The organism is Amycolatopsis viridis (assembly GCF_011758765.1).
Lineage (GTDB): Bacteria > Actinomycetota > Actinomycetes > Mycobacteriales > Pseudonocardiaceae > Amycolatopsis_E > Amycolatopsis_E viridis.
Map to the genome: position 1 here is coordinate 225,953 of NZ_JAANOU010000001.1, position 112,606 is coordinate 338,558.

Consider the following 112,606-nt stretch of genomic DNA (forward strand, 5'->3'; position numbering starts at 1 on the left):
GGCGCGCTGCACCGCGCATCCGCCGCACGCACAACCCGCACAGCCGGCCGGCACGGCGGGCGCGGGCGGCGGCACGGCCGCGGCGGCGCGGTGGCCGAGCACGCCACCACCGGCGACCAGGGCGAACATGCCGGCCAGCCCGATCACGGTGGCGACCAGGACACCCACGGTCCCCGGCATGAACAGGCCGGCGAGACCGGCGGCGATCCCGACCACCCCGGCCACCATGGTGGGCAGCCCGGCGACCCGGTTCGCGAGCCGGAACGCCTCGTCGGAGCGCAGCGTGGCGACGGTGCGCACCCCGGCGCCGCGGTCGCGCGGCAGCTTCTCCCGCCAGCCGAGCAGACCGCCCCAGCCGACGACGACACCGAGCACCAGAGGAATGAGCGCGACTACCAGCACGAGGTCGAGGATAGGCGTGATCTTCACGCTAGCGGCCGGACACCCGGGTCCGATGTGCTGCACGCCATGCTGAAGCGGCTCACGACCGGCGCGCTGGCCGGATGTCTGCTCCTGTCCGTCGCTCCCGCCGCGCACGCGTCCGCCACACCGGTGCGCTTCCTGGGGGAACGGATCGTCCCGCACGCGCTCACCGTCGGGAACTACCCCGTCGGCGAGCTGTCGAGCATCGACTACGACCCCCGGACCGGGGAGTACGTGTTCATCGCCGACGACACCGCTGAGGGGCCCGCGCGGTTCTTCACCGCGAAGGTCCCGGTGAGCTCCGCCGGTGTCGGCCCGGTCTCGTTCACCGGCGCCGGGCTCTTCCGGCAGCCCGGCGGGAGCACCTACCCGGAGGGCTCGGTCGATCCCGAGGAGATGCGGGTCGACCCGGTCACGGGCGCCTACTTCTGGAGCCAGGAGGGCGAGCGCAGCGCGACCGTGCTGGCCGACCCGTCGATCCGGGTGGCCCGCCGGGACGGCGGGTACGTGCGGGACCTGCCGATCCCGGACGACGAGCGGATGCGGCCGGAGTCGGGGCCGCGGCGGAACCTGGTGCTCGAGGGACTCACCTTCGCCGCGGGTGGCACGCTCGTGGTCAGCTCGCTGGAGGGACCGCTGCTGCCGGACGGCCCGGTCGCGACGGCCGAGCACGGCGCGCTGTCCCGGATCACCGTGCAGGCCCGCGGCGGTGCCATCCTCGCGCAGTACGCCTATCCGCAGGAGCCGGTCTTCGCGCCCGGCGCGGGCGGCAGCACCGGTGTCTCCTCGATCCTCGCCGCCGACCCCCTCGACCCCAGCCGCTACCTCGTCATGGAGCGGGCGTTCGTGCCCGGCGCGGGTGACAAGGTGCGGATCTACGAGATCGACACCCGCGGCGCGACCGACGTCCTGCGCACGCCCTCCCTGGTGGGCGCGCAGGTCCGGCCGGTCCGCAAGAAGCTGTTGCTCGACCTGGACGACCACCCGCTGTCCAAGGTCGACAACGTCGAGGGCATGACCTGGGGCCCGCGGCTGCCCAGCGGGGAGCGGACGCTGGTCCTGGTGAGCGACGACAACTTCTCGGCGAACCAGATCACGCAGGTCATCGCATTCGCGGTGCGCTGAGAACCCGCAGGCCGGGCCCGCTTACCATGGGCGGGTGAGTGAAGCAATCGAGGAAACGCCCGGCCACCGGTACAACGCCGACCTGGCCGGTCGGGTCGAGCTGCGCTGGCAGAACTACTGGGCCGATCACGGCACCTTCCACGCGCCGAACCCGGCCGGCTCGCTCGCGTCCGGCGACAGCGTTCCCTCGGACAAGCTCTTCGTGCAGGACATGTTCCCCTACCCGTCGGGGGCCGGCTTGCACGTGGGGCATCCGCTGGGCTTCATCGCAACCGACGTCTACGCCCGCTACCACCGCATGATCGGGCGCAACGTCCTGCACACCATGGGCTTCGACGCGTTCGGTCTGCCCGCCGAGCAGTACGCGGTGCAGACGGGCCAGCACCCGCGCAAGACCACCGAGCAGAACATGGAGACCTACCTGCGGCAGATCCGCAGGCTGGGCCTCGGCCACGACGAGCGCCGCCGGATCGCCACGATCGACCCGGACTACTACAAGTGGACGCAGTGGATCTTCCTGCGCATCTACCACTCCTTCTACGACGAGAAACTGGGCAAGGCGCGCCCGATCGAGGAACTGGAAGCCGAGTTCGCGCGGGGTGAGCGCGCCACGCCGGACGGGCGCGCGTGGGACGAGCTGAGCCGCGCGGAGCGGCTGGCGGTGCTCGACGAGTACCGGCTGGCCTACATCTCCGAGGCGCCGGTGAACTGGTGCCCCGGCCTGGGCACCGTGCTGTCGAACGAGGAGGTCACCCCGGACGGCCGCAGCGAGCGCGGCAACTTCCCGGTGTTCCGCCGCAACCTGCGTCAGTGGATGATGCGCATCACCGCCTACGCCGACCGGCTGGTGGACGACCTGGACCGGCTGGACTGGCCGGAGAAGGTCAAGGCGATGCAGCGCAACTGGATCGGCCGGTCGCACGGTGCGCGCGTCTCGTTCGCCGCCGGCGAGCACACCATCGAGGTCTTCACCACCCGTCCGGACACCCTGTTCGGCGCCACCTACATGGTGCTGGCGCCCGAGCACCCGCTGGTCGACGAGCTGACCGCGGCGCAGTGGCCGTCCGGTGTGGACGAGCGGTGGACCGGTGGCGCCGCCACCCCGGCCGAGGCCGTCGCCGCCTACCGCCGCGCCGCGTCGCGGAAGTCCGAACTGGACCGCCAGGAGAGCAAGGACAAGACGGGCGTCTTCGTCGGCTCGTACGCGGTGAACCCGGTCAACGGCAAGCAGATCCCGGTCTTCATCGCCGACTACGTGCTGATGGGCTACGGCACCGGCGCGATCATGGCGGTGCCGGCGCAGGACCAGCGCGACTGGGACTTCGCGGAGAAGTTCGGCCTGGAGATCGTCCGCACCGTCCAGCCCACCGAGGGTTTCGACGGCAAGGCGTACACCGGTGACGGCGTGGCGATCAACTCGCGTCAGGAGAACGGGCTCAGCCTGGACGGGCTGACCGTCGACGACGCGAAGAAGACGATCATCGCCTGGCTGGAGGAGAACGGCCACGGCACCGGCACGGTGCAGTACAAGCTGCGCGACTGGCTGTTCTCCCGGCAGCGGTACTGGGGTGAGCCGTTCCCGATCGTGTACGACGAGAACGGCCAGGCGCACGCGATCCCGGAGAGCATGCTGCCGGTCGAGCTGCCCGAGGTGGACGACTACTCGCCGCGCACCTTCGACCCGGAGGACGCCGACACGGAGCCGTCGCCGCCGCTGTCCCGGGCGAGCGACTGGGTCGAGGTGACGCTGGACCTGGGCGACGGCCCGAAGACCTACCGCCGCGACACCAACACGATGCCCAACTGGGCTGGTTCCTGCTGGTACCAGCTGCGCTACATCGACCCGGACAACGCGGAGCGGTTCGTCGACGCGGGCAACGAGCAGTACTGGATGGGTCCGCGCCCGGCCGAGCACGGCGTGCACGACCCGGGTGGTGTGGACCTGTACGTCGGCGGGGTCGAGCACGCCGTGCTGCACCTGCTGTACGCGCGCTTCTGGCAGAAGGTGCTGTTCGACCTGGGTTACGTCAGCGCCGAGGAGCCGTACCGGCGGCTGTTCAACCAGGGTTACATCCAGGCCTACGCCTACACCGACGAGCGCGGCTTCTACGTCCCGGCCGAGGAGGTGGAGGAGCGCGACGGCAAGTTCTTCCACCAGGGCGAGGAAGTCCGGCAAGAGTACGGGAAGATGGGCAAGAGCCTGAAGAACGTGGTCACGCCCGACCAGATGGCGGCGGACTACGGGGCCGACACCTTCCGGTTCTACGAGATGTCCATGGGCCCGCTGGCCGACTCCCGGCCGTGGGCGACGAAGGACGTCGTCGGTGCCCACCGGTTCCTGCAGCGCGTGTGGCGGCTGGTGGTCTCGGAGCAGACCGGTGAGCTGCGCGTGTCCGCGGACGAACCCACCGACGCCGACCGCCGGATGCTGCACCGGACCATCGCCGGTGTCCGCGACGACTACTCGGGCCTGCGGTTCAACACCGCGGGCGCGAAGCTGATCGAGTACAACAACCACCTGACCAAGGTCTACGGCGGTGCCGAGTCGACACCGCGTGAACTGGTCGAGCCGTTGGTGCTGATGCTGGCGCCGCTGTGCCCGCACATCGCGGAGGAGCTGTGGAACCGGCTGGGCCACGAGGGTTCGCTGGTGCACGGCCCGTTCCCGGTCGCCGACGAGAAGTACCTGGTCGAGGACACGGTGGAGTACCCGATCCAGGTCAACGGCAAGGTCCGCGCGCGGATCCAGGTGCCTGCCGGCGCCGGCAAGGACGCGGTCGAGGCCGCGGCGCTGGCCGACGAGAAGATCGTGGCGCTGCTGGATGGCGGCACCCCGCGCAAGGTCATCGTCGTACCGGGCCGCCTGGTGAACGTGGTGCTCTAGGTCTAGGGCACGTCCAGGCCGATCTCGCGCGCGAGGTCGGCCAGGAGGGCGTCGAACACGGCGTCCGGCTTGGACATCGGGATCGGGTAGTTGCCGAACACCTCGAGCGTCACGTGCCCGTAGAGCCGCGCCCAGAACTGGATCATCACGTAGGTGGTGCTCAGGTCGAGCTTCTCCGGCGGGAAGCCGACACCGGACTCGGCGAGCACGGCCAGCAGTTCGTCCTGGAACGCCGTGAGGTCGTCGTGCAGTTCGACGGGCACCGACTCGGCGGGGGGTATCTCCAGCTGGAAGTTGGCGAGCAGGTGGCCGGCGGCGGTGAGGAAGATCCGGCCGAACGGCTCGTTCGCCCGGTTCAGCGTCGCCACGCTGCCGGCCGCGGAGCCGACCTCCCCGGTTGGTGAGGCGAACACCAGGGTGAATTCCTTGGTGTGCGTGAGCGCCCAGCGCCGGAAGCCGCGGCAGATGGCGAAGAGCTGCACCGCGCCGTCGTCGGGCAGCCCGGACAGTTCCTCGGTGAGCTCGGCGGCCAGGTCGGCGACGACGTCGAGGCGGAGGTGCTCGACCAGGTCGTCGCGGGACCCGTAGTACCGGTACAGGGCGGGTGCCGTGATGCCGAGTTCACGGGCGATGGCCCGCAGTGTCACGGCTTCCGGTCCGCGCTCGACGAGGAGCTTGCGCGCGGTGCGGCGGATGTCCTGGTCGGTCGCCGCGCGCTCGCGACCCCGCCGGGTCGGCTTGTCCATCCCGGCATTCTAGAAGGTCAGCGGCGTGATCCGGCGCTGATCGGGCGCCGCCGGTACCGATCGCTCGGGGGGCTACGCGATCGGTACCAGCGACCCGATGCCCGGCTTCCGGTACCGGACGCCAGGTGAGAGCCCGCGTAACCCCCTCGCGGGACGTCCCCATCCGGAAAATGCCCCGCGCGGGGGACCTTCTCGGACGCTCACCCTAGTGTCGCACTATTCGCCCCAGAAGTTACATGGAACTTCACGTTCACCCGGATAAGAATGCTGGGACGACCTTCGAGGTCCTGGCGCCGGCCGGGGAGAACTCGATCCTGGCCCCCTCCGGCGAACCAGACCCTCGAACCGTCTGACGTGGACGGCGTGCTGGACCGGGCGGAGGCGGTGGCGGCGGAGCGGCTGCAAGCGCTTGCGGGCGAGGGGACCACCGAGGGCAAGCCGACGGCGCGTGGCGGAACTGGGCGGCGCGGGCAGAAGGCCTAGTGCGCGAAGATGCCGCGCCGCGGGTGGCGGATCACCAGGGAACCGCCGTGCAGGCGGCCCGCGAACACCAGCCGCGGATTGCCCGGCCGGCCGTCGGAGCCGGTCTTGTCCTGCAGCGACCCGTACTTGATGTCGGTGATCGCGTTCAGGTCCACCGCCGCGTGCTCGGGGATGACCACCTCGACCGAGCCCCACTTGGAGTCCAGCTCGATGCGGACCACCGGGCTGGTCACCTGCGCCTCGGTGAAGTCGAGCTTCGTCGAACCGTACCGGTTGTGCACGACCACCTCGCCCGGCACCAGCCAGTGCCCGTTGCGCACCAGCGCGGAGTACTTCGCGCTGAGCTCGAGCCGCCGGCCCGGCAGGGGGGCCTCGGCCGAAGCGGGCGCACCCGCGTACGCCTCCGGGTGCACCAGCCCGGGCAGGTCGGCGAGCACCGTGTTCAGCTCTCCCCTGGTCCGCGCCTTCAACGCGGTGTCGGTGCGCTCGGTGAACTCGTCGAGGTCGATCATGCCGCGGCCGATCGCCTTCTGCAGCACCTCGACGACGTGCTCGCGCTCCCCGTCCGAGACCCGCAGGTCGCGCGGGTTCAGCGGTGTTGTCCCGGTTTCCTCGCCCATGCCCCCACGTTAGGTCGGCGCATCCCTTAGGGAATCCGGGAAAACCCCTAGTCTTTGTCGAGCCCGTGCTCGATCGCGTATCGCGCCAGTTCGACGCGGTTGTGCAGCTGCAACTTCCGCAGCGTCGATTGCACGTGGTTCTCCACGGTGCGCGGTGACAGCACCAGCCGCTCGGCGATCTGCCGCGAGGTCAGCCCCTTGGCGACCAGCCGCAGCACGTCCGTCTCCCGCTCGGTGAGCCGCGGCGGCGCCACCCCGCCCGCCGGTGCCTCCGCCATCCGCCGGTACTCGCCCAGCACCAGCCCGGCCAGCCCGGGCGTGAACACCGGGTCGCCCTCGGCGGTCCGGCGCACCGCGTCGACGAGCTCCGCCACCGACGCCGACTTCACCAGGTAGCCGGACGCGCCGGCCTTCACCGCTTCCAGCACGTCGCTGTGCTCGCCGCTGGCCGACAGCACCAGCACCCGCGTGTCCGGCAGCGACGTGGTGATCTCGCGCGTCGCGTGCACGCCGGAGGTGCTGCCCAGGTTCATGTCCATCAGCACGACGTCGGGCCGCACGGTGGCCGCGATGCGCACCGCCGCCGCGGCGTCCGGCGCCGTCGCCCGCACGTCGAACCCGTTCTCGGTGAGGTCGCGTGCCACGCCGTCCCGCCAGATCGGGTGGTCGTCGACCACCATCACGCTGATCATGTCCTCGGCACCCGGATCTCCCATTCCGTCCCCTGCCCTGGTGCGGTCTCCAGGGAGATCGTGCCACCGAGCCCGGCCACGCGTCCCCGCATCGATCGAACCACCCCCATCCGGCCCTCGCCCTCGGCGGCGGCCAGCCGTCCCTCGGGGATGCCGGGGCCGTCGTCCCGCACGGTCACCACAACCTCACCGCCCAGGTCCTCCAGCAGCACCCACGCCTTGGCGCCGGTCCCGGCGTGCTTGTCGACGTTGGACAGCGCTTCGCGGACGACGGCGACCAGTTCGGCGGTTTTCTCCGCCGGCAGGTTCACCTCCCCGGCGGGCGCTGCGACCTGCACCTTCGAGGACCCGAGCAGTTGCAGCGCGGCCCGCAGATCGGTCTCGCCGGTGTGGTGCCGCGCCGGGCCGGTGGTGACCAGCGCGCGCAGCGCGATCTCCTGCTCCCCCGCCAGCTCGGCGAGCTCGGCCGCTTCGCCGCCCAGCTCGGCGCCACGCCGGCGTACCCGCGCGAGCACCTGCAGCACACTGTCGTGGATGTCGCGCGCCAGCCGTTCCCGCTCGGCGTTGGCGGCCTCGGTGCGCAACGCCTCGGCGAGCGTGGCGGCCGACTTCCGCGCGGTCGTCGCGCTCATCCCGATCAGCAGCCCGCTCGCGACGAGCAGCACGCCGTCGCGCGCGACGTCCAGGGTGAACCCGTGCCGGGCGATGCCGGTCGCTGCCGAGACCACCAGTCCCGCGGCCACGCCGCCGACGCCGCCGAACCGGGTGCCCGCGGCGACCGGGGCGCCGGCCACCCACACCGTCGTGATGAGCGGGGCCACCGCGGCGTTCTGCTCCGCGGTCAGGATCCACGGCGAGGTGAGCATCAGCGCGCAGGTGACCAGCACGTCGGCCAGGACGAACCAGCGCCACCGCCACCGCAGGTCTTCGCGCGCGTAGACCAGGCCGGTCGCGACCGTCCACAGTGTCATCGTCCCGAGCACGGCCCAGGCCAGCCAGGGCCGCTGGTAGCCCGAGCTGTGCACGATCACCGCACCGAGGGCGAACAGCAGCGTGAGCACGCGCAGCCCGATCGTGCCCCACCACAGCGGGGTCGCCGGTTCGCGTGCGGTGGGCCCGAACCGGCGGCTCACGGCTTGTCCGCGGCGCCGGGTTCCTCGTCGTCGCGGTTCGCGTCGGCGTTGGGCACGGCCTCGATGTCGTGCAGCACGTCGACCTCCGCCGGGTTCGGATCGACCTCGTGCAGCAGCGACCGCACCCCCGCGTTGATGATCGACATCAGCGGCACGGCGAGCAGCGCGCCCGGGATGCCGTACACCACCAGGCCGGCGGCGATGCCGAGCACCACGGCCAGCGGGTGCAGCTTCACCGCCCGGCCGAGCAGCAGCGGCTGCAGGATGTGGCTCTCCAGCTGCATGACCGCGATCAGGATGGCCAGCACGATCAACGCGGTCACGAACCCCTTGGTGACCAGCGCGACGAGCACGGCGACCGCGCCGGTGATCACCGCGCCGAAGATCGGGATGAACGCGCCGAGGAACACCAGCGTGGACAGCGGGATCGCCAGCGGCACGCCGAGGATCGCCAGCCCGATGCCCACGCCGACGGCGTCCACCACCGCGACCGCGGCGGTGGCGCGGACGAACGCGACGAGCGAGGCGAAGCCGCGGCGGCCGGCCACGTCGACGCGCTGCCGGACCCGGCTCGGGATGCCCAGCATCAGCCAGTCCCAGATCCGGTCGCCACCGGCGAGGAAGAAGATCGTGACGAACAGCGTCAGCACGAAACCGGTGAGGATCTCCCCGACCGTGGTCGCGGTGGTGAGCGCGCTGTTGGTGAACGCGGCCTGGTTGTGCTGCAGGAAGCTGATCGAGTTGTCGATGAACTGCTGGATCTGTTCCTGCTTGAGGTGCAGATCGTTGATCAGGAAGTTCTTGATCTGGTTCAGGCTGTTGTTGACCTGGCTGGTCAGCGCGGGCAGGCCATCGGTGACCTGGGTAATGACGAAGGTGAGCAGCCCGCCCAGCACCGCGAGCCCGCCGATCAGCACGATCGCGGTCGCCAGCCCGCGCGGCACCTTGACCCGCACCAGCCGCGCGACCGCCGGGGCGAGCAGCGCCGCGAGCAGCAGCGCGATCGCCACCGGGATCACCACGACCGACAGGTAGGCCAGCAGGCGCAGGATCAGGTACGCGGCGGCCGCCACGACCAGGAACCGCCAGCCGAACGCGGCGCTCACCCGCAGGCCACGCGGGACGACCGAGTCGTCGCTGAGGAATCCGTACTTCGGAGGCTGCGGCTCGCTCACGGGGTCCAGCCTATCGAGCTGGACGAATACGGCAGGGCAACGCCGCTGACCACGCTGCCTGTCCGGCGCGTCACCCGATCGGCGCATGAACAGTGATCGGGTCAGCACAAGTTCTGTCGGTATGTCAATCTCCGACCAAGATCGACAGTGTGTGATCGCGTTGCGCCCCAGCGCGATGAGAGGAGTCGGCCTCCGCCATGACGGCTCGGACCACCACCTGCCCTCCGCACTCGCCGTTCGGCACGGAGCGGGCGATTCCGCCCCCCGTTTCGCGCGGCATTTCCTCCGCTTCGTTTGCTGCTTTCGACGAATTGGTTCGGAGAGACCGCTGAGGGGTTTTCTGACCCCGCTTGCTTCTTTCAATTTTCTCTCATGACACCGCTCTGACCAGCGTTTATCCTGCGTGGAGCGGTATTTTCTGCTGCCCTGGAACGGTTTTTTCACACTTCTGGGTGGGGAATCTGGTCAATTCTTTCGAGACGTCTTTACGGTCGGTTTCGACGGGAGTGCGTGGAACTTCCGGCCCGGAGAACGAGGAGTGCATCGATGTTCAGCAAATTCCGCAAGACGACGGCCGCGGCGGTGCTGGTGGGGGCCGGCCTGCTCGCGATGGGTGTCACCGGCGGTACCGCGTCGGCGTCCGAGGTGTCCTGCCCCGCGCAGGTCCCCGCGCACCCGACCGGCGCCGACTACGTGAACGCGTGGAACCAGTCCGGGGCGTGCTTCGGCGCAGGCGCCGCGGGTCTGGCGAGCTCGGCCTGGGCCGGTGCGATCCCGTCGATCGTCGAGGGCGCGGCCGGGGCTGTGGGCGTCCGGGACGACAGCGGGCTGACCGCCCCGGTGGTGGTGCCGTCGCACCCGACGGGTGCCGACTACGTGAACGCGTGGAACGAGTCCGGGGCGCTGGCCGGTGCCGGTGCCGCCGGTCTGGCCAGTTCCGCGTGGGCGGGCGCGATCCCGTCGATCGTGCAGGGCGCGCTCGGATAGCGCTTTCCCGCTTGAACACCGTTAGGAAGGAGTGTTCGTGATGCGCAGGGGATTTTCCCGTGGTGCCACCGCTCTCGCGATCGCGCTCGGCGCGTTCGCCTTCGCTGCCGGGACCGCGTCGGCCGACGAGCTGACCGCCCCGGTGGTGGTGCCGTCGCACCCGACGGGTGCCGACTACGTGAACGCGTGGAACGAGTCCGGGGCGCTGGCCGGTGCCGGTGCCGCCGGTCTGGCCAGTTCCGCGTGGGCGGGCGCGATCCCGTCGATCGTCCAGGGTGCCCTGGGCTGATTTCCCTTGGGGCGCCCAGGATCCCTCGCATCCTGGGCGCCCCTCGGGTGCGACCGGGGAAGGTCACGTCTCGTGATGCCCCGCCACACCCGGTGTTCTTCACACGATCGTGCGATCAAGTCGTGTCGAAGGTGCGCGGGGGGCCAGAAATTTGGTTATCTCGATCGCGTAAGCGGTTACCGCAGCGATGCGACGAGGTTTCGGACGCGATCAGTCCGGGAAGACCGCGATCAACTTCTTCCGACAGGAGCACGGTGTTGCAGGCTAACGCGGCCATGAGCAGGGGCACGGCATCCGCCGTGCGCTGGCTCGTCCGCGCCCTGCTCCTGATCGCCGGCATCGCGGCCGCCTGGCTGATCGGCGACGCGACCGCCTCCGCCGCTCAGCTCGCCCCCGCGCCCGCGGCCGAAGCGCAGCCGAACGGCGACGAGGCGACCCCGGTCACCGACCGCGTGATGGCCGCCACCGACGACCTCACCTGGGGTGTCTCCGATCTGGTCGGCGACACCACCGCCACCGCGCTGCGGTACGGCACGGCGGGTGGCCCAGCCATCCCCGCCCGCGGCGCGGAGGCCGCTGCGGACCTGCGTCAGACGGTCCACACCTTCACCCGCGACGCGGTGCTGCACCCGGTGGCGCGCACCCTCGGCACGGCCGAGCACATCAGCCGCAAGCCGCAGGACGCATCGCAGGTGATCGGCCAGGCACTGACCCCGACGCCCGCGTTCCAGGGCTTCCGCGCCAAGGTGTGGGGCTTCCTGCACCCGAACGGCGCCGGCCTGATCAAGCTGCCGGGCCTCCGCGGCGCCTCCGCGCACAACGAGTCCGTTGTGCCGACGGCGGCGCAGGCACTGCCCGTCTTCGCGGCCCCGCCCGTCGTGGGCCCGGTCGCGGTGACCGCGCCGGACGGCCCGACCGCCCAGACGGTCCCGGCCGTCCAGCACGACGACGGCACCGGCCGCACTCACGGTGACGAGCGGGACCAGTTCCCGTACTCGCCGCTGCACGGACCGCTCGCGCCCGCGGGTGTTCCGATGGCCCCCGGTGGTGTCGCCACCGGTGGTCACCTCGACGGCCTGCTGTTCGGCGTTCCCGCCGGCGGCCCGGCCGTGCACGGTGTGGACGACCGCAGTGCCGTCCGCATCGTTTCCCGGCACACGCCGGTTCAGCCGGGCGAGCAGCCCGGTGTCACTCCTGACTGATTGTCGCGCGGGGTAGCTCGAGCGCCGCCCTGTTTCGCCGTGCCCCTTCTTCGGACCGGCGTCGCGCGCACAGCCAGAGCACCCCGCTTTTCCAGCCTTCGCGGGCTTCCTCACCCATGCCCGCGATCCCCGGTGCTCTGTTCGTGCACCGACCCCCAAGCCCCGCAAGGGAACCCGAAGAAAAGGAGATACCCCCATGCAGACCTGGGCAAAGCGCGGAATTCAGACCGCGCTGGTCACGGGTGGCTTGCTGATGCTGGGTACCGGCATCGCATCTGCCGACGAGAACGTCAACCCGGACAGTCCTGCCGGTCCGCTGGACGTCAACCTGAGCGTCCCGGTCGACGTCCAGGACAACGCCCTGGGCACCCTGGGCAAGCAGGTCAACCTTCCCGAGGTTCACCGGGAGATCAGCACCAAGCCGGTCACCGGCGCGGTGAACAAGGCTTCGGCCCCGATCGCCAAGACGGGCGCCTTGAAGCCGGCCGCCCCGGCACTCGGTGCCGCCAACGGTGTGGTCGCGAAGGCCACCGACGCCGCCAGCGGTGCCGCCGAGCGCGTCGGTCAGGCGACGCACCCCGGTGCGCAGCGCGCCGCGCAGGACGTCACTCCGTCCGTGCAGGACAACGGCGACCCCTTCCACGGCAACAAGGTCTCGGCCAACGCCGCTGTGCCGATCCTGATCAGCGGCAACGCCCTCGGCGTGCTGGGTGACGCGAACGTCCACTCGGACGCCTCCCAGAGCTACGCGCACAACTCCGACATCAAGACCAGCGGTGCGCACGGCGGCCTCGCCGGCAACGTGGTGGCGCTGGACTGGGCCCTGCCCGTCCAGATCTCCGGCAACGCGCTCGGCCTCGTCGGCAGCGGCCACTCCTCCGGCAGCGCCACGCAGTCCGCGTCGACCACCGGTGACATCGTCACCGACGGCACCAACGGTGGCCTGGCCGGCAACGTCGTCTCCCCGCAGGGCGCGACCCCGCTGCAGGTCTCGGGCAACGCGCTGGGCTGGTTCCTCGGCCACGCCGAGACCGACTTCGCGGGCTCCAGCGAGGCGCAGTCCGGCGGCTCGATCCAGACGCACGGGTCGAAGGGCGCGGGCAGCGGTAACGTCGCCGGCGTTCCGGTGGCCCTGCCCGCCAAGGTGTCCGGCAACGCCGTCTCCTGGGGCGGCGACGCCGACGTGCCGGCCGGTGCGTACGACGCCGCGGCCCAGGCGGGCGACACCAAGCCGGGCATGAACGGCATCCCGAGCTACATCCAGACCGACGGGGACGACTCGTTCCTGGCCGGCAACGTCGCGCAGCCGCAGCCCGCGGTGCCGGCGACCGTCGCGGGCAACGCCGCGGCCTGGGTGGGCAACTCGCTCGTCGGCGGCGGCGCGGACCGCCAGCACGGCGGCGTGGACCTCGGCAGCGACGCCAAGTCCGGCGGCTTCACCAGCACCAGCGGTGAGGACGCGGCCGGCTCCGGCAACATCGCGGACGCGCCCGTCGCGCTCCCGGTCGAGGCGTTCTGCGTCGGCGGGACCTGGATCGGCAACGCGCACGCCAGCGGCTGCGACAACGACACCGACGCCGAAGCCGGCTCGGGCACCTACACCAGCGGCAACGGCTCGTTCATCGGTGGCAACACCGTGTCCGCCCCGCCGGCCGGCACCGTCGAGGTCTTCGGCGTGGGCGGCTCGTGGATCGGCAACGCCTCGGGCAGCGCGACCGAGACCAAGGACGTCAAGGCCGGCGGCTACAACGGCAGCCAGGGCAACGACTCCACCGGCTCGGGCAACGTCGTGCAGACCCCGGTGGCCCTGCCCGCCGAGATCTTCGGCGTCGGTGGCTCGTGGATCGGCCAGGGCGCCGGCAAGGCGACCGAGACCAAGACCGTGACCTCCGGTGGCGGCGGCAACACCCAGGACGACCACGGCGCGGGCAGCGCGAACCTGGTGCAGGTTCCGGTGTCGGCCCCCGTGCAGGCGTTCGGCATCGGCGGGGCGTGGATCGGCCAGGGCAGCGGCGCGGCCGCGACCGACACCACCTCCACCGCGGGTGGCACCGGGCACGCCAACGGCAAGGAAGGCTTCCTGTCGGGCAACCTGGGCGCGGTTCCGGTTTCGCTGCCGGCGCAGGTGCACGGCATCGGCGGCGCCTGGATCGGCAACGGCTTCGGCCTGTCGGAGAACGTGACCGACTCGACCGCGGGCGGCGACCTGTCGACCACCGGTGAGGGCGGCTCGGTTGCCGGCAACATCATCGAGGCGCCGGTCGGCGCCGTGGCCACCGTGTTCGGTGACGCCGCGGTGTGGGGCGGTGTCGTGAAGGGCGACGGCAACAACGACGTCGTGTCCACCGCGGGTGGCGACGCCACGACCAACGGTGACGGCGGCTCGATCGCCGGCGACGTGGTCGCGGCCCAGCTGCTGCCGGTGGCGCAGGTGTTCGGCAACGCCGCGAGCCTGGTCGGCGTGGCGCACGCGGCCGGCCTGAACAGCACCGAGGCCACCTCGGGTGGGGACATCACCACCTCGGGCGAGGGCGGCGCGCTGTCCGGCGACATCTTCGACGTCCCGGCCGCCGCGGTGGCGCAGGTGTTCGGCAATGCCGCGTCGCTGGGCGGGGTCGCGCACGCGGTCGCCGTGAACGACACCACCGGGACCGTGGGCGGCACGGACACCACGTCCGGCCCGGCCAAGGCCCTGTCGGGGATCGCCAAGCAGGTGCCGCTGGGCGCGGTCGTCCAGGTCTACAACATCCCGGCCGGCCTGATCGCGGTCACCAGCACCGCCGTCCAGAACGCGACGGACGTCTCGGTTGCCGACCGCAAGCCGCAGATCGACCTGCCCATCACCATGCCGGAGATGGGGGCCACCGCGCTGCCGTCGCTGCCGGTCCGCTCCGAGCGTTCCGCGCTGCCGCAGGCGAACACGCTGCCGGTCGAGCTGCCCGCCGCGGGCCTGCCCACGCTGCCGGAGCTGCCCACGAACGCCGAGGGCCTGCTGCCCCACGGCGACGTCCCGGCTCTCGCGCAGCTGGACTCCGACCCGACCGCCGTCTTCAACCAGGTCACCGACCTGGTGAGCGGCAAGGGAATCCACATCCAGGGCTGATGCCCTGATCCGAGGCGGGCCCGGGAGCACACGCTCCCGGGCCCGTTTCGCTGCGCGCGGTCAGCCGATCTGCACGGACCGCTTCGCCAGGCCGTACCAGTAGCCGTCGATCACCGTCTCCGGCCGGGTGTCGTCGGAACCGGCGCCGAGGCTGACGAACAGCGGCGCGAAGTGCTCGATGCGCGGGTGGGCGAGGGTGGCGGCCGGCGCCTTGTGGCGGAAGTCGAGCAGCGCGTCGAGGTCGCGGGCACGCAGCGTTTCCGCGCCCCACTGGTCGAACTCGGCCGACCACTGCGGCGGGGGGCCGTCCACGCCGACACCCATCGCGGAGAGGTTGTGCGTGAAGAACCCGCTGCCGATGATCAGCACCCCCTCGTCGCGCAACGGCTTGAGCTTGCGGCCCAGCTCGAACAGCTGCCGCGGGTCGAGGGTCGGCATGGACAGTTGCAGCACCGGTACGTCGGCGTCCGGGTACATCTCCACCAGCGGCACGTAGGCGCCGTGGTCGAGGCCGCGTTCGGGAGCCTCGTGCACCTCGGTGCCGGGGCCGTGCAGGAGCTTGCGCACCTTGGCGGCGAGCCCGGGTGCGCCGGGGGCCGGGTAGGTGACCGCGTAGTAGCGGTCCGGGAAGCCCCAGAAGTCGTAGACCAGTGGGACCGTCGTGGTGGCGCCGACGGTGACCGGGGCCTCCTCCCAGTGCGCCGAGACGACGAGGATCGCCTTCGGCTGGGGCAGGTTCGCCGACCAGTCCGCGAGCTGGCGGGTCCATCGGGCGTCGTCGGCGAGCGGTGGCGCGCCATGGCTCAGGTAGAGCACGGGAGTCGCACTCATCGCAGCCTCCATGTTTGAAAGTTCAACTACTACGGTACCCGACGCCGCGAGACCGGGCGATATTCCCGCGTCCGGAACCGGTACAGACTGGCCGGCGGCGCGGGGCGCGCGCCTATCCTGGGCCATGGTGGTCAACGTGGCGATCTACCTGGTCACGTGCGTCACGCCGCCGGTGCTGTTCTGGCTCGCGAGCAAGACCCCCGCGGTGGTCGCCGCCCTGCGGCGCCACGGTGAGCCCGTCCCGGCCGGCCTGCCCATCGAACGGCTGGCCGCGGACCTGCGCCGGGTGCGCCGCGCGCTGGAGAGCCTCGCGCCCGAGTCGCCGATGGTCCGCCGCCGCGCGACGTGCCAGGCGTACGACGCGCTGCTGGTGCAGGCGTGCGCCGCGCTCGGCCTGCGGCACTGGCTGGACGACCTCCCCGAGGGTGTGGAACGCGACGTGGAACGCCTGCGCGTCGAGGAGGCGTTGCGCGGGGCCGGGTTAGCGGTTCCCTGACAGCCGGGCCAGGTGCCGCCCGGTCGTGGACCGTTCCTGGCGCACCAGCTCGGCCGGCGGCCCCTGGAACAGCACCCGTCCGCCGTGCCGGCCCGGGCCGGGGCCGAGGTCGACGATCCAGTCCGCGCGGGCTATCACGTCCAGGTTGTGCTCGATCACCACGACCGTCGAACCGGCCGACACCAGCCGGTCGAACAGCTCGATCAGGCCGGCGACGTCCGCGGGGTGCAGCCCAGTGGTGGGCTCGTCGAAGACGTACGTGCGGCCGGGCCGGGCGAGCTCGACGGCGAGCTTGAGGCGCTGCCGTTCGCCGCCGGACAGCGTGTTCAACGGCTGGCCCAGCGACAGGTACCCGATGCCGACCTCGACCAGCCGGTCCAGCATCGGTTCGTCCGGGAAGACCTCCCGCGCGTCCCGCACGCTGAGGTCGAGCACCTCGCTGATCGTGTGGCCGCGGTAGGTGTAGCGCAGGACGTCCTCGACGAACCGCCGCCCCTCGCACTCCTCGCACGTCGAGACCACCGGGTCGAGGAAAGCCAGGTCGGTGTAGAGCACGCCGAGGCCGTGGCAGCGCGGGCAGGCCCCCGCGGAGTTTGCGCTGAACAGCGACGGGCTCACCCCGTTCGCGGCGGCGAACCGCTGCCGGATGCCGTGGAGCATCCCGGTGAACGTGGCCGGGCTGGACCGGCGCGAACCGCGGATCGGGCTCTGGTCGACCGACACCGCGTCCGGGACGAACCCGTGCACCAGCGTGCTCTTGCCGGACCCGGCCACGCCGGTGACGACGGTCAGCACCCCCAGCGGGATGTCCGCGTCGACGCCCCGCAGGTTGTGCCGGGTGGCGCCCCGGATCTGCAGGAACCGCTCGGCCGGCCGCGGGTTCTCCTTGATCCGCGGGCGGTGCCGCAGGTAGCGGCCGGTGGGGGTGTCCGCCAGCCCCGCGACCGCACCCTGGTAGACCACGCGGCCGCCGTCCTGCCCGGCGCCGGGACCGAGGTCGACGACGTGGTCGGCCGCGGCGATCACGTCCGGGTCGTGCTCGACCACCAGCACGGTGTTCCCCTTGTCGCGCAGGCTCTTGAGCAGGGCGACCAGCTGCGCGACGTCGTCCGGGTGCAAACCCACGCTCGGCTCGTCGAACACGTAGAGCATGTCGGTGAGGCTGCTGCCCAGGTGCCGCACCATTTTCACGCGCTGCGACTCGCCACCGGACAGGGTCGAGGTCGGGCGGTCCAGTGTGAGGTACCCGAGCCCGATCGACACGAGCCGCTCCAGTTGCGCGACCAGTCCGGCGACCACCGGCTCGGGTTCGGTCAGCGTGCGCACGAACGTCAGCAGGTCCTCGACCTCCATCGCGGCGCACTCGGCGATCGAGCGTCCGGCCACTGCGGACGCGAGCGCCTCCGGGGACAGGCGGGCGCCGTGGCACTTCGGGCAGGTTTCCTGGGTCACCACCCGCTCGAACGCCGCACGGGTGCGGCCCTTCAGCGAGTCGACGTCCTTGGGCAGCCAGATGCGTTCGAAGCGCGGCAGGAGGCCTTCGTGGTCCGGTGAGCCGTGCAGGAACGCGTCCCACTCCGCCGGGTCGTACTCGGCGAGCGGTTTGTCCAGGTCGAACAGGCCGGATTCGGCGAAGGTGCGCCACATCCATCCGCCCGGCTGGAACGTGGGGAAGCGGATGGCGCCCTCGTTCAGCGATCGGCTGCGGTCGACCAGCTCGTCGAGCACGATGGTGCGGGCCGTGCCCAGCCCGGTGCAGTGCGGGCACATCCCCTGCGGGTCGTTGAAGGAAAACGTGTTCGAGTACCCGGCGAACGGTCGGCCGGCACGCGACCACAGCAGCCGCATCAGCGAGTAGATGTCGGTGACCGTGCCGACCGTCGAGCGCGGCCCCCCGCCGAGCCGCTTCTGGTCCACCACGATCGCGGCGGACAGGTTCTCGATCGCGTCCACGTCCGGCTGGCCGTAGCGGGGCAGCCGGTGGCGCACGAACGTGGTGAACGTTTCGCCGAGCTGCCGCTGCGATTCGGCGGCGATCGTGTCGAACACCAGCGAGGACTTGCCCGATCCGGAGACCCCGGTGACGACGGTGAACGCGTGCTTCGGCAGCACGACCGTGACGTCGCGGAGGTTGTGTTCGCGGGCTCCCACCACCCGTAGTTCTGTCATGCACGCGAAGCTAGGAGCTATCGCGGTCACATCCTGGCCGCGTTTTCTGCCACGATCGACTCGTGCACGGACCGAGCGCGCGGATGCTGGAGCTGTTGTCGCTGCTGCAGACCGGCCGCACCTGGGGTGGCGCGGAGCTGGCAGGGCGGCTGGGCGTGTCCGCGCGCACCCTGCGGCGAGACGTCGAACGGCTGCGTGAGCTGGGGTTCCCGGTCCAGTCGGTGCCCGGCCCAGGTGGGCGCTACCAGCTCGTGGCCGGACGGGCGATGCCGCCACTGCTGCTCACCGATGAGGAGGCGGTGGCGACCGTGGTCGGCCTGCGCTTCGCGGCGCTGGCGCAGGTGGACGGCGCCACGGGAGCCGCCGAGGGTGCGTTGCGGAAGCTGGAGCAGGTGCTGCCGGCGCGGCTGCGGTACCGGATCGCAGCGGTGCTGGCCTCGACCGAGGCGGTGTCCCGCGCCGCGGGCCTGCTCGACCTGCGCGTGCTGCAGCTGTTCGCGTCCGCCGCACACGCCCGCGAACACGTGCGGTTCGGCTACACCACCCGGGCCGGAGAACGCAGCGAACGCCGGGTCGAACCGTACCGCCAGGTGCTCCTGGGCAAGCGGTGGTACCTGCTGGCCTGGGACACCGACCGCCGCGACTGGCGGACGTTCCGCATCGACCGGATCACCGACGTGACCCTGCCGGGCACGACGTTCCCGCCGCGGCCGCTTCCGCCGGATCCGGTGAGCTTCGTGCAGACCAGTGCGAACGTCCCGCTGAGCAGGCACCGCGGCGTGGTCCGGTTCGACGCCCCGGTCCAGGTGGTGGCGGAACGGTTGATGACCGAGGCGGGCACGCTGGAACCGATCGACGAGCACCGGTGCCGGTTCGTCACCCCGGTCGACTCGTGGGAGTGGCTCGCGATGACCCTGCCGATGGTGGGCGTGCCGTACACCATCGAAGGCCCGCCGGAGCTCGTCGAGCGCACCCGCGTGCTCGCCGGCCGCCTGCGCGCCGCCACCGGCGGGTGAGTCAGGAGGTGAGGAAGTCGCCGATCGCGGTGCCGAGCTCCGGTTGCGCGACGGCGCTGAGGTGGTTGCCCGGCACACTGCGGTAGCGCCCGTGCGGCAGGACCTCCGCCAGCTCCGGAGCGGTCTTGACGTGCGGGTCCTCGGTGCCGGTCACCACGAGCGTCGGTGTCCCGAGCCGGGCCACGGCTGCCCGGGGCGTGTCGACCGAACTGTCCAGGACGTGCAGCAGGGCCTCGCGGTCGCCACCGGTCTGGCGGAAGAACGCCTCCGCCCGCCACTCCGGCGTGCCGCGCTCGAACGTCCCGAGATTGGTCAGCACCCGGCGGAAGTGGGTGGTGCCACCGCTCGTGTACTCGATGCCGTGCAGGCCCATGCCCGCGACGACCGCCCGCCGGGGCCGGGCGCCGCGCACCAGCATGCGGATGGCCGTCCGCCCGCCGAGCGAGTAGCCGCCCAGGTCGTAGTCGGTCAGGCCGAGGTGCTCGACGAGGTCGAGTGCGTCGTCGGTGAGCACGTCCGGCGGGTACGCGGCCGGGTCGTGCGGCTTCGCGCTCTCCCCGTGGCCACGCAGGTCCGGCATGATCACGCGGAACCCGAGACCGGCGAGGTGCGCGGCGTGACCGTAGCTGATCCAGTTGACCTGCGACGTGGAGAAGAAGCCGTGGATCAGCACCACCGGACGTCCGTCGCCGGTCTCCCGGTAGGCGAGCCGCACGCCGTCCTGGGCGGTGAAGTACTGGATCTCGGGCCGCGGCGACATGCCGACATTCTGCTGCCCGTCCGCCGTGGACGGTGAACGTGTGGCGGGAGACACAACTTTCTCGCCCGTGACTATGCTCCGAGATCGACAACTCCCGGTAGAGGATGGTGCGGCGCGCGATGGATCGTCTTGTCCAGCGGATGATCCATGCGCTGCGTGAGCTGGCCGCGCGCCGCTTGCCGTGGGTGGTGCTGGCCTGCGGCCTGAGCACGGCGGTGGCCGGGGTGTGGGCCGCTGTCAGCTACGGGGGGTTGTTCGTCGACCTGTCGGTGTTCCAGCTGGGCGCCAGGGCCTGGTGGCACGGTCAGGACCTGTACGGCAAGCTGCCGCGGGCCTCAGCGGGTAATGAACTGAGCTACATATATCCACCGTTCTCGCTGCTCCCACTGGCGCCGTTCACCGTGACACCCCTGCGGATCGCGGGAATCGGCACGATCGTGCTGTCGATCGCGGCCCTGGCGATCACCTCGTACGTGGTCACCCGCCGGGTCTGGCCTGCGGCCGGCAGGCGCGTGACGATCGTGATCAGTGCGGTGAGCACACCGTTGTTCATGCAGCTCGAGCCGCTGCGGGAAACCCTCGGCTTCGGCCAGGTCAACCTGTGGCTGATGGCGCTGGTCGCCCTCGACTGCCTCGTCGAACGTCCACGCTGGCCACGCGGGCTGCTGATCGGACTCGCGGCCGCGATCAAGGTTACCCCGGCCGCGTTCCTGCTCTTCTTCCTGCTACGCAAGGATTTCCGCACGATCGGCATCGCAGCGATCAGCGGTGCGACCGCGACCGCTCTGGGGTTTCTGGCCGCACCCGCCGAGTCGGTGAAGTACTGGTTCGGTGGTGTGCTGACCACCGGCTCCGGGATGGCCGGCATCCCGTTCGGCACCAACCAGGCCATCGCAGCCGCGACCGGACGGCTGAACCTGCCGCTCGGCTGGAACTGGGCGCTCAGAGCCCCGCTGCTCATCGCGGTACGAATCGCCGCCGTGGTGATCATGTCCCGGGTCGGACCACCCCTGGCCTTCGTGGTCAACGCAGCGGCCATGCTGGTGATCTCACCGGTGTCCTGGGGTGCGCACTGGGTCTGGATCGCCCCCGCCGCGCTGGTGCTGGCCAGTTACGCGCTGCGCGCCAGAAGCACGCTCGCAACGGTGGCCACGGCAGGCGTGGTCGTCGTCTTCGCCATCGGACCACACAAACTGCTGCCCATGGGCGGAGCCAACGAATACCACTGGACGTGGTGGCAGCACATCATCGGCAACGCCTACACCCTGGTCACACTCGCCGCGCTGTTCGCCACCGCGGCTCATCTCCACCGCACCGCCCACCGGAAGCCGATACCAGTCGCTCCGCTGCGGGCTGAGGTGTGAACACCCCCAGGACGCAGGGCTGCCCGCCGGGAGTCCGGTGCTCCTGATCGCCGGGATCACGGAACTCCGCGACCGGACATCTCGGCCGATGTCAGCCCTGCGCCAGGTCGGCGAACCGGCTGTAGTGCAGCTGGTGCGCGACGACGATCGTGCTGGTCGGCCCGGCGCGGTGCTTGGCCAGGATCAGGTCGGCTTCGCCGGCGCGGGGGTCGTCCCGCTCCCACGCGTCCGGGCGGTTGATCAGGATGACCATGTCCGCGTCCTGCTCCAGCGAACCGGACTCGCGCAGGTCGGACAGCATCGGGCGCTTGTCGGTGCGTTGTTCCGGGCCGCGGTTCAGCTGGCTGATCGCGACCACCGGCACCTCGAGCTCCTTGGCGAGCAGCTTCAGTTGCCGGGAGAACTCCGAGACCTCCTGCTGGCGCGACTCGACGCGCTTGCCGGACGTCATCAGCTGCATGTAGTCGACCACGACGAGCTTGAGGTCGTTGCGCTGCTTGAGCCGCCGCGCCTTCGCCCGGATCTCCATCATCGTCATGTTCGGCGAGTCGTCGATGAACAGCGGCGCCTCGCTGATCTCGCTCATCCGCCGCGCGAGCCGGGTCCAGTCGTCGTCGGACATGCGGCCGCTGCGCATGTCCGCGAGCCGGATCCGGGCCTCCGCGGAGAGCATGCGCATCACGATCTCGATGCGGCTCATCTCCAGCGAGAAGATGACGCTGGTCATGCCGTGCTTGACCGAGCACGACCGGGCGAAGTCCAGCCCCAGGGTCGACTTGCCGACACCGGGGCGCGCGGCGACGATGATCATCTGGCCGGGGTGCAGGCCGTTGGTCACCTCGTCGAGGTCGGCGAACCCGGTCGGCACGCCCTGTGACACCCCGCCGCGCGACGCGATCGCGTCGATCTCGTCCATCGTCGGCTGGAGCAGTTCCTCCAGCGCGACGTAGTCCTCGCTGGCCCGGCGCTCGGTGACGTCGTAGATCGCGGCCTGCGCGCGGTCGACCACCTCGTTGATGTCGCCGCCGTCGTTCGCCGCGCCGTAGCCGTACTGCACGATCCGGGTGCCGGCCTCGACGAGGCGCCGCAGGACGGCCTTCTCCGCCACGATCTGGGCGTAGTAGCCCGCGTTCGCGGCGGTCGGCACGGTTGCGATCAGGGTGTGCAGGTACGGGGCGCCGCCGACCCGGGCCAGCTCACCGCGCCGTTCCAGCTCGGCCGACACGGTGATCGGGTCGGCCGGTTCGCCGCGCGCGTAGAGGTCCAGGACGCAGTCGTAGACCGCCTGGTGCTTCGGGAGGTAGAAGTCGTGGGGCGCGAGCACCTCGACGACGTCGGCGATCGCGTCCTTCGACAGCAGCATGCCGCCCAGCACGGACTGCTCGGCGGGGATGTCCTGGGGCGGCTGACGGTCGAACTCGCCGTACCGCGGCCCGGGGTCCTCGGGGCCGGGGTCGGACGGGTAAGCCGGACCACGGTCGTCAGTCAGCGCCACCGCGCGGATACCTCCCAGAAAGCGAACACCAGTTCGATTATGCCGGATCTCCGCCCGGAGCGCCGGGACCGGCGCGCCGACGGCGCTCGTGTCTTCCCGGTCTTTCCGGCCACGGAGTGCGACTACTCCGGCGGCACCGTAGATCGCCGGAACGGGCCAGTGCAAACCTGCTTGGGGACTGCTCTGTGGACAGCTTGTGGAGTGCCGGGGTCAACCAGTCACAGGTCTGCCGCCACCTGTGGACAGCTTGGGGGTAACTCCGAGGGGTCGTGGAGAATCCGCAGGTCAAACCCTGTGGGTAACCTGTGGAGAACTCCGGGGAAAAAACTTCGGCGTGTCGTCGCGGCTGCGACGTTCGGCGTGTCGCGCTGTCGGCAGCGCCGTTGTCCGGGGAATGGGTGCACGCAGAGTAGAAGGTCCCTCGCTCATCCGAGCAAGGGACCGGGATGAACCGATCAGCCCAGCGAAGTCGCTGCGTTGTGTAACCACTGGCCGATGCCCTGCGCGGTACCCGGGGTGAGCACGATCTCCGGCTCACCGCCCCCCGGACGCTCCTCCATCAGCCACCGCCCCCCGGCGATGTCGATGAAGTTGAGCGGCCTCGCGCAGCGGCGCCGCACCCCGGCCCGGTTGCGCACGGCTGCGTACAGGCTCCCGCCACCGGTGCGCGGCGCGTCGAGGATCCGCTTGATCTCCGCGGCCGGCGACTGCACCGCACGCCCCGGTGCGGCCTGCATGATCGATGACGGCCCCTCGTCCCGTGCCCGTCCGTGGCCCAGGACCTCGCTCTTCGGCGCCGCCAGCTGCGCCGAGCCGCCGGGCGGAGCGGGCGGGATCTGCTCGATGAACGCCGGCAGCACCCGTTCCGGCCGTTCGGGCAGCAGCAGGACGCCGTTCTCCTCGATGAACCGGGCGAGGACGAACCCGCCGCCAGGGCCGCTGCCGGTGAAGACCGTGAAGTTCGACGGCCGGTCCGGGAACGTGCCCTCGAACCAGCCGTAGAACTCCACGTGCGGCCGCGCGATCGACTCGATCACCGCCGCGAACTCGCGGTCCATGCCACGCGGACCCATCAGCCCGTGCTCGGCGAGCGCGGCGTTGATGCCCTCGTCGATGAGCCGCTGGTTGGTCTCGTCGTGCCACACCGGCATCGCGGAGAGCGTGTTGTGCGGCTCCGCGCCCCGCCGTTTGATCAGGTGGATCAGCAGTGGGGTGGTGAGCTTGAGCGGTTGGTTCAACACCGTCCGTGCCTCATTCGCCGATGACGGGCGGCGCGGTGAGCTCGTCGGTGCCGAAGAGCTCGTTCGGGTCGTCGCCCACCATGTACTTGTTCTGGTGTTCCTCGTCTTCCTCACCACGGCCGTGACCGCCGCGACCGCCCATCCCGGGCGTGCCCGGCGTGCCCGCGCCAGTGAGGCCCGCCCGCCCACCACCGCGGCCCGCGCCCGCGGCGCCGGGACCGGCGCCCGTGCCGTTCGTCGCGCCGACACCACTGCCCGGTCCGAACGCCCCGCCGATCCCGGCCACACCGGCACCACCCGCACCGGCACCACCGGCACCACTGCCCGAGCCGCCCGGTCCGAACCCACCGGCACCGCCGCCGGGGCCGGAACCGCCGGCCGACGGCGGGGTGTACCCGGTCGCGCTGGTCCCGTCCCAGGCCGGCGGGATGTACGCCCCGGAACCGCCGGCCGGCGAGTAGCCCGCCGGGGCGGCGGTGTGCGGCAACGTGGCCGCGGGGTGGGTGGAGCTGAACCGCGGCAGATCGCCGGCGTGCGCGGGCGCGGCGCCACCCGGCATCCCGCCCGCGCCCGGCACACCGCCGCCCGCGCCGGCACCGCTGGGCACCCCGCCGGCACCGCCACCGTCGGAGAAGACGTTGCCCTGCCAGGCGGAGTACTGCGGCAGCTGGCCCGCGTTGGTCATGCTGGCCTGGTAGTAGTTGTTGAACGCCTCGACGTTCGCCTGGCCTTGCTGGTTGTACTTCTCGATTTGCGAGTCGGTGTCCGACAGCGGGTTCATCCCGTCGAGGAAGCCGCCCTCCGGCGGCTTGGCCGCGATCTCCTGCACCTTCGACTTCACGGTGTGGAAGGCGGTGGCCTGGTCGCCCAGGTAGGTGCTGCTCCGGCCCAGGTTGGCGGCCGAGTCCTGCAACCAGATGCCCAGCGGGTGCGCGCCCGCCTGCACCTGGCCGGCGGCCGGGCCCTTCCAGGCGCTGTCCATCATGTCGTTGATCTGCTGGATCAGCTTGGCGCGGTCGGCGTGGACGTCCTTGAGGGCCGCCGCGGCCTTCGCGCCCGCGTCGAGGGACGTGGTGTCGCCGTTGTGGATCTTCTCCCAGATCTGGCGGGCGTCGATCGACCGGCCACCGATGCTGGCCTCGTGGTGCTGCGCTTCCGGCCCGCCGGTGAAGATGCTCACCAGACCACCGACGACCGCGCCGCCCACGGCGCCGACCGCGGTACCGATGACCGGCACCGCGGTGCCGACCATCGCACCGGCGGCAGCGTAGGTACCGACGGTGGTGAGCGTCCGTCCGGCCTGGTACGAGTCGTTGCCCATGCTCAATCCCTCTTGCTGGCGAAACCGAAGTCGTTGTGCCTCACGCCGTCCCCTTGAGGTGCCGCACCACCGTCGCCGCGACGTCGCCGACGACGGGACACGGGTTGGTGGCGTTCGGACCGGCGAGGATGCTCGAGTTGATGTTGACGACCAGCTCGTCGGTCAGGCCCAGCCAGAGCGCGCAGGTGCCGCTGCCGCGCAGATCGGCGTTGGCCGCGTAGACCGCCGGATACCCCTCGATGGTCGTCGGCTCGAAGTAGGCGTCCTGGTCGCGGTTGGCGTACACCCCGGCCAGACCGGTCTTCTGCTGCCCCAGCGGCGCGAGGAAGATCTTGTTCGCCTCGTGGGCGGCTGATTGCCACCGGCAGGCCGGGCCCCCCGGGCTCGCGTACCGCTCACCCGGTGGCGTCAGGCCGCCTGCCGCGGCGAGTTCGGGTGGCAACGCCGAGCAGGGATCGGCGATGAGGGCGTCGGCAGGCAGCGGCGCCGGGACCCGGAGCGCGGGATCGGCGGACGGCGTACCCGGTTCGGGGGCCGCGGTGCTGCCACCGTTCGAACACGCGCTGAGCAGGCCGGCGGCGATCAGGCCCGCCGCGGCGACGGTGGCTGTGCGGTGCATCAAACCGTCTTGTACCCGCCCAGGGCCCGGCGCGTGTCGTGCTCCGCGTCCTCGACGATGCCGGCGGCCTTCTCCAGCGCCTCGATGTAGCGCTGCACGTAGTCGACCATGCGCTGGTGCTGGAGCTGCAACGTCGTGCCCGATCCCTGGGCGCCCTTGGTCACGAAGTCCTCGCTGGCGAACTCCTTGCCGGGCGGCCGGACCTCGGCGACGGTGTTGGCGTTGGACAGATCCGTCTGCAGGTCGGTCAGGAGCGCTTTCCACTTGCTGATCACGGCGCGCACGTCGTCGGGCGTGAACTCGTAGCCACCGGCGGTTCCGTTGCCGCCCACCTTGATCGGTGCCGGAGGCGGAACCTCGGTGAGCCGGTCGGTCGGTTTGGTCATTCCCGCTACCCCCTCCGTCAGTGTCGCAACCGCGTGATCCCCCCGGGTTGGATGCTAACCCAGGGCCGCTGGATCCCCGCCCTGACAAGCAAAAACCGGGCAGGCCCCGCGAGTTCGCGGAGACCTGCCCGGCCGGAACTGCCGGACGGCCTTACTGGCCGGCCTTGACCTCGAGGCGCACCGACGCCTGCACATCGGGGTGCAGCCGGGCGTTCACCGAGTGCTTGCCGACGGACTTGATGTGCCCTTCGGTCTCCAGAACGCGCTTGTCGAGCAGCGGGCCGCCCGCCGCCTTGATCGCGTTGGCGATGTCGGCGGTGGTGACCGAGCCGAACAGCTTCTTCGAGCCGGCGGCGGCCTTCGCGGTCAGCTCCACGGTGCCGAGGCCCTCCAGCGCGGCCTTGATCTCGCGGGCGTGGTCGAGGTCGCGGATGCGGCGGGACTCCTGCGCGCGGCGGATGGTCTGCACGTTCTTCTCGGCACCCTTGGTCGCCGCGATGGCGTAGCCGCGGGGCAGCAGGAAGTTGCGCGCGTAACCGTCCTTGACCTCGACGATGTCGCCGGGGCCGCCGAGGTTGGCCACGTCCGTGGTGAGGATGATCTTCGCCATGATGTGGTCCCTCCTCAGCGCGCGGTCGAGGTGTAGGGCAGCAGCGCCATCTCGCGGGAGTTCTTGACCGCGGTGGCGATGTCGCGCTGGTGCTGGCTGCAGTTGCCGGTCACCCGGCGGGCACGGATCTTGCCGCGGTCGGAGATGTACTTCCGCAGCAGGTTGGTGTCCTTGTAGTCGATGAGTTCCGGGTGGCCCTTCTGCTCGGCCTTGCAGAACACGCAGACCTTCTTCTTGGGCTTGCGGATGGGTGGCTTGGCCACGGTGATGCTCCTGGGAATTCGGTACGAGTGGTTGGTCAGAAGGGAGGCTCGTCGGCGAAACCGCCGCTGTCGCCTGCCGGCGGGGCCGAGCCCCACGGGTCGTCGGCGGGGGCACCACCGCCGGCGCCGCCGCCGTAACCGCCGCCGCCGCCGCTACCGCGGCTGACCTTGTTGACCTTGGCGGTGGCGTAGCGCAGCGACGGACCGATCTCGTCGACCTCGAGCTCGACGACGGTCCGCTTCTCGCCTTCCTTGGTTTCGAACGACCGCTGCTTGAGGCGGCCCTGCACGACCACGCGGGCACCGCGGGTCAGGCTCTCCGCGACGTTCTCCGCCGCCTGCCGCCAGATGTTGCAGCGCAGGAACAGCGCCTCGCCGTCCTTCCACTCACCGGACTGGCGGTCGAAGGTGCGGGGCGTGGACGCGACGGTGAAGTTGGCGACCGCAGCGCCGGACGGCGTGAATCGCAGCTCGGGGTCGGACGTCAGGTTGCCGACCACGGTGATGACGGTGTCTCCGGCCATGGGCTGTTGCCTCAGGCCTTCGCCGCGGCCTTGGCGGCCTTGCGCGGGACCGGCTTGCGGACGACCTTGGTGCGGAGCACGGTCTCCTGCAGCGACAGCTGCCGGTCCAGCTCCTTGACCGCGTCCGGCTCGCTGTTGAGGTCCAGCACGGCGTAGATGCCCTCGGCGTGCTTCTTGATCTCGTACGAGAGCCGGCGACGGCCCCACACGTCGACCTTCTCCACGCTTCCGCCGGACGTGCGGATGACGTTGAGGAACGTGTCCAGAGTCGGGGCGACCTTACGCTCGTCGAGCGTGGGGTCGAGGATGACCATCACCTCGTAATGGCGCGACACAACCACTCACCTCCTGTGGGCTTCACGGCCACGGGCTTTCCGTGGCAGGAGGGCTTGCCGGGTTACCAGGTTACCTGGCGGCTAGGACAGTTTGCGCAGCACCCAGGTCCGCACCAGCGCGGCGCTCACCCCGGCCAGCGCGACCACGGCCAGGAGCATGGGCAGCTGGACGTTGCCGGTGGCCGGTTCGCCCCCGATGGCACTGGCGTTGCCCGCGTTGCGCACGTCGGCCTGACCGCCGGCGGGCGCCGGAGTCGGGGCGGACGCGCCGCCGAGCACGCCGATCTGCGGCAGCACCTGGTCGGGCAGCGTCGTGGTGGACGGGTAGAGCGCGCCGGGTGGCACCGCGGTGCCGGCCACGCCCGGCACGGCCGCCGGGATGTTGCCGTAGTTGCGCGGCGGGGCGGTGGCCGAACCGGTGCCGGAGATGCCCGGGACGGAGCTGACCTGCCCGGTGCCCGGCGCCGGGGTGGTCGTGCCGGGCTGCGAGGACGACGGGAGGGAGGGCTGCGTGTAGTTGCTGGCGTAGGCGGTCAGCCCGCAGTTGCCGGAGACCTTGCGGGAGATCGCGTCGAGGGTCTTGCGCTGCTGGTCGGAGCCGGTGCCGAGGCCGGTCGCGAACCCGTCGCCGGCCTGTTTCAGCGTGGTGGTGACGGCGGTCGCGATCGCGTCGCCGCCGATCGTGCCGCTGGGCGCGTTCGCCGGCACCTGACCGACGGGGATCGCGCCGGCGGCGGAGACGGTGTCCGCGATCTTCTGCGGGTCCACGCCGTTGAGGTGCAGGAACCACTCCTGCTCCTGCGCGCCGGCCTTGACCACGCCGGCGAGGTCCTTGCCCTGCACGGCGACCGTGTCGCCGAGCGCGCCGAGCACCGTGCCCGAGCACGCCGGGGAGAGCACGGTGCTCGCGGAGGCGGTCCCCGTCGTCAGCAGGGAGCCCCCGGCGAGGGCCGCGGCGACGGCGGCGACGGTCAGCGCTCTTCGGGTGGTCTTCATCAGGCTGGTGTTGCGCACGAGCGCGGTCCTCCAGTGATCGCAGGCGTGTCCCCGGATGGGGTTAACGACGAGCGGACCCAATGGATACTAAGTGGTAGCTCCCCGTAAGACCCACGCGCGTACGAGACCCGCGCTGACACCCGAAAGAGCGACAACCGCAACGAGCATCGGTAGCGCGACGTTGCCGCTGCCTCCGGGTCCGGCCGGCAGGGCCTCGGCCCGCCCGGCGTTCTGCACGCCCGGACTGGCCTTCCCGGGCTGCTGCTGGCCGAGCGTGCCGTACTCGGGCGCGTAACCGGGGATCTCGCCGCCGTAGCGCAGGCCCGGCGAGGGGGCCCACAGCCCGGGCGTCGCGAACGGCAGGCCGGCGTAGTTGCGCATCGGCGCGAACGCGCTGCCCGAACCGAACGGCAGGAGGTCGAACGTCGCCGGGTCGCCGCCCAGCACGGGACTGGTCGCGCCGGGGATCAGCGCGGCCGGGGCGCCGCCGGCGGTCCCACCCGGCGTGCTGCCCGGCGGCGTCTGCTGGGCGCCACCACCGCCCGGCGGGGTCTGCGGCTGCGGCCCGCTCGCGCTGCCGCCGCCGAGCGCCTGGCCGGCCCGGTTGACGGAGCTGGTCACGCCGTTCGTGGTGCCCGCGACGGTGCCGTTGACCGCGCTCGCGGCCGGCGGACCCACCACCGGTACCGGCGAGACCACCGTGTCGACCACCTTGACGGTGATCTGGCACAGGCCGCCGAGCAGCCCGCCGACGATCGAGGTCAGCCCGTCGGTGACGGTCCTGAGGCCGAGCGGCGTCTTGATGACGTCGCCGGGTTTGGCCGTGACGGTGTCACCGCATTTGGCCGTGATCGTGTCGGCGTTCGCGGTGCCGGGCAGGGCGAGCGCAGCCGACCCGGCCAGTACGAAGGCGGCGGCACCCGCCGCGACGGTCCTGCGTGCCCGACCCTGCATGTTCGTCCTCCAGCGCGTCGCTACTGGTTCAACGAAGCTAGGGCAGCTACGTGACGCGTGCATGCCGATCAGGCTCGCCGCAGCCACGCACGGGTGAGTGCGGTGGCGACGATCGCGAGTGCGAACACCGCGATGATCAGCGGTAACCGGTCGGGGACGGGGACGGCCGGCATGGCCTCGGCGGCGCCGGAGCTCTGCGTGACCAGCGGCGGTTCCGTCCCAGCCGGTGGGAGGACCTCGGGCGCGGCCGGCGCCGTCCGGGTCAGGGCGGACAGCGCTGCCGGCGAGGTGATGCCGGCGCCGGCGAGGAAGCCACCGGTGACGAACGAGACGGGCACCGTGCCCGCTCCCGGCCCCGGCGCGGGGGTGTTGGGCGCTGCGGTGTTGGGCGCGGGAGTACCGGGCGCGGTCGTGCCGGGCGCCGGGGTCGCGCCGCCCGGCGCGGGTCGCCCGGCCGGCGGGGCCGGCTGCTCGCCGGAGGTGAGGTCCTGGGTGACCGTGGACAGCGCGTTCACCGTGTGCTGCGCCGCGGGGCAGACCTGCTCGGTGGCCAGGTCGCCGACCACCGGGGCGTCGCCCACCCGCAGGGCCTTCGCGAGGTCGGCGACGGGCAGCGGCAGCAGCGGTCCGCGCTGGTCCGGACCGGTCGGGGCGGAGTCCGTCCCGGTGCCGACGGTGACCACGCCGGGCTGGCCCAGCGGGGCGCCGGCGTCGACGGTGAGGGCGTGACCGGGCTCGTCGCGCAGGGTCGCGCCGCAGCTGCCGGCCAGCGCGGGCCCGGCTGGGTCGGCGAGGGCCCCCGGCGCGGTCAGCGTGGCGGAGGCCGCCAGCACGAACCCGGCGACTCCGGCGCGGCGCGCGGTCTTCCGCATCGCGTCCCCCCAGCACTCAGGTGATGTCCCGGACCGCGCTCACGGTACTGCACGAAGTCCGGCCGGCTGGCGCGAACCGCGCCGCTTCCGCCGGTAGCGTGGGCGCATGCAGATCGGTGCGCACGTTCGCGACGACGACCCGCTGACCGCGGCCAAGGAGCGCTCGGCCGACGTGGTGCAGTTCTTCCTCGCCGACCCGCAGGGCTGGAAGAAGCCCGTCGCCCAGCCGCCGAGGGCGGACATCGAGGCGGCCGGGGTCGAGGTGTTCATCCACTCCCCCTACATCGTCAACGTCGCGTCGCTGAACAACCGCATCCGGATCCCGTCGCGGAAACTGGCCGCCCAGCACGCCGCGGCCGCGGCCGAGATCGGCGCGAAGGGCCTGATCGTGCACGGCGGCCACGTCGGCAAGGGCGCGGACACCGCGGAGGGCCTGGCGAACTGGCGCAAGCTGTTCGAGCGGCAGGCGGCCGACGGCGGGTTCGCGGTGCCGATCCTGATCGAGAACACCGCGGGCGGCGACGGGGCGATGGCGCGGGAGATGGACGTGCTGGCGCGGCTGTGGGACGAGGTGGCCGAGTTCGGCGCCGGGTTCTGCCTGGACACCTGCCACGCGTTCGCCGCGGGCTGGGAACTCGGCGATGTGGTCGACAAGGTCCGGGCGATCACCGGCCGCATCGACCTGTTGCACCTGAACAACTCGCGCGACGAGTTCGGCTCGGGCCGCGACCGGCACGCGAACGTCGTGCACGGCGACGGCACCATCGACCCGGAGGCACTGGTGGCGGTCGCGGCGGCGGCCGGGGCACCGGTGATCGTGGAAACCCCGGCCGACGGCCAGGCCGACGACATCGCCTACCTGCGGGAGAAGCTGGGCTGACTCACCCCGCGTGCCGCGGGCGGCGGCGCCGGAGCACGACCACGTCCCTGGCCCGGTCCAGCACCCCGCCGGCCGGGTCGTCGTCACCGGCGGCGCGCACGGCGTCCGCGGCCGGCCGGTAGATCTCCCGGACCACGAGAACGCACAGCCCGACCACGGCCAGGTCCCGCAGCACCACGAACCCGAGGAACCAGTCCGGCGGCAGTCCCTTGTGGTCGGTGCCGAGGTAGTAGAACATCCGCGGCACCCAGACCAGCGCGTCGAGCAGCATCCAGCCCAGCAGCAGCCGCCACCGCGGGATCGCCAGCACCGCGAGCGGCACCAGCCAGAGCGAGTACTGGGGGCTCCACACCTTGTTGGTCAGCAGGAACGCGGCGACCACCAGGAAGCACAGCGGCGCCAGCCGCGGCCGCACCGGCGCGGCCAGCCCGACGTAGGCGATCCCCGCGCAGCAGGCCAGGAACAGCGCGGCGCTCACGATGTTCAACCAGGTCGGGCTCTGCCCGGGCGCGAGCGGCCCGTCGAAGCCGGGCCAGCCGGTGAAGTAGGAGATCACGTTGTAGATCGAGTCCGGGTCCATGCCGCGTTGCGCGTTGAGCCGGAAGAACTCCTGCCAGCCGGCGTTCAGGGTGAGCGCGATCGGCAGGTTCGCCGCGAGCCAGGCCACCAGCGCGGTGCCCGCCGCGGTGGTCCATTCGCGCAGTTTGCCGGCCCGCACGCACAGCACGAGCATCGGCCCGAGCAGGAACAACGGGTACAGTTTGGCGGCCGCTCCGAGCCCGAGCAGCAGCCCGGCGAGCGCGGGTTTCCGGCGCGCCCAGGCCAGCAGGCCGGTCGCGGCGAACGCGGTCGCGATCGTGTCGAAGTTGGTGAACGCGTGCACCAGCACCAGCGGCGAGATCGCGGCGAGGCAGGCGTCCCACGGCCGGCGCCGGGCGGTGCGGCCCACCGCCCACACGGTGATCAGCCAGGCCGCCGCGAGCCAGAACGCGGTGATGTCGAAGTAGAGCACCACCGGCAGCCCGCCGGGCAGCCATCCGGCGTCGGCCGCCGCGTGCCAGCCCGCGGCGAGCTTCGCGTTGACCCACTGGAACAACCCGGTCAGCACCGGGTACTCCATGTACCGCACCTGCGCGCTGGGCGTGCCGGCGTCGTCGACCCAGCTCGTCCGGTACGGGAAGGCACCGGCCTGATCGAGCCGTTCGGCACTGTACAGCGGGACGACGTCGGAGTAGCACATCGCGACGTAGGGGCGGCCGGACCGCCAATCCAGCTGGGTCTGCCCGCTGTCGTCGACGTACTGCTGGATGCAGCTCGCCTTCCCGAACCAGCACAGCATCAGCGCCAGCGTGGCCAGCGCCAGCCCCACCCGCTGCGGCGTCCAGAACCAGTGGCGCCCGACCGCCGCATGTTCGCCGAGCGGCCCGCCGATCGGTCTGCTCGCGGCCGCGACCAGCGGGTCGGTCCGGGTCGGCGCGACCCGCTGGCCCGCGTCGAGTGACGCCGGCACGGGCTCCGCTGAGGTGGTCTCGTCGGTCGGGCTGGACACCCGCGCGATGTTACGGGCTGCCCCGTGAGTCGGGGATCAGCCGCTGTCGCCGCGGGTGTCCGTCGGCCCGAAGTCGTTGCCCGGCGGCCAGGTCGGGACGGTCACGCGCGACCGGCTCGACGTCGGCGCCTCCGTGGGTTCCGTGTTCGACGAAGACGGCGGCAGGGAGGTGGGCGGCGTGGTCGAGCCCGACGAGCTCGGCTTCGTGGGCGGCGTCGACCGGCTCTGCGACGTCGAGTCCTCCGTGGCGGCGGCCGCGGTCTTGCCGATCGGCGCGACCGTCGGGAACTTCTCGCTGGGCTTGTCCTTGAGGTAGTCGTTCAGGAACTGCTGCCAGATCTTGGCCGGCAGACCCGTCGAGGACACCGCGTTGCCGTCCTTGTCGCGCAGCGGCGTGTTCTTGTCGCTGCCGACCCAGGACGCGACGGAGACCGACGGCGTGTAGCCGACCATCCACACCTGCGAGTTGTCCTTGTCCGACCCGCTGCCGTTGCCGGCGCTCGCGTCGTACTGCTGGGTACCGGTCTTGCCCGCGCACTCGTGGCCACTCGGGCAGCTGAGCTTGGAGAACTGGATGACCGGCTTGAGCGCGGTGGTCACGTTGCCCGCGATCTGCTTGCTCTTGTTCGAGTCGCCCTCGGCGAAGGCCGGCTTGGGATTGCTCGGCGCCTGGTAGACGACCTCGCCGTCGCCGGGCTTGGTCATCTTCTGCACGAAGTGCCGGTCCAGGTACGTCCCGTCGTTGGCGATCGTGGCGTACCCCGACGCCATGTCCAGCGGCGTCGCCGCGGTGGACCCACCACCCAGCGCGATGTTGTTGTCCACCGCCTTCAACGACCGGACACCGGCCTCCTTGGCCGCGTCGGCGACCGCCTGCGGGCCGGTGATGTTGGCGACCATGTCGAAGAACACGGTGTTGGTCGACCGCATGGTCGCCTCCGCGACCGTGCACTCCTTCGAGCAGCTGTTGGACACCCCGGCGTTGTTGATGTAGCGCGGTGAGCCGTTGGGCAGCACGCCGAACTGGCGGTGCGTGGAGCCGTCGAAGGTCTCGCCGAGACCCTTGCCCATCTTCAGGAAGGCGACCAGGTCGAACGTCTTGAACGACGATCCGGGGTTGCGTGCCGTGTCGCCCCAGTCGATGTAGTCGGTCTTGTCGTTGGGGCCGCCGTAGTAGGCGACCACGCCCCGCGTCTTCGGGTCCACCGCGACGAGTGCCTTCTTGAGCGTGGCCGGCTGGCCCTGCATCACCTGGTTGACGGCCTGCTCGGCGATGCGCTGCGCGTTCGGGTCGATGGTCGTGTAGATGTCGTAGCCGCCGGCCTGGAGCCGCTCCTTGGGGAAGCCCGCGGCCTCCAGTTCGTCCTCCACCTGCGCCTGGATGAACGCGTTGTTCCCGGTGATCGCCTGCGGCTTGGTCTGCTCCCGCGGCAACGGGGTCGGGAACTGGGCCGCGTCCCGGTCCGCCTGGGACAGCCAGTGGTTCTTGACCATGTTGTCCAGCACGTAGTTCCAGCGCCTGGTCGCGTATTCGGCGTTCTCCGACTTCGACGGGATCTGGATCACACCGGCCAGCAACGCCGCTTCCGACGGGGTCAGCTGCGCCGCGGGCTTGTTGAAGTAGGCGTGCGCGGCCGCCTCGATGCCGTAGGCACCCCGTCCGAAGTAGACGATGTTGAGGTAGGCCGTGATGATGTCTTCCTTGGACTGGGTCTGGTTCATCTTGAACGACTTGACCAGCTCCGTGGCCTTGCGGGTGAGCGTGTGGTCCTCTTTCGCGGTGGCTTTCTTGATGTACTGCTGGGAGATGGTCGAACCACCGCCCTGGCCATCGGTGAGGTTGTAGTAGACCGCTCGCAGGATGCCCATCGCGTCGAAGCCGCTGTTGGTCTCGAACGTCGCGTCCTCGGCCGCGTACACCGCGTGCTTCACGGTGTCGGAGATCTGGCCGGGCTGGAGGATCTGCCGGTTCCCGGTGGTCGGGATTTCCTTGCCCATCACCGAACCGTCGCTGTAGTGGTAGGTCACCACCTGTTCCTGCTGGGCCAGCACCTCCTCCGGCGTCGGCACGTCGACCAGGAAGTAGGCGATGGTGAACGCGATCGCCGGGAGCACGACGAACACCCCGAACAGGGCGTAGAGGACGCGCCGGATGATCTTCCAGCGGCGCTTCTTGCGCTGCTTCGGGGTCAGCGCCGCCTTGTCCTTCTTGCCCTTCTTGTTCTTCTTGCCGTTCCCGACCTCGGCGTCATCGCCGTCATCGGCGGGTGCGCCGTCGTCCGGACCGGACTCGTTCAGCGCGACCGGCTCGTCGACGTAGTCGTCGAATTCGTCGTACCCGTGGTTGAGCTCGCTGTGGGTGAGCAGGCCCGGCTCGGACTCGGCCATCCCGGGCCGGCGGCCGGCTCCCACGCCGGGGCCGGGTGGCCGGCGGAAGTCGTCCCGCGGCGGGTTCTGCGGCCCGGGCGGCGGCACCGGCGGCGGCCCCGGCGGCGGACCGGGGCGGCGCGGCGGTGTTGGCGGCGGCGGGGGCACGCGGTTGCCTGCGGGCGGGACGCGCCGGGTGCCGCGCGGGTCGTGGTCCGGACCGTTGGGCCGGCCCGGTCCGGCGCCTTCGGCGGGCCACTGGGGAGCTTGGGGACCTTGCGGGCCCTGCGGGCCTTGGGGGCGCTGGGGACCGCGCGCCGGGGGGCGCTGGGGAGGCATCGGGCCCTGCGCCGGGCGCCGGGGCGGTTCGTTGCCGCTCGGCCAGGCCGGCTCACCCTCACCCGGCCACTGGGCACGGTGCGGTTCGTCCGGCTCCTGACCAGGCCAGGAGCGATTGCGATGGTCGTTCACGAGTGAGCCTCCCAGACCGGCGGTACACCGGGCGCCGTTCTGTGATCGAGTGCCGGCGCTGCGCTTCGTGCCCTCACTGTCCGGCTGTCCTCCGGGACGGTCCGTGCGGCGCCCCGTTGCCGAGGACGTACGACCGCACCAGGTGGTTCCAGCGGCATGCCGGGCACACCTCGACCACGTGCACGGTGAACTCTCCCACGCTCCCGGCCAGCCGGGCCAGCTCGGTGGGGGTCCGCGCCGATCCGGACACGTGCCGCAGCTGTTCGCCGAACACCCAGGACACGTTCGTCAGGCCCGCCTTCCCGCACAGCGGGCAGGGAGCCTCGCTCGGTTCACCGTGGAACCGGGCCGCCCGGAGCAGGTACGGATCGGCGTCGCAGACGTCGCGCGTGCCGACCCGACCGGCGCGGACGTCGGCCAGCAGCGCACGGCGCTGCAGGACGTAGTCCACCACCTGTCGCTGGTTCTGCACGCTGACAGCGTACGTGTCCGCCGTGTGCCCACCATGAGCTGTACGGCGTAACGGTCTGGACCGGACGTGCGACACGCCGACCATTCGATAACACTCTGGTGAACGTTGCGGTGTGTCGTTCACCTCGTTCCGGGTGATCGTTGATGTTGGCTACACCACTTCGATGTATCGGCCCGATATAATTCGGCGTTAGGTTGCCGGAGTGTCGTGGGAGTCCGGGAGTCTGAAGAGTCTTCGGAAGGGGGTGCACCGTGCTGGAGTTCGCCATCCTGGGGCTGCTGCACGAGGCACCGATGCACGGCTACGTGCTGCGCAAACGGCTGCACGACACGCTCGGCATGTTCCGCACCTTCTCGTACGGTTCGCTGTATCCGACGCTGCGCCGGCTGCAGCGGGCCGGGTTCATCGAAGAGGCCGACAGTGACGTCGGGCAGGCCGGAGAGCCCGTCAAGGGCTGGGGCCGCCGCGCGCGGACGGTGTACAAGCTCACAGCGGAGGGCAAGGAGCACTTCGCGAAGCTGCTCGCCGACGCCGGGCCCCAGACCTGGGAGGACGAAGGGTTCGGGGTCCACCTCGCCTTCTTCTCCCGGACACCGGCCGATGTCAGGATGCGGATCCTGGAGGGCCGGCGACGCCGGGTCGAGGAACGCCGGGAAGGGCTCCGGGCGGCACTCGCCCGGGCCGAGGAGAAGATCGACCGCTACACGCGTGAGCTGCACCGGCTGGGGCTGGAGAGCAGCGAGCGCGAGGTGCGCTGGCTGAACGAACTGATCGCGCACGAGCAGGACGAGCAACAACGCGGGCTTCAGAGCTGAGACCGCATCCCGAAGGCAAGACATCACTGAACGAAGGAGAAACCGGCATGGGCGACAACAGCGGCCGCGTACGGGTGGCCATCGTTGGCGTCGGAAACTGTGCGGCGTCGCTGGTGCAGGGGGTGCACTACTACCGCGACGCCGACCCGGCCTCGCGGGTGCCCGGCCTGATGCACGTGCGGTTCGGCCAGTACCACGTCGGTGACGTGGACTTCGTGGCCGCGTTCGACGTCGACGCCAAGAAGGTCGGCCAGGACCTGTCGTCCGCGATCCTCGCCAGCGAGAACAACACCATCAAGATCACCGACGTGCCGCCGCTGGGCGTGCCGGTTCTCCGCGGCCCCACCATGGACGGGCTGGGCCGCTTCTACCAGGAGACGATCGAGGAATCCGACGAGGAGCCGGTCGACGTCGTCGCCGCGCTGCGCGAGGCCCAGGTCGACGTGCTGGTCTCGTACCTGCCGGTCGGTTCCGAGCAGGCGCAGAAGTTCTACGCGCAGTGCGCCATCGACGCCGGTGTGGCGTTCGTCAACGCGATCCCGGTGTTCATCGCCTCGGACCCGGAGTGGGCGCAGAAGTTCACCGACGCCGGGGTGCCGATCGTCGGTGACGACATCAAGTCCCAGGTCGGCGCCACCATCACGCACCGCGTGCTGGCGAAGCTGTTCGAGGACCGCGGGGTCCAGCTCGACCGCACCATGCAGCTGAACGTGGGCGGCAACATGGACTTCAAGAACATGAAGGAGCTGGAGCGGCTGGAGTCCAAGAAGGTCTCCAAGACGCAGGCCGTCACCTCGCAGATCGACCGCGACCTCGGCAAGGCCAACGTGCACGTGGGCCCGTCGGACTACGTGCAGTGGCTGGACGACCGCAAGTGGGCCTACGTCCGTCTGGAGGGCCGCGCCTTCGGTGACGTCCCGCTGAACCTGGAGTACAAGCTCGAGGTGTGGGACTCGCCGAACTCGGCCGGCATCATCATCGACGCGGTGCGCGCCGCGAAGATCGCCCTCGACCGCGGGGTCGGCGGCCCGCTGCTGTCCGCGTCCTCCTACTTCATGAAGTCGCCGCCGGAGCAGTACGACGACTCGACCGCGCGCGACTCGGTGGAGAAGTTCATCACCGGCGACCTCGAGCGCTGACGTCCGAGGAGGCGGGGCCCGGCTCGTCCGGGCCCCGCCTTTCTCATGCCCTCAGTTCTCCTGCCCCAGCGCGGCCGGCAAGTCCGCCACGGTGTCCAGGACGCGGTGCGCCCGCGCCAGCACCGCCGGGTCCGGCGGGAAGTGCGGATTGGGCACCGCGTAGACCGACATGCCCGCGGCCAGCGCTGCCTTCAGCCCGTTCGTGGTGTCCTCGACCGCCGCGCACCTCGTCGCGTCCACCTTCAGCCTGCGGGCGGCTTCGAGGTAGACGTCCGGCGCCGGCTTGCCCGCGGGCACCTGTTCGCTGGACACGGCGACCTCGACCAGACCGGTCAGGCCGGTCGCCGTCAGGAACGCCGTGATCAGCACCGGCGGGGACGAGCTGGCGATCGCGACCGGGTAGCGCTGCCCGACCGCGCGGACGGCTTCCGGTGCGCCGGGCAGCACCGGCGGACCGTCGGCGTAGCGGTGCGCCATCCCGTCGATCACGACGTGGGCGATCCGTTCCGGCGTCAGCCGCGCGCCGAGCTCCTCGACCAGGTACCGCGCCCATTCCGGGGTGCTCATCCCCTGCATCGCGCGGGTCGCCTCCGCGGTCCAGGTGCCGCCGTGCTCGGCGACGACCGCGCGGCGCACCTCGTCCCAGGTCTGTTCGGAGTCGACGAGCACCCCGTCGAGGTCGAATACCACCGCGTCCATGTCGCGCACGGTACCGGGGTGGGTGCGGCTATTCCCGCGCGGCGAGGCGCAGGATCGGGTCGAGCAGCCCCGGGAAGCGGTGGTGCAGGTCGTCGGCGCGCAGCTGGACCCGGCGGTGCCTGCCGTCGACGCTCATCGCGATCAGCCCGGCCTCCCGCAGGATCCGCCAGTGGTTGGTCAGCGTGGACAGGGGCACGTCCAGGCCGTCGGCGAGTTCGGAGCAGCTCGCGCCGGGTGCGGTCGACGCCCGGCGCACCAGTTCCAGGCGCACCTGGTCCCCGAGCGCGTGCAGGACCGGCGCGAGGCTGAGTGACTCCGGGGCGGGCTGTGGCAGCGATCGCATGCCCCGAAGTTACCAAAGATTCGACACTACGGGATTATCGAAGTATTGTCCCTGGCATGACGACTGTGGGATCGCCCGTGGACACGGGCAGCCGATCAGGCCGCGCGGCACTGCTCGTGATGACCTGTCTCGGCCAGTTCATGGTGCTGCTGGACAGCACCATCGTGGGCGCGGCGCTGCCCGACATGGCGCAGCGGCTGCACACCGGGCTGACCGGGCTGCAGTGGATCGTGGACGCCTACGTGCTGCTCGTCGCCATGCTGTTGCTGTCCGGTGGGGTCTTCGCCGACCGCTTCGGCCGCAAGCGCGTGTTCCTGGCCGGGGTCGCGGTGTTCACCGCCGCGTCCCTGCTGTGCGCCGTGGCACCCTCGATCGGCTGGCTGATCGCCGGCCGGGTGGTGCAGGGCATCGGGGCGGCGGCGCTGAGCCCCGCGTCACTGGCCCTGCTCGGCGCGGCGTACCCGGTCCCCGGTGAGCGCGTCAAGGCGATCGGACTGTGGGCCGGGTTCAGCGGCATCGGGCTGGCGGCCGGACCGCTGGCCGGCGGCATCCTCGTCGAGGCGTTCGGCTGGCCGGCCATCTTCCTGGTGAACCTGCCGATCGGCGTGGTGCTGCTGCTGGCCGGGATGCGCGTCCTGACCGAATCGCGCAACACCGGCGCGCCGGCGATCGACGTGCCCGGGACGGTCCTGTCCGTCCTCGGCGTGGGGGCGCTGACGTACGGGCTGATCGAAGGCGGCTCGCGGGGCTGGACCGACCCGGTGATCCTGGGCAGCTTCGCGGTGGCGGTGGTGGTGCTCGCGGTGTTCGTCGCCGTCGAGGGGCGCCGGAAGGCGCCGATGCTGCCGCTGCGGCTGTTCCGGGAGCGGCTGTTCAGCGTGGCCAACACGGCCATGGTCGTGGTCGGGTTCGCGTTGATGGGTTCGTCCTTCTTCTTCTCCCAGTTCTTCGTGTCCGTGCAGGGCAGCTCGATCCTGGTGGCCGGGCTCCAGACCCTGCCCGCGACCCTGGCGATGGTCGTGGTGAGCCCGTTCGCGGGTCGGCTCGCCGCCCGGCACGGCTTCCGGATCGTGGTCACCGCCGGCCTGGCGGTCGCCGGGGCGGGCCTGCTCACCCTCGGCTTCGCGGACGCGAGCACGGGATACGGGAACGTGTGGTGGCGGCTCGCGCTGACCGGCATCGGGTTCGCGCTCACCATGTCGCCGCTGACCGGCGCGGCCATCCAGGCGGTCAGCCCGCGGGAGGGCGGGCTCGCGTCGGGAGCCAGCAGCACGGCCCGGCAGATCGGCGCGGTGCTCGGCGTGGCCGTGCTCGGGGCCGTCGTCCGGGGCCGGGAGGCCGCCGGGGCGTCCTTCGGGGCCGGGCTGGGCAGCGCCTTCGTCGTGGCCGGTGCGGTCACGCTGGTCACGGCCGTGGTCACCGGCGTGTGGCTGGCGCGATCGCGGACCGTGTGAGCCGATTAACTTAGACAACCTAAGCAATAACGCTTAGGCTAGCTAAGTGAATCCAGGAGTAGCAGAGCTCGCGCGTGAGCTGCGCCCGCTGGTCTTCCGCCTGTACTACGTGGTGCGGCGGCTGACCCCGCAGCACCGGCTCACCCTGACCCAGGGGTCGGTGCTGAGCGAGCTGGTCCACGGCGGCCCACGCCGGATGAGCGTCCTCGCCGAGCTCGAGGGCGTCCGCCAGCCGTCCATGACGGACCTGGTCCGCCGGCTGGAGCGGCTCGGCCTGGTCAGCAGGCGGTCCGATCCGGACGACAAGCGCGCGGTGCTGATCGAGGCGACCGAGGCCGGCACGCGGTACGTGACCGAGCTGGTCGTTGCCCGCGAGGAGTTCCTGCGCGAGCGCCTGACTGCCCTGGATCCAGCCGACCGCGACGCGATCGACGCGGCGCTGCCGGCCCTGCGGAGGCTCATCGATCCGGTCAAGAAGGAGGAACTGCTCCCATGAGCAGTCACGGTCACGGCAGCCTGCTGGACGCCCTCAAGGGACAGCCCAAGCAGGTGTGGATCACGGCGTTCGCCGCGGTCATCGCCTTCATGGGGATCGGGCTGGTGGACCCGATCCTGCTGTCCATCGCCAAGGGGCTGCACGCCACGCCGTCCCAGGTCACCCTGCTGTTCTCGTCCTACCTCGGCGTCCAGGTGATCGCCATGCTGGTGACCGGCGCGGCGAGCGCCAAGTTCGGTCCGAAGCGGACGGTCCTCACCGGACTGACGCTGATCGTGGCCGCGACCGCGCTGTGCGCCGCGGCCGGGTCGATCGAGCAGCTGGTCGCGCTGCGTGCCGTGTGGGGATTGGGCAACGCGTTCTTCATCGCCACCGCGCTCTCGGTGATCGTCGGCGCGGCCACCGGTGGCCAGGCCGGCGCGATCCTGCTCTACGAGGCCGCGCTCGGGGTCGGCCTGGCGGTCGGGCCGCTGCTCGGCGCCCTGCTCGGCAGCTTCTCGTGGCGCGGGCCGTTCGTCGGCACCGCGGTGCTGATGGCCGCCGCGCTCGTGCTGTGCTCGATCTTCCTGGCCACCGACAAGCACGACCAACGCGAACCGATCCGGCTGCTCGACCCGCTGCGTGCGCTCAAGCACACCGGCCTGCTGCGCACCTCGATCGGATCGGCCTGCTACACCGCCGCGTTCTTCACCGTGCTGGCCTGGACCCCGTTCGTGCTCGGCTGGAGCGCCGTCGCGGTCGGGCTGGTCTTCTGCGGCTGGGGCCTGTGCGTCGCGGTCGCCGGTGTGGTGCTCGCGCCGAAACTGGCCGGGAAGCTGGGTGAACGGCACGCCACTGTGGTGTCCGTGCTCGGCTACGCGGTGCTGATGGTGGTGCTCGTGGTGCCGGCCAAGCCGGTGGTCGTGGCCGCCGTGATCGTCTCCGGGCTGGTGTCCGGACTGCTGAACACCCTGTTCACCGGCACCGCCATGTCGATCAGCGACGCGCCGCGGCCGGTGGCCAGCGCGGGCTACAACTTCTGCCGCTGGCTCGGTGGCGCGGTCGCCGCGACGCTGGTCGGGCACGTCGCCGAGTGGCTCGGGTCGGAGCACGCCCCGTTCGTCGTGGCCGCGATCCTGTGCGTCGTGGCCGGTGGTCTGCTCGCGGTGCGGACCAAGGCCGCCGACCCGCACGAGGTGCCGCGTGAGGCGGTGCTCGTCGGCGAAGAGCTTTGATCTCTGTTCACCTTCAGTTTCCGGGCACCTGGTCTCCGTCGCTTACCGTCACGGACGTTTCCCCTGACTGAGTGACTGGAGACCAGGTGTCCTTCACCCCCGGGCGGCTGCTGCCCCTCCTGACCCACCCGAGCGGCAGAGCCGCGACCACGTGCCTCTACCGCTGCGGCAACCAGTGCGCGCACGAGGCGCCCAACACCTCGACCAACACCTACTTCGGCGACGTCGTCCAGGCCGTGTCCCGGCGGGGCGCCTTCAAGGCCGGTGCGGTGATGGCCGCCGCGGCCGGCGGATTCGCCGCGATGAACGCCCTCGGCGGGGCCACCGCGACCGCCGCCGTCCCGCCGGCACTCGCCGGCCGGGGACGCCCGGTGCCCGGCACCGACTTCACCCCGGTCCCGCCGAACCGCGCGGACGCGGTCGTCATCCCGGACGGCTGGGCGCAGAACGTGGTGATCCGGTGGGGCGACCCGGTGGTGCCCGGCGCGCCGGAGTTCGACATCGCCCGGCAGACCGCCGCCGCCCAGGCGAAGCAGTTCGGCTACAACAACGACTTCGTCGGGCTCGTCCCGCAGGACCGCCAGGGCAAGCGCTTCCTGATGGTGGTCAACCACGAGTACACCACCGAGACGCAGATGTTCCCGCCCGGCCAGTACGACCCGGCCAACCCCACCGAGGAGCAGGTCAAGATCGGCTGGGCCGCGCACGGCTTGTCCGTCGTGCTCGTCGAGAAGCAGCGCGACGGCGGCCTGTCGGTCGTGCCGAGCCACTACGGGCGCCGCATCACCCTGGACACCACCTTCGAGGTGCGCGGCCCGGCCGCCGGCTCCCAGTACCTGAAGACCTCCGCCGACCCGACCGGCACCAAGGTCCGCGGCACCCAGAACAACTGCTCCGGCGGTGTGACCCCGTGGGGCACCGTGCTCTCCGGCGAGGAGAACTTCCACCAGTACTTCGCCAACTCCGACAAGGTCACCGACCCGGCCGAGCGGGCGCGGCTGACCCGCTACGGCATCGGCAAGGGCACCACCACGCGCAAGTGGGAGCGCTTCGACAAGCGGTGGGACGTGCCGAGCGAGCCCAACGAGGTCAACCGGTTCGGCTGGGTCGTCGAGATCGACCCCAACGACCCGGACTCCACCCCGGTCAAGCACACCGCGCTCGGCCGCTTCAAGCACGAGGCCGCCAACGTCAAGATCACCGCCGACGGGCGGGTCGCCGTGTACTCCGGTGACGACGAGCGCTTCGAGTACATCTACAAGTTCGTGTCCAAGGGCAAGTACAAGCCCGGCACGAGCGCCCACGCCCGCCGCCACAACTCGGCGCTGCTCGACGAAGGCACGCTGTACGTCGCGAAGTTCACCGGTGACAGCCCGGCGGGCCAGATCGACGGCACCGGCAAGCTCCCCGCCGACGGCGAGTTCGACGGCCGCGGCGAGTGGATCCCGCTGGTCAGCGGCAACAAGTCCTTCGTGGACGGTTTCACCGCCGAGGAGGTCTACGTCTTCACGCGCCAGGCTGCCGACAAGGCCGGCGCGACCAAGATGGACCGTCCCGAGGACATCGAGCCCAACCCGGTCAACGGGCGCATCTACGCCGCGCTGACGAACAACACCGACCGCGGCGCGGCCGGCAAGGCCGGCGTGGACGAGGCCAACCCGCGGGTGGGCAACAAGAACGGGCACATCCTGGAGTGGGCGGAGGACCGCGACGACGCGGCCGCCACGACGTTCTCCTGGCGGCTGCTGCTGGTGTGCGGTGACCCGGCCACGGCCGACACCTACTTCGGTGGTTTCCCGAAGGACCAGGTCAGCCCGATCTCCTGCCCCGACAACGTGGCGTTCGACCCGTACGGCAACCTGTGGATCGCCACCGACGGCAACGCGCTCGGCACGAACGACGGCCTCTTCTCGGTGCCGGTGGACGGCCCGGAGCGCGGTCAGGTCAAACAGTTCCTCACGGTGCCGATCGGCGCGGAGACCTGCGGCCCCAACGTGACGAGCGACTTCGTCACGGTCGCGGTGCAGCACCCCGGCGAGGGCGGCACGGTGACCAACCCGCAGTCGCACTGGCCGGACGGCGGCAGCAACCTGCCGCGCCCGGCCGTCGTTTCGGTGTGGCGCAAGCGCCGCTGAACTGATCGGCCCGGCCCCCGGGGAACGCGGTTCCCCGGGGGCCGGGCCGATGCCCCGCTCAGGACTTCCGAGCCGACTCGGCCTTGAGCCGCGCGCCCAGCACGAGGGCGACCAGCGCGCCGGCGACCATGCACACGCCGACCACCCACAACCCGGTGCGCTGGCTGCCCGTCAGGTCCCGCAGCCAGCCCGTCACGTACGGCGCGGCGAACCCGGAGACGTTGCCCAGTGAGTTGATCAGCGCGATCCCTCCGGCGGCCGATGCTCCGGACAGGAACGTCGACGGCAGCGCCCAGAACGTCGGAAACGCGGCACACACCCCCACGGCGCAGATCGTCACCGCGACCATCGCGGCGTACGGGTTGCCCAGGTACAGCGCGATCGGGATGGCCGCCCCGCCGACGATCATCGGCAGCGCCACGTGCCACTTCCGCTCGCGCGTGCGGTCGCCGTGCCGCGCCCAGACCACCATCACCACCGCGGCCACGACGTACGGGATCGCGGTCACCAGACCGGCCTGCACGGTCGACAGCTTCGTCCCGAACTGCTGGGAGAACCCGGCGATGATCGTCGGCAGGAAGAACCCCAGCGCGTAGAGGCCGTAGGCGATCGCGAAGTAGACGAACGCGAGCCCGAGGATGCGCGGGTGGGTCAGGGCCTTGCGCAGCGGCCAGTGGTGCTCGGCCTCGGTCGCCTTGCGCTCGTTGTCCAGCTCGGTGGTCAGCCAGCGGCGCTCGTCCTCGGTGAGCCACTTCGCCTGTTCCGGCCGGTCGGTCAGGTAGAACCAGGTCACGAACCCGAGCAGGATCGCGGGGATGCCCTCGACGAGGAACATGAACCGCCACCCGGACAGCCCGAACGCGCCGTTCCCGTGCGCGATCAGCAGGCTGGACACGGTCGACCCGATCGCCGACGACACCGGCACGGCGGCCATGAACAACGCGATCGCCTTGGCCCGCTGCGCCGCCGGGAACCAGTACGTGAGGTACAGGATGATCCCGGGGAAGAAGCCCGCCTCGGCGACGCCGAGCAGGAACCGCATGATCACCAGCGTGGTCGGGTTGGGCACGAACGCCAGCACCGTGGCGACGATCCCCCAGGTCACCATGATCCGCGCGAGCCAGCGCCGCGCGCCGAACCGGTGCAGCGCGAGGTTGCTGGGCACCTCGAGCACGAGGTAGCCGAGGAAGAAGATGCCGGAGGCGAACCCGAACGCCGTGGCGGACAGCCCCAGCTCCTTGTTCATCCCGTTCGGCCCGGCGAAGCCGATGTTGACCCGGTCCAGGTAGTTCACGAAATACAGCAGGGCCAGGAAGGGCATGATCCGCAGCGCGACCTTGCCCAGAATCCGGTCACCCTCGGCGATCGTCCTCGTTGGCATCCCCGCATTGCATGCCACGACCGGGTGATTCGTCAAGATCGTGCGAGAATCGACTCGATTTCGTCGCCGGTACGCGGCGGCATCCGGTGCGTGCCGCCAGCCGGCCGGGACCAACCACCTAACGTAGGGGTATGCCGGAAAGTCCCCTCGCCCTCGTGACCGGCGCGTCCCGCGGCATCGGCGCCGCCGTCGCCCGCGCGCTCGCCCCGACCCACCGCGTGCTGCTCGGCGGCCGCGACGCCGACGCACTGGCCGAGCAGGCCGCCGAGGCGCCGGGCGCGGAGCCGTGGCCGGTGGACCTGGCCGACCTCGACGGCGTCCGCGCGGCCGTCGCGGGCATCGACCGGCTGGACGTGCTCGTCCACTCGGCGGGCACGGCCGAGCTCGGCACGGTCGAGCAGTCCGGGGCGGCGGTGTGGCGGAAGAACCTCGAGATCAACGTCATTGCGGTGGCTGAGCTGACCCGGCTGCTGCTGCCGGCCCTGCGCGCCGCGCACGGGCACGTCGTGGTCATCAACTCCGGTCAGGGTCTGTCCACCCGGGCCGGCTGGGGGCCGTACGCGGCCAGCAAGCACGCCGTCCGCGCGTTCGCCGACGCCTTGCGCGAGGAGGAGCCCGGGTTGCGCGTGACATCGATTTACCCGGGCCGCACCGACACCGAGATGCAGCAGGGCATCATCGCCGGGGAGGGCAAGGAGTACGCGCCACGGCGGTACCTGCGGCCGGACTCGGTCGCGGCGGCGGTGCTGTCCGCGATCACCGCGGGTCCCGACGCCCACGTCACGGACGTCACCGTCCGGCCCCGCCCGCACTAGTCGTCGGGCCCCAGCGAGCCGACGAACTCGCGGAAGTCGTCCGCCAGGGTGCCGAACTCGCCGGGCGTGCAGGTCAGCACCGCGCGGACGACGGCGCGCTGCTCCGCCCCCTCGCCCATCGCGAGGTAGACCTCGCTGCGCACGAACGTTTCGTCGCCGGTGGTGAACCGCAGCTCCTGCACGAACCCGTCGGCGCCGATGTCGTCCCCGCTCAGCACGGTCACCTCGGCGACGGTCTCGCGCAGGTCGTCCACGGCCTCGGCGGCCACCGTGCGCAACGGCACCGACAACGGCCACACGCCGCCCGTCAGCATGATCCCGGCGGTGTCCGACCGGATCGCGGCGAACGCCGCCTCGTCGGTCGCCACCGGCTCCCAGCCGTCCGGCAGTCCGAAGTGGACGGAAATGGGCAGTGGTGTCATCCGAACAACCCCTTCAGGGACTGGCCGACGTGGGACACGCCCTCACCGAAGTCCTTGACACCTTCGCTGACGGCCTCGACGCCGTTGCCGATCGCGTGCGTCGCCGACTTCGCGGTCTGGGCCACCTTGTGGCCGTCGACCTGCAGGTCGAACCCGAGTTCGCCGCCGAGCCCGACCGCCGCCCCCACGTTGCCCTTGAGGTGGAACTTGCCGTCGTCACCCATGCCCACGTTGAACCCGGCCTCAGCGCCGAAACCGGCCCAGCCCTCCGCGGTCGTGCCCACGCCGACCCCACCGACGTCGGCCGCGCCGCGGAGGCTGCCGCGCGCCCCGGCGAACACCCCGCCCTTGGCGTCGAGCGCGGTCTTCGTGATCCGGACCCCGGCCCGGCCGCGAACGCCGAAGGTGCCCTCGGCCTTGCCGTCCAGGCCGAGCACCCCCGTATCGACACGCCCGGTCGCGGTGGTCTTGAAGCCGTTGATCGACTCGAGTTCCAGCGTGAGGCCCTTCTTGTTCAGCGCGGCCTGGAAGTTGTTCTCGCTGCCGATCATCGTCTCGAGCTTGCCGGTCAGGGTCAGGTCGCCCGCCGTCACCGTGCCGTCGGAGACCTGGTGCAGGAGGTAGGCGTAGTAGCGGTAGCGGCTGAGCTTGCCGTGCTCGGGCGGGATGTACTTGCTGCCGAATTCGTCGTCCTCGGGGCTGGTGATCGCGTGCAGCAGCCCGCCGATCGCGGTGCCCGCCGCGGCCTCGACCGTCCCGAGCATCCGCATGAGGTCGCCGGCCTGGCGGTCGAGCTGCTCACGGGCCCGGTCGAGGATTTCCTGCGCCACCTGCTGGAGCAGGTCGCCCTGTGCGCGCTTCTGCTCGGCCTGCTGCTGCGTGTCTTCGGTGCCGCCCGCGGCGGCCTGCACCGCGGCCTGTTCCTGAGCCCGCTTTCCTTCGTCCCAGGTGGCGATGGCTTCGCCGGCTTGCCGCTGCGCCCAGTGCAGGGTGTCGGCGTAAGCGGAGAGCCCGTCCGCGACCGTGGACAGGCTGTCGGACGCCTTCAGCCACTGCGGCGGTAACCACTGGATCAGCTCCCCGAACGCGTTGGAGGCGGCGCCCTGCCAGCCCGGCACGCGGAACCCGGACAGCTTCGATCCCATCCCGTCGAACTGTTCCGCCTGGTCGAGCAGGGTCCGCACGTGCTCGGCGATGGTCTCCGGCGAGCCGGGGATCAGCTCGCGCGGGTCCTTTGTGGAGCCGAGCTCGGCGCTCACTGCCCGGCCTGGCGGATGAGGGTCTCGTTGCCCAGTTCCATGCCCCGGTACACCGTGGCCGCATCCTGGAGCGCGGAACCGGTGAGGTCCACCCGCTCGTGCAGCACCCGCGCGGCGATGCGGGCCAGCCCGGCGAACTCGGCGAGTTTGCTCGCGAGGCCGGCGTGGCCGTAGACCTCGGCGTTCGGGGTCACCGCGGCGAGCGCACCGGTGTCCAGGTCGGTCAGCAGGTTGGTGATGTGACCAGCGGCTGTTTCCAGGCCGTCGGGGTCCGCTTCCAGTACTTCGAGTACTCCCCACACGAGTGTCGATGAAAGCGGGGGTTCGGGAACGCCGGGTGAATGAGCGTCACCGGATCGGTGAACCGGCCGGGAAGATCATCACCGTCCGATGTGACCGCTCCCTCAGGCGCGCAGCCGGGCGGCCGCCTCCCGCGCGGCGGACTGGACCTTGGCGCGGTCCACGCGCACCGTCTCGCCGCCGGCCACGACCTGCTCACCGGCTACCCACACGTCCCGCACCTGCCGCGATCCGGACGCCCACACCAGGTTCGAGATCACCTGCTCGTCCGGCTCGTCCAGCCCGGTGGCGAACGCGGGCCCGTCCGGGTCGACGTGCACGAGGTCGGCCCAGCGGCCGGGTGCCAGCGCGCCGATGTCGTCGCGCCCCAGCGCGTCGGCGCCGCCGCGGGTGGCGAGCAGCAGCGCGTCCCGCGCCCGTAGCGCGGTGGAGTCCTCGGTGGACAGCCGGGCGAACATCGCGGAGAGCTGGACCTCCTCCCACAGGTCGAGGTCGTCGTTGCTGGCCGGCCCGTCCGTGCCGAGCCCGACGGCGACCGCGGCCGCGCGCAGGTCGGTCAACCGCGCGATGCCGGACGCCAGTTTCGCGTTCGACCCCGGGCAGTGCGCCACTCCGGTCCCGCGCGCGGCGAATATCGCGATGTCCTCATCGGACAGGTGGACGGCGTGCGCGGCGAGCGTCCGGCCGCGCAGCAGCCCGATCTCGTCCAGCAGGCGGGGCACCGAACCGGACTCCGCGCGCTGCTTGGCGTCCTCGTCCGCCGCCTCGGCGACGTGGATCTGCACGAGCGCACCCCGCGCGGCGGCCGATTCGGCGACCTGCCGCAGCGCCTCGACCGGCAGCATGTACGCCGAGTGCGGCGCGTAGGACAACTCGATCCGCTCGCCGGGGCCGAACCGCAGGCCGTCGGTGTCGATCCACCGGTCGGCCGCCTCGACCATGCGCCGCCAGTCGATGCCGGGCAGGTCGATGATCGGGCCGCCGAGCACCGCCCTGGCGCCGCTCTCCAGCACCGCCTCGGCCATCTGCTCGGCGAAGAAGTACATCTCCGCGCTGGTGGTCACACCGTGCCGGAGCATCTCGACCGAGCCGAGCAGCATCCCGGCCCGCACGTCCTCGGCGCGCAGTTTCGCCTCGGCCGGCCAGATGATCTCGTGCAGCCAGCGCAGCAGGGGCAGGTCGCCGCCCATACCGCGGAGCAGCGTCATCGGGGTGTGCGCGTGCGTGTTGACCAGACCGGGCAGCAGGATGCCCGGCAGCCGGGTGGTCGGCAGCTCCCCGGGCGCGTCGGCGGCGGGACCGCAGAACGTGATCCGCCCGTCGTCGCCGACGTCGACCACGCCGTCCCGGACTACCGAGCAGGCGGGATCACAGGGCAGGACGACCGGGGCACGGAGACGCTGCGGCATCCCCGGATTCTATGTGCCCGGCCGCCGCCGCCGGTGTGCTCCCACTCGCGCCGCGGGTGCGTTCACTCCATCAGCCCGCTGCGCCACGCCCACGCGGCGATCTCCACCCGGTTCCGCGCGCCGACCTTGCCCTGCACGGCGGCGAGGTGGGTCTTGACCGTGGACAGCGACATGTACAGCTGGGTGCCGATCTCGGTGTTCGTCAGGCCACGGGCGGCCGCTCGGACCACGTCCAGCTCCCGGGCCGTCAGCGGTTCCTTCGGCGGCGACACCGACCGCCGCGCGGACGCGCCCTCGAAGTGCTTCAACAGCCGCACCGTCACCTGTGGCGACACCAGCGCGTCGCCCCGGTGCGCGGCCCGGATCGCCTCGATCAGCAGCGCCGGCCCGGCGTCCTTCAGCAGGAAGCCGCTCGCCCCGTTGCCCAGGGCCGTGTGCACGTACTCGTCCAGGTCGAACGTCGTCACCACGACCACCTTCAACGGGTCGGCCACGTCCGGCCCGGCGAGCTGGCGCGTCACCTCCAGCCCGTCCAGCCCGGGCATCCGGATGTCGAGCAGGCACACGTCCGGGCGCAGCGCCCGCGCCTTCGTCACCGCCGCCACCCCGTCCTCGACGTCGGCGACCACCTCGATGTCGTCCTGGGCGTCGAGGATCATCCGAAACCCCATCCGCACCATGCTCTGGTCGTCGGCGATCAGTACGCGAATCAAGCCTTTTCCTCCACCGGCAACCACGCCTCCACCACCCAGCCCCCGTCCGGTGCCGGGCCCGCGGCGAGCCGGCCGTGCAGCAGCTCGACCCGCTCGCGCATCCCGACCAGACCGTAGCCGCCCGAACCGCCGGCCGGGCGCGCCGCCACCTCCTTGCCGTCGTCGGCCACCCGGATGTGCAGCTCGCCGTCCAGCACCTCGGCCAGCACGCACGCGCGCGTCGCCCCCAGTGCGTGTTTGCCGATGTTCGTCAGCGACTCCTGCACGATCCGCAACGCCGACCGCGCCACCTCCTGCGGCAGGTCCTCCGGCACCCGCACGTCGGCCTGCACCTCGACGCCGTGGTGCCCGGATTCGGCGAGCCGCCGCAGGTCCGCGGCGAGGTCCATGGTGGCCTGGCCGGTGACCGCGTCCGCGCCCGCGCCCGCGCGCATGCTGCCCACCAGCCGCCGCATCGCGGTCATCGCCTCGGTGCCCGCCGCCTCGATGCGCCCGATGACCTCCAGCGCCACCTTCGGGTTCTGGTCCGCGATCACCCGGGCCGCCTGCGCCTGCACGATGATCCCGGTGACGTGGTGCGCCACCAGGTCGTGCAGCTCGCGCGCCAGCGCCATCCGTTCGGAGTTCTGCGCGTCGGTCACCGCGGCCTCCACCACCTTGCGGCGTTCGGAGTCACGCGCCCGGAAGTAGAGCCCGAACGCCACCGCGATGCCGAGCAGCAGGACCGCGCCGACCGCCAGGCTGGGCAGCTCGACCATCCGCCACGAACTCCGCCTGAAGATCAGCGCGGTCAGCGTCGTGATCGCGACCGCCACCGACAACAGCGCGATCACGCCCCACGCCCGCCACGGCTCGGCGAAGCGCACCAGCAGGATCACCACGATGGTCCCGGCGATCACCTCGGTGACCGGCACCCCGCCGACCAACCAATGCTCCTCGGACGGCCCGATCAATATCGCCGGGGCGGTGACGAAGATGATCGCGGCGAGCAGGAGACCGGCCCGCAGCGGGCGGTGGGTCGCGTAGACCGTCGCGGCGGCCGCGGCGACCGAGCACAGCAGCGCGGGAAGGGCGAGCATGGTGCTCGTGCTTCCCACCTGGTACAGCTCCAGGAACAGCGGGAGGCTCAGCCCGCCGATCAGCGGCCATTGCTCGCGGACGACCTGGCGCGCCGGGCTGTCCGGCCGTAGCGGCGGCTCACGACGGAAGTACAGCCCGGCGGGTACCACCACGATCAGCAGCACCGCGCCGATCAGGACCGTTTCACCGAGCGAGTTCGACCCGCCGTTGCGGTACGTGGCCGCGAACAGCCCGGCGATCACCAGGGTGGTGGTGCCGGTGACCATTTCCGCCAGGCGCACCCGCCGCACGCAGAAGAACACCAGCTCCAGCCCGGCAACGGTCTCGCTCAGCGACAGGTTGCTGAGCAGCGCCGTGTAGGCGGCCGCGTGGGTCGACCGGATCAGGAAGCTCGAGGCGAACAGGGTGGCGGCACCGGTGGCCACCGCGGCCGCGGGCTGGGTTCTCGCCCACAACGCGCACGCGCCCAGCACGATCATCCCGGGCAGCAGCAGCAGGTCCCGGCCACGCGGGCCGACGGAGTCCACACTGGCCGGCAGCACCACGGCGAGATCGCACAGGAAGGCGGCGAGCAGGAGGACGCCTTCGAGCCCCAGCCACCGCCAGGCCGAGGTCACGCGCGCAGAGAACGACACACCGGAACGGTAGAGGAACGGGGTGGCCCCGCACCTTGGCCGCCCGGCCACCCGGTATCGGCCGATCGGCCGATCCGGACACCCCGCCCCACCTGTGAACCTGCTGTGCGGGAACACCGAAAGGGGAAACACTCATGACTCCACAAGGGAGCGCCGTACTGTCCGGGCGGGAGCTCGTCAAGCACTACGGCGAGCAGGTCGCGCTGGCCGGGGTGGACATCGACATCCACGCGGGTGAGGCGATCGCCGTCGTCGGACCGTCCGGTTCGGGCAAGACGACCCTGCTGCACGTGCTGGCCGGGATCCTGCGGCCGGACACCGGCGAGATCACGTTGAACGGGCGGCGGGTCGACCAGCTGTCCGAGACCGGCCGCAGCGAACTGCGCCGGACCGAGTTCGGATTCGTGTTCCAGTCCGGGATGCTGGTCGCCGAACTGTCCGCCGAGGAGAACGTGGCGCTGCCCATGCTGCTCGCGGGTGTGAAGCGGCGTGCGGCGCTCGGCGCGGCGCGGGAGTGGCTGGGCCGCCTCGGCCTGGCCGGCCGGGAGGGGTCCCGGCCGGGCGAGTTGTCCGGCGGGCAGGCGCAGCGGGTCGCGATCGCCCGCGCCCTCACCCACCAGCCGAAGGTGATCTTCGCCGACGAACCGACCGGCGCGCTGGACACCCGCACCGGCAAGGACACCATGAAGGCCCTGCTGGACGCCGCCTCCGCCGCGGGCACCGCCGTGGTCATCGTGACCCACGACGTGGAGCTGGCCGCGTCGCTGCCGCGCACCGTGACCATCCGGGACGGGCGGATCGCGCAGCCGGTGGAGGTGCTGACGTGATCCCGGTCCAGCTGGCGGTCAAGGTGCTGCGGGCCGACCGCCGCACCCGCACGGCGACCGTGCTCACCGCGGTGGGGGTCGCGGTGGCCACGGGCTTGGCGCTCCTGCTGTTGAGCCTGCCTTCCGCCACACAGGCCCGCGAGGAGCGGGCGGCGTGGCAGGAGGGGTACGGGCGGCAATCCGACGGCGCGCCGACGCTGAAGATCACCACGGGCACCGACTTCACCGGCGACCGGAAGATCGACCGCGTGGACGTCGCGCCGCTGGCCGACGGGATCGAACTGCCGCCCGGGGTGCCGAAGGTCCCGGGGCCCGGTGAAGTGGTGGTGTCACCCGCGCTGTTCCAGACGATGCAGCGGCTGCCCGCGTCGCAGCTGGCCGACCGGTTCCCGGGCCGCGTGGTCGGCGTGCTCGGCGAGGACGCGCTGCGGTCCCCGGACCAGATGGTCGCGCTCGTCGGGCACAGCCCGGAGACCATGCCGGCCCACGCGAACGAGCGCCACGGGTTCGTGCCACCGGGCGATGCGGAGGTGGACCCGTTCCTGAGCCTGCTCTCCGGGGTCGGTCTGGTGGTGCTGCTGGTGCCGAGCCTGGTGCTGGTCGCGTCCTCGGCCCGGCTCATCGCGACCCGCCGCGAGCAGCGGCTGGCCGCCCTGCGCCTGGCTGGGGCCACCCCGGGTCAGGTCGTCGCGATCACCGCGGCCGAGACCGGCGTCGCGGCGGTGACCGGCACGCTGCTCGGCTGGGCGATCAGCCCGCTGCTGTGGTCGCTGGCGAAGCTCGTGCCGTGGAACGGGGGCACCTGGCTGGCGACCGACTTCCGGCTCGGGGCCGGGCTCACCGCGCTCGCGCTGCTGACGGTGCCGGGTCTGGTGCTGCTGGCCGCCGTGATCGGGCTGCGGCGCGTGGTGCGCAACCCGATCGGCGCGGTCGTGGAGCACACACCCAAGCCGTTGCGCTGGTGGCGGCTGCTGTCCCTGCCGGCGAGCGCGGCGTTCTTCCTCCTGGAAGTCCAGACGAACGGCAGCAACAGGATGATCCTGCTCGGTCTCGGGTTGATGATCATCGCGGCGATGCTCGCCGGACCGTACGTGACGGCCGTCATCGGGAAGCTGTTCGTCAGCGCCTGGCGCAAACCGTCGGTGCTGCTGGCCGGCCGGCGGCTGCGCAACGACCCGCGCGGGGCGTACCGGGCATCGGCCGGGGTCGTGCTCGCCGTGTTCACCGGCTCGATGGCGCTGGTGCTGATGCCCAGCTTCGACGCGATGAACGAGGGCGGGATCATGCGCGACTCGACGCTGTCCGCGGCCAGCTACGGTGAAGACCTCGAAGCCCTGACCGCGCGCGCGAACAGCAACCTGGAGCGCTACAACCTGCCGCAGCGGGCCGTGGCGTTGCCCTCGGTGGTTCTCATGTCGCGAAACGGTGACGCGATCAACGCAGCGGTCGTCTCCTGCACCGACGCGGTGCGCGTCTACCGCGTTCAGGACCACTGCGATGGGCCGGGGGTCTACAGCACCTCCTCGATCGACCTCGGCGAATTCGGAGTAGCCGGGTCCCACTACGACCCGGCGGTGCCGTTCGCCCCGGGCACACCGGTGAAACCGCTGGTGGCAGAGGGCAACAACGGGCAGCGGTGGGCGCTGATCGACCCGTCCCTGATGCCGGCGGGGGTCACACCCCAGTACGCGTACGTCGCGGTCGACACCACTCCGGCCGACTACGAGGTGGTGCGCACCGCGCTGGTCGCCGCCGCCGGGTCGGAGAGCGTGACCACCGAGGGCATGTTCAAGGACCACGCCCTGGACGACCTGCGTCGCGTCACGGTCATCGGGGTGACCATCGCGGCCCTCCTGGCCGGGTGCAGCGCGGCGATCACCACGGCCGGGTCGGTGATGGACCGGCGCCGCACGTTCGGTGCGCTGATGGCGGCGGGCACCTCCACCGGGGTGCTGTCGCGGGCACTGCGGATGGAGGCCGCGCTGCCCGCGCTGGTCGCCACGATCGGGTCCGGGGCGCTGGGCATGGTCGCGGGACTCGGATTGTTCTCGACGGCCATCAGCGACGAATCGGACGCGACGCCGGTCCTCACCCCGTGGCTGGCCGCGCCGGTGGTCCTCGGGATCGTGGCGGCGGTGCTCGCCTCGTCGGTCTGCACGCCGGCCCTCAACCGGGTGCGCGCGGAACCGCTGGCCGACGAATGAGCTCCGGCCGGCCGCCCCGTTCGCTGGGGGTGGGGCGGCCGGTCAGCTCACCCGCTCGAAGATCAGGTCCCGGCTGATCCGGCCCTCCTGGTCGGCGCGCTGCTCGAACTTCGTCACCGGGCGCCAGCCGGGCCGCGGCGCCCAGTCGTCGAACCGGTTGCGCAACGCGGGCTCGTTCGAGCAGACATCGAGCATCTGCTCGGCGTAGTGCTCCCAGTCGGTGGCCAGGTGCAGGATGCCGCCGGGCGCCAGCCGCGACGCGACCAGCCGCACAAACTCGGGCTGGACCAGCCGCCGCTTGTGGTGGCGCTTCTTCGGCCACGGGTCCGGGAAGAAGATCCGCACGCCGGACAGTGAATCCGGCTCGATGTGGTCGGTCAGCGCGATCACCGCGTCGCCGTGCAGCAGGCGCAGGTTGGTCAGGCCGAGCCGCTCGGCCCGCAGCATCAGCTGGCCGAGACCGGCCTCGTACACCTCGATGGCGACGTAGTTGACCTCCGGCGCCGCGGCCGCGAGCTGTGCCGTGGTCTCGCCCATGCCGCTTCCGATCTCCAGCAGCACCGGAGCCGGCCGGCCGAACCAGCCGGCGAAGTCGATCGGACCGGGCGGCAGGTCGGCCACGCGCCGCCCGAGGTCCGCCCAGTGCCGTTCCCAGGCACGTTGCTGGCCGACCGTCATCCGGCCGCCCCGCTGCACGTAGCTGACGACACTCCGCAGGCGCGGTTGCTGCTCGCTCTCCACCCGCCCAAATTAGCTGGCCCTGGCGCGTGTTCGGCACAGGGCTTGCGTGGCGGTGCAGGTAGCAGAACCTGAGGCGGCCCCTGGCTTCGGGATCGCCTCCTCATGTATGCCGAAACACCGTCGGCGCTGTCCTCGCCAGGAACCACCTCAGAACCTGCGGCGGTGCCGGTTGACGGCCCACCACAAGCGGCTCCGCCGCTTGAGAGGCAGAACCTAGCGGAGCGACTCGAACTCCCCCAAGCGGGCGCGCAGCCCGCCGACACCGGCCACGGCGATGGGCGCCGGGGTGGTGCCCAGGTGGGCCGGCAGTACGTCGATCCACCCGTCGTGGCGGCTGGTGGTCAGAATCGTGGTGGGGATCTTGTGCCCGGACCGCCCGTTCTCCGAGGGCATGAACTCCCAGTACCCGGACTCGCCGTCGGCGGCCCACGGCACGTACTCCCAGCCCGGACGACGGGACAGCAGTTGCGCCATCCGGTCCTCGATGCGGAAACCGGTCTCGCGGGAATCCAGCCTGCCGTCCGCGAGCGCCCGCAGCCACCACGGCGACGGAATCATTTCGCCGCGCGCGCTCACCGCCCGGAACAACGCCAGCACTTCGCTTTCCGGTGCGCGGTGGATCCACGCGCGCCGGATCTCCGCCGGCCGGGTCGCGGTCGCCGCGATCCGGGGCAGTTCCACGGCCTGGGACCACTCGAGCGCGTCCAGCGGTTCCAGTGCGAGGGGATGCGCGGCGGTGCGCGGAGCGGGAATTTCCTGACCGATTTCCAGCGTCAAGGGTCACCTCCGTGGAGTCGCCTGACCTGGTAATTCCAGAATGCCTGGTCAGAAGCGGTTCGTCCGCTTCCTGTGAGGGCGCCCACAGGGGTGTTACACGCAATTAACCCGACGGTCGTAACGGCATCATCCCGCGCTTTTTTTCACGCGGACGGCGAAAGGCCCGGGCCACCCCCCGAATTCGGTGGCCCGGGCCGTTCCATTCCCCCGTGCTCCGGTCCCCACCGGAGCTTCCCCTGTGGTGGTCTCAGGCGTCGCGCTTGCGGGCCACGCCGATCGCGATGGCCAGCAGGGCGACCGCGACCGCGGCGAAGTAGGCCAGCGACCAGCCCTGCGACAGCACGGCGTTGGACAGCGGCGCGCCCGCCTCCGCGTTGCGGCCGAGGTCCGACGCGCCGTCGCCGGTCAGGAACTTGTTGGCGACGTTGAACGGCAGCCACTGGTAGATGTCGTCGCCGATGCCCGGGATCAGCCGGACCAGGTTTTCCACCGCCAGCGCGTAGATCAGCAGCAGCGCGATGGCACCGGCGCTGTGGCGGAGCAGGATGCCCACCGCCACCGCGATCACCGCGGCGAGCGCGTAGACCGCGCCGACCCCGGCCACGTTGATCCAGTCCGCGCCGCTGTCCAGCGCGAGCGGTGCGTTCGGCTTGAGCAGGTTGGCGATCCCCCACGAGCCGAACGCGCTCAGCTCGCCGATGACCAGCGCGACCAGCGCGACCACGGTCGCCTTCGCCACCAGCGCGGCGGTGCGGTTGGGCACCGCCTGGAAGGTCGTCCGGATCGTGCCGAACCGGTATTCGGTGGTGACGGCGAGCGCCGCCAGCACCATGATCACGGCCATGCCGAAGCTGTAGCCGAACTGGGTCGAGGCGACGGTGGGGGCGAACGGCCCGCTGTCCGCGGCTTCCCCGACGACCAGGGCGGAGAACCCGATCGTGACGGCCAGCGCCACCAGGGCGCACCACCACGGCGAACGGGTGGTGAACAGTTTCATCCGTTCCACGGCAAGCAAAGTCATGATGGTTCGTCTCCCCTAGTTCGCCGGCTCGAGCACGTGCCGGGCCTCGGTCTCCAGACCGGTGTGGTACTCCACCGAATCGCCGGTGATCTGCATGAACGCCTGCTCCAGCGAACCCGTCTGCGGGCTCAGCTCGTGCAGCACGATGCCGTTGCCGGCGGCCAGCTCGCCGATCTTCTCGCTGTCCACTCCGGACACGAGGATGCCGCCATCGGTGTCGGTGACGTTGTCCGCGGGCAGCAGCGCACGCAACTGCCGGAGCTGCGGGCTGCGCACCTTCACTGTGTTCTCGCTGGCCCTGGCCACGAACTCGGTGGTGCTGCTCTGCGAGATCAGCCTGCCCTTGCCGATGACCACCAGGTTGGACGCGGTCAGCGCCATCTCCGACAGCAGGTGGCTGGAGACGAACACCGTGCGGCCCTCGTCGGCCAGCCGGTGCATGAACTTGCGGATCCAGAGGATGCCCTCCGGGTCGAGGCCGTTGACCGGCTCGTCGAACAGCAGCACCTCCGGGTCGCCGAGCAGGGCCGCGGCGATCCCGAGCCGCTGCGACATGCCCAGCGAGAACCCGCCCGCGCGCTTGCCGGCGACGCTGGTCAGGCCGACGGTCTCGAGTACCTCGTCCACCCGGCGCGCCGGGAGGTGGTTGGACTTCGCCATCCACGCCAGGTGCGCGCGCGCCGACCGGTTCGGGTGCACCCACTTGGCGTCCAGCAGTGCGCCGACGGTGCGCAGCGGGTGCTTCAATTCCGTGTAGCGTTTCCCGCCGATCGTCACCTGCCCGCTCGTCGGGTTGTCCAGGCCCAGGATCATGCGCATCGTGGTGGATTTCCCGGCGCCGTTCGGGCCGAGGAAGCCGGTGACCTGGCCCGGGGCGACGTCGAAGGACAAATCGTTGACGGCGAGCGTCTTCCCGTATCGTTTCGTGAGGCCGCGTGCCTCGATCATGGTTGCTCCCCTGGTGGTCAATGCCTGTCGTTCCCCGTTCCGCTCTCATGCTGACCGATCGGGGCCGGTGTGCGCGTCATCCTGTGGTTCCAACTTCCCACCCGACTGCGGTAGTAGCTTCCCGCGCATCAGGCGCGCGCGGGATCGGTGATGACCCTGAATCGCCCCTGAGCTTCGCCGCCCGGTTTTGTCGGGGTCGCCCGTTATGGTGCTCGGCATGACGGCGAAGACGGTGCTGGTCACGGGCGCGACCAGGGGATGCGGCCGCGCGATCGCGGTCGAGCTGGGTCGCGCCGGCGCCACGGTGTACGTCGCCGGGCGTACGACGCGGGAGTCCGCTTCGCCGATGCGGCGGCCGGAGACGATCGAGGAGACGGCCGAGCTGGTGGACGCGGCCGGCGGCCGGGGTGTGCCGGTGCGGTGCGACTTCACGTCGGTGCCGGAGGTGGACGCGCTGCGCGACCGCGTCGAGCGGGAGTCCGGCGGGCTGGACGTGCTGGTCGACGACGTGTGGGGTGGTGACCCGTTCGCCGACTTCGCGCACCCGTACTGGGAGTCCAGCCTGGACGACGCGCTGCGGCTGGTGCACAACGCGCTGGACACCCACCTCATCGCCCTGCACCGGTTGCTGCCGCTGGTCCTGCGGCGCCCCGGCGGTGTGGTGGTCGAGGTGACCGACGGGGAGGACGACGAGTACGTCGGCGCGGGCATCCCGTACTACCTGGCGAAGTGCGGGGTGCGCGCACTGGGCCGGGCGCTGGGTGCGGAACTGGCCGCGCACGGGTGTGCCGGGCTCGCGGTCACCCCGGGTTTCCTGCGTTCGGAGGCGATGCTGGACCTGTTCGGCGTCACGGAGGAGTCGTGGCGCGACGCGGTGGCCGGCGCCGGCGGCCCGGACTTCGCGATCTCCGAGACGCCGTACTACCTGGCCCGCGGCGTGGCGGCGCTGGTGCACGACCCGGAGGTGTCCCGCTTCGCCGGCCGGACGCTCGCCTCCTGGACCCTGATGCACGAGTACGGGTTCACCGACGTGGACGGGTCCCGCCCGGATTGGGGCCGCTGGTACGCCGACGTCCACCGGGCAGGCCGTGACCCGGCGGAGGTGGATCCGGCGGGCTACCGGTGATCCGGAGCCCGGGCGCGGTGCGCGCCCGGGCTCGCTCAGGCCAGGCCGGGCCGGATCAACCCGGTCTCGTAGGCCAGCACCACGGCCTGCACCCGGTCCCGCAGCCCCAGCTTCGCCAGGATCCGGCCCACGTGCGTTTTCACCGTCGCCTCGGACAGGAACAGTTTCTCCGCGATCTCCACGTTGGACAGGCCCTTCGCGATGAGCACCAGCACCTCGCGTTCCCGCTCGGTCAGCACGTCGAGCTCCGCCTCGTCACGCAGCGGGCCGCCGCCCCTGACGAACCGGTCCAGCAGCCGCCGCGTCACCGACGGCGACACCACCGCATCTCCGGACGCCACGGACCGCAACGCGGACACCAGGTGGTCCGGTGGGGTGTCCTTCAGCAGGAACCCGCTCGCCCCGTTCTGCAGCGCGGCGTAGACGTACTCGTCGAGGTCGAACGTCGTCATCACCAGCACCCGGGACGTCTGCGTCTCGACGATGCGCTTGGTCGCCTCGACGCCGTCCATCACCGGCATCCGCACGTCCATCAGCACCACGTCCGGCCGCAGGTCGGCGGCGAGCGCCACCGCATCCGCGCCGTTCCCGGCCTCGCCGACCAGGTCGATGTCCTCCTGCGCGCACAGCACCATCCGGAACCCCACCCGCATCAGTTCCTGGTCATCGACCACCACCACGCGGATCACGGGTCGAGCCTCACCGGGAAGGTGGCGTGCACCCGCCACCCACCAGCCGGGCACGGCCCTGCCTGCAGGATCCCGCCGAACAGGTGCGCCCGCTCGCGCATCCCGATCAGCCCGTTGCCGCCCGGCAGGTCCGGCGCCGGCACCAGCGCGCGGGCCTTACCCGCCCCGTCGTCCACGATCTCCACGTCCACCAGGTTCTCAGTCCGCCGCACCCGCACCTGCGCCCGCGCCCCCGGCCCGGCGTGTTTGAGCGTGTTGGTCAGCGATTCCTGCACGATCCGGTACACCCCGAGCGACACCCCGGCCGGCAGGCCGGTCATCTCACCGTCGATGGACAGCTCCACCGGGACCCCGGCGGTCCGCACCCGCTCCGCCAGGTCCGTGAGCGACTCCGCGGTCGGTTGCGGGATGCGGGGTTCCCCGGTCACCTCCTCGTTGCGCAGCACCTGCAGCAGCCGCCGCAACTCGGCCAGCGCCTGCCGGCCGGTGTCGGAGATCGTGCGCACCGCCCGCTCGGCCACCGCCGGGTCCGACCGCAGCGCGTAGGACGCCCCGTCGGCCTGCACCACGATCACGCTCACCGCGTGCGCCACCACGTCGTGCAGTTCCCGGGCGATCCGTCCGCGCTCCTCGGCGACCGCAATGCGCCCGGCCTGGTCGCGTTCGGTCTCCAGCAGGTGCAGCCGCGCCTCCACCTCGGCGTGGTACGCCTGCCGTGCGCCGACGAACTCCCCGAGCACCCAGCACAACGCGAAGATCAGCACGATGATGATCAGGGTGATCCAGCCCCCGGGCGCCCAGTGCGCCCACATCTGCAGCACGGCGACGGCCAGCTGGGCCACCACGTACAGCGCCGCCTGCCGCCGCCCGACGTAGACGACCATCGTGTACAGCGCGATGCAGCTCGCCGTCGCGCTGCCGATGCCCAGCTGCAACGCGCTGTGCGGCACCGTCAGCACCAGGATCACGTAGGCCGTGACCTGCGGGTACTTCCGCCGGAACGCCACCGGCGCCACCATCGCGACGTCCAGCGGGAGCGCGACGTACCACGGCTGGCGGTGGCGGTCGGTCGCTTGCGTGAGCAGCACCAGCAGGTCGATGGACAGCAGCGACAGGGCGAGCAGACAGTCCCCGACCGCCGGGTGCGCCCGCATCCAGAGACTCAGTCGCCGCACACCGTTCACCCTAGGTCGGGTGGGCCGCACCGCGCGTCATCCCGCGGTAGCACCGCGCATGGGACTTCCGGTCGACGGCCGTGGCAGGATCTGGACGCGACGCGAGGGACCGGGAGGGGAACGAGGTGGCGGCGACGACGGATCAGGGACGCCTGGCCGGTCCGCTGTCGGTGTCGGTCGCCAACCTCTGCCGCCGCCTGCAGCCGCAGGTGTCCGCGCGCACCGCCGCCGGTTTCGCCGAGGTGCTGCGCCGCCTGGGCGCGCCGCTGCAGGTCGCGGTCGCCGGGCGCATCAAGTCCGGCAAGTCCACGCTGGTCAACGCGCTGATCGGGCGCCGGGTCGCACCCACCGACGTGGGCGAGTGCACCCGACTGGTGACCCGCTTCCAGTACGGCACGGTGGACCGCATCGAGGTCGTGTTCACCGGCGGCCACAAGCAGGTGTTGCCGTTCGCGCCGGACGGCTCGATCCCGGCCGAGCTGGGGGTGGACGTCAGCCGGGTCTCGCACATCGAGGCGTACCTGACCAGCGCGGTCCTGCAGGACATGACGGTGATCGACACCCCCGGCCTCGGTTCGCTGGACGCGGCTTCGGTGTCGCGGACCGAGCAGTTGCTGGGCGCGGCCCAGGCCGCCGAGTCCGCCGACGGCGGTGACGAGCTCGACGAGACCTCCCGCAACGCGGTCGCCGGTGCCGAGGCCGTCCTCTACGTCGTGACCCAGGGGGTGCGCGCGGACGACCAGCAGGCGCTCGCCGCGTTCACCGCCGCCACGGCGAGCCGCGAAGCCGGCCCGGTCAACGCGATCGCCGTGCTGAACAAGGCCGACACCATCCCGCCGGAGTCGGTCGAGGGCTCCGGCGGCGACGTGTGGCGCGCTGCGTCGATCCTCGCCGAGAAGCAGAGCGCGCTGCTCCGGCCGCGGGTGGCGGATGTGCTGCCGGTGATCGGGCTGATCGCCGAATCCGCAGAGTCGGGCAACTTCACCTCCGCCGACGCCGACGTGCTGCGCCAGCTGGCCGCACTGGACGACGCCACGCTGGAGACCATGCTGATGGCGGCGGACATCTTCACCAGCTGGGACTGCGAGATCCCGGCCGGCACCCGGTTGCGGCTGCTGGAGAAGCTCGACCTCTACGGCATCGGCAAGGCGATCGAAGCCATCCGCGCGGACGGATCGATCACCGCGGGCGCGCTGCGGCGGCTGCTGCTCGCCGCCTCCGGCCTGGACGCCGTGCGGGCCCGGCTGAACACGGTCTTCGCCGCCCGCGCCGACGGCATCAAGGCCGCCGCGGCGCTCGCGTCGGTCACCGCACTGGCGCACTCCTCCGGTGATCCGGCGGAGCGGCAGCGCGTGCACGACGCGATCGAGGTGCTGCTCGCCAAGCCCGAGGCGCACCAGCTGCGGTTGCTGGAGGCGCTGACCTTGGTCGTCGCCGGTGCCGTCGACATGCCCGAGGACCTCGCCGAGGAGGTGTTGCGGGTGGGCAGCAACGCCGGTGTCGACGAGCAGCTGGGCATGCCCGGTGCGGCCCGGGCCGAGCTGGCGGCGCACGCCCTGGAACGCGCCGGCTGGTGGCGCTCGTTCGCGTCGTTCGGGGCGACGCCCGCGCAGAGCCGGGTCGCGCACGTCGTGCACCGGGCGTACTTCCTCATCTGGCAGCAGTTGAGATGACCGCGATCAGCGAGGGGTGAGTGTCATGGCTTCCTGGTTCCGGCGCCGGCCGGCCGACGACTCCCCCACCGGGCAGATCCCCGGCGCGCAACTGCGGAAGATCATCGGCGAGGTCGAGGGAACCACGGCCGCGCAAGCCCCGTCCAACACCGATGTGAACCGTGTATCCGACGTGGCCGCCGGCCCGGAGGCGCTCGAACAGGCGTGGGCCGACCGGCAGGAGCTGATCCAGCTCTGCCTCTACGCCCTGGACCGGGCACGCAGCGGAGGTGTGGTCGAGCGCCTCGAACAGGGGCTGGCCCGCGTCGGCGTGGAAGCGGTCCGCCCGGACGGGCAGCGGTTCGACCCGTCCGTGCACGAGGCGGGCGGTGCGATCCGCACCGAGGACCCGGCGCTGGACGGCGTGGTCGCCGAGACCGAGGTGGTCGGGTTCACCGACGGCGGCCGCCTGCTGCGTGCGCCCGTCGTGACGGTCTACACGAAGCGCTAGGGTCCGCTCGTGACCGCGCCGCCCCTGTCCACCCTGCCCACCCAGGTCAAGCAGGCCCGCGAAGCGCTGCTCACCCTGCTGCGCGAGTGCGATCCGAAGTCGGCCGCCTGGGTCGAGGCGGTCCGCCGGTCGCGGCCGAAGAAGCCGCAGGTGGTGGTGGTCGGCGAGACCAACCGCGGCAAGAGCTCCCTGGTCAACGCCCTGCTCGCGACGCCGGGGCTGTCCCCGGTGGCCGCCGAGGTCGCCACCGCCGGCTACCTCGTGTTCGACCACGCACCGGAGTGGGCCGCGCAGGCGTGCTACCCCGGACAGTTCGCCCCGGTCGCGGTGCCGCTGCCGGAGCTGGTCCGCTGGGTGTCGGCGGCGCACGAGCTGCCGGAGGGCCAGTTGCCGCCGCGGTACGTCGAGGTCACCGGCCCGGTCCCGATCCTGGAACGGCTCTCCGTGGTGGACACGCCGGGCGTGGGCGGGCTCGATTCGATGCACGGCGAGCTGGCCGCCGAGGCGGCGGCCGGCGCGACCGCGCTGCTGTTCGTCGTGGACGCCTCGGCCCCGTTCACCGCCACCGAGCTGGAGTTCCTGCGCCGCGTCGGCGACCGCGTGGAGACCGTCGTGTTCGCACTGTCCAAGACCGACGCCTTCCGCGGCTGGCGCGAGGTGCTGGAGGCCGACCGGCGGCTGCTGGCGGAGTACGCGCCGCGCTTCGCCGGCGCGGCGTTCCACCCGGTCTCGGCACGCATGTTCGAGATGGCCGCGCAGGCGCCGAACGAGCAGGCGGCGGTGGTGCTGCGGGAGCGGTCCGGGGTGATCGAGTTGCAGACCGCGCTGCAGGAGCTCGTGGTCGGGCGGTCGGCGATGCTCGGCGAGGCGAACACGCTGCGGGCGTTGTCCAGTGCGCTCGGCGAGGTGCACGCCGGCCTGCTCGCCGAGCAGCGGGCGCTGTCCTCCGGGGAGGCCGAGGCCGAGCGGTTGCGCGAGCGGCGCGACGAGCTCGCGGCCCAGCGCAAGACGTCCACCCGGGGCTGGCAGCTCAGGCTGCGGGGCGAGATCCAGCGCGCCCGGGTCGACCTCGGGCACGAGACCAGCCGCCAGATCCGCGATGCCCAGTCCCACTTCCGCGCCCGCATCGACAACGCGAAGAAGGACGAGCTGGCCCAGCTGCCGCAGCAGGTGGACGCCGCGTTGCAGATGATTTCCCAGCGGGTGTCGGCCCTGATGGCGCACCGGTTGAACCGCGTCACCGACGTCGCGCTCGCCGAGTTGTTCGCGCCCGAGGAGCTGGACGTGATCCGCGCCCAGTTCCTGCGCAGCGGTGGTCCGCAGGTGGTGCTGCGGCCGCCGGACCGCAAGCAGTCCACGCCCGAGGACAAACTGCTGATCTTCATGGGCGTTTCCGGTGGTGTCGGTGCGGGCAAGCTCGCCGCCCTGCCGCTGGCCGGGGTGGCGCTGCTCAACCCGGTGGTGCTGCCGGCGACCATCGTGGTCGGGCTCGGTGCCGGCTGGTGGATGGCCCGCACCCGGCGGCACGCCGCGGACAAGCAGCACCTCAAGCAGTGGCTGGTGGAGTCGATCGCGGAGGCGCGCTCGATCCTCGATCAGCTGGTCGCCGACCAGCTGATCGAGGCCGAGCAGCAGTTGTCGCTGGCGCTCGACGAGGCGCTGTCGCGCCGGATCGACGCGATCGAGGCCGAGCTCAAGCAGGTGGACAAGTCGATCAAGATGGGTGCGCAGGAGCGGGCGAAGAAGCTTGCGGCGGTGAGCAGGCGGCTCAAGGAGGCCGGCGACGGCCGGGACCGCGCCGAAACCCTGCTCGGGCGCATCCGCACACTGCGTGAGCAGGGCTGACCGGGTCGGTTGTGCGGGGGAACCGAACCGGCATAACGTGAGTCCAAGACTGTGAGTTCGACAGTGTGAGAGTGGGGAGTTCGGCGTGTGGATCGATGAGACCGGCGGGGTTGAGCCCACCGACGCCACGACCTCCGGCGGTGACCTGGAGATCACCGTCGACGGGCACACCTACACGGCCGAACAGAACATGGACCTGGACCACGACGGCGTCGACGACGCGGTCCGCCTGGACAACGCCGACGGCACGATCACCGCGTACGCCGACACCGACGGCGACGGGCACGCCGACGAGTACGTGCACACCGACACCGCGGGCAACGTCGTGGAGATGGCCCGCTACGACGAGTCCACCGGCGACTGGGTCGCCGATCACGGCTCCGCCGGCGGTGCGCCGGACGGCACCGAGACCGGCCGCGTCGGTGAGATCGTCGCGGACTCCTCGGACGGCATCGTCGAGGTGGGCCCGGCGACGGTGGACAGCGACAACGACGGCACCGCGGACAGCGCGATCGTGACCGACGAGGCGGGCAACACGCGCGTGTTCACCGATGTCGACGGCGACGGCCGCGCCGACGTGCAGACGATCATCACGCCCGACGGTGAGACGCACACCTACCAGCACACCGGGCAGGGCGAGTGGACCGAGGCGCCGAGCGGGTTCACCGCCGACGCCCCGCCGGACAGCGACCGGTTCTGGGGCGGTGACGGCCACCAGGCGGTCGAGGGGGTCGCCCGGATCGATTCCGGCACCGGGCAGTGGATCTCCCAGAACTGAACGGAATCGGGCGAAATCCGGCCCCGGCGTCCCTCCCGGACGTCCGGGGCCGGTCGCGTTTTCCGGGCAAATCCCTCCGGTCTCGCTATCGGCAAGATCACGCGCGAGCCGAAGAACTTTCTCCGCTAGCCCGGTTCAGCGATATCTGAATCGATTCCCTGATCGTTCTTGTGAGAGAACCGACAGGTCAGGCCTCGGTTACCTGCCGTCCATCCGGCTACCCTCGGGGAATCCCAGTATTTCCAGCACACCGGTAGGGCAGCCGGTGTGCGAAGCCATTCGGTCGCCGGCGACGGAACGCTTCCCCGGACACGGTTTCGGCGGACGTCGTTCCTGCCGTCGAAGTCAGGAGAAGGAATGACTGCAGTAGCCATCCCGGGACTGGACAAGGCGCCGACGTCGCACAGCGGTGTGCTTGCGTGGGTACGGGAGGTCGCCGAGCTGACCACCCCTGACCGAGTGGTGTGGTGCGACGGCTCCGACCAGGAGGCCGAGCGCATCAACAACGAGCTGGTCGAGGCCGGCACGTTCGTCCCGTTGACGGCGAAGCCGAACTCCTTCTGGGCGGCCTCGGACCCGAGCGACGTCGCGCGGGTCGAGGAGCGGACCTTCATCTGCTCCGAGCGGGAAGAGGACGCCGGGCCGACCAACAACTGGATGCACCCGGACGAGATGAAAGCCACCATGACGGAGCTCTACCGGGGCTGCATGCGTGGTCGCACGATGTACGTCATTCCGTTCTGCATGGGCCCGCTCGGTGACGACAACCCGAAGCTGGGCATCGAGATCACCGACTTCGCCTACGTCGTCGCGTCGATGCGCGTGATGACCCGCATGGGCGCCAAGGCGCTGGCGAAGTTCGTGAAGGAGGACGGCACCGAGCGCGAGTTCGTGCCCGCCCTGCACTCGGTCGGCAAGCCGCTGGAGCCGGGCGAGAAGGACGTGCCGTGGCCGTGCAACGACACGAAGTACATCTCGCACTTCCCGGAGAGCCGGACGATCTGGAGCTACGGCTCGGGCTACGGCGGCAACTCGCTGCTGGGCAAGAAGTGCTACTCGCTGCGCATCGCCTCCGTCATGGCCCGTGACGAGGGCTGGCTCGCCGAGCACATGCTGATCCTCAAGCTGATTTCGCCGGAGGACAAGGCGTACTACGTCGCGGCCGCGTTCCCGAGCGCGTGCGGCAAGACCAACCTCGCGATGCTGCAGCCGACCATCCCGGGCTGGCGCGCCGAGACCATCGGTGACGACATCGCGTGGATGCGGTTCGGCGAGGACGGCCGCCTGTACGCGATCAACCCGGAGTTCGGCCTGTTCGGTGTCGCGCCCGGCACCGGGGTGAAGACCAACCCGGTGGCGATGAAGACCATCGAGGCGGGCAACACCGTCTTCACCAACGTCGCGCTGACCGACGACGGCGACGTGTGGTGGGAGGGCATGACCAAGGAGGCGCCCGCCCACCTGACCGACTGGAAGGGCCGCGACTGGACGCCGGAGTCGGACGAGCCGGCCGCGCACCCGAACTCGCGGTTCTGCACGCCGATCGCGCAGGTCCCGACGCTCGCGCCGGAGTGGGACGACCCGAAGGGCGTGCCGATCTCGGCGATCCTGTTCGGTGGCCGCCGCGCCACCACGGTCCCGCTGGTGACCGAGGCCCGCGACTGGCAGCACGGCGTGTTCATGGGCGCCACCATGTCGTCGGAGAAGACCGCGGCCGCGGCCGGCAAGGTCGGCGAGGTGCGCCGCGACCCGATGGCGATGCTGCCGTTCCTCGGCTACCACGCCGGTGCGTACTTCCAGCACTGGCTGGACACCGGCAAGAACGCCGACGCCGGCAAGCTGCCGCGGATCTTCTACGTGAACTGGTTCCGCCGCGGTGACGACAAGCGGTTCCTGTGGCCGGGCTTCGGCGAGAACTCGCGCGTCCTCAAGTGGATCGTCGAGCGTCTCGAGGGCACGGCGGGTGCGCAGGAGACGCCGGTCGGCCTGGTGCCCCGCGCCGAGGACCTCGACCTGGACGGCATCGAAGAGCCGATCGAGGACGTCCAGGAGTCGCTGGCGGTCAAGCCGGAGGAGTGGCGCGCGGAGATCCCGCTGATCGAGGAGTGGTTCGCCAAGATCGGCGACCGCGTGCCGGCCGGCCTGCACGACGAGCTGGCGGCGCTGAAGCAGCGCCTGGGCTGAGTTCTGCTCGCGGAACGGCCGCTCCCGGTTCCCCGGGGGTGGCCGTTCCGTCGTTTCCGGCCCTGGTGTCGGAACATGCGGGGGATGCGGTTCGGCGTGAAGATGATGGCCGCCGGGACACGGGCGGAGTTCGTGGACAAGGTCCGGCGGGCTGAGGAGCTCGGCTTCGACGTGGTGACCGTGGCCGACCACCTGGGGATGCCGGCGCCCTTCCCGGCGCTCGTACTCGCGGCGGAGGCGACTTCCCGGGTACGGCTGGGCACGTTCGTGCTCAACGCGCCCTTCTACCACCCGGCCCTGCTGGCCCGCGACGCCGCGACGGCCGACGAGTTCAGCGGCGGCCGGCTGGAGCTCGGGCTCGGCGCCGGGTACGTGCGGGAGGAGTTCGAGGCGGCGGGCCTGCCGTGGCCGGGCCGGCGGATCGACCACGTGGAACGCACGATCGTGGAGCTGCGGAAGCTGTTCGCCGACGACGGGTACCGGCCCGGGCCCGCGCAGGACGGCGGGCCACCGCTGATGCTCGGCGGGTGGGGTGACCGGATGCTGACGCTGGCCGCGCGGTACGCGGACATCGTCGCGTTGACCGGCGCGCCCGCGGCGAAGGACGGCGGGCTGGCCGGGCTGGCCGGCGCGGACGCGTTCGCCGAGCGCGTGTCGTTCTTGCGCGCCCGCCTCGACGGGCGGCCGGTGGAGATCAACGTACTCGTGCAGGTCGTCGTGGTGACCGGCGACCGGCGCGCCGCGCTGGCAGATCTGCAGCGGTTCGCACCGTCGATGCCGGTGGAGGCGATCGGGGAGCTGCCGACCCTGCTGGTGGGCTCGGTGCCGGAGATCGCCGCGCAGCTGGCGGGCATGCGGGACCGGTTCGGAATCAGGTACGTGACGGTGCTGGAGCGGAGCATGGACGCGTTCGCGCCGGTGCTCGAGCAGCTGGCGTAGCCCGCCGGTTCCCGGCTCAGCCGGCCGGCACTCCGGTGACCACGTCGCGCAGGGCGTCCAGCGGCAGGCCCACCGCGTCGGCGAGGGCGACCACCGTGAAGAACGCCGGGGTGGGGATGCGACCGGTTTCGATCTTCCGCAGCGTCTCCACCGAGACGCCCGCTTCCAGCGCCACGTCGGCCATGCTGCGCGAACCCCGGGCGGCTCGCAGTGCGGCACCGAGACGCTCGCCGCGTTCGCGTTCGGCTTCGGTCAGCGGGACTCGCACCATGCGCCCAGTCTATCCGCCCAGTTGTCCCCAGCCTGTGGACAACTCTGTGCACAGGCTGGGGACTACCGGTACCAGCCCGGCCGGAAGTGCACAGCCGGTTCTCCGGCGGTGCCCGAAAACGCGAGAACCCCGCCGGAACCAGGCCCGGCGGGGTTCTGGAGACCGAGGATCAAGCGCCCGGGTCGGGCAGCGGCATACCAGGCAGCGTCTGGTCCTGCGGCACCACCCCGTCCACGAGGAAGTCCTCCACAACCTTGTCCACCGCCGCGTTGCCCCCGGCGTAGACGCCGTGGTCGCCCTCGTCGGTCACGGTGATCAGCCGGGAGCCCTGGAACGCGCGGTGCGCCCGCTGGGCGCCCTCGATCGGGGTCGCCGGGTCGTGCGTCGACTGCACCATCAGCACCGGCGGCACACCGCGCCCGTCCAGGACCGGCAGCGGCTCCGGCTTGTTCTTCCAGAAGATGCACGGCTGGATCAGCCAGCCCCAGCCCAGCAGCGGGTACCTCGGCCCGAGCTCGGTGGACTGCCGGATCACCGTGTTGCGGTTGCCCGACCACGGGCCCTCGTTGCACGGGATCGTCCAGAAGCTCGCGTCGCCGGAGTCGTCGTAGTCGCTGGGCACCACCAGCGGCTGCGGGCCGACCGCGTCGGCCGCGGCCTTCAGCTGGTCCAGCAGCGCCGCCCGCTGCTGGACCGATGCGGTGCCCTGGGTCAGGTTCCGCACGCTCACCAGGTAGTCCGCCAGGTCCGGGAAGTACTTCTTGCCGTACAGCTGGGACGAGATGGCGGTGTCCAGTGCATTGGCCGAGAGCTTGGTGCCGTCGACCTCGACCGGGTTCCGGGTCAGCGTGTAGCGCACCTGCTCGTACGTCTGCCGCGCCAGCTCGGCGGTGGTGCCGAAGTGGTACCGGCTGTCGTACTTCGCGATCCACGGCAGGAAGTCCTCGCGCCAGCGGCGCTCGAAGCCCAACGGCTGCCAGTCGAAGGCCTTCTGCCAGGTGGTGGTGAACTCGACGTTCGAATCGAGCACGAACTTGCCGGTGCGGTCCGGGAACGCCTGCGCGTAGTGCGCGCCCAGCCAGGTGCCCGCCGAGTAGCCGACCCAGTTGATCTTCTGCCGCTTCAGCAGCAGGCGCAGCAGGTCGATGTCGCCGACCGTCTGCCGGGTGTTGATGAACGGCCCGAGGTCGCCGGACTTCACCTGGCACGAGTCGGCCGCGTACTGGGTGGCGTCCAGGATCAGCTTCAGGTTCTCCCGGTTGCGGTCCCGCGGGTCGAGGTCGCGGCCGGTGCCGACCGCGCCACCGCACGTGATGTTCGTGCTCTTGCCGGTGCCGCGCGGGTCGAAACCGACGATGTCCTGATGCTCCCGCACCCGCGTCTGGTTGCGCAGCTGCGCCGGGAAGAGCCGGCCCGGCGCGCCCGGACCGCCCGGGTTGACGACCGTGCTCTCCGTCGCCGTGCCGGTCGCCTTGAGCCGCCCGACCGCGATCGTCACGTCGATGCCCTGGTCCGGTGCCGACCAGTCCCGCGGCGACAGGTAGGTGGCGCACTCCATGCCCTGCTCCCCGGCCTGTGGCGTCTGCCCGGACAGCTCGTCGCTGCAGGGGTGCCAGTTCAGCGTCTGGTAGGCGTAGCGATCCGGGATGCCGGTGGAGTTCAGCGCGGGTTCGGCCGGTGCCGCCGTCGCCGGTGTGCCCGTCGCCAGCAGGGTGCCGGCCAGAACCGGGATCACCACCGCCCAGCGCGTCCGTGTCATGCTCGCCCCTTCGTCACTAGCCGCAGCCGCACGCGTACCGCACGCGGCGGCCTATTCATATCGGCCGGGCCCGGCGGGGGCAACCTGCGTTCGTCGGTGTCGCGGCGATCAAATCGATACTTTCCGGCACCTTACGCAGAGTGAACTCAGGACTTAGGGTCAATCCGCCCTGTTTCGACCAAGTGAGGTCACATGTCTGGTAAAGCCGCCGGGAAGGTCACGGGGTTGCAGGTCAGCCCGTGGAACCTGTTCCTGCTGATACCGCTGCTGATGCTCGTGACGCCGTGGTTCAACTTCGACAAGCCGCGGGTGCTGGGCCTGCCGTTCTTCTACTGGTACCAGTTCCTGTTCGTGTTCGTCGGGGTCGTGTCCGTGGCCATCGTGTACGTGGCGACCAAGGGAAAGCCGGTCGTCAAGGGCAAGCCGGACCGGCTCGCCGCCGAGGAACTGGATGAGGGTGAGCAGCTATGACACTGGCACAGGCACCCGGCAGCGGTCTGCAGTGGACCGAGCTGATCATCTTCATCGTGCTGTTCCTGCTGGTCAGCGTGATGGGTTTCGTCGCGTCCCGGTGGCGGGCCGCGGCGTCGCTGGAGCACCTCGACGAGTGGGGGCTGGGCGGCCGCAAGTTCGGGTCGTGGATCACCTGGTTCCTCGTCGGTGGTGACCTCTACACCGCCTACACCTTCGTGGCCGTGCCCGCGCTGGTGTTCGGTGCCGGTGCGCTGGGCTTCTACGCCCTGCCCTACACCGTGATCCTCTACCCGATCGTCTTCCTGCCCGCGCTGCGGATGTGGTCGGTGTCCCGCTCGCGCGGGTACGTCACGCCGGCGGACTTCGTGCGCGGCCGCTACGGCTCGTCGACGCTGGCGCTGCTCATCGCGATCACCGGCATCGTCGCGACGATGCCCTACATCGCGCTGCAGCTGGTCGGCCTGGAAGCCGTGCTGCGGACGATGGGTCTCAACGGTGGCGGCATCGCCGGTCACCTGCCGCTGCTGATCGCGTTCCTGGTGCTCGCGCTGTACACCTACCAGTCGGGCCTGCGGGCGCCGGCGTTGATCGCGTTCGTCAAGGACGGCCTGATCTACCTCGTCATCCTGGTCGCGGTGTTCTACCTGCCCGCCAAGCTCGGCGGCTGGTCGCACATCTTCGACGCGAGCGCGAAGGCACTGGCGCAGCCGAGCCCGGCCACCGGGAAGCCGAAGGGTTCGATCGTGCTGACCGGGAACAACCAGCTGCAGTACATCACCCTGGCGCTTGGCTCGGCGCTGGCGCTGTTCCTGTACCCGCACTCGCTCACCGGTGTGCTCGCTTCTCGCGGCCGCAACGTGATCAAGCGGAACATGATGGCGCTGCCGGCGTACTCGCTGCTGCTGGGCCTGCTCGCGCTGCTCGGCTACGTCGCGCTGACCGCGGGTGTCAAGCCGATCACCAACGCGGCCACCGGCAACGCCGACTCCAACACCGTGGTGCCGGTGCTGTTCGGCACCCAGTTCCCGTCGTGGTTCGCGGGCATCGCGTTCGCCGCGATCGGCATCGGCGCGCTCGTGCCTGCCGCGATCATGTCGATCGCCGCGGCGAACCTGTGGACCCGCAACATCTACAAGGAGTACCTGAAGCGGGACGCCACCCCGCGGCAGGAGGCCAAGCAGGCCAAGATCGCCTCACTGGTGGTGAAGTTCGGCGCGGTCGCGTTCATCCTGTTCATCGACCCGCAGTTCTCGATCGACCTGCAGCTCATCGGTGGTGTGCTGATCTTGCAGACGCTGCCGGCGGTGGCGATTGCGCTGTACACCCGGTGGTTCCACCGGATCGGCCTGATCGCCGGCTGGGCCGCCGGCATGGCGTGGGGCATCGCGATGCTGTACGTCATCCCGAACCCGAACACGAAGCGCGCCCACTTCGGTGGCTCTGCGCTGCCGCTGAAGGACCTGTCGATCTTCGGCTGGCACCCGTTCACCGGCTCGGCCGTGCAGATCTACCCCGGGTTCGTGGCGCTGATCGGGAACCTCGTGGTGGCGGTCGTCGTCACGGTGATCTGCCGGAGCATGAAGGTGTTCAACGGCACGGACGACACCGAGGGCACCGACTACCACGCCGACGAGCACGACAAGGATCTGCGCCCCATCGGCGCTCACCACTAGGGAAGATCAATGAAGTGGCTCGGGCGGCGGTGCCGGTTGCTGGCCCACAGCAAGCGGCACCGCCGCTTCGAGATACGAGGAGGAACATCGTGGACAGCCGGTTCGGTGTCACCGAGCTCGACGACCTGCCCGACGACCTGCGGGAACGCATCGGCGTGATCGCGGAGAAGTCGGGGTTCGTGCCGAACGTCTTCCGGGCGCTGGGGCACCGGCCGGCTGAACTGCGCGCCTTCCTGGACTACCACGACGCGCTCATGGAGCGTTCCGGTGGCTTGAGCAAGGCCGAACGGGAGCTCGTGGTGGTGGCGACGTCGGGGGCGAACCACTGCACGTACTGCGTGATCGCCCACGGCGCGATCCTGCGGATCCGCGCGAAGGACCCGCAGCTGGCCGACCGCGTCGCCACGAACCCCTGGCAGGTGGAGCTGGACGAGCGGGGCCGCGCGATCGTCGACCTGGCGCTCGCGCTGACCCGCGAGCCGGAGTTGTTCGGCGAAGCCGATGTCGAGGCGGCGCGCACGGCCGGGCTGACCGAGGACGAGATCTGGGACGTCGGGGCGATCACCGCGTTGTTCGCGATGTCCAACCGGATCGCGCACCTGACCGCGCTGCGGCCGAACCCGGAGTTCTACACGATGGGCCGCGATCAGAAGCGGTAGCGGTGGACGACGAACACGTCACAACTCCCGTCGCCAGATCTCGCCGACGAGGTCGTGCCCGAAGCTGCGGTGGGGTTGCGAGTCGACGAGTTCGAACCCCGCCCGCCGGTAGATCTTCCGCGCGGCGGCCAGGACGTCGTTGGTCCACAGCTCCATCGCGGTGTAGCCGTGTGCCCGGGCGAAGGCGAGGCACTCGTCCACCAGGCGCGTGCCGACGCCGTGCCCGCGCGCGTGCGGTTCCACGACGAGCAGGCGCAGTTTCGCGGTCCGCTCGTCGGACCCGCGCACGCAGAACACGCAGCCGACGCGTTCCCCGCCGAGCTCGGCGATCCAGGCGGCCTCGCGAGCGGGGTCGAAGTGGTCCACGTAGTCGGCGACGATGCGGGCGACGAGGGCCTCGTAGGTGGCGTCCCAGCCGTACTCCTGGGCGTAGATCGCCCCGTTGCGCTGCACGACCCAGCCGAAGTCACCGGGCCGGGGCGGGCGCAGCACGAGGGTCGGCGCCTGCTCGCGTGGCCCGACGAGGTGGCTGATCGTGCGCATCGAGGTGACCAGCCGGTGCTGGTCGTCCTCGGTGAGGCGGCCGAGGAGCCCGCCGATCTGCTCGATGGTGCGTTCCTCGAGGACCTGCTGTTCGGCCCGGCCGGCCTCGGTGAGGCGGGCCAGCTGGCGGCGGCCGTCGGACTCGTGACGCTCGCGGACCACCAGGCCGCGGCTCTCCAGGCGGCCCAGCAGGCGGCTGGCGTAGCCCGGGTCGAGGTCTAGGCGCCGTCGCAGCTCGGCGACCTCGGTGACGCCCTCCTGGGCGAGCTCGTAGAGCACCCGGGCCTCGCCGAGCGAGTACTCGCTCCCGACCAGCCCTTCCTCCAGCACGCCGATGATCCCGGTGTAGAGCCGGTTGAAGGCGCGGACCTGCATGATCCGATCGAGGAGCGGGCCGGTCATTTGACCACCTCAAGTAACTCGTTGACTGAGTCAAAGATTACTCTCCCGGGTTCCCTGTGCAAGGGGTTTCGGGCGGCCCGGAGGGAGCCGTGCGAAGGTGGGCACATGACGAGGCAGGGCGCCCATCGTCCGTTCGGGCCTGGGCCGGGCGTGGCCCACGACTACGTCGCTGATGCGGTGCGGGTGAGCGGTGGACGCGGGGACGCCGTCCTGCGGGTCGATGGCACCGAGCACGCCCGGCGAACCGGAGCCGGGGTCGGCGCGGTGACGGACCTGCGACTCCTGGACCGCCTGATGAGCCTGCCGCTCGGCGCGGACATCGCCTGGGGTGATCTCGATGCGGATGATGCCGCGCTGTTCCAGCGGACTTCGCCGGGCATCGTCACGGCCTCGGCCCGCGGTGTTCGCCGCTTGCTCGTGCCCGCCGTCACGGTCGACCTGGTGGTCGTCCGGCAACCGCGTTGGCGTGCGGGGCTCCGCGCCGCCGCGGCCTTCGAGCCGTTCGCCCAGCGGGTGTTGCACCTGCCCCAGGCGCCAGGCCGGATCGCGGACCTCCTGTGGGAAGCGGACGTGCTCGGAATCGGTGTGTGGGTGGGCGGCGACGACGCCCCCGAACAGCTGCTCGCCCCGGCGCCCTGGCGGCGCCGCTACGTGAAGGCCGCCGGATGGCGCTTCGCTGAGCGAGCGTATGCCGCGTGGCTCAGCGCCAGCTGCCTGCCCGGGTCGCCGAGCGCTGCTCCGGATCGTCGAGTTCCACCAGCTGCCGGAGTAGCGGGTCGACTTCCAGCCGGACATTTCCCAGCCGGAGCCGAGCGTGGCGGGTGAACGCCGTGCGGAGTTCCTCCGCCAGTGCCTGCTGCTGTTCCTCCCGCCTCAGCGGATGCAGCTCGTCCCACATCGCGAGCCACGTGTGCACGTTGTGGCGGAGGATGGCCCGCCGGTCCTGGTCAGTGCCCGCGAACGAATCGAGGGCGCGCCCGCCGCACCGGTCGCATCGCGGGGAAGGACTGTTCGCGTACCAGTCCGCATAGGTCATCGGGCTCCGGTGCTCGCACAGTTCGCGCAGGAACAGACCGGGCAGAGCCCCGTTCGAGAACCCGCCGCCGGTGACGTCGTCCGGTCTGGCGGGACGGCGAAGTCCGCCGGTGAGCCCGATGGCCGCCGCGGCGGCCCCGTGGGTGAGCCCGTCGAGCGCTGCCAGTACTTCGGTCGCGAGCAGGAGGGAGCCCGGGACCGCGGCGAGCAGCGTTCGCAGACCGGCTACCCGCCCCGCAGACCCCAGCGGGCGGCGTTTCGTGGCGAACACGAATGCGAGTGGCTTGACGGATCGGGACACCACGTCGACGAATGTGCCGAGCCGTTCCGGATCGAGCATGGCGGCGTCGGTGGCGACCAAGGTGATGGCGCGAGGTGACGTCACCTCGTTCGCGGCTTCGACCAACGCCCGGAGGGTGGGCCAGTCGGCGGAGGCGACGAACTTCGAGGGCGTCAGGACCGCGCGAACGCCGTCCGCGACCACGCCGTCCACCCACTGGTCGAGGGTGATCTCGAAGAGGGCGTCGCCGCTGGGGAGACCCAGGGGCGAGCTGGGTGAAGCGAGCTCCGCGGCCCACCGGCGCTCGTCGTAGACCAGCGGACCGGTGTCCTTCGCGGACCGGATGCGGCGCAGGCCGGGCCGGCACCCGGCTCCGGCGGCGACGAGGCCGCTGTTCCGGCCGGTAGCGCTGATCGCCACGTCGAGCCACTTGTAGTTGGTGTAGGTCAGCAGCCTGCCGGCGAGTTCTTCCGGAAGCTGGCCCCGCGAAGCCGTCATCCCGCACCTCGTTCACGCGCGAACGGTGTTCAAGGTACGTAATGGAGCGAAGAGTTGACAAGGACGTGGGCCGGCCAGGGGGCCCGGAAAATTGGAAACCCCGTGATGCTGCCAGGTCGGGGGTCCGCCAGCATCACGGGGTCATCTGGGGTATCGCCGCCTCCCCCGACGGCGTTACACCCTGCTTCAGTTGTGGTCTAGCTCACGCGTCAGCGCAAGTTGGACTGGCGCGCCTGGGCGATGGCGATCAGCTCCTGGCGGACCGTGGCGGAACCGGCTGTGTCGATCGCGCGGCTCAGCGCCCGGCGGGTGCGCGTTTGTGCGCGGCGGGCTCGGAGCTTGGCGGCGATGTTGCTCATCGGTGTTCGCATCCCTCGTTGCATCTCGACTGCTGTGCCTCTAGTATGCGCCTCTTTTCACAAGGTCGCCAACGATTATCCGGTGATCTGACACACCCGCCTATGAATCGTCGGCGCGAGATCACTCTTGCGGAAGATCGTCGCATCTACCACATGAACTAGAGAGGGCTAGAACTCTCCAGAGACCCAGATCCGGCTGCGCAGGTCCCGCCCGCGGATCACCTGGATCCGCCACGGTTCCAAGCGCAGGACGTGCAGCTTCGGATCCGACGGCGACTGCCAGAAGGCGCCGAGGTCGTAACCGGCGCCCCGCGGACTGGTCCTGCGGTAGAGCCGCCACACGTAGGACCGGACCTCGAGCTCGTCCACGGTCGTGGCCACCGCCTCCACGGCGACCGAGTCGTTCCCCGGCTTCCAGTAGGAGAACGAGGTGTGCGGGTTGCGCGCGAGGTGTGCCGTCTTGACCGGCGTCGGGAACGTCGCCAGCCACCCCCGTGGCCGGCCGTCCACGTTCTCCCACACCGGGATGAGGATTCGCGTCCGCGGCCGGTTGCGGGAGTCGACGGTGACCATCGTGGCGTACCCGATCGCGCCCACGTACGCGTTGAACTCGGCTTCGATCTCGGTGAACGACTGGACGGCGCGGCTCATCACGCCACCCGCTTCCGGAGACCGGCACCGCTGATCACCGCGGCCAGTGCGACGGCCGCGATCGGCACCGCGAGGGCCATCCGGTAGCTCCCGGGACCGGCTGCCGCCCCGGTGAGGACCGCGGTGCAGGCCGCGAGCCCCAGTGCCGCGCCGAACTGGAACGAGGTGTACAGCACCCCACCGGCCAGGCCCTGCTCGCTCTCGTCGACGCCGTTGGTCGCGACGATCGTCAGCGGGCCGTAGGCGAGCGCGAACGCGACCCCGAGCACGATCATGGTCGGGAACATGGCGAGGTAGGCGGTGTCGGTTCCGATCGGCAGGAACAGCACGTACGCCACCAGTGCGAGCACCAGGCCCGTCACGACGACCTTCGCGTTGCCGAACCGGCGGACCAGACGCGGGGTCAGCGTCGGGGCGAGGACGGCGTCCGCGCCGATCGCCAGCATCGCCAGACTGGTCTGCCCGGTGCTCCACCCCCGCAGCTCCTGCAGGTAGAGCACCGCGACGAACTGGAACCCGAAGAACGCGGCGGAGAACAGCAGGGCGGCCACGTTCGCCCGCACCAGCGTTCCGGACCGCAGCAGGCCCAGCCGCACCAGCGGCGCCGCCGACCGGCGTTCGATCCGCACGAACACGGCGCCCAGCGCGAGCCCCGCCGCGACGAGGGCCGCGGTCCAGGCCGCGCCGACGTGCGCGGAGCGCTCGACGCCGAGGACCAGGAGCACGATCGCGGCCGTGACGGTCACCGCGCCGGGCAGGTCGACCCGCCGGCTGGTCACCGGTTCCCGGGGGGTGGCGGGGATGAGCGACGCACCGAGCACCAGGATGATCAGCGCCAGGACGGCGGGCACGAACAGCACCAGCCGCCAGTTCACCGCCGTGAGCAGCCCGCCGAGCACCAGCCCGAGCGAGAAGCCGGCCGCCGCGGTCCCGGAGTAGACCAGCAGCGCGCGGTTGCGCTGCGGTCCTTCGGCGAACCCGGTGGTGATGATCGACAGCCCGGCGGGGGCCATCACCGCGGCGGCGACCCCGGCGACGAACCGCGCGGCGATGAGCAACCAGCCTTCGCCGGCCAGCCCACCCGCGGCGGAGACCACCAGGAACACCGCGAGCCAGGCCAGGAACATCCGGCGGCGGCCGAACAGGTCGGCGGCCCGGCCGCCGGCGAGCATGAACCCGCCGTAACCGAGCACGTAGGCGCTGATGACCCACTGCAACTGCCCGGTGGACATCCCCAGGTCCGCGCGAATCGCGGGCAACGCCACGTTCAGCATGGCGACGTCGATCCCCTCCAGGAAGATCGCGCCGCACAGGACGAACAACATCCCCCAGGTCCGTGGCGTGAGCCGGGCCTCGGTCGGAACGGTGGTGGACACGGGATCCCCCTCCTTGGTTCTGTTTGGTAACGAAGGAATCTTGTGTCACCATGGGCAACCGTGGAAGACGGCACTTCGCAGGCACTCGGTTACTGCACGGGAACCGAGGACGACCAGGTCAGGCAGTGGGACACCCGGGCGGACTGCGAGGTCCGGCACATCCTCGACCGCGTCGCGGACAAGTGGTCCCTGCTCGTCATCGCGCTGCTGGACCGGCGGGCGATGCGGTTCTCCGAGTTGCGGCGCGCGATCGACGGCGTCAGCCAGCGGATGCTCACCGTCACGCTGCGCCACCTGGAGCGCGACGGGATCGTCAGCCGGACCGTGTACCCGGTGATCCCGCCGCGGGTGGACTACGAGCTGACGCCGCTCGGTGTGTCGCTGCACGAGGTGATCAAGTCGCTGGTGACGTGGACCGAGGAGCACCAGCAGCAGATCGCCGCGGCGCACGCCGCCTACGACTCACGGGCCGCCGCGGAGCGGGAGCTGGTCAGTCCATTGCACGGCTGAGCAGGTAGTGCCCGAAGTGCGGCACCGTGAAGGCGATGTGCCCGCGCTCGGCGGAGTACACGAGCCCCTTCTTCATCAGCGAGTCCCGCGCCGGTGACAACGACGACGGCTTGCGCCCCAGGTAGACGGCCACGTCCGAGGTTCCGGCGCTCTCGTCGCGGCCCTGGGTGAGCTCCGCCATCGCCCGCAGGTACTCGCGCTCGGCCGGGGTCGCGCGCTCGTAGCGGGACCCGAAGAATCCGACCGCCAGCTCCTGCTCGGCCTCCGGCGCGGCGACCCGCACGTCCTGGACGGTGATCGGGTCGTCCGGTGCCGCGTCCCATGCTGCCTTCGCGTACGCCTGGATGAAGTACGGGTAGCCGCCGGAGGCGTCGAACAACGCGTCCAGCGCCTCGGGTTCGATGCCGGCGTCCTCCCGCTCGATCGGCGCCAGCACGGCCCGGTCGGCGTCCTCCCGGTTGAGGCGGTCGATGCGCACGTACCGGAACAGCCGCTCGGAGTAGGACTTCGACGCCGACAGCACCGCCGGCACGTGCGGTAGTCCCGCGCCGACCACCACGAGCGGCGCTCCGGACTGGGACAGTTCGTGGCACGCCGCGCACAGCGCCGACACGTCGTCGGGCTGCAGGTCCTGGATCTCGTCGATCAGCAGCGCCACGCCCGTGCCGACGTCGGCGGCCAGCTCGGCCACGTCGGTGAACAGCTCGACGAGGTCGATCTCGATGTCGCCGGAGTCGGCGCGGCCCTGGGCGGCCGGCACGTCGATGCCCGGCTGCCAGCGGTCCCGCAGCTTCGCGTCCGCCTTGTTCGACCGCAGCGCGAACGCTTTGAGCACGCCGAGCACTTCCTCGACGCGGTCCGGCGCGCGGTGCCGCACCGCGAGATCACGGACCGCCCGGTGCAGGGCCGCGGACAGCGGGCGCCGCAGCTCCGCATCGGGGCGCGCCTCGATCTTGCCCGCGCCCCAGCGGTGCTTGATCGCCATCGACCGCAGCTCACCGAGCAGCACCGTCTTGCCGACGCCACGCAGACCCGTCAGCACCAGGCTGCGTTCCGGCCGGCCACGGGCCACCCGCTGCAGCACCACCTCGAACGCGGTCAGCTCGCGTTCCCGGCCGGCCAGTTCGGGCGGCCGCTGCCCCGCGCCCGGGGCGAACGGGTTGCGGATCGGGTCCACCACGCCAACGTATCGGCGTGTCTACCCACCGCCCGATATTTGCGGAGATTGCGGCATCGGCGTGTCGCTACTGTTTTCTAGCTCTGTCTAGTGCAGCAGATAGAAAAGCGTAGGGATGAACAGAAGCAGGAGTGGGTAGATCCTCCACCTGACATGTCGCACCCGAGGAAGGCGAGGAACGTGATCGTGCGTCGACTGGCCCGCCCCATGCTGGCGGGCATCTTCATCTACGGCGGCATCAACGCCCTGCGGAATCCCGAGGGCCACGCCGAGGCCATCAAGCCCGTGCTCGACAAGGTCGGGCAGCAGCGGGACAAGCTACCCGACGCCGTCCCGACCGACCCGGTGAACCTGGTCAAGATCGACGCGGGGGTCAAGATCGCGGCCGGGACCCTGTTCGCCCTCGGCAAGTTCCCGCGGCTGTCCGCGCTGGCGCTGGTCGGCAGCCTCGTACCGACGACCGTCGGCGGGCACCCGTTCTGGGAGGCCAAGGACCCGCAGGAGAAGCAGCAACAGCTGATCCACCTGCTCAAGAACGCCGGCCTGGCCGGTGGCCTGCTGATCGCCGCCGCCGACACCGAAGGCAAGCCGTCGCTGGGCTGGCGCGCCCGCCGCGCCGCCGAGAAGGCGAGCAAGCAGGCGCAGAAGGCGACGGAGCGGGCGAGCAAGCGGGCACACAAGGCGTCGAAGCAGATCCAGTCGACCGCCGCGTCCGCGCGCGACGCCCTGCCCGTCTAGCCGAGCAGACGGAACACCAGGTCTCGGCGGCTGCGCACGCCGACCTTGTCGAACACCGCCTTGAGGTGGTCCTGCACCGTGTGCGCCGAGATGTGCAGCTCCTCGCTGATCGCACGGGTCGGCTGACCGCGCAGGACCAGGGTGGCGACCTCGGCCTCGCGCGCGGTCAGCCCGTGCGCGGCCAGCACCAGCGGTGCGGCCGTGCGCGCGTCCGCCGGTTCGACGACGACGACCAGCTGCCGGGTCCCGGTGAGCCGTGAGGCGTGCAGGGTGAGCCAGGACCCGTCGGCGGCGCGGACCCGGGCGCTGGGCAGCATCGCACCGCCGGATCGCAGCGCAGCGGCGACCGCGTACACCGGCACGGGCAGCGGGCGACCGGGCGGCAGCAGGGACAGCAGGTGCTCGGCATCGGGGGTGAGCGAGACGAGCTCCAGGCCCTCGGTCAGCACCACCACACCCGGCTGGTGACCCGCCACGGCCGGCCCGTGCAGGAGCGCGGCGGTGCGGATGGCGTGGGCGAGATGCGGAGCGAGCCGCGCGAGCGCGGCCTTTTCGGCGAACTTGAAGCCGCTCAGGCCGTCCTCGCGGTGCAGGCACAGGTAGCCCCAGCAGTGCCCGCCGGCCACGAGCGCGGCGCGCAGCTCGTCGCCGAGGCCGAGCGGCCGCATGATCTCGCGGTACCGGGGGCTGGCCCACCGGTCCCGCCGCGTGGCGCCGTCCAGCGACTCGACCGGCCGTCCGGACGTGACCAGCCCGGCGAAGGTGTTCACGTCGCCGCCGCCGAACTCGTTGTCCAGGAACAGCGGCGTCGCGCTGTCCAGTGGCGGGTCCGGCCAGCCGCCGGTGAACAGCAGGGTGCCCGGGTCGGCGGTGGCGAAGAACGTCGCGTCCGCGGGCACCACGCGGCGCAGCGCCCGCAGCACCTCCTGCCGGACGCCGGTGGTGTCCAGTCCGCTGTGCGACAGCCGGATCACGTCGTGCTCGGCGCGGGCCGCGCTGGGCGATCGCCGCATGGGACGAGTGTGCGCCCCCGAGGTACCCCGGGGAAATCCCAGACGGGTGGGATGGTCCGAGGCCTGCCGGCGCCGCACGATCGTTGCATGACCGCTGACCAGCTCAGCAAGAACAAGCAACTCGTCGAAGACTTCATCCAGGACCTGTTCACCAAGGGCGACACCGGTGCCGTCGAGCGCTATCTCGACCCCGGTTTCGTCAGCCACGACCCGCCGTTCCCGGGAGCCCCGGAGGGGCCCGAGGGCATGCGCCAGGCCGCCGTGCTGTTCCGCCGGGCGCTGCCGGACTGGCACAGCGACGTCGAGCAGCTCGTCGCCGAAGGTGACCTCGTCGTCGAGGTGTTCACCGCCAGCGGTACCCACCGGGGCGAGCTGATGGGCGTGCCCGGCACCGGCAGGACGATCACCCTGCGCGGCGTCAACGTGTTCCGCGTGGCGGGTGACCGGATCGCCGAGCGCTGGGGCGTCCTCGACCAACTCGCCCTGCTCGCCCAGCTCGGGCTCACTTCTCCAGGATCGCCGTGATGCCCTGGCCGCCGGCGGCGCAGATGGAGATCAGGCCGCGGCCCGAGCCCTTCTCGTGCAGCAGTTTCGCCAGGGTCGCCACGATCCGGCCACCGGTCGCGGCGAACGGGTGCCCCGCGGCCAGCGACGAGCCGTTGACGTTCAGCTTCGACCGGTCGATCGGGCCGAGGGGCTGGTCGAGTCCCAGCTTCTCCTTGGCGAACGCCGGGCTCTCCCACGCCTTGAGCGTCGCCAGCACCTGGGAGGCGAACGCCTCGTGGATCTCGTAGAAGTCGAAGTCCTGCAAGGTCAGGCCCGCCTTCGCGAGCATCCGCGGCACGGCGTAGGCGGGGGCCATCAGCAGGCCCTCGCCGCCGTGCACGTAGTCCACGGCCGCGGTCTGCGCGTACGTCAGGTGGGCCAGCACCGGCAGGTTCCGTTCGGCGGCCCACTCCTCGCTCGCGAGCAGGACCGTCGACGCGCCGTCGGTCAGCGGGGTCGAGTTGCCCGCGGTCATCGTGCCGTCGGGGCCGCCGAAGACGGGCTTGAGCTTGGCGAGCTTCTCCGCGGTCGAGTCCGGCCGCAGGTTCTGGTCGCGGGTCAGGCCGAGGTACGGCGTGACCAGGTCGTCGAAGAACCCGCGTTCGTAGGCCGCGGCGAGCCGCTGGTGGCTGGTCGCGGCGAGCACGTCCTGCTCCTCGCGGGAGATCTCCCACTCCCGGGCGGTCAGCGCCGCGTGCTCGCCCATCGACAGGCCGGTGCGCGGCTCGGCGTTGCGCGGGATTTCCGGCACGATCTGGCCCGGCCGCAGCTTCGTCAGCAGCTTGAGCCGCTGACCCACGGTCTTCGCCGCGTTGAGCTGCACGAGGATGCGGCGCAGGTCGTCGTTCACCGCGAGCGGGGCGTCGGAGGTGGTGTCCACGCCTCCGGCGATCGCCGAGTCGATCTGCCCGAGCGCGATCTTGTTGGCGACGTTGACGATCGCCTGCAGGCCGGTGCCGCACGCCATCTGGACGTCCGCGGCCGGTGTTTCCGGCGAGAGCTTGCTGCCCAGCACGCTCTCCCGGGCGAGGTTGAAGTCCCGGGCGTGCTTGAGCACCGCACCGGCGGCGACCTCGCCGATGCGCTCGCCCTGCAGCGCGAAGCGGCTCACCAGGCCGTCCAGCGCGGCGGTGAGCATGTCCTGGTTGGACGCGCTGGCGTAGCGGCCGTTCGAGCGCGCGAACGGGATGCGGTTGCCGCCGACGATGGCGACGCGACGGACGTCCATGACCTTTCCTCCCACTGGGGTGGCGAGCCTCGGATGACAGTGTAACCTACTGACGAGTAGGTAAGCTCGGTGAGGAGGCACGTGATGGCCGACCGGTATCAGCAGTTCACCAAGACGCCGATCGGGAAGTTCGTGGTGCCCAGGCTCGGGCTGCCCAACCCGCCGGTGCTGCGCCGGTACCGCCCCGGCCAGCCCCCGCTCGATGGTCCCGCACTTTTCGGCGGCGCGCCCGGCGGGCGGCTGGGCAAGGCGGTGACGACCCAGCTCGCAGCCGCCGGGATCACCGTGCTGACCGAGCCGGCGGGCGGCGACGAACGCTACGGCGCCCTGGTGTTCGACGCCACCGGCATCACCGACCCCGCCCAGCTGCGGGAGATGTACCTGTTCTTCCACCCGGTGATCCGCCGGGTCGGCTCCGGCGGCCGCGTCGTCGTGCTGGGCACTCCACCCGAGCTGGCCGACGGCCGGGAGCGGATCGCCCAGCGCGCGCTCGAAGGGTTCACCCGGTCGGTCGGCAAGGAGCTCAAGCGCGGCGCGACCGCCCAGCTGGTGTACGTCGCGGCCGGCGCCGAGGAAGCCGCCGAATCGACGTTGCGGTTCCTGCTGTCCGCCAAGTCGGCGTTCGTCGACGGCCAGGTGATCCGCGTCGGTGCCACCGGCACCCCGGCCGTGCCCGCGATCGAGAACTGGGACAAGCCCCTGGACGGCAAGGTCGCCCTCGTTACCGGCGCCTCGCGGGGCATCGGCGCGGCGATCGCCCGGGTCCTCGCCCGCGACGGCGCGCACGTGGTCGGCCTGGACATCCCGGCGCAGGGCGGCGACCTGTCCGCGGTCGCCAACGAGATCGGCGGTTCCGCGCTGCAGCTGGACATCACCGCGGCGGACGCGCCGGACAAGCTGGCCGCCTACCTCGCGGAGCGGCACGGTGGGGTCGACGTCGTCGTGCACAACGCGGGCATCACCCGGGACAAGACGCTCGGCAACCTCACCGAGGGTGCGTGGGACGCGGTGCTCACCGTGAACCTGGTCGCGCAGCTCGCGGTCAACGACAAGCTGCTCGCGGAGAAGGTGCTGCGGGACAACGGCCGGATCATCGGGGTCTCGTCGATCGCCGGCATCGCCGGCAACGTCGGCCAGACCAACTACGGGACCAGCAAGGCCGGCGTGATCGGCATGGTGGCCGACGGTGCGCCGAAGCTGGCCGAGTACGGCGCCACCATCAACGCGGTCGCGCCCGGGTTCATCGAGACGCAGATGACCGCGGCGGTCCCGCTGTTCATCCGCGAGGCCGGGCGGCGGCTGTCCAGCCTCGGCCAGGGCGGGCTGCCGGTGGACGTCGCCGAGACGATCGCGTGGTACGCCAACCCCGCGTCGGCCGCGGTGAACGGCAACGTGGTCCGCGTGTGCGGTCAGGCATTGCTGGGGGCGTGATGACAACGGTCAAGGAAATCCGGGAGGCGCCGAAGCTCGCACCGTTGTACGCCAAGGCGCTGCTGACCCGTGGCGGTGGGCAGAGCCTGCCGGACACCGAGTACGTGCGTGCGGGCATCGGCTTCGACCCCGCGCACGTCGTGGCCTACAACCGGGTCTGCGGGTTCCGGCTGAGCGACGAACTGCCCGCGACGTACCCGCACGTGCACGCGTTCGGATTGCAGATGGCGCTGATGACGCAGCCGGACTTCCCGTTCCCGTTGCTGGGCATGGTGCACATCGCGAACCGGATCACGCAGCGGCGTCCGGTCCGCCTGTCCGACACCGGCGCCATGCGGGTGCGCGCGGAGAACCTGCGGCCGCACGAAAAGGGCCGCCAGTTCGACGTGATCAGCGAGTTCACCACCACCGAAGGTCCGGTTTGGACAGAGGTGAGCACCTACCTGCGGCGCGGTGGGGGCGCGGGCGGCGGCAAGCGCGAGCAGCTGGCACCGCCGTCGCCGACGGCGATCTGGCACGTGCCCGGCGACATCGGCCGGCGCTACGCCGAGGTGTCCGGCGACCGCAACCCGATCCACCTGCACCCGTTGACGGCGAAGCTGTTCGGCTTCCCGTCCGCGATCGCGCACGGCATGTGGACCAAGGCACGCGTGCTGGCCGCGTTCGAGGGCAGGCTGCCCGGGGCGTACACGGTGGACGTGAAGTTCAAGCTGCCCGTGCTGCTGCCCGCGAAGGTCGCCTTCACCTCGTGGCGGGCGGGCGACGGGTGGGCCGTCGAGCTGTGGGCGGCGCGGAAACCGAAGCCGCACCTGGAGGGGACGATCACTCCCCCGGACGCCACACCGCACCCTCGATGAGGTCGTTGAACCCCAGCCACACCAGGTTCATCAGCCACGACGCGAGCACCCCGTCGGACACCTCGGAGTGGTCGAGCCACCAGTCCGCCAGCGACTCGGCGGCACCCACCAGCGCCACCGCGAGGGCCGGGCCGGAGAACTCGGCCCGGTCCCCCAGGCCCTTCTTCATGCCCGCGGTGACCACGAGCGCGGTGACCACCTCGATGGCCCGGGAGCGCAACATCGTGATCTCGTCGGCGAACCGTCCGCCGACGGTCAGCGCCTGGCGGTGCAGCACCGTCCAGGAATCGCGGTACTCGGCGACGAACCGGTAGAACGAGCGCAGCCCGTGCCACAGCTGCATGTCCGGCGGCAGCTCCGAGCGCAGACCGTCGCGCACCGCCTCCAGCAGACGGCCCGCCTCGCGGCGGATGCACTTGGCGAACAGGTCCTCCTTGGCGCCCAGGTAGGAGTAGATCATCGGCTTGGAGACACCGGCGACCTCGGAGATCTCGTCCATCGACGCGGAGTGGTATCCGTGGCGGGAGAACACCTCCACCGCGGCGTCCAGAATCTGCCGCTCCCGCACCGGTCTGGGCAACCGCCGCGACCGCGGGGCCTTCACGTCTTCCGTCACGCCGACCTCCTTCACCGTCGAAACGCTACCTCTTCGCCCAGCCGCCGGTAGACTCTCCGCCTGTGTCCGGCACAGTGGTCGACGCGTTCGCGCGCGAGCTCGATCTGAGCAAGCTGTCCGCGGAGCAGTTCATCCAGTTGCTCGAAACCCTGCACATGCTCGGCACCGCCGACGCGGGTGTGCACCTGAGCGGGGTGTCCACCGAGACCCTTGCCGACCTGGTGCGGCGTGCGTCGAAGGAGCAGTTGCGGGCGATCGCCGAGCACCCCGAGCTGCGGACGGTGTTCCTCGAGGAGATCTTCCGCCGGATGTCGGACCACTTCCTCGCGGAGAAGGCGCGGTACTCGAGTCTGGTGGTGTGCTGGCGGTTCCCGGGCGGCTCCGGACTCGGTGGCTACGACCGGTTCCAGACCGTGATCGAGGACGGCCGCTGCGTGTCCGGCCGCGAACTGGGACGCGACCCGGACACCACGATCACGATCGCCCCGGACGACTTCTTCCGCGTGGCGACCGGGAACGCGGCGGTGGCGGCGATGTTCGTGACCGGGAAGGTCAGAGTGAAGGGCGAGTACGCGCCGGCGGTGCGGCTGTCGGGTTACTTCGACATTCCCCGAGTCGGGTAGCGCGGCGTCAGCCCTCGATGATGGGGCGGTGCGGGGTCTCGTTGTCGACCACCTCGCTGTCGACCACGATGAGCCGGTTCGGCATCCGCCGTTCCGCGCGCCGCAGCCACGCCCGCCGCACGATGCCCCGTGTCGGTGGGAGCAGCAGCGCCAGCCCGGCGAGGTCGGACAGGAACCCCGGGATCATGATGAGCAGCCCGCCGAGCGCGACGAGCATGCCGTCGGTGATCTCGGCGTGCGGCGACCGGCCCGAACGCGCCGTGGCGAGGAACGCCTGGGCGGCGCGCGCGCCCTCCCGGCGAGCCAGCCACGAACCGAGGAACGCGCCGACCACGAGCAACCCGAGGGTGCCCAGGAACCCGATCAGCGAGCTGACCGCCCAGACGGCGGCCACCTCGGCGACGATGTACAGCAGCAACACGACAGCCATACCGGGTCAACGCGCGCGGCCGCCCGATTTCTCCCGGGCCGCGGTCCGCTCAGGGCTTGCGGGCGACGCCGCCGATCACGCGGGACTCCGACGGCACCCGCCGGAACAGCGTGTGCCGGTCCGGGTGCCACGCCGGTGCGTACACCAGGCCGGGTTCGAGCAGCTCCCAGTCGCCGAAGAACCGCGCGAACTCGGCGACCGTGCGCAGCTGGGCGGGGTTCGTGGTCGTCTCGTAGTACCCGACCAGGTCGGCCAGCGCCTGCCGCTCCTCCTCGCTGCGCGGGTTCTCGTTCGTCATCTGCGACAGGACCAGCAGCGATCCCGGCGCGAGGCGCTCGCGGAGGCAGGTGAGACGGCTGTCCGGGTCGTCGGCGTCCTTGACGAAGTGCAGCACCGCGTTGATCACCAGCGCGACCGGCTGCCGGGCGTCGATCAGGCCGGTGTCCAGCACGCGTGCCCACAGGTCCGCCGATTGGAGAAAATCCGCCGCGATCGCCGCGTGCCGCGCGGGATCGGCGCTGTCGGCCAGCAGCAGTTGCGAGTGCGCCAGCGCGACCGGTTCGTTGTCCACGTACACGACCCGCGTGTCGCGCTGCGGGCGTGTCGCGTCGGCGACGTCGTGGACGTTGCCGGCCGTGGGCAGGCCCGATCCGATGTCGACGAACTGCCGCACCCCCAGCCGCACGCACTCCCGGACGGCCCGCCCGAGGAACTGCCGGCTCGTCTTCATGTACTCGCCGATCAGGGGTAGCGTCCGGTGGATCTTCTGCGCGAACTCACGGTCGATCGCGTAGTGGTTCGTGCCCCCGAGGAAGTAGTCGTACACCCGTGCCGCCGACGGGCGGTCCAGACTGTCCGCCACCGCGCGCAACGCCTCGTCCATGTGAAGTCCCTCCCGACCCTCGCCGACATGCTAGTGACCGGACCCGACCGCCCGGAGGTTTTCATGATCGACTTCGTGCTCGTGCACAGCCCGCTCGTCGGGCCGGCCACCTGGCAGCGCGTCGCCGGCGAGTTGCGTGCCCGCGGCCACCGGGTTGCCGTCCCGTCGCTCCTCGGCGCGCTCGCCGGCGACGGGCCGTACTACCCGAAGCTCGCGGGTACCGTCACCGAGCCCGGAGTGCTCGTTGTGCACAGCGGTGCCGGCGCGCTGGTGCCCGCCATCGCGGCCCGGATCCCCGTACCGCGTGCCGTCTTCGTCGACGCTCTGCTTCCGCATCCCGGCCGCAGCTGGTTCGACACGGCGTCACCAGAGTTGCGCAAGCGTTTGCGGGAGCTGGCCGACGACGACCGCCTGCCGCCCTGGAACCGGTGGTTCCCGCCCGGCACCATCGAAGATCTGCTGCCCGACCAGCACATCCGCGCGGAGTTCCTCGCCGAGCTGCCCCGCGTGCCGCTGGCCTACTTCGCCGAACCCGTGCCCGACGCCGAGGTCCCGCCCAGCGGCTACCTCCAGCTCAGCGGCGCCTACGAGGAGGAGGCGGCCCGGGCGGCCGAACTCGGCTGGCCGGTCGAGCGCCTCGACTCCCACCACCTCGCTCCGCTGACCGATCCCGCCGTGATCGCCACCGCCCTGGATCGGTTTGAGTAGAAGCACTCAAGACATCCGGCCGGTCACGCGCGACCGTGGAGCCATGACGAAACCCACCGCCGCACCGGCCACCGGTGCGTTCTTCGCGCAGTCGGCGATCTCGTTCGGCCTCTCGCTCGCCGCGGTCGCGGTCGGGGTGGCCTACCTGCCGGTCAACGGCTGGGTGCGGGCCTTCCTCGCGATGGCCGTGCTGTACGCGATCACCTCGGCCTTCACGCTGGCCAAGGTCGTGCGCGACCGGCAGGAGAGCACGGCCCTGATGAGCCGGGTTGACCAGGCCCGGCTGGAGAAGCTCCTCGCCGAGCACGACCCCTACCGCGAGCCGGCGTTGTGACATTCGACATCGCGAGCCGGGGGAACAAGGACATTCCGGTCGGCGGTTGAGGTGTTGCGTGGCACCAGAGCATCGCCAGGCGCGCGTCCGCGCGCCCGAACTCGCCGGGGACCTGTGGCTGAACACCGGCGGTGAGCGCCTCACCCTGACGCAGCTGCGCGGGAAGATCGTGCTGCTCGACTTCTGGACGTCGGGCTGCATCAACTGCCTGCACGTGCTGGACGAGTTGCGTCCGCTGGAGGAGGAGTTCGCCGACGTGCTGGTCACGATCGGCGTGCACTCGCCGAAGTTCGTGCACGAGGGCGAGGCCGCGGCGATCGAGGCCGCCGTGCGCCGCTACGAGGTGCACCACCCGGTCCTCAACGACCCGGAGATGACCACCTGGTCGCAGTACGCGGTGAAGGCGTGGCCGACGCTGGTGATCGTCGACCCGAAGGGGTACGTCGTGCACACCGCGGCCGGGGAGGGGCACGCCGAGGCGCTGCGCCGGGTGATCGCGGAACTGGTCGAGACCCACGACGCGCAGGGCACGCTGCGCCGCGGGGGCAACCCGTACGTGCCGGCCGAGGAACAGCCCGCCGACCTGCGCTTCCCCGCGAAGGCCGTGGCCACCGCGGCCGGCCGCATCCTGGTCGCCGACACCGGTCACCACTCGATCGCCGAGTTCGCCTCCGACGGCGAGACCCTGATCCGCCGCTTCGGCAGCGGCGCCCGCGGCCGCGCCGACGGCGCCTTCGACGTCGCGAGCTTCGCCGAACCCTCCGGGCTGGCGCTGCTGCCCGCCGAGGTGGCCGAGCAGGCCGGGTACCACCTGCTCGTCGCCGACACGGCCAACCACCTGCTCCGTGGCGTCGACCTGGTCACCGGCGAGGTCACCACCGTGGCCGGCACCGGGAACCAGTGGCGCGACGGCGAGACCGGCGGCGACGCGCTGTCGATCGACCTGACCAGCCCGTGGGACGTGGTGTGGTGGCCGGCCGCGGACGGTGTGGTCGTCGCGATGGCCGGCAACCACACGCTCGGCCTGTTCGACCCGCGGACCGGCCGGATCTCCCGCTTCGCCGGGACCACCGTGGAGGGCCTGCGCGACGGCGCGGCCGCCGAGGCGTTCTTCGCGCAGACCTCCGGCCTGGCCGTCCAGGGTGAGCGGTTGTGGCTGGCCGACGCCGAGACGTCCGCGCTGCGTTACCTGGAGACGGGTGACGGCGTGACCGTGCACACGGCGGTCGGCACCGACCTGTTCTCGTTCGGGCACCGCGACGGTGACGCCGCGGACGCGTTGCTGCAACACCCGCTGGGCGTCGCGGTCCTGGCCGACGGCACGATCGCGATCGCCGACACCTACAACGGCGCTGTCCGGCGCTACGACCCGGCGAGCGGCACGGTCGCGACGATCGCGGACGGGCTCGCCGAACCCTCCGGCCTGCTGGTCACCGACGAGGCGCTGCTGGTGGTCGAATCGGCCGGCCACCGCCTGACCGCCCTGCCGGCGTCCGCCGAGGCGGCTCACCAGGTGGCCGGGCAGGCGCTGGCCGTGCGGCGCCCGCCGACCGAGCTGGCGCCGGGCCCGGTCGAGTTCTCCGTCGTCTTCACGCCGCCGCCGGGCGAGAAGCTGGACGACCGGTTCGGCCCGTCGACCCGGCTCCAGGTGACCGCCGCGCCGCCGGAGCTGCTGGCCGAGGGCGAGGGCACCGGCACCGGGCTGACCCGGACGCTGAAGATCGCCGAGGGGCACACCGAGGGCGTGCTGCAGGTCGTGGCCCAGGCCGCGAGCTGCGACGTGGACGCCGAGCACCCGGTCTGCCGGGTGACCCGCCAGGACTGGGGCGTGCCCGTCCGGATCACGCCGGACGGCCCGGACCGCCTGCAGCTGATCCTCGCGGGGGCGTGAGCCGGCAACCGCTGGTCTCCGCGGCGCACTGGGGACACGTAGCATTACCGGCGTGTCGGAACCCAAGAAACTGCCGGACGACGTGGCGAAGCTGGAAATCCAGATGCTGCACGACCGCGTCCTCGTCCGGGTCTCCGCGGAGGAGGGTGAGCGCCGCAGCAGTGGCGGCATCGTGATTCCGGCGACGGCCCAGGTGGCGCGCCGTCTTGCCTGGGGCGATGTACTCGGGGTAGGCAGTAATGTGCGTAACGTGAAGATCGGCGACCGTGTGCTGTTCAACCCCGAGGACCAGCTCGAGGTGGAGGTCCAGGGCGAGGCGTACCTGGTGATGCGGGAGCGCGACATCCACGCCGTGGCCACCGAGCGCACGGAGCACGGGACGGGTCTGTACTTGTAGCGCGTCCGGGAGGAAGCGTGCACCGGGAGGACCAGTACTGGCCGGAGCGGGACCCCGACTCCGTCCAGCCCACCGAGACCACCGCGATCGGCGCGCGTCCGCCCGCCGAGTTCCTGCTGGACGAGCCGCTCGACGCGACCGAGGACGCGCTGGCCGGTGAGCTCCTCGAGGTCGGCGACGTGCCGGTGCAGTCTCCGCCGTCCCCCGCGAAACGCTTCCTCGCCCGGACGCTCATGGCCGCCGGCTGCGTGCTGGCTGTCGGGGTCGTCCTCTACGCCACGGACCTGCTCCTCAGCGCCGGTGAGGTCCCGCGCGGCGTCACGGTCGCCGGGGTCGAGGTGGGCGGGCTGAGCCGCGGTGACGCTGAGGCGAAACTGCGCCAGGACCTGGGGCCGCGCCTCGACGCGCCGGTCCCGGTCGAGGCCGGGGACGTCCGCACCACGCTCGACCCCACCCAGTCCGGGTTGTCCGTCGACTGGTCCTCCACCATTGCGCAGGCCGGGCACCAGCCGCTCGACCCGCTCGACCGCATCCTGTCGTTCTTCCGCGCGCGCGAGGTCGGTGTCGTCACCTCGACCGACCCCGACCGGCTGCACCAGTCGATCGCGCGGCTCGCTGCGGAGCGCATCAACCACCCGCCCACCGAGGGCAGCATCGGGTTCGTTCCGGTTCCGGGTAGCGACGGCGGCGTGCAGCCGTACCCGATCGAGCCGCGCGACGGGCAGGAACTGACCGACGTCAAGGGCGCCGGTGACATCCTGCGCGCGACCTGGCTGGACAAGAGGGGTGTCCGGCTACCGGTCGCGCTCACCCCGGTCCAGGTCACCTCGGCCGGCGTGCACTCGGCACTGGACCAGCTCGTCGCGCCCGCGGTCGCCGGGCCGGTCACGCTGCACGGCGACGGCGCGGACGCGGTGCTGGAACCCCGCCAGATCGCCACCGCGCTGAAGTTCGGCCCGGCCGGGGGCGGTGCGCTGAAGGTCGAGGCCGACCCGGTGAAGCTGCAGCAGGCGGTGCGCGATCCGCGGGCCGCCACCGAGAAGCGCGGCAAGGACGCGCGGCTGGTGTTCGCCGGTGGCGTGCCGACCGTCCAGCCGTCCGAGGACGCGCGCAGCGTCGACTGGAACAAGACCTTCCAGCCGCTGATGGACGTCCTCACCAAACCCGGCGGCCGCGACCTCACGGTGCGCTACCAGACCAGCCGCCCGCAGACCACCACCGAGGAGGTGACCGCGCTGGGCGTCAAGGAGGTCGTCGGCGAGTTCACCACCCGGGCCCTGTCCGGTGCCGCGGAGACGAACGTCCAGGTGATGGCGAACTCGGTGGACGGCACGGTCCTGCGCCCCGGTGAGACGTTCAGCCTCAACGAGCGGGCCGGTGCCCGCAGCGCGTCGCAGGGCTACGTCCCGGCGCCGCTGAACGAGGACGGATCCGGCCCGGTGGTGCCCGGCGGCGGCTCGTCCGAGTTCGCCAGCACCCTCTACAACGCCGCGTACCTCGCTGGACTGACCGATGCGGGCCACACCGAGCACGGCTACTACCTGGACCGCTACCCGGTCGCCCGGGACGCGGTCGCGGTCGCTGCCGACGGCTCGGCGGTCGACCTGCGGTTCACGAACAGCCTGCGCAGCGGAGTGGCGATCGAGGCGTCGGTGTCCGGCGGGAGCGTCACGGTGAAGATCTGGGGCACCAAGCAGTACCGGGTGACGAGCACTCCCGGGGCGTCGTCGGACTTCCGGTCGCCGCCGGTGCAGCCCGGCGGACCCGACTGCACCCCGTCGAGCGGGCGCCGCGGTTTCACCGCGAGCGACACCCGGGTGGTCTACGACCTGGCCACCGGCGCGGAGGTCCGCCGCGACACCCGCACCGTCACCTACGCACCCGAACCGGCGGTGCTGTGCGGGTTCGGGGTGAGCGCGGACCGGCCGTCCGGTTAGCGGAGCACCAGGCAGTCGTCGAGGTCGTCCAGCCACGCCGGCGCCGTCAGCCGGCGGTTCCACCGCAGGTCGAGCTTGACCAGGGGCAACGCGGCGAGCCCGTCCGGCAGGGTGCGCAGATCGTTCTCGCGCAGGTCCAGGTACCGCAGATCGGTCAGCTCGCCGATCGAGGCGGGCAGCTCGGTGAGGTGGTTGCCCCGCAGGTGCAGCTCGCGCAGGGCGCCCAGCTCGCCGAGGCTGTCCGGCAGCTCGTGCAGGTTGTTGCGGTAGAGGCGCAGTTCACGCAGTTCGCGCAGGCCGGAGAGGTCCGCGGGCAGGGCGGTGAGGCGGTTGTCGGTCGCGCTCAGGTACCGCAGGCGGCCGAGGCGGGTGATCGAATCCGGCAGGGCGGTCAGCTGGTTGTCGGAGAGGTAGAGGTACTGCGTCAGGTTCGGCAGGTCGCCCAGCTCGTCCGGCACCGCGGTGAGCCGGTTGTGGCCCAGGTCGAGGGTGTGCAGCGCGGTCAGCCGCCCGATGCCGGGCGGGATCGAGGTGAGCCGGTTCGCCGCCAGGTTCAGCACGGCCAGCCGGTCGAGGTCCCACAGCGCGTCCGGGAGGTCGGTGAGGTCGTTGTCGTAGGCGCTCAGGTACTCCAGGTCCGCGGGCAGTGCGGGCAGGCGGGTGAGCCCCCGGTGGTCGAGATCCATTGGCGAAACCTACCGGCGGCCTCAGCCCGCGCACGATCCGATACTCTCCGTCACCGTTCGCGAGAGAGGGAGGATATCCGTGAAGAAGTTCTTCGCACTGGCCGGTGCCTGCGCGGCGGTCGTGCTGCTGCCCGTGACGGCCACGGCCGCCGAGCCCGAGCCGGTGCTGGTGCACGCCGCGCCGCAGAACGGGTGCAAGCTGAACATCCGCGCCGGCGCGGACGTCGGGTCCGCCCTGCTGCACACGCTGACCTGCACGAGTTACACGACCTGCGTACACACGCCGGAGCGGGACCAGCCCTGCGGGAAGCTCGTCACCGGTGGCACGTACACCTGCGTCGGCTCGGACGGCAAGCAGGTCACCGACAACCGGTGGGCCGAGGTGCTGTGGCGCTCGCCCGAGCTGTCGTTCGTCGCCGCGGGCTGTGCGGCGTTCCGTTCCTGAACACGGAAACGTGCCCGGGAACGGCGGACCTTCCCGGGCACGCGTGTCCGTGTGCCGTTACCTGGTGATGTTGCGGCGGCCGTACACCCCGGCCGCCAGCGAGACGCCGATCGCGGCGATGACCACCTGGGTGATGAGCTCGAGCCAGTCGAATCCCTTGGTGTCCGCGTAGCCGATGCCGCGGGCGATCGCCGTGCCGATGAAGGCCGCCACGATACCGATGATGATCGTGAGCCAGATCGGAATGCCCTGCTTGCCAGGAGCGATCAGCCGACCGAGCGCGCCGATGATGAGACCGACGATGATCGCGCTGATGATTCCACCGATTGTCATCGCAACTCCTTAGCTTCGATGTGCCCAGGGAGTACCTTCACCCGCTGCTTTCAAACCAGTATATTTGTTGACACTTATATACGGTTGCGCTGATACTTGGGGGTGTGGACGTCTTCGAAGCGGTCGCCGAGCCCAGCCGGCGCACCCTGCTGGACCTCCTGGCGCAGGGCGAGCTCGCCGCCGGTGACCTGGTCGCCGCGCTGCCCGGGCTGACCCAGCCCGCGGTGTCGCGTCACCTGCGGATCCTGCGCGAGGTCGGCCTGGTCGAGGTGCGCCCGGACGGGCAGCGCCGCATCTACGCACTGCGCCCGGACGGCCTGGCCGAGATCGACAAGTGGCTCGGCCGGTACCGCCGCTACTGGGCGCGGCACCTCGACTCCCTCGAACGCCACCTGGCGCGCAACCAGGAATGACGCCCGGAATCATCGACATCGACGGCGCGGAGGCGGTCATCCGCCCCGAGCGCCACCTGCCCCATCCGAGCCGCGCACCCGGACGTTGCTGAAGGTTCACCCAGGGGGCTGTCGTTCTGGGACGCGCGTGGATTCATCCCCGGGCTCGCACGCCTTTGGCCGGCTGGACCCCCGGCGTGGTCCGAGCGCTACGCGGCGCTGGCCCGTCCTACCCCGCCTGGTCCTGACCGGGGGCACCGCGCGCGGCAGCGCCCCCGGTCATCGGCGTCGTCACTCGGTGATGGTGGGCGGCTCGGTCAGGAAGGGGCGCAGTTCGAGCCATTCGTGGATCGGCTTGCCGCCCGCGCCCGGTGCCGCGGACAGCTCACCGGCCAGTTCGAGGGCGCGGTCGTAGCTGTCGACGTCGATCACCATCCAGCCCGCGATGAGGTCCTTGGTCTCGGCGAACGGGCCGTCGGTGACCGGCGGGCGGCCCTCGCCGTCGTAGCGGACCCAGGTGCCCTCCGGCGCCAGCGCCTGCCCGTCGACGAACTCGCCGGTCGCCTCCAGACGGTTGGCGAAGTCGCGCATGTACTGCATGTGCGCCGAAATCTCGGCGGGCGTCCACTGGTCCATCGGCACGTTGTTGACCGGAGCCGGCGCGCCGCGGTAGTGCTTGAGCAACAGGTACTTGGCCATCGTGATCTCCGTGTTCGTCTCGGTGTGGTGCGGACCGTTCTGGTCGCGTTCACCCCAGGGACGGAGCCTGTCACGCGATCTCGACATCGCGGCCGGATTTTTTCGTGGACGTGCGAAGGGCCCTTCACCCGCGGGTGAAGGGCCCTTCGCCAGGTACCGGTGGAGGGTCAGAACGCCGCTTCCGGGAGCTCCATCAGGTCGTTGTCGGCGGCCTCGATGATCGCGCGACGGGCGGTCAGCTCGGGCAGGACGGTCTTGGCGAAGAACGACGCCACCGCGATCTTGCCCTGGTAGAACGCCTGGTCCTTGGCCGGGGCACCGTCCAGCTTGGCCAGCGCCACCTCGGCCTGGCGCAGCAGCTGCCAGCCGACCAGCAGGTCACCCGCCGACATCAGGAAGCGCACCGTGTGCTGGCCGACCTTGTACAGGTTCCGCACGTCCTCCTGCGACGAGGTCAGGTAGCCGATCATCGCGCCGAGCATGCCCTGCACGTCCTCCAGGGCACGCTTGAGCAGCTCACGCTCGTTCTTCAGCCGGGCTTCGGACTCGGACCCCGTGTTTTCCAGGAACCGGCTGATCTCGTTCGCGATGTAGCCCAGCGCCTGGCCCTTGTCGCGGACGATCTTGCGGAAGAAGAAGTCCTGAGACTGGATGGCCGTGGTGCCCTCGTACAGCGAGTCGATCTTCGAGTCGCGGATGTACTGCTCGATCGGGTAGTCCTGCAGGAAGCCGGAGCCGCCCAGGGTCTGCAGCGACTGCACGAGCTGCTCGGTGGCGCGCTCGGACCCGACACCCTTGACGATCGGCAGCAGCAGGTCGTTGACCCGCTCGGCCAGCTTGAGCGATGCGGGATCGACACCGCCTGCCTCACCAACCCATACCTGGTCCTGGAACGAGGCGGTGTAGAGGTACACCGCGCGCAGGCCCTCCGCGTACGCCTTCTGCAGCATCAGCGACCGGCGCACGTCCGGGTGGTGCGTGATGGTCACCCGCGGCGCCGTCTTGTCGGTCATCTGGGTCAGGTCGGCACCCTGCACGCGCTCCTTGGCGTACTCCAGCGCGTTCAGGTAGCCGGTGGACAGGGTGGCGATCGCCTTGGTGCCGACCATCATCCGGGCGTACTCGATGACCTGGAACATCTGCGCGATGCCGTCGTGCACCTCGCCCAGCAGCCAGCCCTTGGCCGGGGTGCCGTGCTGGCCGAAGGTCAGCTCGCAGGTGGTGGAGACCTTCAGGCCCATCTTGTGCTCGACGTTGGTGACGAAGACGCCGTTGCGTTCGCCGAGCTCACCGGTGTTGGTGTCGAAGTGGAACTTCGGGACGAGGAACAGCGACAGGCCCTTGGTGCCCGGCCTGGGCTCGATGCCCGGCCCCTCGGGACGGGCCAGCACCAGGTGCATGATGTTTTCGGTCATGTCCTGGTCGGCGGAGGTGATGAACCGCTTCACGCCGTCCAGGTGCCAGCTGCCGTCTTCCTGCAGCACGGCCTTGGTGCGGCCGGCGCCGACGTCCGAACCGGCGTCCGGCTCGGTGAGGACCATGGTGGCGCCCCACGCGCGCTCGATCATGATCCGCGCCCACCGCTTCTGCTCCTCGGTGCCGTTGCGGTCGAGGATCATCGCGAAGTTCGGGCCGGCCAGGTACATGAACAGGGCCGGGTTGGCGCCGAGGATCAGCTCGGCGGCGGCCCACTGCACGGTCGGGGGCAGGCCGAGGCCGCCGAGGTCGTTGGTCAGGCCCAGCCGCCACCACTCGCCGTCCCAGAGCTGCTGGTAGCTCTTCTTGAACGACTCGGGCAGCTTCGCCGAAAACGTCTTCGGGTCGTAGACCGGCGGGTTGCGGTCGGCGTCGGCGAAGGACTCGGCCAGCGGGCCGACGGCGAGGTTGTTCAGCTCGTGCAGCGCGCCGCGCGCGGTCTCCTCGTCGGAGTCCGCGAGGACCCCCTTGCCGAGGCGCTCCTGGACGTTGAGGACCTCGAACAGGTTGAACTCGAGGTCTCGCACGTTGGACTTGTAGTGGCCCATGTCGTCGCTCCGTTGTCGATCGGGTTTCCGGCTGGGCGCATGCTGGTCCCCTACTGGCCGGTAACATCAGAATATTACCTGTGGGTAACCGCGGCAAGTGAATCCAGCCGGTTGTGACGCACGAAATCCACTACCGGGAGCGGTACTCCACGACGCCAGGAGCGGCCGAGCCGGGCGTGAGCCGCTGGTCCGGGCCGTCGTCGGGCTGGGTGACGAGGATGCCGCCGCGGAAGGCGATCGTGACCGCGTGCGTGCGGTCCCGGGCGTTCAGCTTGCGGAGGATGCTCTTGACGTGCGTGCGCACGGTCTCCACCGACAGGTAGAGGATCTTGGCGATCCCGGCGTTCTCCAGGCCCTCCGCCACGAGCTGCAGCACTTGGTACTCGCGGCGGGACAGCGGCATCTGCGCGCGGCGCACCGCGGCGGCGCTGGCCGACTGCCGGGCCGCCGAAACCAGCGTCGCCAGGGACGGATCGACGTAGCGCCGGTCCAGATAGGCACGGCGGATGCCGTCGATGAGCCGGCGCGGCTCGACCGAGCGCGGAATCGCGGCGTGCACCCCCGCGGCGATGACGTCGTGCAGGAAGGCGGGCGTCCGGTTGGCCTCCCGGACCAGGGCGATCACGATGAGGGCCGGGTCACCGGAGATGAGCAGCTTGCTCAGGTGGCCGTTCGGGTCGAGACCGGAGTCGACGAGGATCACGTCGGGGTGGATCTGCTCGGCCAGTTGCAGCGCCCCGTGCGGGTTGATGGCCTGGCCCGCCCAGTGCATCCCCTGCGTGCGCTGCACCAGTCCGGACAGCCCCTCGCGGTAGATGGGCACGGGGTCGACAGCGGCGACACCCACGCTCCGGCCGGACGGTGGTCCTTGCGGAACTCGGGTGGGGTCGTTACTGCGCGTCATCACGAACTCCGTCTCGGCAAGGCCGGTCGTGGGAGCACGCACAGCCCGGGCGGTCCGCTCCCTCAACGTCCCGCCTGGGCTTGTGTGGCGCCTCGACCTGATCCTCCCTGCTGGAACCGGCCACGACCGACACCCGTCAATTGTGTGACCCGCGAGGATCGTCCGCGTGACGCGGGTTCACCCGCATGTGTCGCGGACTACTCTGAGTAAACCGCCTCGTGGAACTCGGCGAACGCCTCGCCGAGTGTCACCGGCGTCCAGTGGGCGTTCAGGCCGCTGGGATTGGGCAGGACCCACACCCGCGTCGCGCCGATCCCGCCGGGCTGCCGGCCGAAGGTCGCCTTGGGGTGGCCGAACGCCGTCCGGTAGGCCGTGATGCCGACGACCGCGAGCCAGCGCGGCCGGTACCGGGTGACCGTCGTCCGCAGCCGGACGCCGCCGGCCCGGAGCTCGCCGGGAGTCAGCTCGTCGGCGCGCGCCGTGGCCCGGTTCACCACGTTCGTGATGCCGATGCCGAGACCGAGCAGTGCCGCCTGCTCGCTCGGGTGGAACCGGCGCGGGGTGAAGCCGCCCGCGTGCAGGGCGGGCCAGAAGCGGTTACCGGGACGAGCGAAGTGGTAACCGGTCGCACCGGAGTACAGACCAGGGTTGATACCGCAGAACAGCACGTCCAGGCCGGGTGCGAGCAGATCCGGGATGCTCGTGCCCGCCGCGGCGGCGAGCTGTTCGGCGGTGGGGCGGGAGGAATTCATGCGAAGCCGGATCCTAGCTGTGGCGGTGGACTGCCACGACACCGAAGCGCTCGCGCGGTTCTGGTCGGCCGCGCTCGGCTACGAGGTGGTCAAGCGCTGGCAGGACGGCAAGGGCGCGGAGTACGTCGACATCGGGTCCGACGGCCAGTGGCAGATGGTGTTCCAGCCGGTCGGCGAGGACAAGGTCGTGAAGAACCGGCTGCACCTGGACCTCGTACCGGTGGAGGGGTCCCAGGCCGACGAGGTGACGCGGTTGACGGAGCTGGGCGCACGGGTGCTGTCCGACGACCCGGAGCTGCCGTGGGTGGTGCTGGCCGACCCGGAGGGCAACGAATTCTGCGTGCTCCCGCCGCGCGAGGAGGGCTAGGCTGCCCGCGTGTTCTGCGTGTGCGTGGCCCTGGACTGGTGGGCGCCGTCCCGGTGACGGCCGTTGTGATCCCCACTTCGAGCCGTCCCCGGACGGCCGTACCCGCACGTCCGGGGACGGTTCCTCACCCAGGAGCCCCTCGTGGAACACCTCATCGAAGTCGGCACCGGCCTGCGCGCCGCGGAAGCCGTCCGCCTCGCGTCGCAGGGCGCGAGCCTGCTGTGGTGCGATGACTTCGCCGCCGCGCGCCGGCTGCTCGCGGCGATGCGCAAACGCTTGCCGGACCGGACCGCGGACTTCTACCGCTACCGCCAGTCCCGCCGAAACCGGGCACGGGTGCTCGGGAAACTGCTGGTCGAGGTCGGCGCCGACCTGCGGATCGACCTGCCCGGTGCACCGGACACCCGGGCGGCGATCCACGCCGCGGGCGGCCGTCCCGGGCTGGTGCCGCTGACGACGGTGCTCGGCATGCTGAGCGCGCACCAATGGCGGCTGACCGGTGTGCCGGTCGAGGCGCTGGGCGCGCGGATCCATCCGCACTACGGCGTCTTTCCACCAACCCGGCAGGAATACGTGTCGCTGGTGGCGCGGGCGCCACTGGCCCGGGTGCGGACGGCGTTCGACATCGGCACCGGCACCGGGGTGCTGGCCGCGGTCCTGGCGCGCCGCGGGGTACCCGCCGTGGTGGCCACGGACGTCTCCCCGGCCGCGGTCACCTGTGCCCGGGCGAACCTCGCCCGCCTCGGCCTGGACCGGGTGCGGGTGCTGGCGGCGGACCTGTTTCCCCCAGGCCGGGCAGATCTGCTGGTGTGCAACCCGCCATGGCTCCCCGGCGCGGCACACTCGCCGCTGGACGCGGCCGTGTTCGACCCCGGGTCGCGGATGCTGTCCGGGTTCCTCGCCGGTGCCGCCGCGCACTTGACCGACGGCGGCGAGGCGTGGCTGGTCCTGTCCGACCTGGCGGAACTCCTCGGACTGCGCACCCGCGCCGACCTGACGGCGCACTTCACCGCGGCCGGTCTGACGGTGGCTGACCGCCTGGACATCCGCCCCGCACCGCGTACGGGCACGGACCCACTGAGCCGGGCCCGCTCGCGGGAGGTGGTGTCGCTGTGGCGCCTGCGGCGCTGAGCACTCGCCACCGGGCCTCCGGGCGAAGGTGGCGGAAACGACACGAGGCGAGTACGGTATGTGATCTGCCACACAAGCCCGACGCCAAAGGAGGCGGCGTGGAGTACGCGATCGTCCTCGGGCTCGTCGTTCTGGTCTTCCTCGCGGCCGCCGTGGTCGTCACCTGGGAGGACCGCCGGGCGGCCAGGCGCAAGGCCCACCAGCGGGCCGCGGCCCTAGCACGTCTCGGCGAGGTGGACCCGCTCGCGCCGCGCCGGCTTGCCGATCGGCTGGACGGCTGACCGCAGCACCAGGAACAGCGTGGCGGCGATCCAGCCGAGTGCGGCGCCGGTGGTGTTGCTGATCAGGTCGTCCACATCGAAGATCCGGTACTGGTGCGGTGCGGTGCCGAAGTTCGCGGTGAGCTGGGTGATCTCGACGGCCAGCGAGACGGCGAACCCGAGCAGCACGGCTGCCGTGAACCCGCGCTTCCACAGCATCCGGGCGAACAGGCCCAGCGGCACGAACAGCAGCACGTCCATCGTCATCTGGTCGAACGCCAGGGTCGACAGCGCGTGCACGCCACCCTGCACGGCTTCGCGCCGTGAGTCGGCGATCCACTGGAACGGCGTGAGCTGGATGTTCCGGGCGAGTCCGGGCGCGCCTGCCCCGGGCAGCGGGAGGAAGGTCACCGCCAGCGCGACCGAGCCGTAGGCGATCACCGCGGCGGTCGAGACGAGACGACGCGGCCGGAGGTGTCCGAACCGCACGTACTGCAGCACCAGCTGCGGGACCAGCACCGTTCCCCAGATCGCGAGGAACGCGATCAGTCCGAAGTGGAGGGCGGTGGTCTGCGCTGTCGTCATGCGCCGACGTTATGGCCGGCAGGGGCCCGCCGCATCGGCCAAGAAGCCGGCGAACGATCGCCCGCCTCGGCCGGATGACCGATCCGGTACCGGACTCTTCACCGGCCTTCCACCTTTCGGACCTGGTGATCGTTGCGCAGCGAAGGTTAGATCGCGCCGGTATGCCCCGTATCGGAGGAACGATGTCCCCTTCACCTCGTGTGCTGCGACGATGCGTAGCGGTCACCGCCGCGACGCTGGCCGCCGTCACCGTCGCGGCAGCGCCCGCGTCCGCCGCCGCCCGGCCGGCCACCACCGACGTCCGGCTGATCACCTTCAACGACTTCCACGGCAACCTCGAACCGCCCACCGGCTCCTCGGGCCGGGTCACGCTGCCCGGCGGCGCGACGGTCAACGCGGGTGGCGCGGCCTACCTCGCGACGCACGTCAAGCAGCTGGAGAGCGAGGTGAGCAACTCCCTGCTGCTGTCCGCCGGTGACAACATCGGCGCGTCGCCGGTCGCCTCCGCGCTGTTCCACGACGAGCCCACCGTGGACTTCCTCAACGAACTGGGGGTCCAGGCGTCCGCCGTCGGCAACCACGAGTTCGACGAGGGCTACCGGGAATTGCAGCGGATGCAGTTCGGCGGCTGCCACCCGGTCGACGGCTGCCAGTTCCGCGACACCTACACCGGCGCGCGGTTCCCGTTCCTCGGCGCCAACGTCGCCTTCGACAACGGCACGCCCGCGCTGCTGCCGTTCACCGTGAAGGTCTCCGGTGGCCAGCCGATCGGCATCATCGGTGCGACCCTGAAGGACCTGCCGACCGTCGTGTCGGCCGAGGCGATCAAGGGCCTGGAGTTCGGCGACGAGGTCGAGGCCATCAACCGCACCTCCGGCTGGCTCGACCGGCTCGGCGTCAAGGCGCAGGTCGTGCTGCTGCACCAGGGCGACAACGCCACCGGCGGCCCCGACGACTGCCGCGTCAACGCCGGCCCGGCCACCCGGATCGCCAAGAGCGTCTCGGCGAGCGTGGACGCGATCTTCACCGGCCACAGCCACCAGCAGTACAACTGCCAGATCACCGACCCGGCGGGCAACCCCCGCCCGGTCGTCCAGGGTCTGTCGTTCGGCCGCCTGCTGTCGGTCGTGGACCTCAAGATCGACAAACGGACCCGGGACGTGGTGCGCAGCGCGACCGTCGCGCACAACGAGGTCGTCACCCGCGACGTCACGCCGGACCCGGCAGCGGCGAAGCTGGTCGGCGAGGCCGTGACGAAGGCGGCACCGATCGCGAACAAGCAGATCGGCACGATCACCGCCGACCTCAAGGCGGCCGGGGCGCCGTCCGGCGAGTCCACGCTCGGTGACGTGATCGCCGACGCGCAGCTCGACGCCACCGCGGCCAACGGCGCGCAGATCGTGATGACCAACCCGGGCGGCATCCGCGCGGACCTCACCTATGCGTCCTCGCCCGCCGGCGAGGGCGACGGCGTGGTCACCTACGGCGAGGCGTTCACCGTGCAGCCGTTCGCGAACATCATGCAGACCATCACGCTGACCGGCGCGAACCTCAAGAACGTGCTCGAGCAGCAGTGGACCGCGACCGGCACTCGGGTCCTGCAGATCTCCGCGACCCTGCACTACACCTATTCGGCGTCCGCGCCGATCGGCTCGAAGGTCTCCGGCATCACCGTGGGCGGCAAGCCGGTCGACCCGGCGGCCACCTACCGCGTGTCGGTGAACAACTTCCTCGCCGGTGGCGGCGACGGCTTCACCGAGTTCACCAAGGGCACCGACCTGGCCGGCGGCCCGGTGGACCTGGACGCGCTGATCGCGTACTTCGGTGCGCACTCACCGGTCGCGCCGCCCGCGGCCGACCGGATCACCGTCACGCCGTAGGCGTCATGCTGGGCGTGCGGCCGTCCGGTTCCGCCGGCCGCACGTCCAGTTCCCGCCGCGCACGGTCGACGTCCGGGCTGCGGTAGAGGTGCTCCGGGATCTGCGCCAGTTCGGAGCGGCGCAGCTTGCCGCCCAGGCCGTAGAACTCCTGGAAACTCATGATCAGCGGCCGCCACCGGTCCGGGTCGATGCGGTCGGTGGTGCCGGGCAGCCGGATCTCCGGGTGCACGTGCACCTTCCGCACCCGCACCTCGAAGCACAAGATGTTGCCGCACAGGTCCTCGTCGTCCGCGGCGATCGGGTGGATCGCCTCGACCACGGTTTCCATCGCGACCGGGCATTCGGCGACGCGTGGCGGCGCGACCGACGACGACGGCACCGGCGTCAGCCCGGCGACGGCGAACTTGTCCGGTTCGTAGCGATATCCGCGGCGTAGCTTGGATTCCGGCACCGGGGTCGTGCCCGTCGTGCGGGCGAGGCGGTCCACCGCGTCCGCCTGGTGCGCCGACGGCAGGTTCAACACGCATTCCCCGGTGCGCCGCAGGTTCCGCACGGTCTGCGAACTGGCGCCGACACCGATCATCCCGCGCCAGCCCAGCCAGAACGCCGACGAGATCGGGGCGAGGTTGGGGTTTCCGTCCACGCCGACCGTGCTGACGAGCACCACCGGCGTGCCGAAGTACAGGATGTTCGGCTCGATTTCCACGTGTGTCACGAGTCCAGCTTTCCGAGCGGCCGCCCAGGCGGCTGGCGGAAAACGGACACGTCGTTCGCCCCCGGTCGTCACATCGAGCGATTTTCGTGCGCGCCAGTACCAATTCCTCAAGCCACGGCGGCGAGCGGACGAAGACTGGGAGTGAGGAGGTGGAACGGGTGACCGCACGGCGGGCGCGGCCGGACGAGGCCGACCTGCTGAGTTTGCACGAGGCCATCGCGGAGCTGCACGCGTCGCAGGGCGACTTCCGGACGGCCTACGAGCACCTGCGCACCGCGCTGGGCATCGCGGTCAGTACCCCTTCGCCTATTCCCGAGCAGTTGCGTCGCGAGTTCGACCAGCTCCGCCGCGAACGCGCCGAAGCCCGTGAGGACAGCCTGCGCGACGCGCTGACGGCCGTCTACAACCGGCGCTACCTGGACAACCGGCTCGCGGACCTGCTCGGCGACGCGCGCACGCCGCTGGCGGTGGCGTTGATCGACATCGACTTGTTCAAACGCGTCAACGACACGTTCGGTCACCTCATCGGCGATCAGGTGCTGCGGCGGGTCGCGGAGCTGTTGCGGGAGGGCGTGCCGGCACCCGGGTTCTGCGCGCGGTACGGCGGCGAGGAGTTCATGCTCGTGCTGCCCGAGGTCCAGCCCGGAACCGCGCTGCGGATCGCCGAGTTCGCCCGGCGGCGGGTGGCACAACACCCCTGGTCGGAGATTTGCCCGGGGCTGGGTGTGACAGTCAGCGTCGGGTTGTCGCACCAGCCGGTGAGCGGGCCGGAGCAGCTGCGGATGGCGGACGACCTCCTTTACGCCGCCAAGCACGCGGGGCGCAACCGGGTCGCTTATCGGGAACGCGGCGGCGTCCGCGTCCTCGAGCACTGTCCGTAATGACCGGAGTGGAATTCCCCGTTTTGCCGGTGCGCCGCATCACCCCGTTTGTCGCACTCGACCCGCTTTGCCGCACGCTAGGTAAAAAATTCAGCAGGAGGGTGTCGTCAGGATCCAAGAGTATCTCTACGATAACGATGCTCGCCGTCCCGGCGATGATCACTGAGACGGTCCCCTCCCGGCGGGCCGGCGTGACCGACGGAAGGAGACCGGGTGCCAGACGACCACGCCGAAGGCCCCGGTCACAGAACCGACGAGGACGGCTCCCCCGGTCGGCGACGCCGCCGGTCACTGGACACGCAGGGTGGCATCAACGTCTCCGACCTGGTCGCCCAGCACACCGGCTACCGCCCCCGCTTCGACGGCACGCACGGCAACGCGCACACCGCGCCGGCAGACCAACCGCAGCCGACGGCTCGTCGCGCCACCCCGGCGGCCCGACCGGAGCCCCGGGCTCCTGAGCCGCCGCCGCAGCGCCGCGCTGCCGCGGCGGGCCGCCCAGCGACCGGAGCGACCCCCCCGGCGCAGCAACCCCGCCGGACCGCCCTGCCGCGCCGGAGCACCTCGCCGACGCGCCCTGCGCCGGAGCCGCCGGCCGGCACCGAGCTGCCCGGTGCGGCGGAGCCGCGCCACACCGGCGGCTTCGAGGCGCCCGGTTCTGCGGAAACGCGCCGCGACAGCGGCTTCATCGAGGCGCCGGAGCGCTCCGCTCGCCCGGAGACGACCGGCCGGCACGCGACTGGTTTCGCCGAACCGCAGCCATCCGCCCGCGCCGATGCCCCCGGCCCGCACCCGAGCGGCTTCGCGGAGCGTCCGCCGGTGCACGGTGGCGATGCCCCCGGCGCGGAGCCCCGCCATGCGAGTGGCTTCGTCGAACGGCCGCCGGTGAACGGGACAGCAGCTGCGCCCGGCGTTCCCGGTGCCGAGCCGCGCCACCCGAGTGGCTTTGCCGAGCGTCCGCCGGTGAACGGTGCCGAGGGTCCCGCAGAGCCCCGCCACCTGAGTGGCTTCGCGGAGGCGCCGCCGGTGAACGGTGCCGCGGCTGGGCCGGGCGTTCCCGGCGCGGAGCCCCGCCATGCGAGTGGCTTCGTCGAACGGCCGCCGGTGAACGGTGCCGAGGGTCCCGGCGCGGAGCCCCGCCACCCGAGCGGTTTCACCCAGGCGCCGCCGGTGAACGGTGCGGCGTCTGGGTCGGGCGTTCCCAGCGGGGAGCCCCGCCATGCGAGTGGCTTCGTCGAAGGTCCGCCGGTGAACGGTGCCGAGGGTCCCGCAGAGCCCCGCCACCTGAGTGGCTTCGCGGAGGCGCCGCCGGTGAACGGTGCGGCGTCTGGGTCGGGCGTTCCCAGCGGGGAGCCCCGCCATGCGAGTGGCTTCGTCAAACGGGCGCCGGTGAACGGCGCCGAGGTCCCCGGCATGGAGCCCCGCCACCCGAGCGGTTTCACCCAGGCGCCGCCGGTGAACGGTGCGGCGTCTGGGCCGGGCGTTCCCGGCGCGGAGCCCCGCCATGCGAGTGGCTTCGTCGAACGGCCGCCGGTGAACGGTGCCGAGGGCCCCGGCGTTGAGCCCCGCCACCCGAGTGGCTTCGCCGAGGCGCCGCCGGTGAACGGTGCGGACGCCCCCGCGGGCCCGCTCCGCCGTCCGAACAGCGCTCCGGATTCGCCGCCGCCCCCGGGGCGCGTGGACGTGCCCGGCCCCCATCCGAGCGGCTTCGTGAAGGCCCCGCAAGTGACCGGCGCCGACGCTCCCGTCCGCCCCGCGAGCACTGCCCGCAACGAACCCCGCCACCCGAGTGGGTTCGTCCCGGCACCGCAGCCGGTGAATGGCGCCGAGGCGCCTGCCCCGCATCCCAGCGGGTTCAGCGAGCCGCCGCTCGCGAACGGCGCCGAACGCGCTCCCCGCCACCCGAGCGGCTTCCTGGCCGCCCCGCCGCCCGCCGGCCGCGCGGACGCGCGCCATCCCAGTGGCTTCGCCGAGCCACCGGCTCCCGGCGTTGAGCGGCCGGTCCGTCCGGCGGGTGCGCCGCGTCCCGAGGCTAGCCACCCGAGTGGCTTCGCCGAGCCGCCCGGGGACGAGGCCGACGATCGTCCGGGCGGGAATCCGCTCGAAACGTCCCAGCCGTCCGGCCGGGCGGAGTCGCCCGGGGCTCGTCCCGGGCCGGCCACGCCCCCGCCGGCCAACCGGCGTCCCGTGGACAGTCCGGAGGCAGCCGCGTCCGACGCGGACGCCGAAGCCACCAAGCTCGGCGAGGCCGTGGGACGACCGAACGGGCCCCGCCGCCCGCCACGCGCCCGCCCGGTGACGCCCGCCGACCGGCTGACCATGACCGACGAGCTGGAGCCGGTCGGTGACCACACCAAGGTCCGCCGCAAGATCGACAACACCCTCGCCCGGTTCGCGGCCGCCCACGAGGAGCTCGCCGCCGAGGAGGCCAAGCGCCAGGAGCGCCGCGAGCGGCTCATCGCGCGGCCGGTCGCGCTGATCGAGCAGACCCGCACGCGCCTGCAGCGCGTCGTCGCGCCGGTCAAGAGCGACGACGACGAGCAGGCCGCGCCGCAGACGCGCCTGCAGGAGAAGAAGCAGCGCCGCAGCGAGCGGTCGATCCGCATCACCCGCATCGCCTGCGCGGTGCTCGCCGGCCTGATCTTCCTCGCCACCGGGGCGCTGTGGGGCACCAAGACCTGGTTCAACAGCAAGTTCACCGAAATCGCCGCCCTCGACGAGAACTCCTCGGACATCCAGAACGCGGCCGGGCAGACCGGCGACGAGAACTTCCTCATCGTCGGCTCCGACACCCGCGCCGGCGCCACCGCGGAGGAGAACGTCGGCGACGCCGACGCGGTGGGCGGCGCCCGTTCGGACACCGTGATGCTCGCCCACGTGCCGGCCGACCGGAAGCGCGCGGTGGTCGTGTCCTTCCCGCGCGACCTGGAGATCTCCCGCCCCGCGTGCGAGCGCTACGACGCGAACACCGGCTCCTACACCGCCGAGGTCGTCCCGGCGGTGACGAAGGCGAAGCTGAACACCGCCTACGCGGTCGGCGGCCCCAAGTGCCTCACCAAGTGGGTGCAGCAGCTCACCGGCATGCGCGTCAACCACTTCGTGGGCATCGACTTCGGCGGCTTCAAGGACATGGTCGACGCGGTGCACGGCGTGACGGTGCACGTCGACAAACCGATCAAGGACTCCGTCCTCGGCATGGTGATCTCGCAGACCGGTGACGTCACGATCTCGGGCGACCAGGCGCTCAGCTTCGTCCGCGCCCGTCACGTCCAGGGCGACCCGACCTCGGACTACGGCCGGATCAAGCGGCAGCAGGATTTCATCTCCGCGCTGCTGCGGAAGGCGATGTCCCAGGGTGTCATCACCGACCCGACCCAGCTGACGAACTTCGTCACCGCGTTCGCCCGGGCCACCTTCGGCGACAACATCGGCGTCGACCAGATGCTCACGCTGGCCCAGTCGATGAAGGGTCTGGATCCCAGCAAGCTCACGTTCCTCACCGTGCCGACCACGGGTGAGTCGAACGCCCGTGGCAACGAGGTGCTGCTGGAGACCAAGTCGCGGGACCTGTTCCACGCGTTGATCGACAACACCCCGCTGCCCGGTTCGCCCGAGTACGAAGCCGCGCACCCGTCGTCGAACCCGACCCCGTCCCCGACACCCACCCCGGCGAAGTCGACACGTTCGCGCTCGTCGGACTCGTGACAACTCGTTAGCGCCGGTTCATGCTCGGTTCACTTCGCGATGCGGCGATTGCCCTGATCGGGTCGTAGAGTGTGGCCATGCGCGAGGCTTACCACGTCGAACTCGAAGACCTGGCCGCCAACCTGGCGGACATGTCGCTCCAGGCCGCGGCCGCCATGCGGAAGGCGACCAAGGCACTGCTCGAAGCGGATCTGTCCCTGGCCGAGCAGGTGATCGGCGACGATCAGAAGATCGACGACGCCCGCGCCGAGAGCGAGGAGAAGGCGTACGCCCTGCTGGCGCTGCAGGCGCCGGTCGCGACGGACCTGCGGACCGTGCTCGCCGTGATCCACGCGGCGGAGAGCCTGGAGCGGATGGGCGACCTGGCCCTGCACGTCGCGAAGGCTGCCCGCCGCCGGCACCCGCAGGCCACGTTGCCCGAGCCGGTGCGGGAGTACTTCGCCGAGATGGGCGAGCTGGACGTCCGGCTCGCCGAGAAGGTCGCCGACGTCATCAAGAGCCGGGACGTCGAGACGGCCCGCGCGCTGGAGGAGGAGGACGATCGCGTCGACGAGATCCACCGCCACCTGTTCACGGTGATCATGGACAAGGAGTGGCAGCACGGGGTCGCGGCCGCGGTCGACATCACGCTGCTCGGCCGGTTCTACGAGCGCTTCGCCGACCACGCGGTGTCGGTCGGCAAGCGGATGGTGTTCGTGGCGACCGGCAAGATGCCGGGCTACGCCCACGACGAGGAGCTCTGACCGGAAACACGGTCTAGGACTGACCGCCCTGCAACCGCTGGTGCAGGGCGGTCATCCGGGCGTCCAGGTCCGCCGCGGTTTCCGCCGCCGCACGCAGCTCGTCGGCGAAGTCGGCCGGCGCGGTGCCGGCGTACTTGTAGAACAGCTTGTGCTCGACGGCGGCCCAGAAGTCCATCCCGACCGTGCGCATCTGGATCTCGACCTTGACCCGCTCGACCCGGTCGGA

Annotated in this window: 110 protein-coding genes (2 of these 110 cut by a window edge); 49 read left to right on the forward strand and 61 right to left on the reverse strand. The window is 71.2% G+C overall.

Annotation, left to right across the window (positions count from 1 at the left end; genetic code table 11):
- Nucleotides 1–402, reverse strand: partial view of an SdpI family protein gene (locus FHX46_RS01105; RefSeq protein ID WP_167109809.1) — the 5' portion only. It extends 3 nt beyond the left edge of the window; only the first 402 of its 405 coding nucleotides appear in the window; its start codon is at nt 400–402; the stop codon falls past the left edge of the window.
- Nucleotides 403–468: 66 nt separating this feature from the next.
- Between FHX46_RS01105 and FHX46_RS01110 the strand changes: the two genes are divergently transcribed.
- Together FHX46_RS01110 and leuS are read left to right on the forward strand one after the other, a co-directional pair.
- Nucleotides 469–1,548, forward strand: a complete 1,080-nt coding sequence (locus FHX46_RS01110) for an esterase-like activity of phytase family protein (RefSeq protein WP_208399956.1) — start codon at nt 469–471, stop codon at nt 1,546–1,548.
- Nucleotides 1,549–1,582: 34 nt separating this feature from the next.
- The gene (gene leuS, locus FHX46_RS01115; RefSeq protein ID WP_167109813.1) at nt 1,583–4,432 is read left to right on the forward strand and encodes a leucine--tRNA ligase; all 2,850 of its coding nucleotides are present in this window, start codon (nt 1,583–1,585) and stop codon (nt 4,430–4,432) included.
- A 2-nt stretch (nt 4,433–4,434) separates the two neighbouring features.
- Here the strand turns inward: leuS and FHX46_RS01120 are convergent, their stop codons facing one another.
- The 5 genes from FHX46_RS01120 to FHX46_RS01140 all read right to left on the reverse strand — a co-directional run bounded on the left by FHX46_RS01120 (nt 4,435) and on the right by FHX46_RS01140 (nt 9,281).
- Nucleotides 4,435–5,178, reverse strand: a complete 744-nt coding sequence (locus tag FHX46_RS01120) for a TetR/AcrR family transcriptional regulator (protein WP_167109815.1) — start codon at nt 5,176–5,178, stop codon at nt 4,435–4,437.
- Between the two features lie 479 nt (nt 5,179–5,657).
- Nucleotides 5,658–6,281, reverse strand: coding sequence for a DUF1707 SHOCT-like domain-containing protein (locus tag FHX46_RS01125; protein ID WP_167109817.1), 624 nt, complete (start codon nt 6,279–6,281; stop codon nt 5,658–5,660).
- A gap of 47 nt (nt 6,282–6,328) precedes the next feature.
- Nucleotides 6,329–6,973: a response regulator gene (locus FHX46_RS01130; protein ID WP_167120972.1), complete on the reverse strand. Its 645-nt coding sequence runs from the start codon at nt 6,971–6,973 to the stop codon at nt 6,329–6,331.
- On the reverse strand, nt 6,970–8,106 hold the full coding sequence (macS, locus tag FHX46_RS01135) for a MacS family sensor histidine kinase (protein WP_167109819.1): 1,137 nt from the start codon (nt 8,104–8,106) through the stop codon (nt 6,970–6,972). Before macS ends, FHX46_RS01130 begins: the two co-directional genes overlap by 4 nt.
- Nucleotides 8,103–9,281: an AI-2E family transporter gene (locus FHX46_RS01140; protein WP_167109821.1), complete on the reverse strand. Its 1,179-nt coding sequence runs from the start codon at nt 9,279–9,281 to the stop codon at nt 8,103–8,105. The genes macS and FHX46_RS01140 overlap by 4 nt, the downstream gene beginning before the upstream one ends.
- A 546-nt stretch (nt 9,282–9,827) precedes the next feature.
- Here FHX46_RS01140 and FHX46_RS01145 point away from each other — a divergent pair.
- The 4 genes from FHX46_RS01145 (at nt 9,828) to FHX46_RS01160 (ending at nt 14,862) form a co-directional block, all read left to right on the forward strand.
- The gene (locus tag FHX46_RS01145; RefSeq protein ID WP_167109823.1) at nt 9,828–10,268 is read left to right on the forward strand and encodes a hypothetical protein; all 441 of its coding nucleotides are present in this window, start codon (nt 9,828–9,830) and stop codon (nt 10,266–10,268) included.
- Nucleotides 10,269–10,308: 40 nt separating this feature from the next.
- On the forward strand, nt 10,309–10,557 hold the full coding sequence (locus FHX46_RS01150; protein ID WP_167120974.1) for a hypothetical protein: 249 nt from the start codon (nt 10,309–10,311) through the stop codon (nt 10,555–10,557).
- Between the two features lie 275 nt (nt 10,558–10,832).
- Nucleotides 10,833–11,759: a hypothetical protein gene (locus tag FHX46_RS01155; protein WP_208399957.1), complete on the forward strand. Its 927-nt coding sequence runs from the start codon at nt 10,833–10,835 to the stop codon at nt 11,757–11,759.
- Between the two features lie 196 nt (nt 11,760–11,955).
- Nucleotides 11,956–14,862, forward strand: coding sequence for a beta strand repeat-containing protein (locus tag FHX46_RS01160; RefSeq protein ID WP_167109827.1), 2,907 nt, complete (start codon nt 11,956–11,958; stop codon nt 14,860–14,862).
- A gap of 60 nt (nt 14,863–14,922) precedes the next feature.
- On the opposite strand, the gene FHX46_RS01165 is transcribed toward FHX46_RS01160, so the two are convergent.
- The gene (locus FHX46_RS01165) at nt 14,923–15,693 is read right to left on the reverse strand and encodes a dioxygenase family protein (RefSeq protein ID WP_167109829.1); all 771 of its coding nucleotides are present in this window, start codon (nt 15,691–15,693) and stop codon (nt 14,923–14,925) included.
- A 124-nt stretch (nt 15,694–15,817) separates the two neighbouring features.
- Here FHX46_RS01165 and FHX46_RS01170 point away from each other — a divergent pair, with 124 nt between their 5' ends.
- Nucleotides 15,818–16,189, forward strand: a complete 372-nt coding sequence (locus FHX46_RS01170; RefSeq protein WP_167109831.1) for a hypothetical protein — start codon at nt 15,818–15,820, stop codon at nt 16,187–16,189.
- Here FHX46_RS01170 and FHX46_RS01175 read toward each other — a convergent pair.
- Nucleotides 16,175–18,358, reverse strand: a complete 2,184-nt coding sequence (locus tag FHX46_RS01175) for an excinuclease ABC subunit UvrA (protein ID WP_167109832.1) — start codon at nt 18,356–18,358, stop codon at nt 16,175–16,177. The genes FHX46_RS01170 and FHX46_RS01175 overlap by 15 nt on opposite strands.
- Nucleotides 18,359–18,420: 62 nt before the next feature.
- On the opposite strand from FHX46_RS01175, the gene FHX46_RS01180 reads away from it, so the two are divergent.
- Nucleotides 18,421–19,374 carry a helix-turn-helix transcriptional regulator gene (locus tag FHX46_RS01180; protein ID WP_313885984.1) on the forward strand — a complete coding sequence of 318 codons (954 nt, stop codon included), beginning with the start codon at nt 18,421–18,423 and terminating at the stop codon, nt 19,372–19,374.
- Between the two features lies 1 nt (nt 19,375).
- Here FHX46_RS01180 and FHX46_RS01185 read toward each other — a convergent pair whose 3' ends face one another.
- A complete protein-coding gene (locus FHX46_RS01185; protein WP_167109834.1) occupies nt 19,376–20,134 on the reverse strand; it encodes an alpha/beta fold hydrolase in 759 nt (252 codons plus the stop codon).
- Nucleotides 20,135–20,253: 119 nt separating this feature from the next.
- Between FHX46_RS01185 and FHX46_RS01190 the strand changes: the two genes are divergently transcribed.
- Nucleotides 20,254–21,498, forward strand: coding sequence for a glycosyltransferase family 87 protein (locus FHX46_RS01190; protein WP_167109836.1), 1,245 nt, complete (start codon nt 20,254–20,256; stop codon nt 21,496–21,498).
- Nucleotides 21,499–21,589: 91 nt separating this feature from the next.
- Here FHX46_RS01190 and dnaB read toward each other — a convergent pair whose 3' ends face one another.
- The 12 genes from dnaB to FHX46_RS01250 all read right to left on the reverse strand — a co-directional run bounded on the left by dnaB (nt 21,590) and on the right by FHX46_RS01250 (nt 31,114).
- On the reverse strand, nt 21,590–22,993 hold the full coding sequence (gene dnaB / locus FHX46_RS01195; RefSeq protein ID WP_167102148.1) for a replicative DNA helicase: 1,404 nt from the start codon (nt 22,991–22,993) through the stop codon (nt 21,590–21,592).
- A 455-nt stretch (nt 22,994–23,448) separates the two neighbouring features.
- Nucleotides 23,449–24,234, reverse strand: a complete 786-nt coding sequence (locus FHX46_RS01200; RefSeq protein WP_167109838.1) for an ESX secretion-associated protein EspG — start codon at nt 24,232–24,234, stop codon at nt 23,449–23,451.
- A 10-nt stretch (nt 24,235–24,244) separates the two neighbouring features.
- Nucleotides 24,245–25,555, reverse strand: coding sequence for a hypothetical protein (locus FHX46_RS01205; protein WP_167109840.1), 1,311 nt, complete (start codon nt 25,553–25,555; stop codon nt 24,245–24,247).
- A gap of 40 nt (nt 25,556–25,595) precedes the next feature.
- The gene (locus FHX46_RS01210; protein ID WP_167109849.1) at nt 25,596–26,174 is read right to left on the reverse strand and encodes a DUF3558 domain-containing protein; all 579 of its coding nucleotides are present in this window, start codon (nt 26,172–26,174) and stop codon (nt 25,596–25,598) included.
- Complete coding sequence (locus FHX46_RS01215) at nt 26,174–26,560, reverse strand: hypothetical protein (protein ID WP_167109851.1); 387 nt, start codon at nt 26,558–26,560, stop codon at nt 26,174–26,176. Before FHX46_RS01215 ends, FHX46_RS01210 begins: the two co-directional genes overlap by 1 nt.
- A gap of 151 nt (nt 26,561–26,711) precedes the next feature.
- Entirely contained in the window at nt 26,712–27,170 is a 459-nt protein-coding gene (gene rplI / locus FHX46_RS01220; RefSeq protein WP_167109853.1) for a 50S ribosomal protein L9, read from the reverse strand.
- Between the two features lie 14 nt (nt 27,171–27,184).
- On the reverse strand, nt 27,185–27,433 hold the full coding sequence (gene rpsR, locus FHX46_RS01225) for a 30S ribosomal protein S18 (protein ID WP_020423407.1): 249 nt from the start codon (nt 27,431–27,433) through the stop codon (nt 27,185–27,187).
- 35 nt (nt 27,434–27,468) lie between these two features.
- Entirely contained in the window at nt 27,469–27,957 is a 489-nt protein-coding gene (locus tag FHX46_RS01230; protein ID WP_167102201.1) for a single-stranded DNA-binding protein, read from the reverse strand.
- An 11-nt stretch (nt 27,958–27,968) separates the two neighbouring features.
- A complete protein-coding gene (rpsF, locus tag FHX46_RS01235) occupies nt 27,969–28,292 on the reverse strand; it encodes a 30S ribosomal protein S6 (protein WP_020423406.1) in 324 nt (107 codons plus the stop codon).
- 81 nt (nt 28,293–28,373) lie between these two features.
- The gene (locus FHX46_RS01240) at nt 28,374–29,306 is read right to left on the reverse strand and encodes a hypothetical protein (protein WP_167109855.1); all 933 of its coding nucleotides are present in this window, start codon (nt 29,304–29,306) and stop codon (nt 28,374–28,376) included.
- A 69-nt stretch (nt 29,307–29,375) separates the two neighbouring features.
- A complete protein-coding gene (locus FHX46_RS01245; RefSeq protein ID WP_167109857.1) occupies nt 29,376–30,242 on the reverse strand; it encodes a hypothetical protein in 867 nt (288 codons plus the stop codon).
- 68 nt (nt 30,243–30,310) lie between these two features.
- Nucleotides 30,311–31,114: a hypothetical protein gene (locus tag FHX46_RS01250; protein ID WP_167109859.1), complete on the reverse strand. Its 804-nt coding sequence runs from the start codon at nt 31,112–31,114 to the stop codon at nt 30,311–30,313.
- 106 nt (nt 31,115–31,220) lie between these two features.
- On the opposite strand from FHX46_RS01250, the gene FHX46_RS01255 reads away from it, so the two are divergent.
- Nucleotides 31,221–31,994 (forward strand): deoxyribonuclease IV, encoded by a 774-nt coding sequence (locus FHX46_RS01255; protein WP_167109874.1) that lies wholly within the window; start codon nt 31,221–31,223, stop codon nt 31,992–31,994.
- A gap of 1 nt (nt 31,995) precedes the next feature.
- Here the strand turns inward: FHX46_RS01255 and FHX46_RS01260 are convergent, their stop codons facing one another.
- The 3 genes from FHX46_RS01260 to FHX46_RS01270 form a co-directional block, all read right to left on the reverse strand.
- Nucleotides 31,996–33,543: a glycosyltransferase family 87 protein gene (locus FHX46_RS01260; protein WP_167109876.1), complete on the reverse strand. Its 1,548-nt coding sequence runs from the start codon at nt 33,541–33,543 to the stop codon at nt 31,996–31,998.
- A 36-nt stretch (nt 33,544–33,579) separates the two neighbouring features.
- Nucleotides 33,580–35,931, reverse strand: coding sequence for a transglycosylase domain-containing protein (locus FHX46_RS01265; protein ID WP_167120977.1), 2,352 nt, complete (start codon nt 35,929–35,931; stop codon nt 33,580–33,582).
- Between the two features lie 523 nt (nt 35,932–36,454).
- Nucleotides 36,455–36,853 carry a DUF5318 family protein gene (locus FHX46_RS01270; RefSeq protein ID WP_167109878.1) on the reverse strand — a complete coding sequence of 133 codons (399 nt, stop codon included), beginning with the start codon at nt 36,851–36,853 and terminating at the stop codon, nt 36,455–36,457.
- Nucleotides 36,854–37,104: 251 nt separating this feature from the next.
- Between FHX46_RS01270 and FHX46_RS01275 the strand changes: the two genes are divergently transcribed.
- Together FHX46_RS01275 and FHX46_RS01280 are read left to right on the forward strand one after the other, a co-directional pair.
- On the forward strand, nt 37,105–37,668 hold the full coding sequence (locus FHX46_RS01275) for a PadR family transcriptional regulator (RefSeq protein ID WP_167102224.1): 564 nt from the start codon (nt 37,105–37,107) through the stop codon (nt 37,666–37,668).
- A 47-nt stretch (nt 37,669–37,715) separates the two neighbouring features.
- A complete protein-coding gene (locus FHX46_RS01280) occupies nt 37,716–38,807 on the forward strand; it encodes an inositol-3-phosphate synthase (RefSeq protein ID WP_167109880.1) in 1,092 nt (363 codons plus the stop codon).
- A gap of 51 nt (nt 38,808–38,858) precedes the next feature.
- Here the strand turns inward: FHX46_RS01280 and FHX46_RS01285 are convergent, their stop codons facing one another.
- Together FHX46_RS01285 and FHX46_RS01290 are read right to left on the reverse strand one after the other, a co-directional pair.
- A complete protein-coding gene (locus FHX46_RS01285) occupies nt 38,859–39,506 on the reverse strand; it encodes an HAD family hydrolase (protein ID WP_167109882.1) in 648 nt (215 codons plus the stop codon).
- 28 nt (nt 39,507–39,534) lie between these two features.
- Nucleotides 39,535–39,849 (reverse strand): ArsR/SmtB family transcription factor, encoded by a 315-nt coding sequence (locus tag FHX46_RS01290; protein ID WP_167109884.1) that lies wholly within the window; start codon nt 39,847–39,849, stop codon nt 39,535–39,537.
- Between the two features lie 56 nt (nt 39,850–39,905).
- On the opposite strand from FHX46_RS01290, the gene FHX46_RS01295 reads away from it, so the two are divergent.
- The 4 genes from FHX46_RS01295 (at nt 39,906) to FHX46_RS01310 (ending at nt 45,148) form a co-directional block, all read left to right on the forward strand.
- The gene (locus FHX46_RS01295) at nt 39,906–41,303 is read left to right on the forward strand and encodes an MFS transporter (RefSeq protein WP_208399959.1); all 1,398 of its coding nucleotides are present in this window, start codon (nt 39,906–39,908) and stop codon (nt 41,301–41,303) included.
- Between the two features lie 46 nt (nt 41,304–41,349).
- The gene (locus FHX46_RS01300) at nt 41,350–41,799 is read left to right on the forward strand and encodes a MarR family winged helix-turn-helix transcriptional regulator (RefSeq protein WP_167109886.1); all 450 of its coding nucleotides are present in this window, start codon (nt 41,350–41,352) and stop codon (nt 41,797–41,799) included.
- On the forward strand, nt 41,796–43,013 hold the full coding sequence (locus tag FHX46_RS01305) for an MFS transporter (protein WP_167109888.1): 1,218 nt from the start codon (nt 41,796–41,798) through the stop codon (nt 43,011–43,013). The genes FHX46_RS01300 and FHX46_RS01305 overlap by 4 nt, the downstream gene beginning before the upstream one ends.
- Before the next feature lie 86 nt (nt 43,014–43,099).
- Nucleotides 43,100–45,148, forward strand: coding sequence for a PhoX family protein (locus tag FHX46_RS01310; protein ID WP_167120981.1), 2,049 nt, complete (start codon nt 43,100–43,102; stop codon nt 45,146–45,148).
- Between the two features lie 58 nt (nt 45,149–45,206).
- Here FHX46_RS01310 and FHX46_RS01315 read toward each other — a convergent pair whose 3' ends face one another.
- A complete protein-coding gene (locus FHX46_RS01315; RefSeq protein ID WP_167109890.1) occupies nt 45,207–46,529 on the reverse strand; it encodes an MFS transporter in 1,323 nt (440 codons plus the stop codon).
- Nucleotides 46,530–46,660: 131 nt separating this feature from the next.
- On the opposite strand from FHX46_RS01315, the gene FHX46_RS01320 reads away from it, so the two are divergent.
- Nucleotides 46,661–47,344, forward strand: coding sequence for an SDR family oxidoreductase (locus tag FHX46_RS01320; protein WP_167109892.1), 684 nt, complete (start codon nt 46,661–46,663; stop codon nt 47,342–47,344).
- Here the strand turns inward: FHX46_RS01320 and FHX46_RS01325 are convergent.
- The 6 genes from FHX46_RS01325 to FHX46_RS01350 form a co-directional block, all read right to left on the reverse strand.
- Complete coding sequence (locus FHX46_RS01325; RefSeq protein ID WP_167109894.1) at nt 47,341–47,766, reverse strand: hypothetical protein; 426 nt, start codon at nt 47,764–47,766, stop codon at nt 47,341–47,343. The genes FHX46_RS01320 and FHX46_RS01325 overlap by 4 nt on opposite strands.
- Nucleotides 47,763–49,025, reverse strand: coding sequence for a putative T7SS-secreted protein (locus tag FHX46_RS01330; RefSeq protein WP_167109896.1), 1,263 nt, complete (start codon nt 49,023–49,025; stop codon nt 47,763–47,765). Before FHX46_RS01330 ends, FHX46_RS01325 begins: the two co-directional genes overlap by 4 nt.
- Nucleotides 49,022–49,327, reverse strand: a complete 306-nt coding sequence (locus FHX46_RS01335; RefSeq protein WP_243871203.1) for a hypothetical protein — start codon at nt 49,325–49,327, stop codon at nt 49,022–49,024. The genes FHX46_RS01330 and FHX46_RS01335 overlap by 4 nt, the downstream gene beginning before the upstream one ends.
- A gap of 102 nt (nt 49,328–49,429) precedes the next feature.
- A complete protein-coding gene (locus FHX46_RS01340; protein ID WP_167109898.1) occupies nt 49,430–50,734 on the reverse strand; it encodes an amidohydrolase family protein in 1,305 nt (434 codons plus the stop codon).
- Between the two features lie 62 nt (nt 50,735–50,796).
- The gene (locus FHX46_RS01345) at nt 50,797–51,447 is read right to left on the reverse strand and encodes a response regulator transcription factor (protein WP_167109899.1); all 651 of its coding nucleotides are present in this window, start codon (nt 51,445–51,447) and stop codon (nt 50,797–50,799) included.
- Nucleotides 51,444–53,162, reverse strand: coding sequence for a sensor histidine kinase (locus tag FHX46_RS01350; RefSeq protein WP_167109901.1), 1,719 nt, complete (start codon nt 53,160–53,162; stop codon nt 51,444–51,446). Before FHX46_RS01350 ends, FHX46_RS01345 begins: the two co-directional genes overlap by 4 nt.
- Before the next feature lie 134 nt (nt 53,163–53,296).
- Between FHX46_RS01350 and FHX46_RS01355 the strand changes: the two genes are divergently transcribed.
- Together FHX46_RS01355 and FHX46_RS01360 are read left to right on the forward strand one after the other, a co-directional pair.
- Entirely contained in the window at nt 53,297–53,989 is a 693-nt protein-coding gene (locus FHX46_RS01355; RefSeq protein ID WP_167109903.1) for an ABC transporter ATP-binding protein, read from the forward strand.
- A complete protein-coding gene (locus tag FHX46_RS01360; protein ID WP_167109905.1) occupies nt 53,986–56,193 on the forward strand; it encodes an FtsX-like permease family protein in 2,208 nt (735 codons plus the stop codon). Before FHX46_RS01355 ends, FHX46_RS01360 begins: the two co-directional genes overlap by 4 nt.
- Nucleotides 56,194–56,235: 42 nt before the next feature.
- Here FHX46_RS01360 and trmB read toward each other — a convergent pair whose 3' ends face one another.
- The 4 genes from trmB to FHX46_RS01380 form a co-directional block, all read right to left on the reverse strand.
- Nucleotides 56,236–56,934: a tRNA (guanosine(46)-N7)-methyltransferase TrmB gene (gene trmB, locus FHX46_RS01365; protein WP_167109907.1), complete on the reverse strand. Its 699-nt coding sequence runs from the start codon at nt 56,932–56,934 to the stop codon at nt 56,236–56,238.
- Nucleotides 56,935–57,147: 213 nt separating this feature from the next.
- Entirely contained in the window at nt 57,148–57,711 is a 564-nt protein-coding gene (locus tag FHX46_RS01370) for a hypothetical protein (RefSeq protein ID WP_167109909.1), read from the reverse strand.
- A gap of 247 nt (nt 57,712–57,958) precedes the next feature.
- Nucleotides 57,959–58,732: an ABC transporter permease gene (locus FHX46_RS01375; RefSeq protein ID WP_167109911.1), complete on the reverse strand. Its 774-nt coding sequence runs from the start codon at nt 58,730–58,732 to the stop codon at nt 57,959–57,961.
- Nucleotides 58,733–58,747: 15 nt separating this feature from the next.
- Entirely contained in the window at nt 58,748–59,680 is a 933-nt protein-coding gene (locus FHX46_RS01380; protein WP_167109913.1) for an ABC transporter ATP-binding protein, read from the reverse strand.
- A gap of 217 nt (nt 59,681–59,897) precedes the next feature.
- Here FHX46_RS01380 and FHX46_RS01385 point away from each other — a divergent pair, with 217 nt between their 5' ends.
- The gene (locus tag FHX46_RS01385) at nt 59,898–60,806 is read left to right on the forward strand and encodes an SDR family oxidoreductase (RefSeq protein WP_167109915.1); all 909 of its coding nucleotides are present in this window, start codon (nt 59,898–59,900) and stop codon (nt 60,804–60,806) included.
- 35 nt (nt 60,807–60,841) lie between these two features.
- Here the strand turns inward: FHX46_RS01385 and FHX46_RS01390 are convergent, their stop codons facing one another.
- Both FHX46_RS01390 and FHX46_RS01395 read right to left on the reverse strand, forming a co-directional pair.
- Nucleotides 60,842–61,495: a response regulator gene (locus FHX46_RS01390; RefSeq protein ID WP_167109917.1), complete on the reverse strand. Its 654-nt coding sequence runs from the start codon at nt 61,493–61,495 to the stop codon at nt 60,842–60,844.
- Nucleotides 61,492–62,649 (reverse strand): sensor histidine kinase, encoded by a 1,158-nt coding sequence (locus tag FHX46_RS01395; protein ID WP_167120985.1) that lies wholly within the window; start codon nt 62,647–62,649, stop codon nt 61,492–61,494. The genes FHX46_RS01390 and FHX46_RS01395 overlap by 4 nt, the downstream gene beginning before the upstream one ends.
- A gap of 146 nt (nt 62,650–62,795) precedes the next feature.
- On the opposite strand from FHX46_RS01395, the gene FHX46_RS01400 reads away from it, so the two are divergent.
- From FHX46_RS01400 to FHX46_RS01425, 6 genes are all read left to right on the forward strand, one after another.
- The gene (locus FHX46_RS01400) at nt 62,796–64,343 is read left to right on the forward strand and encodes a dynamin family protein (RefSeq protein WP_167109919.1); all 1,548 of its coding nucleotides are present in this window, start codon (nt 62,796–62,798) and stop codon (nt 64,341–64,343) included.
- Between the two features lie 25 nt (nt 64,344–64,368).
- A complete protein-coding gene (locus FHX46_RS01405; RefSeq protein WP_208399960.1) occupies nt 64,369–64,833 on the forward strand; it encodes a nucleotide exchange factor GrpE in 465 nt (154 codons plus the stop codon).
- Between the two features lie 9 nt (nt 64,834–64,842).
- Entirely contained in the window at nt 64,843–66,678 is a 1,836-nt protein-coding gene (locus FHX46_RS01410; RefSeq protein ID WP_167109923.1) for a dynamin family protein, read from the forward strand.
- A gap of 85 nt (nt 66,679–66,763) precedes the next feature.
- Nucleotides 66,764–67,456, forward strand: coding sequence for a DUF6802 family protein (locus FHX46_RS01415; RefSeq protein ID WP_167109925.1), 693 nt, complete (start codon nt 66,764–66,766; stop codon nt 67,454–67,456).
- A 357-nt stretch (nt 67,457–67,813) separates the two neighbouring features.
- Nucleotides 67,814–69,640: a phosphoenolpyruvate carboxykinase (GTP) gene (locus tag FHX46_RS01420; RefSeq protein ID WP_167109927.1), complete on the forward strand. Its 1,827-nt coding sequence runs from the start codon at nt 67,814–67,816 to the stop codon at nt 69,638–69,640.
- 84 nt (nt 69,641–69,724) lie between these two features.
- Entirely contained in the window at nt 69,725–70,579 is an 855-nt protein-coding gene (locus FHX46_RS01425; RefSeq protein WP_313885989.1) for a TIGR03621 family F420-dependent LLM class oxidoreductase, read from the forward strand.
- A gap of 16 nt (nt 70,580–70,595) precedes the next feature.
- Here the strand turns inward: FHX46_RS01425 and FHX46_RS01430 are convergent, their stop codons facing one another.
- Together FHX46_RS01430 and FHX46_RS01435 are read right to left on the reverse strand one after the other, a co-directional pair.
- Nucleotides 70,596–70,850 (reverse strand): helix-turn-helix domain-containing protein, encoded by a 255-nt coding sequence (locus FHX46_RS01430; protein ID WP_167109931.1) that lies wholly within the window; start codon nt 70,848–70,850, stop codon nt 70,596–70,598.
- A 169-nt stretch (nt 70,851–71,019) separates the two neighbouring features.
- Nucleotides 71,020–72,609, reverse strand: a complete 1,590-nt coding sequence (locus FHX46_RS01435; protein WP_167109932.1) for an alpha/beta hydrolase — start codon at nt 72,607–72,609, stop codon at nt 71,020–71,022.
- Between the two features lie 192 nt (nt 72,610–72,801).
- Here FHX46_RS01435 and FHX46_RS01440 point away from each other — a divergent pair, with 192 nt between their 5' ends.
- The 3 genes from FHX46_RS01440 to FHX46_RS01450 all read left to right on the forward strand — a co-directional run bounded on the left by FHX46_RS01440 (nt 72,802) and on the right by FHX46_RS01450 (nt 75,415).
- Nucleotides 72,802–73,080, forward strand: coding sequence for a DUF3311 domain-containing protein (locus FHX46_RS01440; RefSeq protein ID WP_167102305.1), 279 nt, complete (start codon nt 72,802–72,804; stop codon nt 73,078–73,080).
- Entirely contained in the window at nt 73,077–74,756 is a 1,680-nt protein-coding gene (gene mctP, locus FHX46_RS01445; RefSeq protein ID WP_167109934.1) for a monocarboxylate uptake permease MctP, read from the forward strand. The genes FHX46_RS01440 and mctP overlap by 4 nt, the downstream gene beginning before the upstream one ends.
- Before the next feature lie 89 nt (nt 74,757–74,845).
- On the forward strand, nt 74,846–75,415 hold the full coding sequence (locus FHX46_RS01450; RefSeq protein ID WP_167109936.1) for a peroxidase-related enzyme: 570 nt from the start codon (nt 74,846–74,848) through the stop codon (nt 75,413–75,415).
- 18 nt (nt 75,416–75,433) lie between these two features.
- Here FHX46_RS01450 and FHX46_RS01455 read toward each other — a convergent pair whose 3' ends face one another.
- The 5 genes from FHX46_RS01455 to FHX46_RS01475 all read right to left on the reverse strand — a co-directional run bounded on the left by FHX46_RS01455 (nt 75,434) and on the right by FHX46_RS01475 (nt 80,559).
- Nucleotides 75,434–76,360, reverse strand: coding sequence for a bifunctional helix-turn-helix transcriptional regulator/GNAT family N-acetyltransferase (locus tag FHX46_RS01455; RefSeq protein WP_167109938.1), 927 nt, complete (start codon nt 76,358–76,360; stop codon nt 75,434–75,436).
- Between the two features lie 700 nt (nt 76,361–77,060).
- Nucleotides 77,061–78,173, reverse strand: a complete 1,113-nt coding sequence (locus FHX46_RS01460; protein WP_167109940.1) for a hypothetical protein — start codon at nt 78,171–78,173, stop codon at nt 77,061–77,063.
- A 209-nt stretch (nt 78,174–78,382) separates the two neighbouring features.
- Complete coding sequence (locus tag FHX46_RS01465; RefSeq protein ID WP_167102323.1) at nt 78,383–78,532, reverse strand: hypothetical protein; 150 nt, start codon at nt 78,530–78,532, stop codon at nt 78,383–78,385.
- A 168-nt stretch (nt 78,533–78,700) separates the two neighbouring features.
- Nucleotides 78,701–79,183, reverse strand: coding sequence for a pyridoxamine 5'-phosphate oxidase family protein (locus FHX46_RS01470; RefSeq protein ID WP_167109942.1), 483 nt, complete (start codon nt 79,181–79,183; stop codon nt 78,701–78,703).
- On the reverse strand, nt 79,183–80,559 hold the full coding sequence (locus FHX46_RS01475) for an MFS transporter (protein ID WP_313885990.1): 1,377 nt from the start codon (nt 80,557–80,559) through the stop codon (nt 79,183–79,185). Before FHX46_RS01475 ends, FHX46_RS01470 begins: the two co-directional genes overlap by 1 nt.
- Nucleotides 80,560–80,619: 60 nt before the next feature.
- Here FHX46_RS01475 and FHX46_RS01480 point away from each other — a divergent pair, with 60 nt between their 5' ends.
- Nucleotides 80,620–81,069: a winged helix-turn-helix transcriptional regulator gene (locus FHX46_RS01480; RefSeq protein ID WP_167109944.1), complete on the forward strand. Its 450-nt coding sequence runs from the start codon at nt 80,620–80,622 to the stop codon at nt 81,067–81,069.
- On the opposite strand, the gene FHX46_RS01485 is transcribed toward FHX46_RS01480, so the two are convergent.
- Nucleotides 81,050–82,246, reverse strand: coding sequence for an ATP-binding protein (locus tag FHX46_RS01485; protein ID WP_167109946.1), 1,197 nt, complete (start codon nt 82,244–82,246; stop codon nt 81,050–81,052). The genes FHX46_RS01480 and FHX46_RS01485 overlap by 20 nt on opposite strands.
- 207 nt (nt 82,247–82,453) lie before the next feature.
- On the opposite strand from FHX46_RS01485, the gene FHX46_RS01490 reads away from it, so the two are divergent.
- Complete coding sequence (locus FHX46_RS01490; protein WP_167120989.1) at nt 82,454–82,984, forward strand: DoxX family protein; 531 nt, start codon at nt 82,454–82,456, stop codon at nt 82,982–82,984.
- Here FHX46_RS01490 and FHX46_RS01495 read toward each other — a convergent pair.
- Nucleotides 82,981–83,997: a helix-turn-helix transcriptional regulator gene (locus FHX46_RS01495; RefSeq protein ID WP_208399961.1), complete on the reverse strand. Its 1,017-nt coding sequence runs from the start codon at nt 83,995–83,997 to the stop codon at nt 82,981–82,983. The genes FHX46_RS01490 and FHX46_RS01495 overlap by 4 nt on opposite strands.
- An 87-nt stretch (nt 83,998–84,084) precedes the next feature.
- Here FHX46_RS01495 and FHX46_RS01500 point away from each other — a divergent pair, with 87 nt between their 5' ends.
- Entirely contained in the window at nt 84,085–84,522 is a 438-nt protein-coding gene (locus tag FHX46_RS01500; RefSeq protein WP_167109948.1) for an ester cyclase, read from the forward strand.
- On the opposite strand, the gene FHX46_RS01505 is transcribed toward FHX46_RS01500, so the two are convergent.
- Nucleotides 84,500–85,771, reverse strand: coding sequence for an acetyl-CoA C-acetyltransferase (locus FHX46_RS01505; RefSeq protein WP_167109950.1), 1,272 nt, complete (start codon nt 85,769–85,771; stop codon nt 84,500–84,502). The genes FHX46_RS01500 and FHX46_RS01505 overlap by 23 nt on opposite strands.
- A gap of 84 nt (nt 85,772–85,855) precedes the next feature.
- Between FHX46_RS01505 and FHX46_RS01510 the strand changes: the two genes are divergently transcribed.
- Nucleotides 85,856–87,202, forward strand: a complete 1,347-nt coding sequence (locus FHX46_RS01510) for a 3-oxoacyl-ACP reductase (RefSeq protein WP_167109952.1) — start codon at nt 85,856–85,858, stop codon at nt 87,200–87,202.
- Entirely contained in the window at nt 87,202–88,059 is an 858-nt protein-coding gene (locus FHX46_RS01515; RefSeq protein ID WP_167109954.1) for a MaoC family dehydratase, read from the forward strand. The genes FHX46_RS01510 and FHX46_RS01515 overlap by 1 nt, the downstream gene beginning before the upstream one ends.
- Here FHX46_RS01515 and FHX46_RS01520 read toward each other — a convergent pair.
- Nucleotides 88,025–88,690 carry a TetR/AcrR family transcriptional regulator gene (locus FHX46_RS01520; protein WP_390622575.1) on the reverse strand — a complete coding sequence of 222 codons (666 nt, stop codon included), beginning with the start codon at nt 88,688–88,690 and terminating at the stop codon, nt 88,025–88,027. The genes FHX46_RS01515 and FHX46_RS01520 overlap by 35 nt on opposite strands.
- Before the next feature lie 47 nt (nt 88,691–88,737).
- Between FHX46_RS01520 and FHX46_RS01525 the strand changes: the two genes are divergently transcribed.
- Nucleotides 88,738–89,298 carry an SCP2 sterol-binding domain-containing protein gene (locus FHX46_RS01525; RefSeq protein WP_313885992.1) on the forward strand — a complete coding sequence of 187 codons (561 nt, stop codon included), beginning with the start codon at nt 88,738–88,740 and terminating at the stop codon, nt 89,296–89,298.
- Nucleotides 89,299–89,305: 7 nt separating this feature from the next.
- Here FHX46_RS01525 and FHX46_RS01530 read toward each other — a convergent pair whose 3' ends face one another.
- Nucleotides 89,306–89,728, reverse strand: coding sequence for an FxsA family protein (locus tag FHX46_RS01530; RefSeq protein ID WP_167109958.1), 423 nt, complete (start codon nt 89,726–89,728; stop codon nt 89,306–89,308).
- 49 nt (nt 89,729–89,777) lie between these two features.
- Complete coding sequence (locus FHX46_RS01535) at nt 89,778–90,611, reverse strand: SAM-dependent methyltransferase (protein ID WP_167109959.1); 834 nt, start codon at nt 90,609–90,611, stop codon at nt 89,778–89,780.
- A 63-nt stretch (nt 90,612–90,674) separates the two neighbouring features.
- On the opposite strand from FHX46_RS01535, the gene FHX46_RS01540 reads away from it, so the two are divergent.
- The 5 genes from FHX46_RS01540 to FHX46_RS01560 all read left to right on the forward strand — a co-directional run bounded on the left by FHX46_RS01540 (nt 90,675) and on the right by FHX46_RS01560 (nt 95,878).
- The gene (locus FHX46_RS01540; protein ID WP_167109961.1) at nt 90,675–91,319 is read left to right on the forward strand and encodes an alpha/beta hydrolase; all 645 of its coding nucleotides are present in this window, start codon (nt 90,675–90,677) and stop codon (nt 91,317–91,319) included.
- Nucleotides 91,320–91,362: 43 nt separating this feature from the next.
- Nucleotides 91,363–91,653: a YiaA/YiaB family inner membrane protein gene (locus tag FHX46_RS01545; protein ID WP_167109963.1), complete on the forward strand. Its 291-nt coding sequence runs from the start codon at nt 91,363–91,365 to the stop codon at nt 91,651–91,653.
- A gap of 58 nt (nt 91,654–91,711) precedes the next feature.
- The gene (locus tag FHX46_RS01550) at nt 91,712–93,544 is read left to right on the forward strand and encodes an NHL domain-containing thioredoxin family protein (protein WP_167109965.1); all 1,833 of its coding nucleotides are present in this window, start codon (nt 91,712–91,714) and stop codon (nt 93,542–93,544) included.
- A gap of 103 nt (nt 93,545–93,647) precedes the next feature.
- The gene (locus FHX46_RS01555) at nt 93,648–93,941 is read left to right on the forward strand and encodes a GroES family chaperonin (RefSeq protein ID WP_167120995.1); all 294 of its coding nucleotides are present in this window, start codon (nt 93,648–93,650) and stop codon (nt 93,939–93,941) included.
- A gap of 17 nt (nt 93,942–93,958) precedes the next feature.
- Complete coding sequence (locus FHX46_RS01560) at nt 93,959–95,878, forward strand: VanW family protein (protein ID WP_167109967.1); 1,920 nt, start codon at nt 93,959–93,961, stop codon at nt 95,876–95,878.
- Here FHX46_RS01560 and FHX46_RS01565 read toward each other — a convergent pair.
- Entirely contained in the window at nt 95,875–96,564 is a 690-nt protein-coding gene (locus FHX46_RS01565) for a leucine-rich repeat domain-containing protein (protein ID WP_167109969.1), read from the reverse strand. The two genes, FHX46_RS01560 and FHX46_RS01565, sit on opposite strands and share 4 nt — an antisense overlap.
- A 79-nt stretch (nt 96,565–96,643) precedes the next feature.
- On the opposite strand from FHX46_RS01565, the gene FHX46_RS01570 reads away from it, so the two are divergent.
- Complete coding sequence (locus FHX46_RS01570) at nt 96,644–97,009, forward strand: hypothetical protein (protein WP_167109971.1); 366 nt, start codon at nt 96,644–96,646, stop codon at nt 97,007–97,009.
- 57 nt (nt 97,010–97,066) lie between these two features.
- Here FHX46_RS01570 and FHX46_RS01575 read toward each other — a convergent pair whose 3' ends face one another.
- Nucleotides 97,067–97,342, reverse strand: a complete 276-nt coding sequence (locus tag FHX46_RS01575; RefSeq protein WP_167102364.1) for a GlsB/YeaQ/YmgE family stress response membrane protein — start codon at nt 97,340–97,342, stop codon at nt 97,067–97,069.
- A 104-nt stretch (nt 97,343–97,446) separates the two neighbouring features.
- Between FHX46_RS01575 and FHX46_RS01580 the strand changes: the two genes are divergently transcribed.
- On the forward strand, nt 97,447–97,755 hold the full coding sequence (locus FHX46_RS01580) for an ArsR/SmtB family transcription factor (RefSeq protein ID WP_167109972.1): 309 nt from the start codon (nt 97,447–97,449) through the stop codon (nt 97,753–97,755).
- Nucleotides 97,756–98,025: 270 nt separating this feature from the next.
- Here FHX46_RS01580 and FHX46_RS01585 read toward each other — a convergent pair whose 3' ends face one another.
- The 4 genes from FHX46_RS01585 to mug all read right to left on the reverse strand — a co-directional run bounded on the left by FHX46_RS01585 (nt 98,026) and on the right by mug (nt 102,113).
- Nucleotides 98,026–98,433 (reverse strand): YciI family protein, encoded by a 408-nt coding sequence (locus FHX46_RS01585; protein WP_167109974.1) that lies wholly within the window; start codon nt 98,431–98,433, stop codon nt 98,026–98,028.
- Between the two features lie 167 nt (nt 98,434–98,600).
- Entirely contained in the window at nt 98,601–100,457 is a 1,857-nt protein-coding gene (locus FHX46_RS01590) for an acyl-CoA dehydrogenase (RefSeq protein WP_167109976.1), read from the reverse strand.
- Between the two features lie 130 nt (nt 100,458–100,587).
- Entirely contained in the window at nt 100,588–101,361 is a 774-nt protein-coding gene (locus FHX46_RS01595; RefSeq protein ID WP_167109978.1) for a response regulator transcription factor, read from the reverse strand.
- Nucleotides 101,362–101,558: 197 nt separating this feature from the next.
- The gene (gene mug / locus FHX46_RS01600) at nt 101,559–102,113 is read right to left on the reverse strand and encodes a G/U mismatch-specific DNA glycosylase (RefSeq protein ID WP_167109980.1); all 555 of its coding nucleotides are present in this window, start codon (nt 102,111–102,113) and stop codon (nt 101,559–101,561) included.
- Between mug and FHX46_RS01605 the strand changes: the two genes are divergently transcribed.
- The 3 genes from FHX46_RS01605 (at nt 102,112) to FHX46_RS01615 (ending at nt 103,892) form a co-directional block, all read left to right on the forward strand.
- Nucleotides 102,112–102,480: a VOC family protein gene (locus FHX46_RS01605; protein WP_167109982.1), complete on the forward strand. Its 369-nt coding sequence runs from the start codon at nt 102,112–102,114 to the stop codon at nt 102,478–102,480. The two genes, mug and FHX46_RS01605, sit on opposite strands and share 2 nt — an antisense overlap.
- A gap of 141 nt (nt 102,481–102,621) precedes the next feature.
- Complete coding sequence (locus FHX46_RS01610) at nt 102,622–103,611, forward strand: class I SAM-dependent methyltransferase (RefSeq protein WP_313885993.1); 990 nt, start codon at nt 102,622–102,624, stop codon at nt 103,609–103,611.
- Nucleotides 103,612–103,709: 98 nt separating this feature from the next.
- Complete coding sequence (locus FHX46_RS01615) at nt 103,710–103,892, forward strand: hypothetical protein (protein ID WP_167109984.1); 183 nt, start codon at nt 103,710–103,712, stop codon at nt 103,890–103,892.
- Here FHX46_RS01615 and FHX46_RS01620 read toward each other — a convergent pair.
- Nucleotides 103,827–104,456, reverse strand: a complete 630-nt coding sequence (locus FHX46_RS01620; RefSeq protein WP_167109986.1) for a VanZ family protein — start codon at nt 104,454–104,456, stop codon at nt 103,827–103,829. The two genes, FHX46_RS01615 and FHX46_RS01620, sit on opposite strands and share 66 nt — an antisense overlap.
- A gap of 182 nt (nt 104,457–104,638) precedes the next feature.
- Between FHX46_RS01620 and FHX46_RS01625 the strand changes: the two genes are divergently transcribed.
- Entirely contained in the window at nt 104,639–106,336 is a 1,698-nt protein-coding gene (locus FHX46_RS01625) for a bifunctional metallophosphatase/5'-nucleotidase (protein ID WP_167109988.1), read from the forward strand.
- Here the strand turns inward: FHX46_RS01625 and FHX46_RS01630 are convergent.
- Nucleotides 106,326–107,051, reverse strand: coding sequence for a flavin reductase family protein (locus FHX46_RS01630; protein WP_390622576.1), 726 nt, complete (start codon nt 107,049–107,051; stop codon nt 106,326–106,328). The two genes, FHX46_RS01625 and FHX46_RS01630, sit on opposite strands and share 11 nt — an antisense overlap.
- Nucleotides 107,052–107,209: 158 nt before the next feature.
- On the opposite strand from FHX46_RS01630, the gene FHX46_RS01635 reads away from it, so the two are divergent.
- From FHX46_RS01635 to phoU, 3 genes are all read left to right on the forward strand, one after another.
- Complete coding sequence (locus FHX46_RS01635) at nt 107,210–107,932, forward strand: GGDEF domain-containing protein (RefSeq protein WP_313885994.1); 723 nt, start codon at nt 107,210–107,212, stop codon at nt 107,930–107,932.
- Nucleotides 107,933–110,251: 2,319 nt separating this feature from the next.
- On the forward strand, nt 110,252–111,637 hold the full coding sequence (locus FHX46_RS01640; RefSeq protein ID WP_167121001.1) for an LCP family protein: 1,386 nt from the start codon (nt 110,252–110,254) through the stop codon (nt 111,635–111,637).
- Nucleotides 111,638–111,714: 77 nt separating this feature from the next.
- Nucleotides 111,715–112,380 carry a phosphate signaling complex protein PhoU gene (gene phoU / locus FHX46_RS01645; RefSeq protein ID WP_167109993.1) on the forward strand — a complete coding sequence of 222 codons (666 nt, stop codon included), beginning with the start codon at nt 111,715–111,717 and terminating at the stop codon, nt 112,378–112,380.
- Between the two features lie 13 nt (nt 112,381–112,393).
- Here the strand turns inward: phoU and FHX46_RS01650 are convergent, their stop codons facing one another.
- Nucleotides 112,394–112,606 carry the final stretch of a GTP pyrophosphokinase gene (locus FHX46_RS01650; RefSeq protein WP_167109995.1) on the reverse strand. 429 nt of this gene lie beyond the right edge of the window, so the window shows 213 of its 642 coding nt (coding positions 430–642); its start codon lies off the right edge, out of view; it ends in the stop codon at nt 112,394–112,396.

Bases quoted from the DNA above. Each gene is read 5' to 3' on its own strand.
- FHX46_RS01110 (WP_208399956.1), top strand. From the start codon at position 469: ATGCTGAAGCGGCTCACGACCGGCGCGCTGGCCGGATGTCTGCTCCTG.
- FHX46_RS01120 (WP_167109815.1), bottom strand. From the start codon at position 5,178: ATGGACAAGCCGACCCGGCGGGGTCGCGAGCGCGCGGCGACCGACCAG.
- FHX46_RS01125 (WP_167109817.1), bottom strand. From the start codon at position 6,281: ATGGGCGAGGAAACCGGGACAACACCGCTGAACCCGCGCGACCTGCGG.
- FHX46_RS01130 (WP_167120972.1), bottom strand. From the start codon at position 6,973: ATGATCAGCGTGATGGTGGTCGACGACCACCCGATCTGGCGGGACGGC.
- FHX46_RS01145 (WP_167109823.1), top strand. From the start codon at position 9,828: ATGTTCAGCAAATTCCGCAAGACGACGGCCGCGGCGGTGCTGGTGGGG.
- FHX46_RS01150 (WP_167120974.1), top strand. From the start codon at position 10,309: ATGCGCAGGGGATTTTCCCGTGGTGCCACCGCTCTCGCGATCGCGCTC.
- FHX46_RS01155 (WP_208399957.1), top strand. From the start codon at position 10,833: ATGAGCAGGGGCACGGCATCCGCCGTGCGCTGGCTCGTCCGCGCCCTG.
- FHX46_RS01160 (WP_167109827.1), top strand. From the start codon at position 11,956: ATGCAGACCTGGGCAAAGCGCGGAATTCAGACCGCGCTGGTCACGGGT.
- FHX46_RS01165 (WP_167109829.1), bottom strand. From the start codon at position 15,693: ATGAGTGCGACTCCCGTGCTCTACCTGAGCCATGGCGCGCCACCGCTC.
- FHX46_RS01170 (WP_167109831.1), top strand. From the start codon at position 15,818: ATGGTGGTCAACGTGGCGATCTACCTGGTCACGTGCGTCACGCCGCCG.
- FHX46_RS01175 (WP_167109832.1), bottom strand. From the start codon at position 18,358: ATGACAGAACTACGGGTGGTGGGAGCCCGCGAACACAACCTCCGCGAC.
- FHX46_RS01185 (WP_167109834.1), bottom strand. From the start codon at position 20,134: ATGTCGCCGCGGCCCGAGATCCAGTACTTCACCGCCCAGGACGGCGTG.
- FHX46_RS01190 (WP_167109836.1), top strand. From the start codon at position 20,254: ATGGATCGTCTTGTCCAGCGGATGATCCATGCGCTGCGTGAGCTGGCC.
- FHX46_RS01205 (WP_167109840.1), bottom strand. From the start codon at position 25,555: ATGGGCAACGACTCGTACCAGGCCGGACGGACGCTCACCACCGTCGGT.
- FHX46_RS01210 (WP_167109849.1), bottom strand. From the start codon at position 26,174: ATGCACCGCACAGCCACCGTCGCCGCGGCGGGCCTGATCGCCGCCGGC.
- FHX46_RS01215 (WP_167109851.1), bottom strand. From the start codon at position 26,560: ATGACCAAACCGACCGACCGGCTCACCGAGGTTCCGCCTCCGGCACCG.
- rplI (WP_167109853.1), bottom strand. From the start codon at position 27,170: ATGGCGAAGATCATCCTCACCACGGACGTGGCCAACCTCGGCGGCCCC.
- FHX46_RS01230 (WP_167102201.1), bottom strand. From the start codon at position 27,957: ATGGCCGGAGACACCGTCATCACCGTGGTCGGCAACCTGACGTCCGAC.
- FHX46_RS01245 (WP_167109857.1), bottom strand. From the start codon at position 30,242: ATGCAGGGTCGGGCACGCAGGACCGTCGCGGCGGGTGCCGCCGCCTTC.
- FHX46_RS01250 (WP_167109859.1), bottom strand. From the start codon at position 31,114: ATGCGGAAGACCGCGCGCCGCGCCGGAGTCGCCGGGTTCGTGCTGGCG.
- FHX46_RS01255 (WP_167109874.1), top strand. From the start codon at position 31,221: ATGCAGATCGGTGCGCACGTTCGCGACGACGACCCGCTGACCGCGGCC.
- FHX46_RS01265 (WP_167120977.1), bottom strand. From the start codon at position 35,931: ATGGCCGAGTCCGAGCCGGGCCTGCTCACCCACAGCGAGCTCAACCAC.
- FHX46_RS01280 (WP_167109880.1), top strand. From the start codon at position 37,716: ATGGGCGACAACAGCGGCCGCGTACGGGTGGCCATCGTTGGCGTCGGA.
- FHX46_RS01285 (WP_167109882.1), bottom strand. From the start codon at position 39,506: ATGGACGCGGTGGTATTCGACCTCGACGGGGTGCTCGTCGACTCCGAA.
- FHX46_RS01290 (WP_167109884.1), bottom strand. From the start codon at position 39,849: ATGCGATCGCTGCCACAGCCCGCCCCGGAGTCACTCAGCCTCGCGCCG.
- FHX46_RS01295 (WP_208399959.1), top strand. From the start codon at position 39,906: ATGACGACTGTGGGATCGCCCGTGGACACGGGCAGCCGATCAGGCCGC.
- FHX46_RS01305 (WP_167109888.1), top strand. From the start codon at position 41,796: ATGAGCAGTCACGGTCACGGCAGCCTGCTGGACGCCCTCAAGGGACAG.
- FHX46_RS01315 (WP_167109890.1), bottom strand. From the start codon at position 46,529: ATGCCAACGAGGACGATCGCCGAGGGTGACCGGATTCTGGGCAAGGTC.
- FHX46_RS01320 (WP_167109892.1), top strand. From the start codon at position 46,661: ATGCCGGAAAGTCCCCTCGCCCTCGTGACCGGCGCGTCCCGCGGCATC.
- FHX46_RS01325 (WP_167109894.1), bottom strand. From the start codon at position 47,766: ATGACACCACTGCCCATTTCCGTCCACTTCGGACTGCCGGACGGCTGG.
- FHX46_RS01340 (WP_167109898.1), bottom strand. From the start codon at position 50,734: ATGCCGCAGCGTCTCCGTGCCCCGGTCGTCCTGCCCTGTGATCCCGCC.
- FHX46_RS01355 (WP_167109903.1), top strand. From the start codon at position 53,297: ATGACTCCACAAGGGAGCGCCGTACTGTCCGGGCGGGAGCTCGTCAAG.
- FHX46_RS01375 (WP_167109911.1), bottom strand. From the start codon at position 58,732: ATGACTTTGCTTGCCGTGGAACGGATGAAACTGTTCACCACCCGTTCG.
- FHX46_RS01380 (WP_167109913.1), bottom strand. From the start codon at position 59,680: ATGATCGAGGCACGCGGCCTCACGAAACGATACGGGAAGACGCTCGCC.
- FHX46_RS01385 (WP_167109915.1), top strand. From the start codon at position 59,898: ATGACGGCGAAGACGGTGCTGGTCACGGGCGCGACCAGGGGATGCGGC.
- FHX46_RS01395 (WP_167120985.1), bottom strand. From the start codon at position 62,649: ATGCGGGCGCACCCGGCGGTCGGGGACTGTCTGCTCGCCCTGTCGCTG.
- FHX46_RS01405 (WP_208399960.1), top strand. From the start codon at position 64,369: ATGGCTTCCTGGTTCCGGCGCCGGCCGGCCGACGACTCCCCCACCGGG.
- FHX46_RS01420 (WP_167109927.1), top strand. From the start codon at position 67,814: ATGACTGCAGTAGCCATCCCGGGACTGGACAAGGCGCCGACGTCGCAC.
- FHX46_RS01425 (WP_313885989.1), top strand. From the start codon at position 69,725: ATGCGGTTCGGCGTGAAGATGATGGCCGCCGGGACACGGGCGGAGTTC.
- FHX46_RS01430 (WP_167109931.1), bottom strand. From the start codon at position 70,850: ATGGTGCGAGTCCCGCTGACCGAAGCCGAACGCGAACGCGGCGAGCGT.
- FHX46_RS01435 (WP_167109932.1), bottom strand. From the start codon at position 72,609: ATGACACGGACGCGCTGGGCGGTGGTGATCCCGGTTCTGGCCGGCACC.
- FHX46_RS01440 (WP_167102305.1), top strand. From the start codon at position 72,802: ATGTCTGGTAAAGCCGCCGGGAAGGTCACGGGGTTGCAGGTCAGCCCG.
- mctP (WP_167109934.1), top strand. From the start codon at position 73,077: ATGACACTGGCACAGGCACCCGGCAGCGGTCTGCAGTGGACCGAGCTG.
- FHX46_RS01455 (WP_167109938.1), bottom strand. From the start codon at position 76,360: ATGACCGGCCCGCTCCTCGATCGGATCATGCAGGTCCGCGCCTTCAAC.
- FHX46_RS01460 (WP_167109940.1), bottom strand. From the start codon at position 78,173: ATGACGGCTTCGCGGGGCCAGCTTCCGGAAGAACTCGCCGGCAGGCTG.
- FHX46_RS01465 (WP_167102323.1), bottom strand. From the start codon at position 78,532: ATGAGCAACATCGCCGCCAAGCTCCGAGCCCGCCGCGCACAAACGCGC.
- FHX46_RS01470 (WP_167109942.1), bottom strand. From the start codon at position 79,183: ATGAGCCGCGCCGTCCAGTCGTTCACCGAGATCGAAGCCGAGTTCAAC.
- FHX46_RS01490 (WP_167120989.1), top strand. From the start codon at position 82,454: ATGCTGGCGGGCATCTTCATCTACGGCGGCATCAACGCCCTGCGGAAT.
- FHX46_RS01495 (WP_208399961.1), bottom strand. From the start codon at position 83,997: ATGCGGCGATCGCCCAGCGCGGCCCGCGCCGAGCACGACGTGATCCGG.
- FHX46_RS01500 (WP_167109948.1), top strand. From the start codon at position 84,085: ATGACCGCTGACCAGCTCAGCAAGAACAAGCAACTCGTCGAAGACTTC.
- FHX46_RS01505 (WP_167109950.1), bottom strand. From the start codon at position 85,771: ATGGACGTCCGTCGCGTCGCCATCGTCGGCGGCAACCGCATCCCGTTC.
- FHX46_RS01510 (WP_167109952.1), top strand. From the start codon at position 85,856: ATGGCCGACCGGTATCAGCAGTTCACCAAGACGCCGATCGGGAAGTTC.
- FHX46_RS01515 (WP_167109954.1), top strand. From the start codon at position 87,202: ATGACAACGGTCAAGGAAATCCGGGAGGCGCCGAAGCTCGCACCGTTG.
- FHX46_RS01530 (WP_167109958.1), bottom strand. From the start codon at position 89,728: ATGGCTGTCGTGTTGCTGCTGTACATCGTCGCCGAGGTGGCCGCCGTC.
- FHX46_RS01535 (WP_167109959.1), bottom strand. From the start codon at position 90,611: ATGGACGAGGCGTTGCGCGCGGTGGCGGACAGTCTGGACCGCCCGTCG.
- FHX46_RS01540 (WP_167109961.1), top strand. From the start codon at position 90,675: ATGATCGACTTCGTGCTCGTGCACAGCCCGCTCGTCGGGCCGGCCACC.
- FHX46_RS01545 (WP_167109963.1), top strand. From the start codon at position 91,363: ATGACGAAACCCACCGCCGCACCGGCCACCGGTGCGTTCTTCGCGCAG.
- FHX46_RS01555 (WP_167120995.1), top strand. From the start codon at position 93,648: ATGCTGCACGACCGCGTCCTCGTCCGGGTCTCCGCGGAGGAGGGTGAG.
- FHX46_RS01565 (WP_167109969.1), bottom strand. From the start codon at position 96,564: ATGGATCTCGACCACCGGGGGCTCACCCGCCTGCCCGCACTGCCCGCG.
- FHX46_RS01575 (WP_167102364.1), bottom strand. From the start codon at position 97,342: ATGACAATCGGTGGAATCATCAGCGCGATCATCGTCGGTCTCATCATC.
- FHX46_RS01585 (WP_167109974.1), bottom strand. From the start codon at position 98,433: ATGGCCAAGTACCTGTTGCTCAAGCACTACCGCGGCGCGCCGGCTCCG.
- FHX46_RS01590 (WP_167109976.1), bottom strand. From the start codon at position 100,457: ATGGGCCACTACAAGTCCAACGTGCGAGACCTCGAGTTCAACCTGTTC.
- FHX46_RS01595 (WP_167109978.1), bottom strand. From the start codon at position 101,361: ATGACGCGCAGTAACGACCCCACCCGAGTTCCGCAAGGACCACCGTCC.
- FHX46_RS01605 (WP_167109982.1), top strand. From the start codon at position 102,112: ATGCGAAGCCGGATCCTAGCTGTGGCGGTGGACTGCCACGACACCGAA.
- mug (WP_167109980.1), bottom strand. From the start codon at position 102,113: ATGAATTCCTCCCGCCCCACCGCCGAACAGCTCGCCGCCGCGGCGGGC.
- FHX46_RS01620 (WP_167109986.1), bottom strand. From the start codon at position 104,456: ATGACGACAGCGCAGACCACCGCCCTCCACTTCGGACTGATCGCGTTC.
- FHX46_RS01625 (WP_167109988.1), top strand. From the start codon at position 104,639: ATGTCCCCTTCACCTCGTGTGCTGCGACGATGCGTAGCGGTCACCGCC.
- FHX46_RS01640 (WP_167121001.1), top strand. From the start codon at position 110,252: ATGACCGACGAGCTGGAGCCGGTCGGTGACCACACCAAGGTCCGCCGC.
- phoU (WP_167109993.1), top strand. From the start codon at position 111,715: ATGCGCGAGGCTTACCACGTCGAACTCGAAGACCTGGCCGCCAACCTG.